This window comes from Thermophagus xiamenensis (genome assembly GCF_900112795.1).
In the GTDB taxonomy this organism is placed as follows: Bacteria; Bacteroidota; Bacteroidia; order Bacteroidales; family Marinilabiliaceae; genus Thermophagus; species Thermophagus xiamenensis.
In genome coordinates this window covers 1-115,343 of sequence record NZ_FONA01000005.1, presented here as the reverse complement: position 1 = coordinate 115,343, position 115,343 = coordinate 1, and the positions used below count along the sequence as shown (strand labels likewise).

General features: G+C 39.3%; 88 protein-coding genes and 4 tRNA genes. 49 read left to right on the top strand and 43 right to left on the bottom strand.

The features are described 5' to 3' along the window. Nucleotides 1-348 precede the first annotated feature (348 nt). The 19 genes from BM130_RS04265 (at nucleotide 349) to BM130_RS04175 (ending at nucleotide 28,201) form a co-directional block, all read left to right on the top strand. Nucleotides 349-993 (top strand): hypothetical protein, encoded by a 645-nt coding sequence (locus BM130_RS04265; RefSeq protein ID WP_010526672.1) that lies wholly within the window; start codon nucleotides 349-351, stop codon nucleotides 991-993. A gap of 843 nt (nucleotides 994-1,836) precedes the next feature. After that, nucleotides 1,837-2,028: a type II toxin-antitoxin system HicA family toxin gene (locus tag BM130_RS04255; protein WP_029626492.1), complete on the top strand. Its 192-nt coding sequence runs from the start codon at nucleotides 1,837-1,839 to the stop codon at nucleotides 2,026-2,028. 2 nt (nucleotides 2,029-2,030) lie between these two features. Then, a complete protein-coding gene (locus BM130_RS04250; protein ID WP_010526675.1) occupies nucleotides 2,031-2,429 on the top strand; it encodes a type II toxin-antitoxin system HicB family antitoxin in 399 nt (132 codons plus the stop codon). A gap of 1,007 nt (nucleotides 2,430-3,436) precedes the next feature. After that, on the top strand, nucleotides 3,437-4,447 hold the full coding sequence (locus BM130_RS04245; protein ID WP_010526676.1) for a T9SS type B sorting domain-containing protein: 1,011 nt from the start codon (nucleotides 3,437-3,439) through the stop codon (nucleotides 4,445-4,447). Between the two features lie 25 nt (nucleotides 4,448-4,472). After that, nucleotides 4,473-5,417, top strand: a complete 945-nt coding sequence (locus tag BM130_RS04240) for a PorP/SprF family type IX secretion system membrane protein (RefSeq protein ID WP_074964276.1) — start codon at nucleotides 4,473-4,475, stop codon at nucleotides 5,415-5,417. Between the two features lie 201 nt (nucleotides 5,418-5,618). Further along, complete coding sequence (locus tag BM130_RS04235) at nucleotides 5,619-7,826, top strand: OmpA family protein (RefSeq protein ID WP_010526678.1); 2,208 nt, start codon at nucleotides 5,619-5,621, stop codon at nucleotides 7,824-7,826. A 242-nt stretch (nucleotides 7,827-8,068) separates the two neighbouring features. Further along, entirely contained in the window at nucleotides 8,069-9,562 is a 1,494-nt protein-coding gene (locus BM130_RS04230; RefSeq protein ID WP_010526679.1) for a potassium/proton antiporter, read from the top strand. Nucleotides 9,563-9,668: 106 nt separating this feature from the next. Beyond that, the gene (locus BM130_RS04225) at nucleotides 9,669-10,592 is read left to right on the top strand and encodes a mechanosensitive ion channel family protein (RefSeq protein ID WP_010526680.1); all 924 of its coding nucleotides are present in this window, start codon (nucleotides 9,669-9,671) and stop codon (nucleotides 10,590-10,592) included. A gap of 766 nt (nucleotides 10,593-11,358) precedes the next feature. Next, nucleotides 11,359-11,568 (top strand): hypothetical protein, encoded by a 210-nt coding sequence (locus tag BM130_RS15165; RefSeq protein WP_010526681.1) that lies wholly within the window; start codon nucleotides 11,359-11,361, stop codon nucleotides 11,566-11,568. 311 nt (nucleotides 11,569-11,879) lie between these two features. Further along, the gene (locus BM130_RS04220) at nucleotides 11,880-16,049 is read left to right on the top strand and encodes a T9SS type B sorting domain-containing protein (protein WP_010526682.1); all 4,170 of its coding nucleotides are present in this window, start codon (nucleotides 11,880-11,882) and stop codon (nucleotides 16,047-16,049) included. An 89-nt stretch (nucleotides 16,050-16,138) separates the two neighbouring features. Beyond that, nucleotides 16,139-17,176 (top strand): PorP/SprF family type IX secretion system membrane protein, encoded by a 1,038-nt coding sequence (locus BM130_RS04215; RefSeq protein WP_010526683.1) that lies wholly within the window; start codon nucleotides 16,139-16,141, stop codon nucleotides 17,174-17,176. Between the two features lie 68 nt (nucleotides 17,177-17,244). After that, nucleotides 17,245-18,186 carry a T9SS type B sorting domain-containing protein gene (locus tag BM130_RS04210; RefSeq protein ID WP_010526684.1) on the top strand — a complete coding sequence of 314 codons (942 nt, stop codon included), beginning with the start codon at nucleotides 17,245-17,247 and terminating at the stop codon, nucleotides 18,184-18,186. 280 nt (nucleotides 18,187-18,466) lie between these two features. After that, nucleotides 18,467-19,447: a PorP/SprF family type IX secretion system membrane protein gene (locus BM130_RS04205; protein ID WP_010526685.1), complete on the top strand. Its 981-nt coding sequence runs from the start codon at nucleotides 18,467-18,469 to the stop codon at nucleotides 19,445-19,447. A gap of 84 nt (nucleotides 19,448-19,531) precedes the next feature. Then, nucleotides 19,532-21,673 (top strand): glycogen debranching protein GlgX, encoded by a 2,142-nt coding sequence (gene glgX / locus BM130_RS04200; RefSeq protein WP_010526686.1) that lies wholly within the window; start codon nucleotides 19,532-19,534, stop codon nucleotides 21,671-21,673. Nucleotides 21,674-21,696: 23 nt separating this feature from the next. Then, nucleotides 21,697-23,289 (top strand): 4-alpha-glucanotransferase, encoded by a 1,593-nt coding sequence (malQ, locus tag BM130_RS04195; RefSeq protein ID WP_010526687.1) that lies wholly within the window; start codon nucleotides 21,697-21,699, stop codon nucleotides 23,287-23,289. Nucleotides 23,290-23,417: 128 nt separating this feature from the next. After that, entirely contained in the window at nucleotides 23,418-25,316 is a 1,899-nt protein-coding gene (locus BM130_RS04190) for a PAS domain-containing sensor histidine kinase (RefSeq protein WP_010526688.1), read from the top strand. Between the two features lie 319 nt (nucleotides 25,317-25,635). Continuing rightward, nucleotides 25,636-27,030: an aminopeptidase P family protein gene (locus tag BM130_RS04185; RefSeq protein ID WP_010526689.1), complete on the top strand. Its 1,395-nt coding sequence runs from the start codon at nucleotides 25,636-25,638 to the stop codon at nucleotides 27,028-27,030. A 22-nt stretch (nucleotides 27,031-27,052) separates the two neighbouring features. Beyond that, nucleotides 27,053-27,343, top strand: coding sequence for a GNAT family N-acetyltransferase (locus BM130_RS04180; protein WP_010526690.1), 291 nt, complete (start codon nucleotides 27,053-27,055; stop codon nucleotides 27,341-27,343). Between the two features lie 228 nt (nucleotides 27,344-27,571). Then, complete coding sequence (locus BM130_RS04175; RefSeq protein WP_010526691.1) at nucleotides 27,572-28,201, top strand: NAD(P)H-dependent oxidoreductase; 630 nt, start codon at nucleotides 27,572-27,574, stop codon at nucleotides 28,199-28,201. A gap of 172 nt (nucleotides 28,202-28,373) precedes the next feature. On the opposite strand, the gene BM130_RS04170 is transcribed toward BM130_RS04175, so the two are convergent. The 15 genes from BM130_RS04170 to BM130_RS04100 all read right to left on the bottom strand — a co-directional run bounded on the left by BM130_RS04170 (nucleotide 28,374) and on the right by BM130_RS04100 (nucleotide 46,922). Next, entirely contained in the window at nucleotides 28,374-29,735 is a 1,362-nt protein-coding gene (locus BM130_RS04170; protein ID WP_010526692.1) for an MATE family efflux transporter, read from the bottom strand. Nucleotides 29,736-29,811: 76 nt separating this feature from the next. Further along, a complete protein-coding gene (locus BM130_RS04165; protein ID WP_010526693.1) occupies nucleotides 29,812-31,029 on the bottom strand; it encodes a glycosyltransferase family 4 protein in 1,218 nt (405 codons plus the stop codon). A gap of 42 nt (nucleotides 31,030-31,071) precedes the next feature. Beyond that, nucleotides 31,072-32,283 carry a glycosyltransferase family protein gene (locus tag BM130_RS04160; protein ID WP_010526694.1) on the bottom strand — a complete coding sequence of 404 codons (1,212 nt, stop codon included), beginning with the start codon at nucleotides 32,281-32,283 and terminating at the stop codon, nucleotides 31,072-31,074. 12 nt (nucleotides 32,284-32,295) lie between these two features. Continuing rightward, a complete protein-coding gene (locus BM130_RS04155; protein WP_010526695.1) occupies nucleotides 32,296-33,585 on the bottom strand; it encodes a nucleotide sugar dehydrogenase in 1,290 nt (429 codons plus the stop codon). A gap of 30 nt (nucleotides 33,586-33,615) precedes the next feature. Then, nucleotides 33,616-34,632: a Gfo/Idh/MocA family protein gene (locus tag BM130_RS04150; RefSeq protein WP_010526696.1), complete on the bottom strand. Its 1,017-nt coding sequence runs from the start codon at nucleotides 34,630-34,632 to the stop codon at nucleotides 33,616-33,618. A 180-nt stretch (nucleotides 34,633-34,812) separates the two neighbouring features. Beyond that, entirely contained in the window at nucleotides 34,813-35,397 is a 585-nt protein-coding gene (locus tag BM130_RS04145; RefSeq protein ID WP_010526697.1) for an acyltransferase, read from the bottom strand. Then, entirely contained in the window at nucleotides 35,394-36,500 is a 1,107-nt protein-coding gene (locus tag BM130_RS04140) for a DegT/DnrJ/EryC1/StrS family aminotransferase (RefSeq protein WP_010526698.1), read from the bottom strand. The genes BM130_RS04145 and BM130_RS04140 overlap by 4 nt, the downstream gene beginning before the upstream one ends. A gap of 130 nt (nucleotides 36,501-36,630) precedes the next feature. Next, nucleotides 36,631-38,295, bottom strand: a complete 1,665-nt coding sequence (locus BM130_RS04135) for a hypothetical protein (protein ID WP_010526699.1) — start codon at nucleotides 38,293-38,295, stop codon at nucleotides 36,631-36,633. Nucleotides 38,296-38,398: 103 nt separating this feature from the next. Next, nucleotides 38,399-39,439 (bottom strand): DUF354 domain-containing protein, encoded by a 1,041-nt coding sequence (locus BM130_RS04130; RefSeq protein ID WP_044138445.1) that lies wholly within the window; start codon nucleotides 39,437-39,439, stop codon nucleotides 38,399-38,401. 137 nt (nucleotides 39,440-39,576) lie between these two features. Next, nucleotides 39,577-40,617 (bottom strand): GNAT family N-acetyltransferase, encoded by a 1,041-nt coding sequence (locus tag BM130_RS04125; RefSeq protein ID WP_010526701.1) that lies wholly within the window; start codon nucleotides 40,615-40,617, stop codon nucleotides 39,577-39,579. 8 nt (nucleotides 40,618-40,625) lie between these two features. After that, nucleotides 40,626-41,582 carry a glycosyltransferase family 4 protein gene (locus tag BM130_RS04120; RefSeq protein WP_010526702.1) on the bottom strand — a complete coding sequence of 319 codons (957 nt, stop codon included), beginning with the start codon at nucleotides 41,580-41,582 and terminating at the stop codon, nucleotides 40,626-40,628. A gap of 196 nt (nucleotides 41,583-41,778) precedes the next feature. Beyond that, a complete protein-coding gene (locus BM130_RS04115; RefSeq protein WP_010526703.1) occupies nucleotides 41,779-42,699 on the bottom strand; it encodes a glycosyltransferase in 921 nt (306 codons plus the stop codon). Between the two features lie 7 nt (nucleotides 42,700-42,706). After that, a complete protein-coding gene (locus BM130_RS04110) occupies nucleotides 42,707-44,068 on the bottom strand; it encodes an O-antigen ligase family protein (protein ID WP_010526704.1) in 1,362 nt (453 codons plus the stop codon). A 279-nt stretch (nucleotides 44,069-44,347) separates the two neighbouring features. Further along, nucleotides 44,348-45,802 (bottom strand): lipopolysaccharide biosynthesis protein, encoded by a 1,455-nt coding sequence (locus BM130_RS04105; RefSeq protein WP_010526705.1) that lies wholly within the window; start codon nucleotides 45,800-45,802, stop codon nucleotides 44,348-44,350. 7 nt (nucleotides 45,803-45,809) lie between these two features. Then, entirely contained in the window at nucleotides 45,810-46,922 is a 1,113-nt protein-coding gene (locus BM130_RS04100) for a sugar transferase (protein ID WP_010526706.1), read from the bottom strand. A gap of 462 nt (nucleotides 46,923-47,384) precedes the next feature. Here BM130_RS04100 and BM130_RS15390 point away from each other — a divergent pair, with 462 nt between their 5' ends. Beyond that, nucleotides 47,385-47,558 carry a hypothetical protein gene (locus BM130_RS15390; protein WP_175560419.1) on the top strand — a complete coding sequence of 58 codons (174 nt, stop codon included), beginning with the start codon at nucleotides 47,385-47,387 and terminating at the stop codon, nucleotides 47,556-47,558. Nucleotides 47,559-48,254: 696 nt separating this feature from the next. On the opposite strand, the gene metK is transcribed toward BM130_RS15390, so the two are convergent. Further along, the gene (gene metK / locus BM130_RS04095; protein ID WP_010526707.1) at nucleotides 48,255-49,505 is read right to left on the bottom strand and encodes a methionine adenosyltransferase; all 1,251 of its coding nucleotides are present in this window, start codon (nucleotides 49,503-49,505) and stop codon (nucleotides 48,255-48,257) included. A 609-nt stretch (nucleotides 49,506-50,114) separates the two neighbouring features. Here metK and BM130_RS15625 point away from each other — a divergent pair. The 4 genes from BM130_RS15625 (at nucleotide 50,115) to BM130_RS04080 (ending at nucleotide 57,008) form a co-directional block, all read left to right on the top strand. Further along, nucleotides 50,115-50,279, top strand: a complete 165-nt coding sequence (locus BM130_RS15625) for a hypothetical protein (RefSeq protein WP_010526708.1) — start codon at nucleotides 50,115-50,117, stop codon at nucleotides 50,277-50,279. Next, complete coding sequence (locus BM130_RS04090; RefSeq protein ID WP_010526709.1) at nucleotides 50,252-51,073, top strand: discoidin domain-containing protein; 822 nt, start codon at nucleotides 50,252-50,254, stop codon at nucleotides 51,071-51,073. The genes BM130_RS15625 and BM130_RS04090 overlap by 28 nt, the downstream gene beginning before the upstream one ends. A 256-nt stretch (nucleotides 51,074-51,329) precedes the next feature. Further along, the gene (locus tag BM130_RS04085) at nucleotides 51,330-54,587 is read left to right on the top strand and encodes a glycoside hydrolase family 2 TIM barrel-domain containing protein (protein ID WP_010526710.1); all 3,258 of its coding nucleotides are present in this window, start codon (nucleotides 51,330-51,332) and stop codon (nucleotides 54,585-54,587) included. Nucleotides 54,588-54,662: 75 nt separating this feature from the next. Further along, nucleotides 54,663-57,008, top strand: coding sequence for a family 20 glycosylhydrolase (locus BM130_RS04080; protein ID WP_010526711.1), 2,346 nt, complete (start codon nucleotides 54,663-54,665; stop codon nucleotides 57,006-57,008). Nucleotides 57,009-57,109: 101 nt separating this feature from the next. Here the strand turns inward: BM130_RS04080 and BM130_RS04075 are convergent, their stop codons facing one another. From BM130_RS04075 to nagB, 3 genes are all read right to left on the bottom strand, one after another. Next, nucleotides 57,110-58,183: a substrate-binding domain-containing protein gene (locus BM130_RS04075; RefSeq protein ID WP_010526712.1), complete on the bottom strand. Its 1,074-nt coding sequence runs from the start codon at nucleotides 58,181-58,183 to the stop codon at nucleotides 57,110-57,112. A 364-nt stretch (nucleotides 58,184-58,547) separates the two neighbouring features. Beyond that, a complete protein-coding gene (gene gluP, locus BM130_RS04070; protein ID WP_010526713.1) occupies nucleotides 58,548-59,768 on the bottom strand; it encodes a glucose/galactose MFS transporter in 1,221 nt (406 codons plus the stop codon). Nucleotides 59,769-59,917: 149 nt separating this feature from the next. Next, complete coding sequence (nagB, locus tag BM130_RS04065; RefSeq protein WP_010526714.1) at nucleotides 59,918-61,858, bottom strand: glucosamine-6-phosphate deaminase; 1,941 nt, start codon at nucleotides 61,856-61,858, stop codon at nucleotides 59,918-59,920. A gap of 525 nt (nucleotides 61,859-62,383) precedes the next feature. Here nagB and BM130_RS04060 point away from each other — a divergent pair. The 6 genes from BM130_RS04060 (at nucleotide 62,384) to upp (ending at nucleotide 65,912) form a co-directional block, all read left to right on the top strand. Continuing rightward, nucleotides 62,384-62,455, top strand: a tRNA-Glu gene (locus tag BM130_RS04060). 40 nt (nucleotides 62,456-62,495) lie between these two features. Then, a complete protein-coding gene (gene rpsT, locus BM130_RS04055) occupies nucleotides 62,496-62,750 on the top strand; it encodes a 30S ribosomal protein S20 (protein WP_010526715.1) in 255 nt (84 codons plus the stop codon). A 16-nt stretch (nucleotides 62,751-62,766) separates the two neighbouring features. Then, nucleotides 62,767-62,838, top strand: a tRNA-Glu gene (locus tag BM130_RS04050). Nucleotides 62,839-63,052: 214 nt separating this feature from the next. Then, nucleotides 63,053-63,760: a RadC family protein gene (radC, locus tag BM130_RS04045; RefSeq protein ID WP_010526716.1), complete on the top strand. Its 708-nt coding sequence runs from the start codon at nucleotides 63,053-63,055 to the stop codon at nucleotides 63,758-63,760. A 38-nt stretch (nucleotides 63,761-63,798) separates the two neighbouring features. Then, nucleotides 63,799-64,650, top strand: coding sequence for a hypothetical protein (locus tag BM130_RS04040; protein WP_010526717.1), 852 nt, complete (start codon nucleotides 63,799-63,801; stop codon nucleotides 64,648-64,650). A gap of 608 nt (nucleotides 64,651-65,258) precedes the next feature. Continuing rightward, nucleotides 65,259-65,912, top strand: a complete 654-nt coding sequence (gene upp / locus BM130_RS04030; RefSeq protein WP_010526718.1) for a uracil phosphoribosyltransferase — start codon at nucleotides 65,259-65,261, stop codon at nucleotides 65,910-65,912. On the opposite strand, the gene folK is transcribed toward upp, so the two are convergent. After that, nucleotides 65,909-66,397, bottom strand: a complete 489-nt coding sequence (gene folK / locus BM130_RS04025) for a 2-amino-4-hydroxy-6-hydroxymethyldihydropteridine diphosphokinase (protein ID WP_010526719.1) — start codon at nucleotides 66,395-66,397, stop codon at nucleotides 65,909-65,911. The genes upp and folK overlap by 4 nt on opposite strands. A gap of 111 nt (nucleotides 66,398-66,508) precedes the next feature. Between folK and sppA the strand changes: the two genes are divergently transcribed. From sppA to BM130_RS04010, 3 genes are all read left to right on the top strand, one after another. Then, nucleotides 66,509-68,284: a signal peptide peptidase SppA gene (gene sppA, locus BM130_RS04020; RefSeq protein WP_010526720.1), complete on the top strand. Its 1,776-nt coding sequence runs from the start codon at nucleotides 66,509-66,511 to the stop codon at nucleotides 68,282-68,284. Nucleotides 68,285-68,392: 108 nt separating this feature from the next. Then, a complete protein-coding gene (gene lpxK, locus BM130_RS04015) occupies nucleotides 68,393-69,457 on the top strand; it encodes a tetraacyldisaccharide 4'-kinase (protein ID WP_010526721.1) in 1,065 nt (354 codons plus the stop codon). Then, the gene (locus tag BM130_RS04010; protein ID WP_010526722.1) at nucleotides 69,441-70,253 is read left to right on the top strand and encodes a purine-nucleoside phosphorylase; all 813 of its coding nucleotides are present in this window, start codon (nucleotides 69,441-69,443) and stop codon (nucleotides 70,251-70,253) included. The genes lpxK and BM130_RS04010 overlap by 17 nt, the downstream gene beginning before the upstream one ends. A 78-nt stretch (nucleotides 70,254-70,331) precedes the next feature. On the opposite strand, the gene hflX is transcribed toward BM130_RS04010, so the two are convergent. Both hflX and BM130_RS04000 read right to left on the bottom strand, forming a co-directional pair. Further along, complete coding sequence (hflX, locus tag BM130_RS04005) at nucleotides 70,332-71,543, bottom strand: GTPase HflX (RefSeq protein ID WP_010526723.1); 1,212 nt, start codon at nucleotides 71,541-71,543, stop codon at nucleotides 70,332-70,334. 451 nt (nucleotides 71,544-71,994) lie between these two features. Next, entirely contained in the window at nucleotides 71,995-72,675 is a 681-nt protein-coding gene (locus BM130_RS04000; RefSeq protein WP_010526724.1) for an energy transducer TonB, read from the bottom strand. A 292-nt stretch (nucleotides 72,676-72,967) separates the two neighbouring features. On the opposite strand from BM130_RS04000, the gene BM130_RS03995 reads away from it, so the two are divergent. The 4 genes from BM130_RS03995 to BM130_RS03980 all read left to right on the top strand — a co-directional run bounded on the left by BM130_RS03995 (nucleotide 72,968) and on the right by BM130_RS03980 (nucleotide 79,099). After that, nucleotides 72,968-73,041: transfer RNA gene (locus tag BM130_RS03995), tRNA-Ala, on the top strand. A gap of 258 nt (nucleotides 73,042-73,299) precedes the next feature. After that, a complete protein-coding gene (locus BM130_RS03990) occupies nucleotides 73,300-74,388 on the top strand; it encodes a lysylphosphatidylglycerol synthase transmembrane domain-containing protein (protein WP_010526725.1) in 1,089 nt (362 codons plus the stop codon). Nucleotides 74,389-75,021: 633 nt separating this feature from the next. Further along, nucleotides 75,022-75,831, top strand: coding sequence for a substrate-binding domain-containing protein (locus BM130_RS03985; protein WP_010526726.1), 810 nt, complete (start codon nucleotides 75,022-75,024; stop codon nucleotides 75,829-75,831). A 163-nt stretch (nucleotides 75,832-75,994) separates the two neighbouring features. Beyond that, nucleotides 75,995-79,099 (top strand): hybrid sensor histidine kinase/response regulator, encoded by a 3,105-nt coding sequence (locus tag BM130_RS03980; RefSeq protein ID WP_010526727.1) that lies wholly within the window; start codon nucleotides 75,995-75,997, stop codon nucleotides 79,097-79,099. A gap of 7 nt (nucleotides 79,100-79,106) precedes the next feature. On the opposite strand, the gene BM130_RS03975 is transcribed toward BM130_RS03980, so the two are convergent. The 5 genes from BM130_RS03975 to BM130_RS03955 form a co-directional block, all read right to left on the bottom strand. Further along, a complete protein-coding gene (locus tag BM130_RS03975; protein WP_254771975.1) occupies nucleotides 79,107-79,967 on the bottom strand; it encodes an LTA synthase family protein in 861 nt (286 codons plus the stop codon). A gap of 136 nt (nucleotides 79,968-80,103) precedes the next feature. Beyond that, complete coding sequence (purD, locus tag BM130_RS03970) at nucleotides 80,104-81,372, bottom strand: phosphoribosylamine--glycine ligase (RefSeq protein WP_010526729.1); 1,269 nt, start codon at nucleotides 81,370-81,372, stop codon at nucleotides 80,104-80,106. Between the two features lie 8 nt (nucleotides 81,373-81,380). Further along, nucleotides 81,381-82,031 (bottom strand): polysaccharide deacetylase family protein, encoded by a 651-nt coding sequence (locus BM130_RS03965; RefSeq protein ID WP_010526730.1) that lies wholly within the window; start codon nucleotides 82,029-82,031, stop codon nucleotides 81,381-81,383. After that, nucleotides 82,024-85,101, bottom strand: coding sequence for a glycosyltransferase family 117 protein (locus BM130_RS03960; protein ID WP_029626498.1), 3,078 nt, complete (start codon nucleotides 85,099-85,101; stop codon nucleotides 82,024-82,026). The genes BM130_RS03965 and BM130_RS03960 overlap by 8 nt, the downstream gene beginning before the upstream one ends. A gap of 219 nt (nucleotides 85,102-85,320) precedes the next feature. After that, nucleotides 85,321-88,224 (bottom strand): glycosyltransferase family 117 protein, encoded by a 2,904-nt coding sequence (locus BM130_RS03955; protein WP_010526732.1) that lies wholly within the window; start codon nucleotides 88,222-88,224, stop codon nucleotides 85,321-85,323. A 158-nt stretch (nucleotides 88,225-88,382) separates the two neighbouring features. Here BM130_RS03955 and BM130_RS03950 point away from each other — a divergent pair. Beyond that, a tRNA-Gln gene (locus BM130_RS03950) sits at nucleotides 88,383-88,453 on the top strand. A gap of 867 nt (nucleotides 88,454-89,320) precedes the next feature. Here the strand turns inward: BM130_RS03950 and BM130_RS03945 are convergent. After that, nucleotides 89,321-90,604 (bottom strand): site-specific integrase, encoded by a 1,284-nt coding sequence (locus BM130_RS03945; protein WP_010526733.1) that lies wholly within the window; start codon nucleotides 90,602-90,604, stop codon nucleotides 89,321-89,323. Between the two features lie 577 nt (nucleotides 90,605-91,181). Between BM130_RS03945 and BM130_RS03940 the strand changes: the two genes are divergently transcribed. Further along, complete coding sequence (locus BM130_RS03940) at nucleotides 91,182-91,658, top strand: hypothetical protein (protein WP_010526734.1); 477 nt, start codon at nucleotides 91,182-91,184, stop codon at nucleotides 91,656-91,658. A gap of 143 nt (nucleotides 91,659-91,801) precedes the next feature. Here BM130_RS03940 and BM130_RS03935 read toward each other — a convergent pair whose 3' ends face one another. The 3 genes from BM130_RS03935 to BM130_RS03925 all read right to left on the bottom strand — a co-directional run bounded on the left by BM130_RS03935 (nucleotide 91,802) and on the right by BM130_RS03925 (nucleotide 93,782). Beyond that, entirely contained in the window at nucleotides 91,802-92,401 is a 600-nt protein-coding gene (locus tag BM130_RS03935; protein ID WP_010526735.1) for a TlpA family protein disulfide reductase, read from the bottom strand. A gap of 191 nt (nucleotides 92,402-92,592) precedes the next feature. Then, a complete protein-coding gene (locus BM130_RS03930; RefSeq protein WP_237706092.1) occupies nucleotides 92,593-93,177 on the bottom strand; it encodes a hypothetical protein in 585 nt (194 codons plus the stop codon). A 224-nt stretch (nucleotides 93,178-93,401) separates the two neighbouring features. Continuing rightward, nucleotides 93,402-93,782, bottom strand: a complete 381-nt coding sequence (locus BM130_RS03925; protein WP_074964271.1) for a DUF8840 domain-containing protein — start codon at nucleotides 93,780-93,782, stop codon at nucleotides 93,402-93,404. Between the two features lie 537 nt (nucleotides 93,783-94,319). Here BM130_RS03925 and BM130_RS03920 point away from each other — a divergent pair. Continuing rightward, nucleotides 94,320-94,718 (top strand): hypothetical protein, encoded by a 399-nt coding sequence (locus tag BM130_RS03920; RefSeq protein ID WP_010526739.1) that lies wholly within the window; start codon nucleotides 94,320-94,322, stop codon nucleotides 94,716-94,718. A 23-nt stretch (nucleotides 94,719-94,741) separates the two neighbouring features. On the opposite strand, the gene pyrH is transcribed toward BM130_RS03920, so the two are convergent. From pyrH to rplM, 5 genes are all read right to left on the bottom strand, one after another. Then, entirely contained in the window at nucleotides 94,742-95,446 is a 705-nt protein-coding gene (gene pyrH / locus BM130_RS03915; RefSeq protein ID WP_010526740.1) for a UMP kinase, read from the bottom strand. A gap of 259 nt (nucleotides 95,447-95,705) precedes the next feature. After that, nucleotides 95,706-96,533: a translation elongation factor Ts gene (gene tsf, locus BM130_RS03910; protein ID WP_010526741.1), complete on the bottom strand. Its 828-nt coding sequence runs from the start codon at nucleotides 96,531-96,533 to the stop codon at nucleotides 95,706-95,708. Between the two features lie 70 nt (nucleotides 96,534-96,603). Continuing rightward, nucleotides 96,604-97,512, bottom strand: a complete 909-nt coding sequence (rpsB, locus tag BM130_RS03905; protein WP_010526742.1) for a 30S ribosomal protein S2 — start codon at nucleotides 97,510-97,512, stop codon at nucleotides 96,604-96,606. A 100-nt stretch (nucleotides 97,513-97,612) separates the two neighbouring features. Beyond that, nucleotides 97,613-97,999 carry a 30S ribosomal protein S9 gene (gene rpsI / locus BM130_RS03900; protein WP_010526743.1) on the bottom strand — a complete coding sequence of 129 codons (387 nt, stop codon included), beginning with the start codon at nucleotides 97,997-97,999 and terminating at the stop codon, nucleotides 97,613-97,615. A gap of 5 nt (nucleotides 98,000-98,004) precedes the next feature. Further along, nucleotides 98,005-98,460: a 50S ribosomal protein L13 gene (gene rplM, locus BM130_RS03895; RefSeq protein WP_010526744.1), complete on the bottom strand. Its 456-nt coding sequence runs from the start codon at nucleotides 98,458-98,460 to the stop codon at nucleotides 98,005-98,007. A 386-nt stretch (nucleotides 98,461-98,846) separates the two neighbouring features. Between rplM and BM130_RS03890 the strand changes: the two genes are divergently transcribed. Beyond that, on the top strand, nucleotides 98,847-99,386 hold the full coding sequence (locus BM130_RS03890; protein ID WP_010526745.1) for a DNA-3-methyladenine glycosylase: 540 nt from the start codon (nucleotides 98,847-98,849) through the stop codon (nucleotides 99,384-99,386). A gap of 1 nt (nucleotide 99,387) precedes the next feature. Here the strand turns inward: BM130_RS03890 and BM130_RS03885 are convergent, their stop codons facing one another. From BM130_RS03885 to BM130_RS03875, 3 genes are all read right to left on the bottom strand, one after another. Continuing rightward, nucleotides 99,388-100,536, bottom strand: coding sequence for a lipid A deacylase (locus BM130_RS03885; protein ID WP_010526746.1), 1,149 nt, complete (start codon nucleotides 100,534-100,536; stop codon nucleotides 99,388-99,390). Nucleotides 100,537-100,686: 150 nt separating this feature from the next. Next, nucleotides 100,687-101,568, bottom strand: coding sequence for a cation diffusion facilitator family transporter (locus tag BM130_RS03880; protein WP_010526747.1), 882 nt, complete (start codon nucleotides 101,566-101,568; stop codon nucleotides 100,687-100,689). A gap of 184 nt (nucleotides 101,569-101,752) precedes the next feature. Beyond that, a complete protein-coding gene (locus BM130_RS03875; RefSeq protein WP_010526748.1) occupies nucleotides 101,753-102,550 on the bottom strand; it encodes a cation efflux transmembrane domain-containing protein in 798 nt (265 codons plus the stop codon). A 263-nt stretch (nucleotides 102,551-102,813) separates the two neighbouring features. On the opposite strand from BM130_RS03875, the gene BM130_RS03870 reads away from it, so the two are divergent. Continuing rightward, nucleotides 102,814-103,272, top strand: coding sequence for a YqaA family protein (locus tag BM130_RS03870; RefSeq protein ID WP_010526749.1), 459 nt, complete (start codon nucleotides 102,814-102,816; stop codon nucleotides 103,270-103,272). 68 nt (nucleotides 103,273-103,340) lie between these two features. Here BM130_RS03870 and BM130_RS03865 read toward each other — a convergent pair whose 3' ends face one another. From BM130_RS03865 to typA, 4 genes are all read right to left on the bottom strand, one after another. Beyond that, nucleotides 103,341-103,823 carry a CAP domain-containing protein gene (locus tag BM130_RS03865; protein ID WP_010526750.1) on the bottom strand — a complete coding sequence of 161 codons (483 nt, stop codon included), beginning with the start codon at nucleotides 103,821-103,823 and terminating at the stop codon, nucleotides 103,341-103,343. A 69-nt stretch (nucleotides 103,824-103,892) separates the two neighbouring features. Next, nucleotides 103,893-105,197, bottom strand: coding sequence for an MFS transporter (locus tag BM130_RS03860; RefSeq protein WP_010526751.1), 1,305 nt, complete (start codon nucleotides 105,195-105,197; stop codon nucleotides 103,893-103,895). 247 nt (nucleotides 105,198-105,444) lie between these two features. Then, nucleotides 105,445-105,657, bottom strand: coding sequence for a YgaP family membrane protein (locus BM130_RS03855; protein WP_010526752.1), 213 nt, complete (start codon nucleotides 105,655-105,657; stop codon nucleotides 105,445-105,447). Nucleotides 105,658-105,712: 55 nt separating this feature from the next. After that, nucleotides 105,713-107,515, bottom strand: a complete 1,803-nt coding sequence (gene typA / locus BM130_RS03850) for a translational GTPase TypA (protein WP_010526753.1) — start codon at nucleotides 107,513-107,515, stop codon at nucleotides 105,713-105,715. 639 nt (nucleotides 107,516-108,154) lie between these two features. Between typA and BM130_RS03845 the strand changes: the two genes are divergently transcribed. The 7 genes from BM130_RS03845 to BM130_RS03815 all read left to right on the top strand — a co-directional run bounded on the left by BM130_RS03845 (nucleotide 108,155) and on the right by BM130_RS03815 (nucleotide 115,124). After that, complete coding sequence (locus tag BM130_RS03845) at nucleotides 108,155-109,321, top strand: XRE family transcriptional regulator (protein ID WP_010526754.1); 1,167 nt, start codon at nucleotides 108,155-108,157, stop codon at nucleotides 109,319-109,321. Further along, on the top strand, nucleotides 109,321-109,827 hold the full coding sequence (locus BM130_RS03840) for a DUF4411 family protein (protein ID WP_010526755.1): 507 nt from the start codon (nucleotides 109,321-109,323) through the stop codon (nucleotides 109,825-109,827). Before BM130_RS03845 ends, BM130_RS03840 begins: the two co-directional genes overlap by 1 nt. A 117-nt stretch (nucleotides 109,828-109,944) precedes the next feature. After that, entirely contained in the window at nucleotides 109,945-110,406 is a 462-nt protein-coding gene (locus tag BM130_RS03835; RefSeq protein ID WP_010526756.1) for a GyrI-like domain-containing protein, read from the top strand. A 439-nt stretch (nucleotides 110,407-110,845) separates the two neighbouring features. Then, nucleotides 110,846-112,078, top strand: coding sequence for a hypothetical protein (locus BM130_RS03830; RefSeq protein ID WP_010526757.1), 1,233 nt, complete (start codon nucleotides 110,846-110,848; stop codon nucleotides 112,076-112,078). 43 nt (nucleotides 112,079-112,121) lie between these two features. Continuing rightward, nucleotides 112,122-113,363 (top strand): quaternary amine ABC transporter ATP-binding protein, encoded by a 1,242-nt coding sequence (locus BM130_RS03825; protein WP_010526758.1) that lies wholly within the window; start codon nucleotides 112,122-112,124, stop codon nucleotides 113,361-113,363. A gap of 2 nt (nucleotides 113,364-113,365) precedes the next feature. Next, nucleotides 113,366-114,244 carry an ABC transporter permease gene (locus tag BM130_RS03820; RefSeq protein ID WP_010526759.1) on the top strand — a complete coding sequence of 293 codons (879 nt, stop codon included), beginning with the start codon at nucleotides 113,366-113,368 and terminating at the stop codon, nucleotides 114,242-114,244. 13 nt (nucleotides 114,245-114,257) lie between these two features. After that, nucleotides 114,258-115,124 carry a glycine betaine ABC transporter substrate-binding protein gene (locus BM130_RS03815; RefSeq protein WP_010526760.1) on the top strand — a complete coding sequence of 289 codons (867 nt, stop codon included), beginning with the start codon at nucleotides 114,258-114,260 and terminating at the stop codon, nucleotides 115,122-115,124. The last annotated feature ends 219 nt before the right edge of the window (nucleotides 115,125-115,343 follow it).

The following is a 115,343-nucleotide window of genomic DNA, read 5'->3' as shown; positions in this document are numbered from 1 at the left end:
GTCTCGGTGTCGCGCATAAACCTCTCGGTGCTGCGCATAAACCTCTCCGAGGTCCGCATAAAGGTCTCCGAGGTGCGCACAAACCTCTCGGAGGTCCGCACAAAGGTCTCCGAGGTGCGCACAAACCTCTCCGAGGTGCGCACAAAGGTCTCCGAGTTGCGCACAAGCCTCTCGGAGGTCCGCATAAAGGTCTCCGGGCTGCGCACAAGCCTCTAAAAGGCGCGCAAAAATCGCCCGAAGGTCCCGAAAAAAATGTTTAGTAAAATTTGGCATCCCTGAAGGTCCTTCTACGCCATACAAAATTTTAAAATGGTCAATTTTTACTAAACCCTTAAAACCTAATCTAACATGAACACTGAACAAACCAATCGCCTCAACATGCTCGAGGCAGTTAACAACTACCTCGACGAGAATGCGGCGAAGTGGCAGAACATAGCCAGACTTGCTGCGGCTAAAACGGAATTGAGCCAGTTAATCGCGGCCATCAAAAGTGCTGCCGAGGCTCAGGCCGAAGCACAGGTCACCTATGGCAAAACAAAACTGGCTCTTAAAAAAGCCATCGCAGCAAAGGCCGACATTCTTAACGATGTGATCGAAGCTTACGCTCTAACCGAAGGAGATGACGAACTGGCACGCCAAATGAGCGACAGCCGGTCGGATCTCTATCGGTTACCATACAATGATTTTTACATCAAAGTAGAAGCTATCATCGACAAAGCGTCTGAACTGCAGGAAGTATTGGTGAGCGACTTCGGACTCACGGCCGAGCAAATCACCGACGTCCAGAACGACCTCAACCAGCTGCTCGAAATCAACGGCCTACCGCGTGCCTACCAAATTAAATCAAGCGTGGCTACCAAAGAGATCGAACAGCTCTTGTCGGACGCCAACGACCTGCTGAAAAACCGGATAGACAAGCTGATGTCGATTTTTAAGCGCAGCGATCCTAACTTCTATCATGGCTTCCAGAAAGCCAGAATGATTGTAGATTAAGTGCATCAAGGGCCTTCAGGGGTGTTTTTTTCAGAGGCCGGAAGCCAGAGGCCAGAGGTCAGAAGCCAGAAGTCAGAGGATGGATATAAATGGATATAAGTGGAAATAAATAGAAATAAGTGGTTTGGGGACCGAAGGCGGTGGCAGAAGGTTGATAAGAAATTAGTGGTTATTTTTTGAATTGAAAGGGGAATTATTGGAATCTTTATTATGTCACACCTACGGTGTTTCATTCACATTTTGATCCTATTCTACCATAATGGGGCTCCTAACGGAGCCCGAATATTTTCATTTAATTTCTACGAAGCAGAACAATAAAATACCGTAAGGCTTGGTCAATATGAAAGATATTTTTGGCAATGACCATTTTGTTTGTGTTCAACCGTCTTCATTAGGAGGAAAAATTTAGACACTGCATTATGTGACGATACCATTTTGGGGCTCCTGGCGGATCTTGGATTATTTTCTTTAATATCCAACTTGGCAGAACATTTAAATGCCGTAAGGCATGGCATTATGGTAAAAAATAGAATCACTAAATCAATTAATGCCGTAGGCATGACATTTTGAAAGATATTTTCGGCAATGGCACACATAGATTACAATAGTTTAACATCATCCCGGGTTCATCTTTTGCGTCTTGGCGCCTCTGTGTTTGAAAATGGTAAAAGAAAAAAAACGTCTATTTTAGGGTTAGTCATATAATGGGTAAGTCTACACTACGACACCCAACAATTTACCGTTGTAAGTAATCCAAGAAGCACTCTGCTTAAAAAATGATTCTCTTGGATAAAAGTAAACTATTATTTACCTTTGATTGGGTTTTACAAAGGGATAATTTAAGTGAAATGCTCCGAACTTTATCGACTCTTGATTAAAGATGGTTGGTATCCGATTTCTCAAAAAGGTTCACATGTAAAGATGAAACATGATACAAAACCTGGTGTGATAATTTTCCCAAACCATGGGAGTCAAGAGGTAGGTAAAGGACTGGAGAAAAAAATCCTTAAAGATGCAGGAATAAAAAAAGGATAATTATGAAAACGACAACAAAAAAAATTAAAATAATAGTTGAGAAAACCGATACCGGATTTTCCGGTTTTTGCGAAAACTATCCAATATTTACAACAGGCCGGACAATTCCCGAGTTGATTGAAAATGCATTAGAAGCAGCAAATCTCTATTTTGAGGATGATAATCTTAAATTGACACATGATAATCTTAAATTTGAGCTTGACTTTAAACAGTTTTTTCAATATTATAAAGTTCTAAATTCTAAGTTTCTGGCTGAAAAAATTGGTATGAATCCGACTCTTTTGTCTCAATATGTTCAAGGACATAAAAAACCATCTAAGAAACAAACTGAGAAAATATTATACGGGATACATCAGATCGGACAAGAATTGTCTGAGATTAATTTGATTTATAGACATTGAAATTAAATGCACTACACGCAATCAAGTAGACTGCCTATGCGCCATTAACCCACCGAAGCACCTCTCGTACCATTGTACGTACGCGAGCTACGCTCCCACCTTTTGTTCAAAATTTTCACCGGATATTTCTCACTCAGGTGCATATACGGCGGTTCTTTAAACCATGGGAAACAGTTGGTTCATTTCCGTAGTTTTGGAAATCGTTTTAAAGATGATAGCCAATGGGATGTAATCGCGCTGAACTTCATTGAGCTTCTTTATGTGCTCATGGAAACCCATTGTGCAGACTTACCCTTTACAGGAAAGCTCTAAAACAGGAAGCCAGGGGCCAGAAGTCAGAAGCCAGAAGCCAGAGGCCGGAAGTCAGAGAAGGGATATAAATAGATATAAGTGGAAAAAAATTGAAATATGTTGTGGGTGGGACTCGTCATTTCCTCTGCGTTTAATGGCAAAGGGCATGGAGCACAGGGCATAGCGGATGGGATGTCTTAAATCTTACATCTAAAAATCTTAAATCTAACTATCTTTTGTTCAGTGCACAGGCCGATGGCGGAAAAAATGGTGCTTAGAAGTTTGTGGTATAAATGGATATATGTGGAAATAAATTGAAATATGTTGTGGGTGGGACTCGCCGTTTCCTCTGCGTCTTCGCGTCTCTGCGTTTGATGGCACAGGGCCTGGTGCATGAAGTATCTTACATCTGTGAATCTAATGATCTAATTCGGCCTAACAGCTCACCTCTTTGTTGGGCATGCTAGTTTCATCCACAAAAACAAATCATTCATCAGAATAATACCCGCCACTAATCATAAAGAAGGAGCAAACAATTTCGCAGGAATCACTGAGGCCTTTCCTTTGGTGTTGTTTTGCCGTAAATTTACTTCATTGAAAGAGGGGTTAGGGAGTCATATTTTGCAAAATACATTTGTCAATACGTTATTGCAACCTTTATACCTCTCCGGTAATCAGATTAACCCATAAAATCCACATACTAAAATCGTATCGATATGCCTATTAAATCAAGTACAGGAAAATATCTTTTTCCTCTGCTATTGTTTTTCATAACCATTGGTTCGAAAGGAAATAATGTCACACTGTCGTTAACGGGTGGTTTGTTAAGCGAAGGAGATGAAATGGTAATATCCCGTTTGGCCGGAGGTTCCGTATTGATAAACCGGACACATGAAATAATTCCGGCACATTCAGTCAAAGCATATCCGGTCCGAAGCAACACCACAGAAATGACAGGTGTCGAAATAGCGCAGGCCAACGAAGGCCCCATTCTATCGGATGATGAATATAACACAGACCAGGACCGGGTACTTAACGGAAGTTCCCTCCTCGACAATGATGAAGACCCCAATGGCGACGAACTAATGATCAACACTACCCCTGTTTCGCCCCCCGAACACGGAACGCTTGTTATCAATCCAGACGGCACCTTTACCTATACACCTCATCAGGGCTTCGCAGGTACCGACAGCTTTGTTTACGAAGCGTGTGACAATGGAGACCCACCGCTATGTGCCACAGCATCGGTATCTATTTTAGTTGTTGAAGTGGCCGATCACGACAACGATGGTATCCCCACCGAAGAGGAAGGTTACATAGACACTGACAACGACGGTATTCCAAACTATCTGGACCCTGATAGCGACAATGACGGCATGGGCGATGCCGAAGAAGGGACGGGCGATTGCGACAGCGACCAGATACCGGATTACCTCGACACCGACCCTTGCTTTACGGTCCCTGAGGGTTTCTCGCCAAACGATGATGGTATAAATGAAGTTCTTAACATCAGATGGGTACAATTGTATAATCAGGTCAGCATTATGATTTTTAATCGATGGGGAAGCACGGTTTTCCGGGAAGAAAATTTTTCCGGTCAATGGGACGGTTTATCCAACACCGGAATAACCATCGGGAAAAAGTTGCCTGCCGGTACTTATTATTATATCATTACCATCGGCGACATCAATAAAAAAATCAGCGGGAATATCTATATGGCCTGGTAATAACATTCGCCAAACAAACAAAAAAATGAAGCACTCAATACATATCTGTTCAATATTGCTGTTAATATCTCTGCTGTCGGGGCTTTTGATTTCCCCAAAAGCTTTTTCTCAGCAAGAGCCCCAATACACGCAGTACATGCACAACATCTTAACCGTGAATCCTGCCTATGCCGGAACCGGCGATGCTTTGAACATGGTACTTCTTTCCCGGATGCAATGGACCGGATTGGACGGAGCTCCCCAAACCCATAATTTTTCGCTACACACACCGATACGCAAATACAAGATGGGATTGGGATTTTCTATCGTATCGGACGACTATGGCCCTGTCAACAATTTGTTTCTGAACGTCGATTACGCCTACCATGTCAATATTATGCCCAAAACCATACTTTTGATGGGTCTCAACGGAGGATTATACAATTACCATATAGGTTTAAGCTCGTTAAACACTGAAAATCCGGACCCGGCCTTCGCTCAGGATATTGACCAGAAATTTATTCCCAACGCAGGAGTGGGACTTTACCTCTATTCACCAAAATTTTTTGCGGGAGCTTCGTTCCCCCGACTTTTTCAAACCGCATTGGATGAAGAACAAGACCGGGAATCGGCATTTACCCTTCAAAGACACTTTTTTTTCATGGCCGGTTACAACATTGATATAGCACCCCAACTTATTATTAAACCCTCGCTCATCACTCGTATCACCGAAGGGGCACCCTTCTCGGCCGATTTCACGGCACGGTTTGTTTTTCAGAATACCTATACTGTCGGCCTTTCCTATCGTACCGATGACAGTTTTGCCGCAATGGCAGGGCTACAACTTAACAAACAATTAATGGTTGGATATGCGTACGATATTTCGCAAAAAGAACTGAATTCCTTTTCCAATGGAAGCCATGAATTAGTGATTCATTTCAATTTGGTCAAAACACCCAAAGAGAAGGTGGTCTCGCCCCGCAATTTTTGACCCTTAATTGGTGAACTTTAAAAAAATGACTACTTTGTACCTGAAAGGTTAAATAATCAAAGGATTAACACCTTTTTCCAAAAACAACGGGACTATACTTATGTATTAAAGGTGCGCTGAATATTTACCGCCATAAAACCGGTTTGCCCAAAAGCCTTAAAAGCTCCACCAGACTAATGAATTTGATAAAATCAAACCTTAATGAATATGGTACTCAAAATATTTCTTTTTTTCATCCTTTTCCGGGCACTGATAATTACCCCAACTATTGGTCAGGATAAAGGCAGAGAAAAGGAAGTGCCCTCCTTCTACGTCAAACGCCTAAAAGAAGCAAAACAAACGTTTGAGCTTAAGCGTTATTCCGAAGCCATATTGTTATATGAAAAACTTGACCAGCGATTTGACCTTCCCGATTCATCCAAAATAAGGCTGGCAAAAGCTTATCTTAAAACCAAACAATCACTTAAGGCCGAAGCTGTTTTAAAAGAAATTGGATTGCATCAACTTACCGGAAACGATTTATACCTTTTTGCCCTCACATTGTTGTATAACAATAAGTACCCGGAAGCGGAACAGGCCCTCGAAAAATTTCAGGCCGACAATCCGGAAGACCCGAGAACACTACGCTGGAAAAAAATGGAAATACCCCTTCGGCAGCTGCTTAATGAAAATCGATACATTGTCACTGAAGTCAACTTTAACAGCCGTTTTTCCGACTTCTCACCTCTGATTCAAAACGGCATAATGTATTTCTCTTCTGCACGCCCTACTGTTCCCTTTCTGAAAAACAAAAGCGAAGAAAATTTTCTAAAGGTATTCAGAGCCGAAAATTTTGAGAATCCGCGAGCCAATGTAAAAGTTTATGTTACAGAATTTAAAACCAGGTATAACGATGGTCCTGTCGCTTTCAATCGCTATGGAACAGAAGTTTTTATTACCCGAAATATGCCGAAATCGCTTTTCCCAAAAAGCAAAAGGCAAGAATTATTCCCGTTAGGAATATTCCACTCGATAAGAAAACCTGATGGGAGCTGGCATACACCCCAACTGCTGCCCTTTAACGCGCCATCCTATTCTTGTGCACATGCTTTTCTGACCAAAGATGGAAATCGTCTTTACTTTGTGTCGGACATGCCCGGAGGCTTTGGAAAATCAGATATCTATTATGCAGACCGTCAGTCACATGAATGGGGGCAACCGGTAAATCTGGGTCCCGAAATCAATACCGAAGGAAACGAAATGTTTCCCTTTGTGGATGACGAAACAAACTTATTCTATTTTACATCCGACGGGCATCCGGGTTTAGGTGGACTTGATTTATTTGTAGCCAAAAATATTGAAGGGAAATATGTCGTTAAAAATATGGGCCCGCCTGTCAATTCATCGAAAGATGACTTTTCCATTTTTCTGAATCCTGGAGGCAACGACGGTTACTTTGCATCCAACCGTCCCGGCGGTACCGGAAGCGATGATATTTATCAATTCAAAACCATTAAACGCATCATTTTTGAACCTTCAAAGAAATCTTACCACGGCATTGTGTTGGATCAACTAACTCAGGAAACTGTTCCCAATGCCATACTTGGTATTTTGGACAAAGATGGTAATTTCATCCACGAAGCAACAGTCGACAAAAATGGAACTTTCTTTCTGCCGGATACTGTTCCTTCAGAAATAACAATTTTTGCTGCAGAAGAGTATTTCTTTCCCTATGAACAAACTTTCTCTCTCAGCAACCCGGGCGATACAATTTTTGTAAGATTAAAACCCAAACCGGCTTATGGTGTTACCGGCAGGGTTATCAGTCATTCGAGTCAATTTCCGGTACCCAATACAAGCCTTTTCATCTATTCCAACAATATTATTACCGACACCCTCAAAACCACCAATGATGGTTTGTTTAAATTAAAACTACATCCATTTACCGATTACACATTTATGTTTTACAAAAAGGGATATTTCCCCCTTGTCATATCCTATTCTACATTGGGCATCGATACGGGATATGTCGACCTGGGCAATATAAACCTGCCTGCTATCAGTAGGGCTACCCTCAATAAAACATTTGAAATAAATATTTCCTTTATGGGCAATACCTTAAATACTGCCGATGCTACTCTGCCACTACTGGATGGTTTTGCCCAATTGTTGACCGATAATCCTTCATATAAGATGGAAGTGAGAGTTCATACCAGCTCAAGAGGTGCTGCCGATTTAAATCTAAAAATCTCAAAACAAAGGGCAATGGCAGTTTCATCATACTTGATTAATATGAATATTGACTCTTCACGCATCATCCCTGTTAGGTATGGAGAAACATTATTGAAAAACCGTTGTAAAGACAATATCCCTTGTACAGAAGAGGAACACCTGCAAAATGAACGAACCGAAATATTATTGCGGCAATAGTTGATAAATATTTAATTTATATTCATCAGTTTGACTGCAGATATCAGCGATAGCGGCCCTTCCTATTTTAAAGAACCCAAATTCAACAGAAAATTAGGTTCTTTAGACAAATGCATTCGTCAGAAAAATTAATTTTAGTATCTTAGAAGCGAATCGGACATAACATAAAAAAAATATAAAGAGAACTTTAAATACGCCGGTTTAGTTTCATAAATGGTAAATAATAACAGTCAATACCGACGATGATTCTTTCAATTGAAAACATATTATTAGTTGGCTCAATATTATTGCTGATAAGCATAATTGTAGGTAAAACATCGTTTCGTTTCGGGATTCCCACTTTGATACTCTTTTTGGTCATAGGGATGCTGGCCGGCTCTGATGGTATTGGAGGAATTCAATTCGATGACCCGGCCCTGGCTCGTTTTATAGGTGTTGTATCACTAAACTTTATCCTATTTTCGGGAGGATTGGACACCAACTGGCAGTCGGTCAAACCCATTCTTTGGCAAGGGATATCGTTATCTACGCTGGGAGTCTTTCTGACCGCTATTAGTCTTGGATTATTCGTTTGGGCAATAACGGATTTCAATATCTACGAAGGCTTGCTTTTGGGTGCCATTGTTTCTTCGACCGATGCCGCCGCCGTATTCTCAATATTACGTTCCAAAAAACTGGCACTTAAGGATAATCTGCGCCCGACGCTTGAGTTGGAAAGCGGTAGCAACGACCCTATGGCTTATGTTTTAACTATCTCTTTTCTTAACCTTGTTATAAATCCCCAAGATAGCGTATGGTCGGTAATCCAAATTTTTCTATTGCAAATGACCATAGGCGGACTATTTGGATACCTTTCCGGCAGAGTTAGCAAATATATCATTAACAAAATAGACCTTGATTTTGAGGGACTTTATCCGGTATTGGTCATTGCCCTTATGTTTATTACTTATTCTTTTACGGATGCGGTAGGCGGTAACGGTTTCCTGGCAGTATATATTTGTGCCGTTTATTTGGGCAATAAACAATTTATCCATAAAAACAGTATACTTCAGGTTTATGACGGTCTGGCCTGGCTGGTGCAAATAGTCTTATTTTTAACGTTAGGGCTGCTGGTTTTCCCGTCTGAGATTATCCCGGTTTTAGTGCCCGGAATCCTTATATCTTTATTTTTAATATTGGTAGCCCGACCTGTTAGCGTTTTGCTTAGTTTAATACCATTTCGGATGACTTTCAGGCGTCGTCTTTATGTAAGCTGGGTAGGACTTCGCGGTGCAGTACCTATCGTTTTCGCCACCTATCCGCTATTAGCCGGAATCGACAAAGCGGGGATGATTTTTAATATTGTTTTTTTCGTATCGCTCACTTCTGTGTTGATTCAGGGAACCACATTAACAGTTCTAGCCCGATGGTTAAAGGTAGTTCTACCTGAAAAAATAAAACCGCAAAAAAGCAACCTGGAAATACTCACTTCCGAAGAAGCAAAAAATATGATTAGAGAAATTAAGGTTCCGGAAGGGGGCATCGCTGTCGGGAAAAAAATTGTTGAGTTGAATTTTCCAAAATCAGCCATTATCGCCATCATAAAAAGAGGCAACAAATATATCACACCTAACGGGAATACTGTACTGGAAGCAGGTGATAACCTGGTGATTTTATCAGACAGTCCCCAAAGCATTAAAGAAGTAACAAATTGTTTGGGAACCAACCATAAAACACATACAGAAAAGAATATCTGATTGCATTATCTGATTTTTTTGGCTGTGCGGTATTATCAATCCGAAATGAAAATCTTTTACACTATCATATCTAACCCACTTATTAGTTAAACAAAACAAAAGACCAATGCAAAATATACTAACTACTGAATTCTGGGATAAACTCCTTTCCGCAATTTTCGACTGGGTCATAACCGAACTTCCGGGAATCCTTATCTTGCTTTTAATTCTGTTTATTATTCTTCGAGTTGTCAGATTCTCTGTTTCTCGGCTTAAAAATTTATTAATCAAACGGGCAGAACATGATACTTCGATAGATACCCGGGAAGCTGAAAAAAGAATTAATACCCTTACGGGGATTGTTCAGGGACTGGTGCGCGTGGTCTTATATTCTGTATTTATCATGATGATCCTCAGTAAATTCGGGATTGATGTAGGGCCTATACTTGCCAGTGCAGGCATTGTGGGACTGGCTGTAGGGTTTGGTGCCCAGGAACTTGTAAGAGACTACATCTCTGGTTTTTTTATGCTACTCGAAAACCAGGTAAGGACTGGAGACGTAGTCATTATTAACGGTACTGGAGGATTGGTAGAAAAAATTGAATTGCGTACCATTACTTTACGAGACCTTGACGGAGTAGTACATATTTTCCAGAACGGGAAAATTAATACCCTATCCAACATGACCAAGGAGTGGTCAGCAATGGTTTTCAACATTGGAGTAGCCTATAAAGAAGATGTAGACCAGGTAATGGAAATCATGAAACAGGTTGGAGAAGAATTGCAAAAGGATCCCAAACATGGGCCTGAAATTATTGAACCCATTGAAATTTTAGGCCTCGATGAATTTGCCGACAGTGCTCTTATTATCAAAGCAAGATTAAAGACAAAGCCAATAAAACAGTGGAATGTCGGCAGAGAATATCGCAGAAGATTAAAAATTGCTTTCGACAAACACAATATTGAGATACCTTTCCCCCATACTACTATCTATTGGGGCGAGGAAATTAATCCTCTTCACCTAAAAATCAATGCGGAAAAACAGAATTAAATCCTCCCTCCAGCCTGCATGCCATTTGATACTATTTATTTAGCTCATTGGTCGGATGAAACTTGCATGACCTATATTTTATACTTTTTCTAGTTGTTACCAACCTTCTTGGTTATGCTCGTTACATCTGACCACAATCCCCGCAAACTTTGACCAACACCTTAATAACTCTGACTAAAGACCTAATTCCTATAATCGAAAAGCACTTTTTTTACTACCAAGCAATTTTACACATGGAGTTTTTTCAATCTAACACCTAAAACCTTTTTAAACAAGCGTCGTATATAATAATCAGGATATGTCTTGCGTTAAATAGAATTATATGGAAATTGTTCTCTTAAATATAGTTTTGGTAACAGTTTGTTTTTGGGGATAGTTTTACAAACACCCCCAAAAACACACAAATACAAGGTTTTATTAATCTTAAAGAGCGTCTTAAAAACACAATACACAAAAAGAAGAAACGAAAAATCACAAAAAACAATCAATCGATTTAATTAACAAAATTCACATATAAAAAATCATTTTGTTATTAATATTTTTCATGAACCGAAAAATGAAACAAACATAATGAATTAATTTAACACATATATGACATGCGTGTTTCAGACAAATTATAAAACACAAAACCCACAGCCTTCATATAATAATTTATGAAATAATTAAGACCAGCCCTTTTATGGAATATTGAAATGCTTGAAACAGTATAGCCAACGAAGCGAGAATTGACAAAGTCAATCAAAAGTCTAATTTTAACCGACCCACTATGATGAAATTTTATACTTTTTTACTCATAAGCTTTGGGCTTTCGTTTTTATTACCACAAAAAGCTACATCTCAGATAGATACAATTTTCTGGTTTGTAGCACCCGAAGTAACCCATAATCATGGCGACAATCCTGTTTCGTTTCGCATCACAGCCCTTGACCAACCGGCCAATGTAACCATATCGATGCCTGCCGCCGGCTTTTCTTAAACTATCTCGATCCCTGCCAATACCCAATATAATTATGAAGGTCTTAGCGACCTTGACCTAATAGAAAACCGTCCGGCCGACCAGGTCTTAAACAAGGGAATACTTATTACCTCTGATGTTGACATAACCGTTTATTACGATGTAGCACCCTCTAACAATCCTGATAAATTTACACTCAAAGGCAATAATGCTCTGGGAACCGAATTTCTGGTCCCATCCCAGAATGCCTTTGACAACCATAACTTCTCAACACCTGCCAGAGAACGTGTATCGACATAGTTGCCACTCGTGACGGAACAAAAGTTCAGGTTGTGCTTGCCGATGACGTCATAGGCCATAGCGCCGGCGATACCGTTATTATCACGCTAAATAGAGGACAAACCTACTCTTTTGTGGGAACGGATGCCGGCGAACAGGCCGCCCGACATTTAGGCGGAACCGAAATTACATCCAATTACCCCATCGCAGTCACCATATCCGATGACTCTATTGAACGACCTACCGACCCCGGCCACTGGGATTTAATAGGTGATCAGCTTATTCCGGTCGACTTGCTTGGCACCGAATATATTGCCATGCACACCCTTTATGGCCAAGACATTACTACCGACCAGAAAGTTTTCGTAATGGCAGTAGAAGATGATACATACCTGGCGGTGAACGGTTCATATAAAGCTACATTACAACGAGGCGAACTCCATGAACTTAACATCGGCGGAAATGCTTTATACATAACATCGGATAAACCTATCTATGCATACCAGGTAACGGGAATTCCGCCCATTAACAACGGCAAAGCAACTCGTGGAACCGAACTGGGTAGTGCCATTTTGCCGCATGTTAAATGTACCGGTTCAACGAGTGTTTCTTTTACCCGAGTATTAGGCGACAGGTTTTATGTTCAATTAATGGTTAAGGAAAGTCACCGAAATAACTTTACCATTAGAGGACCAAATGACTCCAACGATCTTAATCCTTCAAAATACTTGGATAATATACAATGGATACAAGTTCCAGGGACCGGGCAAAATGGTGAAGAGCCCTGGTATTCGGCAGTTGTACAAATGGGCTGGAAAAATGGGGAAGGAATCGCCACCGGAAATCCTTACACGATAGAAAACACCGGTCTCTTTCACATGAGCATACTTGATGAAAACAGTATTAGCATGAGCTTTGGTTATTTTTCTGATTACAGTTCGTTACGAATAAACGGATTAACCATGGCTTGTGAAGGAGAAACCATTACTCTTAGTACTCAAGACCCTATGCGCTCTTACTACTGGTTTTATGAAGACGACCCTTACAATTATATCTCTACCGATCCGTCAATAGATATCACCCAATCCGGGTTATATTGGGTAAGAGCTGAAGTAATGGCCGGTGAATGTTATTTAACCGATTCTATTAATGTAGAATTTCGCATCCCCACCTTTTCCTTAGGTAACGACACCGTAGTTTGTCCCGGAGAAACCGTAACTTATACTGTTTCCTCAACAAATCCCGATGATCTTTATTATTGGGAACCGGGCGGCATTACCAGTGACACCTACTCCGTAACACCCGATCCCGCAGAAGTTATTGATATAACACTTACCATAACAGATGACCTGGGATGTTCTTCTTCCGATACAGTTACCGTAACGGGATTTACACCACCTGAAATAAATTGGAATATTTCAGATAATGAAGTTTGCGAAGGAGATACACTTCGTACAACCGTTACCGACATGCTTCATTATCAATGGACAATAAATGGTGTTGCTAATCCGGAAGATACATTAAGTTATGTTATCGCACAAAATTCCGGCACATATGAACTAACGGTATGGGACGAACATATGTGTAGTCAAACTCAATCCATTGACCTCACGGTACACCCTGTCCCAACCATAAACCTGTCAGATCTTTGGGAATGCCCGGGTAATACCGGAACGTTCTTCTTAAGCGGGTATACATCCTATCTCTGGCACAATGGGTCTACCAGTTCATCCATCACCTTGGCACAATCAGATACTGTATGGGTAAAAGTAACCGACAGCCATGGTTGTAGTGCCTCTGACACGGCCTATTTTGGAATTTACAATGAACAAGTTTTTACCTTTGGGAACGACACCAGCGTTTGTGAAAATGACGATATAACCATTGTGGCCAATGCCACCAATGTGATGCCCAATTCATACCATTGGTCTTTTGACAACGGTTCCGGGCCTATAAATTTAAGCACCACAACCAATCAACATGTAATTACCAATGCCATACCGGCCGATGAAGGCACTTATACCGTTACAGCCATCGACAATAACGGTTGCAATATTTCAGGTTCATTCTATCTGGATGTTCAGGAGGTACCGGTTATTGGCATCTCCAGTGAAGTAGATATATGCGATGGCAATTTAATGAAGATAGAAGCCAATGGTCATAGTTTCGTTGCATTTGAATGGATTGAAACAAGCGACCCGACCAATATTCTTAGTACCGAAAATTATATTTTAATTGGTTCGGCAGGTGAATATCAATTAACAGCCACACAGGCCAACGGCTGTAGAGCAATAGAAACAACTGATGTCAATGTTTGGAATAATCCTTATTTCGACCTGCCCGACACAATGGTATTTTGTCCCAACATTGATGTTTCCGTTGACATGACCACTCCACCGGGATGGTCATCGCCCCAACCCATATCGGCCGATAAAACACCAAGAGATCACAAATGGTACACTATGAATGACAATGGGGATTTGATCCTTTATCATACAGGACCTGACCTGGGCGACAAAGACCCCAACAGTAATCCCGAACCGGGAATATATTTCCTCGAAGTCAGAGACCGACTCTGCCAATTTTTAGATAAAGTTGAAATTAGTTATCATAACCTTACCCCAATAGCTATTGACAACGTTGAAGTTTGTGACAATGAGCCTTATACTCTTGAAATTCCAACGTCTCTGACACCAAGTGTATCTTCTTACCAGTGGGAACAAATCTCGACCACCTCTACCGGCTCACCAAACAATAACTGGACAGTCACAGAAGCCGGAGATTATGCGTTGCATATCACCGACCTAAACGGTTGCACTAACTCCGATACTATGACAGTTAGTCATTTGCCCTCGCCTATATTTAATTTGGGGATCGATAGGGAAAAATGTTTTGGCGATACGATTATGATAGCGACCAATTCTTCATTTACCCGATATGAATGGAATGGAAACACTGCCGATGGTCAACCCAACTTCATTGAAACCCTAAACAGCGGGAATTACAGCCTTCGCGTATGGAATGATTATGGCTGTTCTTCTTTACAACAGGTGAATATCACAGTTAATCCCTTGCCTTCTATTGATCTGGGACCCGACATTCAAGGATGTGCCGGAGAAGTTGCAACACTCACGGTTCCTAATTATCCCCAAATATACTGGTCTAACGGTGAAACAAATGTGACCAGCATTATAGTAGAACGGGGACAACATCATGTTAAAGTAATTGATGAACATGGATGTGTTGCTACAGATACCATGAACCTTGTATGGTTTCCTGTTCCAAAAATTGAACTTGGTCCTGATATTTTTATCTGTCCGGTAGAATATCCAATATCAATCGAAGCACCAGAAGGTTTTCAGAGCTACCAATGGCACAATGGCAGTACAGACAGGATTATAACCGCCAATTTAATGGATACTCTTAATAAAGTAACTGTTACTGATATTAATGGCTGCCGGGGATGGGACACGAAGGTGGTTGCCCTTTTGGCAGAACCCCCATATTCGCTAGGAAACGACACCTCTGTTTGTGAACCCAACGTACTGGTATTAGATGCCGGCTCTGAAATTATTACAGAGTATGCAGGAGAACAACAGATCACGCCGATTCAAAGTTACCTATGGAGTAATGGTACTACTACCCAAACCGATACTATAAATCAAACCGGATACTATTGGGTAGAAGTATTTGATGGCTGTCACTACGTAAGGGATACCATACATGTAGATGTTTTCCCTTCTCCGGAAATCGTTCGACTGGACACCACCTACTATGGACAAGTTACTGTATATGTTGAAAATGGTACTCAACCTTATGGCTATGCACTGGACAACACCTATGATTTTCAAGACGACAATACGTTTACAAATATTCCTAATGGCGACCATGAGATACTGGTAGAAGACGCCAATGGCTGTCGTACATCTACAATTTTCAACGTTAATTTGGATTTTGACATCGAAATTCCGGACTTTTTTACCCCAAACAATGATGGATATAACGACACATGGAAAATTGAAGGGATAGAGCGCCTGCCTGAATCAACGATCTCTATTTTTGACAGATATGGAAAATTATTGAGACAATATAAAGTTTCCGAGTCGATTGAATGGGATGGCGAATACCTTAACAAACCTGTACCTTCAGACGATTATTGGTATGTTATTATTCTTAAGCCCATAAATAAAATCATAAAAGGACATGTAACCGTTAAGCGATAATAATAGAAATTCCCCGGATAATTGCTTTTGAGGTTGCCAATAATTCCACAAAAGCAAAATCCATAAACCCCAAAACCCCTCTAATGATAATGAAAAAATTGGTTCTCGTTATTGGAATTCTATTAATAGCTGCTGTTTCATCAGCTCAAAAATACTTCATAACCAATCAATATGTATACGATTTGTTTTTAATTAATCCGGCAGATGCCGGAAATAACAATGACTGTATTACTTTTAACGGATTCTATCAAAAACAGTGGTTTGGGATTGATCTGGCCCCAACCACGCAATTGTTTGCTTTTCAAACCCCTTTAGGATTAAACGTTGGATCGGGAACCTACATATTTAATGATCGTAACGGCAATTTTAAAAGAATGGGCGCCCAACAATCTCTGTCGGTTGAAGTTAAGCTATGGAAGAACAGACGCGGATTTGGCACATTACATTTTGGTCTTTCCGCATTTTTAGAACAAAGTTCAGTTGATTACAGCGGTTTTTCTGACGACGCTGCTTTAGATCCCATAATTTCAGGTTCACGTGAAAGTGGTACCGGATTTAACACCAACACGGGCTTGATGCTAGAAGTTAACAATTATCATATAGGAGTGGCTTTATCCAATATTTTAGATCAAAATAATCCTATGTATCAATCGGATTGGGAGCCCAAAACAGGTCCGGACCTTCACCTTCATGCAGGAACTTCCTGGAAAGTCCCGGATAGAGATATTTATATTGACCCACTTATTTATTATCGACAAAACAGCATGAAGGACACCAGGTTCGATGCCAACCTAAAACTTTATATGCCCACACTGGATCCAAACCTTGCTTTTTGGGGAATCTTAGCCTACCGAAGAACCATGGATGAACAACTGGGAAAAGATTTAGGATTGGCAACTACCTTTGGCCTTGACTACAAACACTTTTCCTTGGGAATAGAGCATCAGTTAGGACTCACGGAAGCCCAGAAAAGATTTGGAAGCGCATTAATACTGGTAGCCGGTTATCGTATATGTACCGATAAGAAAAAGAAAGCATTGCCATGTACTCAAAAAGATGTTATTATAAAAGCAGCCAAAAGAGATCCTAACCGAGGCCTCAGAGGAATTAAAGATCCCACCAAATAATTACCTTTTTAAGTGGTTTTTCAAAATCCTTAATTTAATTTTAACAGGTTCAATCATAAAATGATAAAATGGACGTTTGCAAATGGCTATCAATAATTGGTTCTTTTTTTTTCCTGGCTTTTCCTTTAAAAGCAGGAAATCATTTTCCACGAAATTTCAATTCGCACCAACAATCTGTTACGGCCAATCACGATTATATCAACATGATAGAAAATACCACCTGGACCATCTCTGTAATTAACAACGATTATGGTTTAAGTGAAGGAATTTCATCGCTGGAAATTATCACACCCCCTCAACATGGGACTGCTGTAGTTTTAGAAGATAATGACATTCAATACACCCCTAACGAAGGATTTATTGGTAAAGATCAACTAAAATATCGCATATGCAATACCTATAACGAATGTGATGAAGCTATTGTCTACATTAACGTAGAAGATTACGATTTTATACCTGAAGCGATTAATGATGAGGTGACATTCTACAGCGATTCCAATTTGGTTTTTGACGTTTTAACAAATGACAAATACCTTTTTGACAAACCACTTCAATTAAAAATAATCCAGGACCTCAATTATGGTTTTGCCACCGTCACCGAGGATTTAAAAATTAAAGTAGAAATCACCAGTTATTTCCTGGAAACAGATTCCTTAATTTATCAGGTGTGCGATAAAGAAGGCGATTGTGACCAGGCTCTTATGTATCTTAAACTTAGCAGTGAATCCTCAGGGTTAATTATTCCGGAGGCTTTTTCGCCTAACGGGGATGGCTTTAATGACTATTTTCGTATACCTGCTTTCGATTATTACGAGAACAGGTCTATTTCGGTTTTTAATCGTAACGGAATTTTGGTGTTTGAAAGTAAGAACTATAACAACAAATGGGATGGATTTGGAAATCAGGGACCTGTAAAAGGGAAAAAAGTTCCTCCCGGAATTTATTACTATATCATAAAAATTGGGAATAATCATCAACAATTTAAAGGAAGTATTTATATTAGCTACTGAATAAAATTAAAATTATCAAGGGCATTATGTTTTATATTGGTAAAATTTTTCTCACGTAAGCCGGATAAAGCCCGAATGAATTTTTATCCGCCTGAATGTTGCATAAGTTACTGATTAGATGAGACACGCATGACAGAAATTTAGACATTTTCTTTTAAAGCTATCACTCATTGTCATGCTTGTTTCTTCTGAAAATAAATCATTGAGATTTGCCAGAAACATGCCCATTTTTTATAATCGCACAGATTTCTGTCAGAAATAAAAACCAAGAGGATCAAACATGAAAGGATGCGGGTGCATTGCGTTGTTGATATTAACACTCTGTCAGGGAATTTTCCTAAATTCTTTAGGACAGCAGAGCACCCTTATGAACTATGCCGTAATTCATCCTTTGATTCTCAACCCCGCATTGGCCGGTACCCGCAATTCTGTGGCCATCGACCTTTATACCCGTCAGCAATGGTTAGGCATAGAAGATGCACCTTCTTTTTACTCGGCCGCCATGGATTTCCCAATCAATGAATCGATGGCCTCTTTAGGTTTTGGTGGCTGGTCTGAACAAACCGGACCTCTAATGTACAACCGGCTGTTTATTGATTATGCATATTTGGTAAGAGTTTCCCGAAGAGCATTTCTCTCTCTTGGCATCCGGGCAGGGGCCGATCACTTTAACTTAAACCTTAACCAACTTCAAATTATTGATTACAATGATCCGGAATTTTCCGGTGCTATTCAAAATGAATTCAGACCTTCGTGGGGAACAGGTATCTGGTTTTACACACCCACTGTATTCTTAGGTGTTTCATTGCCTCACCGTCCTTTAAGCAATATATCCTGGGCGTCAGAAGCCGCCCGGGGATTTGAATCGGCTCACGAAACCGACCTACTTGGCGGGCTACATTTTAACGTGGCAAAAAAAACAAAAATTACAATTTCAGCCCTGCATCGTTTCGTCCAAAATGACATCGCTACCACAGATTTGGGATTTTTAGTGCAACATTCCCAAGGGTTAAAATATGGTCTTATCTATCGTCCGAATATTGCTGTTGCAGCTCTCTTTGGCTTAAATATCACAGATGAAATCGGCTTTTTCTATTCTTACGAAACCTCTCTCGACCGAAGCCAACCCATCGTAAAAAATGGCTCTCACGAATTATCCATCTTATTCAATTTTACCGGTTGGATTAAATACAACCGCGACCGACTTTTCAAAAGGAAAAAAGTAGAAAAAGAAGAACTTAACTCCATCCGATACTTTTAAGCCAACCTAACAATAATCTATCCATTTGTTGCTAATCACCTTTTTTTACTGTAATATAGAGAATTATAACTTTTACATTTTTCTATGCTCGATAAAAAACAAGAAGTATGGCCCGGAAGACCGTACCCGCTGGGAGCCGTTTACGATGGTAAGGGAGTTAACTTCGCCCTGTTTTCCGACAATGCCTACGGGATAGACCTCTGCCTATTTGATGACCAGAATAAGGAAACCCGAATTAAAGTTAATGAACGCACCCATAACCAATGGCATGTTTACCTGCCTGGTATAAAACCCGGCCAAAAATATGGCTATCGCGTCCATGGCCCTTATGAACCTCAAAAAGGCATTCGTTTTAACCCTAATAAACTACTCATCGATCCTTACGCCAAAGCACTTGATGGAATGGTTCAGTGGGATGATGCGCTTTTCGGATATTTACCGGGAATGGATGACGATGAAGCAGCCTATAACGAAAGTAACAGCGCCCCGTTTGTTCCCAAATGTTTGGTGGTGGATGATTATTTTGACTGGGAAAACGACCAACGACTAAACATTCCGCTTCATGAGACAATAATTTATGAAACCCATGTCAAAGGGTTCACAAAGTTAGCATCTCACATCCCTGAAAACATTAGAGGGACCTTTGCCGGTATGGCTCATTCGGAAAGTATAGAATATCTCAAAAAAATAGGTGTCAACGCCGTTGAATTGATGCCAATACATCAATCGGTTACGGAATATCATCTGTTTAAGTTAGGGTTAACCAATTACTGGGGCTACAATACCATAGGCTTTTTCGCACCCGATGTCAGGTTTTCATCTTCGGGTGCTGAAGGAGGTCAGGTCAATGAATTTAAACAAATGGTTAAAGACCTCCACAATGCCGGGATAGAAGTAATTTTAGATGTTGTTTATAACCATACTGCTGAAGGCAACAATCAGGGACCAACTTTAAGTTTCAGAGGTATTGATAACAAATCATATTACCGACTATCCGGCGACGACCCGAGATTTTATGTGGATTATACAGGAACCGGAAATACCCTTAACACAGTACATCCCACAGTGTTGAGACTAATTATGGACAGCCTTCGATACTGGGTAACTGAGATGCATGTAGACGGCTTTCGCTTTGACCTTGCGCCTGTTCTGGCCCGTGAATTTAATGATGTTGATAAATGGGGTTCCTTTTTCGATGTATTGCATCAAGACCCGGTACTGTCACAAGTGAAACTAATTGCTGAGCCATGGGATTTGGGCGAAAACGGATATCAGGTTGGCAATTTCCCTGCGGGATGGATGGAATGGAATGCCAAATATCGCGATTGCATCCGTCGTTTCTGGCGAGGCGATAACGAGGTATTACCCGAATTGGCCAACCGACTTACCGGAAGCTCTGACCTGTATTTCGATAACTGGCGAACCCCTACAGCCAGTATTAACTTCATTACGGCTCATGATGGCTTTACCTTAGCCGACCTGGTAGCTTACAATGAAAAACATAACGAGAAAAACGGTGAAGAAAATAAAGATGGTGAAAGCCATAACCTTTCATGGAATCATGGTGCCGAAGGACCCACTGATGATCCCGCTATTCAAAAGTTACGCAGGCAACAAATTATGAATTTTATTTCCACACTATTTTTGTCTCAGGGCGTTCCCATGCTTGTAGCCGGTGATGAATTGGGGAAAACCCAGCAAGGCAACAATAATGCCTATTGCCAGGATAATGAAATTTCATGGATTAACTGGGATAACGCAGACCTACCATTAATTGATTTCACTTCAAAACTTATTCATTTCCGGAAGAACCATCCCGTCTTTTGCCGCCGAAAATGGTTTAAATACCAACCAATAAGAGGGAAAGATGTTACCGATATTGAATGGTTTACACCTGACGGCATTGAAATGAGTGAGCAACATTGGAACGAAGCCTTCGCCAAAACTCTGGGCGTTTTCCTTTCAGGACTAGGCGTAAGAGCTGTTTCTGATAAAGGTGTACCACTGGTTGATGACAGTTTTTTCATAATCATTCATTCCCGTGCCGAACCTGTTTCATTTATTCTCCCCAATGAAAAATGGGGAAAACAATGGATAAAAATTCTTGATACCTCTCAACAATCTTTTAATGAAGAAGGCCTGGAGGCACCCATGAAATCCGGACAGAAAATTGAAATACAAGAACGTTCTTTTATCCTATTCCGTGAAATTTCTTCATCAATTTAATTCTATCAGTTTGAGTTTATATCGTGAAAAAAAATGTTAATACCAAAAGTTCGTTCAACGCTGTCCCGGACGAAACAAAGGAAACCTTAGTTTACTCAAAATTGTCTTTACCAAGAAAAGCCGGAATTTTATTGCATATCACATCCCTCCCCGGTAAATATTTTTCCGGTGATTTTGGACAGGAAGCTATTGAATTTATCGACTTTCTCTATAACTCCGGACATTCAGTTTGGCAGGTGTTACCTTTTACACCCACTTCGGCCTTAACCAAATGGTCGCCTTACAGCTCTGAATCGGTTTTTGCCGGCAATATTCTATTTATCAGTCCTGAAAAACTTGCAGAAAAATACCGGATTGATGCTCAGGAACTGAAATCGTTTAAATCGAAACCATCCAACCGTGCTCATTTTTCAAAAGCCCTCAATTGTCGTATTAAACTCACTTTCAAAGCGTACCAAACTTTTCTAAACACACAAAATTCAATAGAACATACCGAATTTGAAAAATTTTGTCTCAAAGAAAATTATTGGCTCAACGATTATGCTCTTTTTGTACTGCTAAAACAACGCTTTAACAATAGCCCCTGGTTTCATTGGCCCGAAGAGTTTAAAAACCGACATTCCGCAACCTTGGCAACTTTCGCTTCTGAAAACCATGACGCCCTCATGTTGGAAAAGTTTAGACAGTATCTTTTTGCGACCCAGTGGCAAGAATTAAAAAACTACGCTCATCAATTAAATATTGAAATTATTGGTGATATCCCCATTTATTGCTCATACAATAGTGCCGATGTTTGGGCTCATCCTCATTTGTTCAAGCTAGACTCCGATAAAAGCATGCAGGTTATTGCCGGAGTTCCACCCGATTACTTCAGCAAATCCGGGCAATTATGGAATATGCCCACATATCAATGGCTAAATCATGAAAAAGAAAATTTTAACTGGTGGGTTAATCGCATCCAAAAAAACCTGGAATGGTTTGATAAGGTGCGGCTCGACCATTTTCGGGGCTTTGCTTCGGCATGGGAAGTACCGGCCAAAGCCTCAACAGCAGAAAAAGGACAATGGGTAAAAGGTCCCGGGGAAACATTCCTTTCTCTCCTGCAAAAAAAATTTCCTGACATGCCATTTATTGCCGAAGACTTAGGAGATATTGACGATAATGTGTATCAACTTAGAGATAAATTCAACCTCCCCGGAATGGAAGTATTACAATTTGCCTTCGGGAAAGATATGCCTGATTCGCCACATATCCCTCACAATCACAAACCTAAAAATGTTGTATATACAGGTACGCACGACAACAATACCATAAAAGGATGGTATAAATATGAAATCAATAAATCCACGAAAAAACGTATTCAACGTTATATTGGATGTCCGGTAAATAACAAAAATATCCATCAGTTATTCGTCCGAATGGCATGGGCATCCCCATCGCAATTGTCCATCGTTCCGGTTCAAGATATTTTGGGAAAAGGAATTAAATCAAGAATAAATAATCCTGGTACAAAAAAAAACAACTGGACTTGGAGATTAAAATCTTTAAAAAATTTAAATATATTAGCAGTTGAAATTAAAAAGGCATTTAACGCTTATGGGCGATCGAGAAACTGACCCTCCCTAATCTTTGCTTTTTATACTTCCATTAAAATCTTATTTACATTTTTTAGAAAGACTTAAACACCCTTAAGCACACATAAACAATTGATTACCAAAAGACTCATCAAACCTAAACACCTGCGATGGAAAATAATCCCACAAAAAATAATTTTTTTGACCAGGCCACCCTCGACCGTTTTTGTATCGACCATGCCGGAATAGGCATTTTCCAAATATCGGAAGAAACCGGGCAGATTCTTAACGTAAACCGTAAAGTTTGTACCGATTTGGGATACACTAGGGAGGAACTGCTCAATATGACTATTTTTGAACTGGACACCGCTTTCTCCGATGGCGATATTGAAAAATGGCGACAACATCGGCAAAATATTAAGGAAAGAGGGGGAGGAACCATTGAAAGCTTCCACAAGTGTAAAGATGGGTCTGTCATTCCGGTCGAAGTAACCATTACTTACATTACATTTCAAGGTAAATCCTTAGCTTTTTCATTTTCAAAAAATATTTCAAAACGAAAAAAAATAGAAAATGCCCTAAAGAATAGTGAAAAACTCTTCAGAACAACATTATATAGCATTGGCGATGGAGTTATCACTTGCGATTTAAACGGAAATATCCAAAACATCAATAAAGTGGCTGAAAACCTTACCGGGTGGATTGAGAAAGAAGCCAAAGGCCTTCCCCTGGAAAAGGTCTTCAGAATAATTAATGAACATACCCGAAAAAAGGTAATAAATCCGGTTGATAAAGTCTTTGCCGAAGGTAAAATCGTTGGCCTGGCCAACCACACACTTTTAATATCGAAAGATGGCCGCAAAATACCCATCGCCGACAGTGGGGCACCCATTTTTTCTGATGAAGGAAATATCACAGGAGCAGTCCTGGTTTTCCGTGACCAAACAGAAGAACGGCAACAACAACGAGAGCTGGAAAAAAGCAGAAATTATCTTTCTACCTTAATGAACAACTTACCGGGAATGGCTTTTCGGTGTAAAAATTTCCCTACCTGGAACATGGAATATGTCAGCAAAGGATGTGAAGAGCTCACCGGCTTCAAACCCGAAGAATTTATACAAGAGGACCAAATATCTTTTTCCAGCCTTATCCACCCTGAGGATTTATCCCAAATATGGGAAACAGTACAAAACGCAATCCAAAAGAAGAAACCCTATCAAATCGAATACCGAATCCGTACTAAGGATGGAACGGAAAAGTGGGTATGGGAAAAAGGTGAAGCTGTATTTTTTGAAGGTAACAAGGTTGATGTTATTGAAGGATTTATTACTGACATCACCGAACGAAAAAATTTTGAAAAGAAACTGAAAGATAACGACCAATTAAAGACCGCGTTCCTGCAAAATGTGTCCCATGAAATACGCACCCCTCTCAATGCTATATTAGGGTTCTCGGAACTGGTAAAACTGAATGATATCCCTCAAAAAGAAAAGAATGATTATCTTGACATCATACAATCGAACGGTCAAAAGCTGCTCAATATTCTAAATAACGTCCTTGAACTTTCTAAAATTGAAACCGGCGATATTGTTATAACCCCAACCCGGTTCCAATTAAACAGCCTATTTAATGAATTACTTTCCATATTTTCTATTCAAGCTCAGGAAAAAGGTCTGAAATTGATTTTTTCTAAGGCCGACACGAATAATCTCACTATTTTCACCGATTATACTAAACTTGACCAAATATTAACCAATCTCATCAGTAATGCTATAAAATACACTGAAAAAGGCGAAATTGAAATCGGCTATTTCAAAAAAGACCGAAATATTCTCTTTTTCGTGAAAGACACCGGCATCGGCATTTCTAAATCACAACAAAAGAAAGTATTCGAAAGGTTTTACCGGTCCGATGACCCCAAAACCAGGAATCATGATGGTGTAGGTCTCGGCCTCTCAATTTGCCTTGGCCTTTTAAATAAACTAAACGGCGAAATATGGTTAGAATCCCAACCCGGGAAAGGTACTAATTTCTTCTTCTCTCTGCCTGCCGAATTCACTTTGGCTTAATTTCATCAGCATAAATTTTACTTAATCCATTGACATATTGCTTCTTAAAAGTAGTTGTTAGTGGTTAGTGGTTAGTCATTAGTTATTTAGCACAAACCACTAATGACTGTTGACTAATGACTAATCACTACTTCTGCCTTCTGCCTGTGCACTTCTTCCTTTGTCGTTTATACATGTCCTTTTGTGGCAAAAGCCGCCATGGTCGTTTCATCAGACCAACGAATTAGATAAATTTTATACTGATGAATAAAGGATATTTACTATCTTTAAAGGTTACTTACTGAGAGTATCAAAAACACCTGTTTAAATTATTTGTATTATGTTCTCAAAAGATATTTACATCAACCGTCGTAACAAACTTAAGAAATTGGTTAAATCGGGGCTTATTCTTGTACTTGGCAATGAAGATGCCCCAATGAACTATACGGATAACACTTATCATTTCAGACAAGACAGTACCTTTCTATACTTTTTTGGCATAGACTTGCAAGGCTTAGCAGGAGTCATTGACCTCGATAATAACCGTGAAATCCTTTTCGGTGACGATTTTTCTATCGATGACATTATCTGGATGGGGCCTCAACCTTCATTGCGGGAGCAAGCGTCCAAAGTAGGTATATCTGATACAAGACCTGCAAAAGAATTGTTTTCTTTCATCAAGGATGCTCTAAAACAAAAACGAAAAATACATTTCACTCCTCCCTACCGTTTCCGGAACATCATGAAACTGGCCGACTTGCTCAACATTCACCACAATGAGGTTAAAAATCATGCCTCACTGGAATTAACCAAAGCATGCATTGAACTTCGCAGCATCAAAGAACCCTGCGAAATTGAAGAAATGGAACGCCACATGTCAGTGGCCCGGGAGATGCATACCACAGCCATGAAAATGGCAAGCCCGGGTATTCAAGAGCAAAAAATTGCCGGAGTATTGGAAGGCATCTCCATGTCGGGAGGAGGAATCATTTCCTTTCCGGTCATTTGCTCGGTACGTGGCGAAACCCTACACAATCACTACCATGGAAATATACTGAAAGAAGGTGACCTTCTTCTTGTTGATGCCGGAAGTGAATCGCCAAAACATTATGCCACCGACCATACACGTACCACACCGGTTTCGGGCAAATTTACCGATTTACAAAGACAAGTATATCAAATTGTTCTGGATGCCAACGACAAAGTTCGCGAAGCCACCCGGCCCGAGGTTCCCTACCGGGATATACATCTTCTGGCCTGTAAAGTTATAGCCGCGGGGTTAAAAGATATGGGACTGATGAAAGGCGATATTGAAGAAGCGGTAGCTGCAGGTGCCCACGCCTTATTTATGCCTCATGGGATAGGTCATATGATTGGTCTCGACGTGCATGATATGGAAGATTACAACGACACCCTGGTAGGGTATGACGAAGAAATCAAACGTTCAACACAGTTTGGGCTTTCGGCATTACGGATGGGTCGCCGTCTGAAACCCGGCTTTACCATTACCAATGAGCCCGGTATCTATTTTATTCCCGCACTTATCGACAAATGGAAGGCCGATAAAAAATTCACCCAATTCATCAACTACGATAAAGTAGAAGCCATGAAAGGGTTTGGTGGCATTCGTCTCGAAGACGACATATTGGTAACCGAGAGTGGTGCACGAATTTTAGGGCAACGCATTCCCATAACTGTAGAAGAGGTAGAACAAATAGCCGGCAGCGGCGTTTAACAGGTATACATATTTACCTTCTATGGAAGACAAAGACTTAATTCTTAACAAAAATGCAAGGCGATTTGAACTTCCGGTAAAAGGTCATATGGCAACCCTTTACTACGAAGTTTATCAGCCCTCGGTTTGGCAACTCACCCATACGTTGGTTCCGGACCCGTTAAAAGGGCAAGGTATTGGCACATACCTTGTTGAAAAAGTTCTGGAATATTGTCAAAAACATCAAATCCGAATTATTCCTGAGTGTTCCTTCGTAATAGCATTCATCCAAAAAAATCCCGAATGGAAGACTCTTTTATTTGAACAGGAATAAAAGTGCCGGAAAACGCTACATAGCCTGCTAAACAAATTAAACTTTTATCTGTTTACATAGGGCTCCGATACAATTTAATATCGGGAACATGCAGACTCATTCTCCTCGGATAAAACGAGCATGGCAATAACAGATTGCCATTACAGACATTAAACAACCTTTTGTGAATCAAAGAATGATTCAGTTACAAAGGCATGATTAAATTTCAAGAAATTAAACAAATCAAATATGGAATATTTAAACAAACTACAATGGCGATACGCCACCAAGCGTTTTGACAAAAGCCGGAAACTTAATTCCACACAGGTGGATAACCTTTTGCAGGCTGCAAATTTGGCACCCACATCTTATGGTCTTCAACCTTTTGCCATAGCAATGGTTACTGATGACAAAGTCAAAGAAAAACTTAGCCCGGCGGCATTTAATCAGCCACAGGTGACTGAAGCTTCTCATCTTTTTATTTTCTCGGCAAGAACTGACCTTACCGACCGGGATGTTGAGCAATATATTGAAAGAATTGCCAACACCCGTGGAATTCCTAAAGAATCATTGGCAGATTTTGACCAAACAATGAAAGGAACCATTAAAAACCTACAACCGGAACAGCGTTTTCAGTGGGCTGCCCGACAAGCATATATCTCACTGGGGATGTTACTCTCGGCAGCTGCGCTCCAGGACATCGACGCTTGTCCGATGGAAGGTTTTAATAATGACCAATTTGATGAAATACTTGGATTAAAAGAAAAAGGATTTTCTACTTTAGCAATGGTCGCTGCCGGATATCGCTCTGCTAAAGATGAATACCAACACTATAAAAAAGTCAGAAAATCCCTTGACGAATTTGTAATCAATTATTGATTTTCAAAAGAAAAGAGCATGACAATTCTATTGGGTCATGCTCTTTTTTATAATTTTAATATACAGAGGTATATGGGTATAAACCCTTAAAAGTTTCCGGTTTCACCGCAACCAACATCTCTCAAAAGAAGGCCCCCCAGGTTTTAAAAGCATATTCAGAAGTAAAACAACCTTATGCCAGGGCGTTTGATGCCTGTGTCAGCCTTTTCCATTCCTTTATAAGGAACAAAGCCGTAATAATTGATGAAACAGCGTCAGAAATAGGTGCCGATATCCAGACACCCGTAAGACCTAACACTTTAGGCAAAATAATCAACAATGGTATTAGAACTATCACCTGGCGTAATAAGGATAAAAAGATAGATTTACCGGCTTTCCCAATAGCTTGAAAATAATTTCCAGCTACCACCTGAAATCCCACCACCGGTAGTGCCAGCAGATAAATACGCAATCCATCTTTACCGTAGTTCATGATTTCGGCACTATCTGAAACAAAAATATTGATTATTGGCTTAGGGAAAACCTGTATTAATACCCAGGCACACAGAGAAATGGCCGTCGCAATGGAAATACTTTTTATTAACGTTTGTCTGACTCGATTATAATTTCTTGCCCCATAGTTATAACCAATAATGGGTTGTGATGCCATATTAAGAGCAACAATACTCATAATAATGATTACCGCAACACTCATAACTATTCCCATGGCTCCCACAGCCAGGTCACTACCGTACCTTATCAGATTTATATTAAACAATGCCTGAACCACACTGTTGGCAATTTGCATGGCAAAAGGGGCCAATCCAACAGAAGTAATAGCCAATACTATCTTTTTATTTAATCCCAAATACTTCCATTCCAGTTTCACAACGCAACGATTGCTCCTAAAATGGATGAGTACCCATGCCGACAAACAAGCCATCGAAATTATGGTGGCTAATGCAGCCCCTCCGACACCTAACTTAAAATGAATTATAAACAATGCATCCAATGGAATATTGATACCGGCACTTATCAGCATACTAATCATAGCAAGGTGAGCATTTCCTTCTGCCCGTATCAATGCATTGAGTGAAAAACCGAATTCATGCAATACAACGCCCCATAAAATATAATTCAGATACTCATTGGCATATTGCATAGTAACATCTGTAGCACCAAAAAGTCGTAACATCGGACCTTTAATGGCAAATCCCAAAAATGTTACCGAGCCCGAGATTAAGACCACCAATGCCACGGCATTCCCTACTACCTGACGAGCTTTTTCAAAATCTTTACGACCTAAGTTTAATGAGAGTCGCACACTTCCTCCGCTTCCTACCAACATGCCAAAAGCCATCATAATGACCATCACGGGAAACACAGCAGTCACACCGCTCAACGCCTCCGGACCAACAAATTGACCAATAAAAATTCTATCAATAATGTTGTAAAGTGAATTGGCCATTACACCAATAAAGGTAGGCCAGAAATAACGCCACATCAAAGCTCCCACAGGATGATGGGCCAGCTCATGAAGTTTTTTATCCTGCATTTAATGTCGTTTTTCCTAACTTCGAAATCAATATGCAAAGATGCAGCAATATATTCGTTTATTTTCTGATTTCGCGTTAAGAAAAATTAAAGGCTCCTGACATCAGATTGTCGTACCATAATACAAAGCGGTCGAGGGTATGATTGTCGAGCACCTTTTGCCTTGCACATTGACCTTTTTGTTTCCGTAAATCCTCATCCATTAACAACTTGACAATATTGTGAGCCACCTGAGCGGGGTCATCCTGCACCAATACCCCTTCCTTTTCAGTAACCAGTTGTCGGGTATCTCCCACATCAGTAACAATCACAGCGTTTTCGCATGCCATGGCTTCTATTAACGACTGGCTGGGATAATTCTCATCCCGTTGCAACGATACAAATACTGACGAAACTCTAAGTATTTCCCACGGATGAGGATGTAGACCGGTAAATATTACTTTCTTTAAATTATTTTGGGAAGCAAATTGCTGCATAGCACCTAACATGCTACCCGTTCCCATCACATAGAAAGAGACTTCCATCTCGCTTTGGGTTAGCTCTATCTCTTTTACTGCCTCCATAAAGACCATAGGATTTTTAATGGGTTCCAATCGTCCAAGGAATACCACCCACGGTTTTTTAGGAAATACAGGATAATAGTGAGTATAGTCGATAAAACTATTGGGCGTAACCACGCAGGAACCATTAATTTTCTTACCCATTCTGCGAATATAATCGACCTTTAAGGAAGGGGATAAAAAATCAAGCACATTGGCATGCTTCAGAACATGGTACTGGCTGTCAAAAAATCTGGTAATATTGGTTTCGGTATTCAAGAAACCACTGCCGTTCACACTAAATATTAGTCTAACCCCCAAAAGACGACACCACATCCACGTCCATATTCCACCCTGCCACACACCATACAAAGTGTTTATACGATTATTCTTAATCACCCCAACAAAAAAACGGGAAAAACGAACCCACAACAAGGTTGTCTTCAGAAAATATTTCCACCGTCCCAAAAACAAACGTAGTTTGCTTTTTTTTTGGTTCGTTTTTCTCAAGGGCTTTGAACCGACAGCGGAAGAGTTGAAGTCCTTCCCATCCCGGAATAAAATGATACGCTCGTTAGGTTTTAAAACAGAGCTGTCGGTAAGTATGGTATAGAGACAAGAATTAATAATCAGATAATAGTCGCGTTGTTGTTCCATCAACCGGTTAAACAATGTGGCATAACGTTTTTCAGCCCCGCCAAAACGTCCGGAAAAATTTAATAAACATAAAGCCTTATTATTTTTCTTCCTGACCATAAAATTGTTTTTCATGCAGTAAAGCCTGGACAAAATACTTCATCAAAGCAGAGCTTCTAATTGGTCGGCCAGCCACGAAGCATTCTTTTGCCAGGATAGTTGATTCCTGGCAAAAGACGCACATCGCTCTTTCACATCGAAATTGGAACGATATCTGACAATGCGCTTTTGTACTTCAGATAAAGGTTCCCCGGTTTTCCAGATTTCTCCTAAATTGTAATCCTTCACCAAGTTTACAAGGGAATGGACATGCTCTGTTATCAACACCGGCACGCCACTGGCAAGATATTCCGAAAATTTAGTCGGAAAAGCATAATGGTTCAATGGCAGGTCTTCACGAATAAGAAAAGCCATATCGGCAACCATCTGATATTGGTTTAGAGTGTGTTGGTCCAGATGAAACATTCCCCACGCAGATGCAGGAACATGTTTTTTTTCCAATTCTTCTCTGAATTTTTCCGAAGGTTTGGGTACGTTTATCATAAACCAGGCATCGGGACAAATCTTCAAAAAAGCAGAAAAGAACCGAACCATTTCGGGAACCATCTGATAGTACTTATCAGTGCCACTATAAACAAACACAAATCTGTTTTCCAGGTTTAGTTCTTTTCTCTTTTGCTCCGCAATAGTGGCATCATAATAAAAATTTCTTGCATCGTAAAAATTAAATTTTGGTCTATGCCTTTTCCCTTCCGGCAATCCGGGACATTTGGAAGAGACCGTAAAGACCAAGTCACACCGACGAAGGCAAAAGTTACGTATCATTCGGTAAAATACCACTCTCCATCGTGGCGCTCCTTGTACTGCCATTTCATTGGAACGGTCACCCCGCATGTCATAAACCAACCGATACCTGTAAAAAGGTTTCAAAAGGGCCCCATAAAGCGTCCCCACATCATTATACCCATAAACGACACTACTTTTGGCCAGTTTCTTTTGCAGATACCGGATATTAATAAAGAACTGTACCAGTTGAGGGAATAATTTCCCTCTGCCCATTTTACGTCGATAGAAAAATGCTCTGCAGAATTTGTCTAACCCTGAAGAATTCAAATACTCTTTACCATTCTTTATCTGCTGAGCGGTGTTACTTAAAGAAACCAGCTTAACAGACCAATTTCTGCGACAGAGCTCAGGCGCAACAAAGCCCAATGTAGTTCTAAAATTTTGAGTTTGAACCTGAAATCCCGGCTCATCAGGCTTCTGATAAAAAGGGGCAGGCAATAGAAAAAGAATGGTGTTTTTTGGGGCCATGGTTATAGTTTTCTATAAACTCCAGTATGTCATTTCCCGAATCTTACCTCTGAAGACGCCTTTTACGTCAACAAAGAGAGGGTCATCAACAGTGATGGACTTAAAATAAACCTCATCAAGCTTCATATATTCGTCATGATTAACAGCAAGAATTACGGCATGGTATTTTTTATCAATCTTATCCACCAGGCCATAGCCATATTCTTCCATCAGTTCCTTTGATGAAGCATGAGGGTCTGTGACGTCTACGTTAACACTAAAAGACTTCAGCTCATTATAAACATCTGCCACTTTAGAGTTTCGAATATCGCTAACGTTCTCCTTAAAAGTAGCCCCCATTATGAGCACCCGTGAACCGTTAATCTTATGTCCTTTTGAAATTAACTTTTTAACCACTTGTTTGGCGATATAGGGTCCCATGGCATCGTTAATGAACCGCCCGCCGGTAATAATTTTAGAGTGATAACCCAACTCATTGGCTTTATAAGTAAGGTAATAAGGGTCAACACCAATACAATGGCCACCGACCAATCCGGGTGAGAAACGCAGGAAATTCCATTTAGTGCCGGCGGCTTCCAATACTTCGTAAGTATTAATATTTAAACGATTGAAAATGAGCGACAATTCATTCATTAAAGCAATATTGACATCACGCTGGGTATTTTCAATGATTTTAGCCGCTTCAGCCACCTTTATGGAACTGGCTTTATAAATACCGGCCTTAATGATTGAACCATAAACAGCCGAAATTTCTTCCAATGCCTCCGGGTCGCTACCAGAGACAATCTTGAGAATTTTGGTTAGTGTATGCTCTTTATCGCCGGGGTTAATACGTTCGGGTGAATAACCCACTTTAAAATCAACGTTGAATTTTAAACCCGATTCCTGCTCCAGCACCGGGACACAATCTTCTTCGGTACATCCCGGATAAACGGTCGATTCAAAAACCACATAATCGCCTTTTTTCAATGCTTTACCGACGGTACGAGTGGCACTGAGCAACGGGTTTAAATCGGGTAAATTATGCTTATTTATAGGGGTAGGGACGGCAACCACATGAAAGCAGGCTTCCTTTAAATCTTCCGGATTTGAAGTAAACTTAATATCACAACCTTCAAAAGCCGATGCCTCCAGCTCATTACTGGGGTCGATGTGTTGCTTCATTTTTTCTATACGGTCCGGTTTAATATCAAACCCAATGACTTTCATCTTACGGGCAAATTCCAGAGCAATGGGTAAGCCAACATATCCCAGACCAATAACTGATAATTTCGCTTCTTTATTTTTTAACTTTTCAAACATACTGTCATTAATTTAAGGTAGGTAATTCAATTATTTTTTTTGATAAATTCGTTCAATAATGTCAACCACTTTGAGCCCTTCCAGAGCATTGGTATGCACATAGGTTTGTTCTTTCAAGGTCTGAACCACATTTTCAATAACATATTGATGGTTGGCCGCCGACCCTTTATAAGGTCCATAGTCGTTGGGTGGATTAACAGGCTCTAAATCGGGCAATTGATAATCTTTAATATGGCATTCTGTTATTTCATTCATATATTGACCCGAAACTTTTATGGTTCCTTTTTCACCGATGATGGTCATAGTGCTTTCCAGATTTCTGTCCCAAACAGCTGTAGAATAATTGATATTACCCATACCACCGTTCACAAACCGAAAGATGACCGACCCACTGTCTTCAAAAGCCGTAGAATGCTGATGTGCAAAGTCGCCAAATTTGGCTTCGATATCGGTAATATCACCAAAAAGCCAGTACAGAATGTCAATAAAGTGAGAAAATTGAGTAAACAAAGTACCGCCATCCATGTCGGCAGTTCCGTGCCAGCTATTGTTCAGATAATAACGGTCGTCCCTGTTCCAGAAACAATTAAGCTGAACAAAGTATATTTTGCCCAGAACTTTTTTGTCCATTACCTCTTTAAGCCATACAGAAGGGGGCGAATACCGGTTTTGCATGACAACAAACACATGCCGCGATACCTGAAGCGCTTTATAAATAATTTTTTCGGCATCGGCTTTCGAAAGAGCCATAGGCTTTTCCACCACCACATGTTTTTTATGCTTAAGTGCTTCAATGGCCTGCAGGGCATGTAATCCGTTGGGGGTGCAAATGTTTACCACATCGCATTCCTTTAATTTTTTCAGCATTTCAGTGAAATCCCGGTAATAAGGAATATTGGGGTTTTGCCAACCGGTCTCTTCCGGCGACCGAACGTCGCATACCGCAGAGAGTTCCGCTTCGGGGTTATCTTCAATCATTTTTGCATGGCGCTTTCCAATATGCCCCAGTCCTACTATGGCAAATTTTACTGTTTTCTTGGTACTCATTTTATGTTATTAACTTATTGGCTATCGGTTAAATTATTTTTTGATTTGGGATTAGTTTTCAGTCTTTAGTGCTAAGTTTTAGTATTCAAACATTCTTTTTCCTGCTGGCCTCTACCAATGGCCTTATAACCTAACACCTTTATTAACCCCACTTAAGTCTGACTAACTACTTACTCAAAGTCAGGAAACTTTAGTCACCATTCCATTTTCCAAAAGGTATTTTTCACCACTTTCAGGACAAACGGCCCTGCCATGGTCATCGAAAGAGAGACGGTGTCCATATTCACTCATCCACCCGATTTGTTTGGCTGGATTTCCGACCACGAGGGCATAGTCGGGAATATCTTTGGTAACCACGGCACCCGCACCAATAAAAGCATAGCGACCAATGGTATGCCCGCAAACAATGGTAGCATTAGCGCCGATGGTGGCACCTTTCTTTACCAGGGTTTTCTCATATTGTCCACGCCGCGGCACAGCACTTCTGGGGTTTGACACATTAGTAAAAACACAGGACGGCCCCAGAAAAACATCGTCCTCACATATCACACCGGAATACACGGATACATTGTTCTGTATTTTTACGTTGTTGCCAATAACCACATCTGGTGCAATCACAACATTTTGACCAATATTACAATTAGCGCCAATCCGACACCCGCTCATAATATGACAGAAGTGCCAGATACGGGTTCCGGGACCTATTTCGCAACGGTCATCCACTACGGCCGAAGGATGAATCTGCGGTAAAGTTATTTTGCTCATGAAAACGCTTTTATTTTTTGTGAAATATAAATGATTTCATCTTCAGTCAACTCGGTATGCATAGGCAATGACAATACCTGCCTGCTGGCTTCTTCACTAACCGGCAAAGAAAGGTCAGGCGGACAAAAGGGTGCAAACACCGGCTGGTGATGAAGTGGTGAGGGATAATATACCATAGATGGAATACCACATTCTTTTAAATACTGTTTTAGCTCCTCCCTCTTTCCATTATTTACCTTAACGGTAAATTGATTAAAAGAGTGACCGGCCTCCTTGTCAACATAAGGAAGCGTTAAAAATGAGACATCCTTTAATTCCCTGAAATAGATATCAGCAGCCCATTGTCTTCTGGAAATATATTCGTCGAGATACTTTAACTTAACTTCAAGAATAGCAGCCTGAATGGTATCCAATCGTGAATTCATTCCCACCCTTTCGTTGAAATATTTCTTCCTGGCACCATGATTTACTACCATACGTAATTTTTGAGCCAATTGGTCATCATTGGTAAAACAGGCTCCCCCATCTCCGTAACAACCGAGGTTCTTGGTCGGAAAGAATGAAGTACAGCCAATATGTCCTATGGTCCCTAATTTTTGCGGTTTACCATTCATCAAATATTGAGCGCCCAGACTTTGGGCAGCATCCTCTATCACATACAAATTATGCTCTTTTGCAATCTGCATTATCTCATTCATGGCTGCCCCCTGACCAAATAAATGTACGGGAATAACAGCTTTGGTCCGATTTGTTACAGCTTTCCGAAAAGCTTGTGGGTCTATATTAAAAGTGTCAGGGTTAATATCTACCAATACCGGTTTTAGGCCTAACAGCACCACCGCTTCTACCGAAGCAATAAATGAAAAAGCCGAAGAAATAACCTCATCACCCGGCTTAAGGTCCAATGCCATTAAAGCTGCCTGAAGCGCATCGGTACCATTGCCACACGGAATCACATGGTTAACACCCAAATAGTTTTCCATGGCATTGGCGAAACGCCCTACCTCCGGACCATTGATATACCTTCCGCCACCAACCACGCGCTCCATAGCAGGGTCTATCTCTTCCTTAATTCGTTCATATTGACCTGTGAGGTCTACCATTTGAATTTTTATGTCACTATTCATTACATTAAATCGTTAAAATTCACTGCTTGTGTCAAAAACATTCGTTAAAAACCGAGAAAAACGTCTCCGTCATGCACCTCGATTAAGGCATCATTACGAAGCATTATTAAAATCCAAAATTTATCCCGACGCTACCCGAAAAATTATCCTCCAAATAAAACAAGGGAATGTATTTTTCTTTATCCTCACCGCCGAAATCACTGATTGACAAATTCACAAACAAGTAACCATCATGAATGACCTGCCAATATCCCTTCAAAGATACCTTTTCCATTTCAAATTTTACGTCATTCATAAAGGGAAGGCCCCACCTTGGTTCGTCTAGATTAACCTCAGGATGGTTTGCTTCTTCGCCATTTATCAATATCGACTGATAATCTTTTCCCTTCCTGGCATGAGTATAGGCCAACTCCCAGGACATGCCGCGAATGGGTCGATACCTGACACTAAGGAATAACTCATCGCTATTATCCCTTAAATAATGCCCCATATTGTAACCATTACTCTCCCAGGTAGTTGTAGGTATTTTATGTTGATATACCATAGGATTGGTACGGGTATATTCAGCCGTGAAAGAAACACCTGACGGTATTCCGGTCATTCGTGCACCCACTTTCAGACTAACGTAGTTGGAATGTTGGTCTTTATCAAACATCCTTTTTAATGAAATCTCATCCACAAAAAGTGTGGAATAAATATGTAAATTATTTAACTGTCGACTGCTGATGGCGAAAAACATCTGAGCATTTTGGCCTACTTCGTTAGATGCTCCATTATAGGTATGGTCAACCGATTTATAGAACATCAGCGGTATCAGAAAAGCCGGATTTACCCTGGTGTCGGCAAAAACAATGCTGTTGCCTGCCGATACATATAAATGTGGAACCGGACGCACAGTAATTAAATTGGCCGCTACATACTTATCGGCAAACACTTCCCGGCGGCCATCATAATAAGAGAAAGAACGAACACTATCAACCACCTCCGATACCAGCCATCCATGCATGTATCTAAGCTCAAACCACGCTGTCGGCTTCAGCAATAAAGAGACGAAAGCATGAGATGGCGTGTGTCCCGAAAATATATTGGTGCCATTGTAGCCGTAACCCCAGATATAATGGTCTTTCTGTAATCCTAACCGGCCCCATTTCCATGACCAGAAGAAGCCTCCGCGAGCCTCACTAAAATCCCGGGCCTCACCGTCGTCTTTATATATCGCCCCTCGTTTCTGTATCAGATAATTTTCGCCACCTGTTATTTTCGATTCATGATTATCGCGTAAACTACCAAAATAACCAAAGTGTGAACCTATAGAACCATATATCTCGGCACCGTTATATCGATAAAATCCGGTTTTATCTCCCGAAAAAAAAGTCCCCACGCCCAGGATAGGATTAAGAGTCAGCCGGAACAACGAATCGCGGTAATAAAACAGGTCGAATCGTTTTTTAGAGATTTCACCCCGGTTCAGTTCCTTCCCATAATCTCTGAGGTAAAACTCTGTTTCAAGCCGTTGCCGGGGGGTAAGCCCCTGATGTGAAAGCGCCTGTTTCAGCCACAGAGCAATATCCCTGCGCCCGTAAGGTTTGGCTATGGTATTAATATCAATAGTCCCCTGGTCGGCCAACTCATCCAATAAATCGTAAATCCCACTATTATCCACATGAACCGGAATATGTTGGCCAAACGACAGCTGGCCTGACAAGAAAAATATTATCATCAATAATAAAAAACAACCAAAAGTATGAATTTTACAAAATATATACTTCATTCTCAAACCAAATTATTAATAAAGACTTTCAACATCCACTTTCCCACCACTACGAGCGTAGCATTTTTTTAGATTATTTTGTTGGGTTAATAGTTAATTCCTATTATTTCTCCATTAAAGCTTCAATTTCCTCAACCATAAATTGAGTGACATCGATGTTGTCGTTAAACAGTTTTTCGCTTTGAACCCAGGCATTGGCTTTGGTTCCCGGTCGCCCGAAAAGCGTCACTGCACTCTTCAATGCAATTCTTTGTTCTTTTGGTGATGTTCCGAAATTCAATACCAAGCCGTAATAATCTTCCAAATAGTTAAGGTAGGAAAGGTTAATGTCAGACAAAAAAATGGCCGGGGTACCCAGCATTGCAGCTTCACTGCACATGGTAGCTCCCTCGCTAACCAACAAGGTAGCATAAAACAAAAGATGGTGAAACCGGTAAGGTTCTATCGTTAACCGATTGGCTTCCAACTCATGAGGCAAAGGGCCTTCAGAGCTGACAAAGACTTTTCCATACTGTTCCAGAGTCTTCACCATTTCCACTTTTCCGGCAAGGGTAAATCCATGCTTTCCCCTGTCATGCAAGGCCTTCCAGTCTACAAAACGAACAATGGCAAAACGTTCTCCCTGTTTAATATTAAGGTCTTGCAACACCGAAGGGTCAGGTTTAAAATAATTGGGATGCAGGTATGCCAATTCCATAACGCCATTGAAACGACGATGATGCTTACCTAAATTTAAAGGGAAACATTTAGGGGTATAAACCACTTTACAAAAAGGGTCGATAAACCGTCGGTAGAAACGCGTATTTTCCGTGTCGGTAAATGTGATGTAAGGTTTTCCTGTCAACCATGCTGCCGGACCCGAATAGATGGTACTAAAGTCCAAAAACAAATCGGGTTTGAATTTACGAGCCCTGCGATATTGTTTCCATACAGCCGATATAAGATATAACCCTTTAGTGAACAAAGAAGAGCCGCCCTTCCCACGGTCAATAAATGGGATACCATAATAGTTTAGCAGTTCGGCCACATGTTCACGACGTCGGGCCGTCACCAAAAATTGATGTCCTCGTGATTCCATAATCCGGATAAAATTCCTGAAATAGTGTACATGAGCCGGATGGCCTATGTCTATCATTATCTTCATGCGCAAAAATTTACTTAACTCACTGACCGGATGAAATTTAAAATAAGCTTTATAGTTATAGGTGTTGCTAACACTGATGACTATTGACTAATCACAAAAAACAACTTCTGCCAGTTCACTTTTTACAGATGTCAGATTCATCGCTTAACAATATTTGTGAAAACAAAGATTCTCAGATTTTTATACCAATAGTACAACAGTCGCCCCAGATTCCACAGGAACCAGTTATGGACATAAAAGAACCGACCCGATTCGTGAATCATACCGCCATAAGATTTTTTGTATTGCCGAAGCGCAATATCTTGTCCCGGTTTTCCCCCACTACCCAGCTCCAGATGGCGAATACCATCATTTTTCAGTTTCAGCATACATTTCCACAAAAAACCGTCAAACATCCATTGCTCTTTCTCGTCCAAAACATGAGCATCTAACCACAGTTGTGCTCTATCACCCAAAATGAGGAACCAAACTGCCGCTTTTATGGAATTATTGACATATAAAACACTGGCCCGAATATGAAGGGTAAGAATTTTTGAACTTTGCAATACTTTCATCAGCGAATAGGGTGGCATAAACCGTCCCTTGGCCAGAAAAGATTTTCGAAGCATTTTCCAGGCCATCTGGTATTCTTCCCCATCGGTTAACTCTTTAATGACATGATTAACAAGTCGCAGTTTCTCAATACTTTCTTTTCTGATTGGCGACAATGAAGCCCAAAGTTCTCCGGCCTTGCGATTCATGTCTACCGAAACGCTCAGATACGATTTATAATAAAATCCTGCCTCTTCGTAAACCGGTTTTAAAGAGAGTCCTAACCGATAATTCCTGACTTCGGTAAACACTACCGAACGGGCGGTTTTCCTGAACAACGCTTCTAATAAAGCCAGTAAAATTGCACTATCGTTATTTTTAATGAGGGGTCCGCCAAAAATAATTTGTCGCCGGGTGAAAAAGGTTAATGGTGGGAAGACATTCTTAAGTTGCACGGCAATAAGCAATCCAACCAATTCTTCGCCGTCAAAGACAAAAAATGGGGAAGGCTTCCTCCGTTTGGTCAATTGATACAAATCAAACATACATGGCATCTGGAATATGTTTCCATCAGGATGGTTACACACGAACTCTTCCCATTGAGACCTGTCAACATAATTAACATCTGTAATTATTTCTAATGCCATACTTTTACTTATCCGGTTTTCTGTAAACCTTTATTCAAGGCTGCGGTATAAACATCCATCAGCCTATTATTTATTATTTTAATATCCAGTTCTTTTATCTTATCTCTTCCATTTACTCTTCCCTTGTAAGCCAGGGCCTTTTCAACCAACAAAGCCAGCTTTTCGGCATCGGGCGGGCCTGCAAAACAGCCCTCAACCTTACTTACCCAATGTTTTATATCCCCCACATCGGTAGCGACTACCGGAACGTTACAGGCCAGTGCTTCTTTGACCACATTGGGTGACCCCTCCCATTTAGATGTAATCAAAACAACATCGGCGGCATTATAGTACCACACCATTTGTTCGGTAGGAATGTCCCATACCATTTTCAAATCACACATTAACCGTTCCGCCACTTTCATGGCCAAATCAACATTCTTGACAGCGCGTTGAGGATTGGCCGGCCAAAGAATCAGAGGTGAGTCGTTAAACTTAAGCCGGCTTTTGGCAAGCTCCCGGGGTAACTCACGAAACAGTTCCATATCTACTCCGTTGGGAATAACCAACACCTTATTCTCTCCGACCTTTTTAGCCATTTCCCGACTTTTTACAATGGTTACCGGCCATAAATAACGGGTAAAAAAACGGGCGGCCCGGAACAACCATCCGGGACCAAAAACATCGCTTCCCATAAGCGATACCACTAAGGGTCGGGCACCGGCCAACCGGGCAACCATGCCGCTCAATCCATAATGCGCATGCACCAGGTCGGTTTTGTTTCGGCCCAGGTACCGCCTGAGCTTAAAAATGCTCAAGAGATAGGCCCGCATTCCACGCCCTTTAATCCTAAAAAAGACTACCTCAACACCATGTTTCATTAAAGCCTTCGCCTGTTGTTCAATGGCCGGGGTACATCTGCCCTGTGGGGTACCACTGCATACAAACAATATTTTCCCCGGCCCGGATACTGATGTATCATCCATCTTTACCGATTAAAATGTTCACTAAATTTAAGGAAACTACTACCCAATTGCATAGAAGACTGGTCAGCTGCCGCAAGTATTTGACTAAATGAGTTTTTTTATATATAAATGCAATCAGAAAAAAGTTGATTGACAAAAGGAAGGACACCAATGATAAAGCCCTTTTAAAAACATGAATCTGATGACATCCGTTTTTTTACAGCGGTCCTTGCCCGCTTCGGCCTTTTAAGCCATGCCAAAGAGCCAGAACATAGAACTTCAACATTTTAAGTCCTCCCTTCCGAAACATCCAAAAAGCTGTAAAAGGCAGAGAAACCAACTCTTTAATCAAAAAGGATATTAACCCTCCTGAAAGTCTGTATTTTTTAAAATAGAGCACTTTATTTCTTTTCAGGTAATAATATTCTCTCTGATACCCTTCTTTGCTTTGAGAGCTCCAGTCGTGGAAATGCCAGCAAACAGCATTTCTGAGCACTCCGGCCTTGCACCCTAACTTTGAAAAACGATAAAAAAAGTCTCTTTCCTCACCATACATAAAAAGAGTGGGGTCGAAAAAGGAAATATCGCGAAGTACTCTGGTACGAATCATAAAAGCAACACCGGACAGATAATCGGTCCGGGCAAAAAATGGCAATTCTTCATCTCCATTAAAACACTTTCCGGCATCGGGGCTAAACTTTCGTGCTCGTGTAAAATCCATGAATAACCGATAATTTTGAACAATATTACTTTTTGAAGCCCCTTTGCCTTCGAGTATGAGCGGGCCACAGGCATCTAACTCGTGATTATTTTTCATCCGGGCATAAAGCTCACTTAAAAAGTCAGGATGCAATTGTACATCGGTATTCAGTACCACAACAAAAGGGGCACCCGAATGCAGGGTACGCTCAATCAGGAAGCTATGGCCACCGGCGTATCCCAGATTCTTCCCTGTACGAAACAGTTCACCATCGGGCCAGAGAGCTTTAAACTTTTTGGCTGCAGTGTCGTCGCTGCTATTGTCGAGAGCCACAACATGAAAATTCTTAAAACTCTGAGCCTTGAGAGATTCAATCAAGCCTGACAAATAATGACCATCATGATAGAGCACCAATTGTACAATTATTTCATGAACCATGAGAATTTCAGATTTTTGATTGACGATAAAGAAGGGCTGCCAGAATGCCGGCATAAAGATTTATGTGCAGTGTGCCTGTAGTTAATTCATTAAAAAGATAGTTGGGCTTAAAAAAGAAGGTTTTTACCATCCACGCAAAAACGACAAAGTAAAAAGCCAAATCTACTTCATTAATGGTTCTTATTTTGCTTCTAAATTCTTTATATCCGGCCACCAGCCAACGCCACAATTGAAAATAAAAGAGGCTGTAAATGGTTAGCCCTACAAACCCATACATAGCCAGATGTCCGGTAATAGGCAAATCGGTGACTTCATAATCGGAAGGGTCGAAGCGCAAACTGAAATAATCACTAAAATTAGCACCGGTTCCAAGCCAGGGATGTTGACTTATTAAAGCCAAATGTGCAGGCCACTGATTTTGTAATCGACCTTCTACTACACCACTGGTATAGGCATCACCACTCAGAAACAACCACAAATCCTTGACCTGACGAACGACCAGTCCCGGATATTCAGGGAAAAATTGCAGCATTAACAACAAAAGAATAATACTAAATCCTGTCAATTTAAAAACAATGCCGGTAATATGAATTTTATAAAACCGATAATAAAGAAAGAGTGCCCCAACCAGCAACCCAAACAAATTAAGGTAATTACTTTTTGTAAGAGAAAGCATTACCGACATGATGACTAACACGGTAGCAGCGATAATTATTTTCCGGAAGCGATAATCCACTTTCCGGGCTATCAGGAAAAATGTTAAAGGAACAAGCATATCGGTTAGGCCGGCACTATATAAAGAATAGCGCATAATACCGGTTCCTTTGTAGCGTTCGGCCTGCCATACGGGGACCAATTCAACACCGGTCAACAGTGTTACGAAATATAAAATATAAACAATCAAAGAAGTCCAGACTAAAATATCTACCAACAGCGATAATCTACGCCGCGCCATCACAAATACCGGTATAATTAACAAAAAGCCAAACACACTCATCCGTTCACGTACTAACACATACCGCATCACATACCCCCATCCCTTTGCGGGCTGCCAGTAACCAAAAACCAACACGTGATAAAGTAAAAACAATATCTGAACACCCAGCAACAACAGAAAAGGACGGTAATGTAGCAGTGGTTTTACCGACACTTTGGGACTAAACAATGGGACAAAAGCTAAAAAGAAGAAAAAATCCTGATAGTAAAAACCGCCCAGAGCCTCTTTACTCAGAAATACAGACAAATGGCCCGACGGGTCAAACAGTAACACTATCGTCAGCCAAAAAGCTTGGTCGGGCCAGCGTAAAATAACAAATACACCTATTGCCGCCAGTGTAAGTATCAATAAAAGTAGTAATAGTGGATTCATCCGAATAAAATTTTTCTAAGTTATTGGCTGGATGGAACTCGCATGGCTTAATGAAATTTATACATGTTCTTTTGTGGCAAAAGCCGCCATGCTCGTTTCATCCGAATAAAATTTACTTATTTCATTGAACTATTGATTCTTAAAATTAGTAATTAGTGATTAGTCGTTAGTCTTTAGTGGTTAGTAGTTAGTGGTTAGTGGTTAGTAATTAGTTAATCAACACTAACCACTTGACAACTAACGACTAATAACTAATCACTAATTACTAACTACTAATGACTAAAACCTTCTACTTTTTATGCCTTCCCAAATATGCTTAATATCGGAAGGATATATCAATTTAAACAAAAATGCCAGAACAGTTACCAATATCACCACGGCGGCCCGAAGCCATCCCGGGAACCATTGCGGCCAAACCACTACCATCACCGATAGTAATAAAGCAAGAATAAAGAAACTATTAATCCGTCCGACGGGATAGCCCACCCTGAAATATTTTGAAGCTACCCATACCTTAACCTGCCAATAAACCACAAACGAAATAAGAGTTGCCAATCCGGCCCCCATAAATCCCCAACGCGGAACCATTAAAAAGTTAAGCCCCAGATTGAGCAATGCCGTTGCTCCTGTAATCCAGGCATAATGCCAGGTTTTCTCTGCCAACGAAATGCCGGGCCCCATGGTCTGAAACGACTGGGCTGCCACATGCGCAAACACCAAAAACGGAATTACTTTTGCCCCTGCCCCATAATCGGGTGTAGTAACAAAAGGTACCAAAAAATCGGCATACACCGACAACAGGGTCGATAGCAGAACGGCTACCGTAAGATAAACCAGGTAAAGGTCGATGGCCATTTTTCGAGACTGTGGCTTTTCCGGTGACTTCTCAGCATAATACAATTGAAAAAACAAGACCGCGAAACTCATCTGAACAGCCATATTGATTAGCAACACCGGCTGAGAAAATATGGCACCGATAGAATAAAGCCCTACCTCATGAAGGTCGCTGTAATGGACTAAAAAGTAGCGGTCACTGCTGTTGAACACCCATGTAGCAATGCCGCTCCAAATAAGGGGAAATCCATATTTTAACAGTTTTCGGGCCCAATAAAAGGAAAACTTAAAATTATATTTCCGATAATTAAAGCCAACAAAGGCAATCACAACCACCAAAAGACTACTGCCTATGCGGGCCCAGACAGCGCCTTCAACACCCTTTTTCAGGACTATTACCAAAGTAATTCCCAATCCGATATTCGACAGTGACTTAAGAATGGTAATCAGGTTATAGCTCCAGGGCTGCCTGAAATAGCGGAACAAGTGTGACTGTTCACTCATCAACAGATTAACCGGTACCAATAATAAAATCATTAGTACCAGAAATGCATAATCAATACTACCAAAAAGAAGTTGCGAAAAAGTATCGCGAAAAAAGAATAACGGGACAATAAGCAAAAAGGAAAAGATTCGAAGAAAGAGTGCGGTCGATAATACATCTTTCTTCCGGTTATCAGCAGCCTTAAAATAATAAAAACCACAGGCTGAGTCGAGTCCCATCGAAAAAAAACCGCTTAACAAAGCGGCGGTTGTACCCAAAGTTTCGAGCACCCCAAATTCTCCTACACTAAGCGCCCGTGTATAAAACGGAAGAAGAAATAACCCTATAAACTTCTTTAGGCCATTACCTAAACCATAAACCAGCGTATCTTTAATAAAGGCTTTTCTTTCTCCCATTCAAATATCATTTGCTACGAGCACCACAGCCTATTATATTCCAAAAGGCTTTAAAGAAATAAATCAAATCGGTTTTCAAAGGTGCTTTTTTATAACGCTCAATATAACGCATTTCAGAAATCTGAATCTCCTCCAGCGTAGAAGGTAAGTCAACATAATAAGGTGGCACGAGCCCCGGTTTTACCGACAGGCGCTTTTGTATCACCTCCGGGTCATATAACTTAAGGTATTGTTCACTAAGGGGTCTTACCCCTACCAGCTTCATATCACCTTTAAGCAGATTAATAAGCATAGGCCATTCATCCAGCCAGAAGCGACGGAAAAAGCCTCCCAGTATGGTTACCCTTTTATCATCTCTGAACTTTCCTTTTCGGTCCAAACTGTTATGTCGGTAAATATGTTCCTGCACATACTCACTAAAAGCGACCATGGTTCTGAATTTGTATACTTTAATTTTTTTGCCGTGCTGACCAATCCTTTCCTGACTAAACAGCAACCCGTAACGTTCTTTCAGTGGCGGACGGGGCGGTGCCGACACTTTCCGCGCAACAAGATAATGAAGGCCATCTATTATTTCATCATGTTCTACCTCAAACCCACAATAAACTAAACGTCCTACCATTTCAAAGAAGGAAACGACCTTATGTCTGTCGCCCGTAAGCCATTTATATAACCAACGGGTAGCTTTCATGGTGGGTGCCACCCGACGAAGCAAATAATCGAAAAAATAGGTAACACGACGTATACCCACGGGATATTTTTTGTAAAAACGCAATCGCCGTAATTTAGACGTTTCTAAACAACAAATAAAAAGGCCTTCGTCCCGTAACCGACTATTAATTTCTGCTATGTAGCCTGAAAGCTTTTGAGCTTCGTTCATGACCCGAAGGTTGACGATACTCCTAAATAAGTATTCAGGTTTGTTTACACTCAAATCGAGCTGTTGAGTCGAGGATAACACAAGTGTATCAGAGGCATCGACCCGGCAAAACCGACTTACAAATTGATAAACGCGTTCTTCTGCTTCATTTTGGAAAACTCTTTTTTTCTCTTTTATAACCTGCGGCGAAGCAACCACCGGTTCTTCTTTTAAATCCGTTGGATGTTGGAAGTGAATCATAGCCCTTGATTTGATTTTGACATTAGCCCTATTAAATGCGAATGGTTCGGCATTAATTTGTCTATCCAAATTCCGGAAGGAAAAGGATAGTTATAATCAATCCGTACCAGGTCCATTTAACTTTTGCAAATTAAACCGGGCACTAACCAAGTTCAATAACAATTTGGCAGAGTGATGAAAAGAAGAAATGAAAAGAGAGGTTTTGTAGATAAAGAATTTTACCCCTCCTATAAAAAGCAGGGATTGTGAATAATCAACATGTCGAAAATATTAAAAGGCATCGGAAAATCTTTTGTCTAAATTTAAGGACCTAAATCCGGGGATGTCACCCTTGTACCTTCCCGCCGGAAGATAATTTTTAATCGGGACTGATGTGATGCAACACCCGAATGGGTGTCTGCCAAACACCCGAACGGGTGTCTGGCAAGCACCCGGACGGGTGTCTGATAAACACCCGAACGGGTGTCTGATAAACACCCGAACGGGTGTCTGATAAACACCCGAACGGGTGTCGGACAAGCACCCGAACGGGTGTCAGACAAGCACCCGGACGGGTGTCAGGTAAGCACCCGAACGGGTGTCAGGCAAGCACCCGAACGGGTGTCAGGTAACAACCTTACAATAAATAGATTATAAACTCCCCCATGAGAATATCCCCTTATGAAACGAGCATGGCAATGAGATTGAGGGGATTGAGGGGATTGAGGGGATTGATTGATGTGCTGAACAGCCTAATCACATATGACCAACCACTAATGAGTAACTTTAAGATTCAATAATCCAATGAAACGAGCATGACCAAAATGGTTTGTCACAATAAGAATATGTATAAACTTTAGGTCATGCGAGTTCCATTCGACCAATAACTTAGATAAATTTTATACGAATGAAACGAGCATGGCGACTTTTTGTCACAAAAGTACATGTATAAAAACATAGAGGCAGAAGTGCACAGGCAGAAGTGCTGTTAGGCCATTAGGTCAATAGGCCGATAGGCTATTAGGTCATTTGTCAATTAGTCATTAGTGTTGATTTACTAATTACTAATGACTAACCACTAATGACTACCTTTAAGAAACAATATATCAATGAAGTAAGTGAATTTTATACGAATGAAATAAACAAATTCTATACAAAACAGAATAAAGTCCTAACAAAACATACCCCGGGCCAGGTCTGATTACCAAACCCGGTTCGGGGTATCTATTTGATGATGCATTAAAGTTCACTTACCGGCAGTTAACCATCATTAATCCCGGAAAGGAACTTTGCCGTGAAAAGTTACAAGGGTGTTAAAACTACATATACCCGAATATGTTTCGCCCCTAAAGATTATAAACCAAAGGTTTTTCGAATGGTATCCACATAGTCGAGTTTTTCCCATGTGAAGAATTCCACTTCACGCTCTACTTCCTGTCCGTTTTCTTTAAACCTGACCTTCGCGGTATAGGGTTCCCGTCCCATATGCCCATAAGCGGCGGTAGGGGTAAAAATCGGATTTTTCAGTCCCAGACGTTTGATAATTTTCCCGGGTCTGAGGTCAAATATTTCCTGAATTTTTTGAGCTATTTCACCATCGCTCATTTTGACCTTAGAAGTACCATAAGTGTTAACATATAACCCAACGGGTTCGGCCACACCAATGGCATAGGCCACCTGCACCAGCACCTCATCAGCCACGCCGGCTGCCACCATATTTTTGGCAATATGTCGGGTAGCATAAGCGGCCGAACGGTCAACCTTAGAACAATCTTTCCCCGAAAAAGCACCGCCTCCGTGAGCGCCTTTACCACCATAGGTGTCAACGATGATTTTCCGGCCGGTTAATCCGGTATCACCATGCGGTCCGCCAATAACAAATCGTCCGGTGGGATTGACATGCAGCTTGTACCCGTTAAAGAGTTTTTGCAGCTCTGGTTTCAGTTTATCCTTCACCCTGGGGATTAATATGTTTTGCACATCGCGCTCAATCACATCATGCATCACCTGGTCGTCGGGGTCGAAGGGGTCGTGTTGCGTGGAAATAACAATTGTATCGACATGAATTGGATTGTTATTATCATCATACTCGATGGTCACCTGCGATTTGGAATCGGGCCGCAGGTAGGTCATCTCCTTTCCTTCGCGACGGATAGCCGCCAGCTCCTGCAGCAAGAAATGAGAAAGATAGAGAGGCAGTGGCATAAAATTATCGGTATCACGACAAGCATAGCCAAACATCATGCCCTGGTCGCCGGCACCTTGCTTATCTTCTCCATCCCTTTCTACACCCCGATAGATATCATCACTTTGTTCATGCAAGGCGGAGATGACACCACATGAACCCGAATCAAACATATAGTCGGCTTTGGTATAGCCAATACGTTCAATGGTTTCGCGTGCCACCTGTTGCACCGCCACATACCCTTTAGTGTTAATTTCACCGCTGACGACTACCAGGCCTGTAGTAACCAGTGTTTCACAGGCCACCTTCGAATCGGGGTCCTGCCTGAGCAATTCATCCAACACAGCATCCGAAATCTGGTCGGCAACCTTGTCGGGATGCCCTTCTGAAACTGATTCTGACGTAAATAAATATCCCATAACAATAGATTATTACGTTTATCGCGAGCAACACATATTAGTGTGCCGGATAAACCGGATTAAACAATACAATAAAAAATTAAGGGATGGAAAAAAACAACTGGCAGGCTAAAATTGCATTTTAGCATTGTTTTATAGTGGTTGCAAGCAGCCAAATCCATCCACTTTTCCGGTACAAAAGTAAGAAGTTATTTAGAATAAGTCAAAAAAGAATTTTGTTTTTGGGGGTATTTACACGGCCGTACATTAAATAAGGATGTTTAAAAATTACGGAATACTTCACTAATAGCTCTTAGCCTACTTATTAATGCAAATAAAGACTTCAGAGAGTTAGGCTGAGTAAAAAAAGCTTTCCCAAAATCCGGGATGGTAAAAATTTAAATTTCAAAATATACCATCTTAATGTAATCAAATCCCCAAAGCAGGCTACAGGAATACCGGACATTACGAAATGTTCCACCTGATAAAAGAGGGCTAATTCATGAAAATGATGTAATACGTCTGAAAGAATTCAAGACCTATCTGGATCAAACTTTTTCTGAGAACCTCCTGGAAGGCGCTACCATTTCGGGTACCGATGCCGTCAAAACTTATAAATCTGACAATATATTGGGAAAAGCCTTCCATGCTACCGGAAATCCATCCATGGTTGAAATAAGCCTAAACAAATCAAAATCATTCAACGTGGTTTTGCTGCAGGAAGATATTACCAAAGGCCAACGCATAGAAAAATTTCGTATCGATATATGGGACCAGGATCATTGGAAACCCTAGGTTCTTCTACAACCATCGGCTACAAAAAGCTGTTACGTTTACCTAAAACTTCTACCTCAAAAATCCGAATCGTCATAGAAAAAAGTCGTGACAAGGCCTTTATATCCAACCTGGGACTATTTAATGCTCCGGAAATATTGTCGGATCCGGAAATTCTCAGAAATAAGTCCGGGTGGGTAACTATTAAAACCGAAACGCCTGATCCGGAAATCCGGTATACCCTGGATGGATCGGATCCCACACCTTCTTCCCCCAAATATACAGGCCCATTCTTACTCAAAGAAGGAGGAGTCGTTAAAGCCCGGACTTTCATCAACGACTTTAAAGAACAGAGTGAAGTGGTTACAAAAAAGTTCTACCTTAACCAATCAAAATGGAAAGTGACAGATTTTAGTGATCAGCATAAAAGCTATCCGGCAGACAATGCCATCGATGGCAATGAAGCTACCATGTGGCATACCCATTGGGGTGAAAAAGTAATTAAGCACCCTCACCATATTACCGTTGACATGGGCGAAATAGTTGAAATAGAAGGTTTCTACTATATCCCCAGAAAAGATGATAACAAAAGTGGAACTATCGCCAAATATTCATTTGGAATAAGCACCAATGGGACAAAATGGAAAACCATTATTCCAAATGGCGAATTTGCAAATATAGCCAACAACCCAATACCTCAGGAAGTTAGATTTAATCAAACATACAGTGCCAGGTTTTTCAAATTTACCTCGCATGAAGGGGCATTCGATGAAGACTGGGTCTCTGTAGCGGAAATTGGAATTATTAATAAATAGCTCTATAGAGGTTATAGTGCACAGGCAGAAGGCAGAAGAAGTGATTAGTCATTAGTCAACAAGTGGTTAGTGTTAAATAACTAGTGACTAACAACTAACCACTAACGACCACTTTTAAAAACCTATATATCAACAAATTAAGTAAATCTTATGCGGATGAAACGAGCATGGCGGCTGTTGCCACAAAGTACATGTATAAATTTGGCTAAGCCATGCGAGTTCCATCCAACCAATAACTTAAATAATATTTATACGGATGAAAACTTTATTATTTATATTTCCGTTGGTTTTTATATTTTTTTCTTCATGGTATAGTTATGCACAGCAAACCACATTAAAGGAGTGGGAAAATCCTCTTGTTACCGAAATCAATAAAGAACCCGGAAGAGCTTCCTTTATGTCCTTCCCTTCCCCTCAAGAAGCGTTATCGGGTGCACCATCACCATTTTACATATCTCTCAATGGCAAGTGGAAATTTCACTATTCCAAATCACCGGCTGAAAGACCTGTCCATTTTTATAACGAGTCATTTGACGATAATAACTGGCCGGAAATAAAAGTGCCCGGCAATTGGGAAATAGAAGGATTTGGAATACCAATCTATGTAAATATTCCATACGAATTTGCAGATCCCAGAACTCCCATCACCGAACTTAAAAATGGCCCCGAACCACCCAAAGTGCCTCATGGTTTCAACCCGGTAGGGTCGTACCGGCGAAAGTTTCATTTGCCCCAAAGTTGGGAAAACCGCCAGGTCTTTATAAAGTTGGGAGCTGTTAAATCAGCATTTTATATTTGGATAAACGGACAAAAAGTGGGCTATAGCCAAGGCAGCAAACTGCCGGCTGAATTCGATATTACCCCATTTATAAAACCCGGAAAGGAAAATACAGTGGCTCTTGAAGTTTATCGCTGGAGCGATGGCAGTTATTTAGAATGTCAGGACTTTTGGCGCATTTCAGGTATTGAACGCGATGTGGAAATATACAGCCAGCCCAAAGTACGAATCCGTGACTTTGAAGTGGTTGCCAAACTGGACCAGGCTTACAAAAACGGCCAACTTGATCTTTTTGTCGATATCAAAAACCATCTGCCCCATAACAAAAAAATTCAAATCAAGATGTCATTGCTCGACAGCGACCAGATTATTGCAGAAAAAATACAAACCACACTCGTTCCCAAAATGAGCGAAATCACCGTGGAGTTTCATAGTGAAATCAGCCCGGTCATACCCTGGAATGCAGAAAAACCACATCTCTATCAGTTGCTCGTAACACTATTCAATGAAGAGGGAAAACCAATGGAGTGTATATCACACAAAACAGGATTCCGGACTGTGGAAATCAAAAGAGGTCAGTTATTGGTAAATGGCGTGCCAGTTACTTTAAAAGGAGTCAATTTGCACGAACATCACCCCGAGACAGGTCACGTTATGGACATGGAGATGTGGATGCGAGATATTGAGCTGATGAAACTAAATAACATCAATGCTGTTAGACTGGCCCACTATCCTCAGGCCGAAAAATGGTATGACTTGTGCGATCAATACGGACTCTACATTGTTGACGAAGCCAACATAGAATCCCACGGCATGGGCTACGGTGACCGTTCATTAGCCAAAGATCCCCTTTGGAAGAAAGCTCACCTGGAACGCATGACCCGCATGGTAGAACGAGATAAAAACCACCCGTCGGTTATTATTTGGTCAATGGGCAATGAAGGCGGTAACGGCGTAAATTTCTATGCCGGCTACCAGGCTATAAAAGAATTGGATCGCAGTAATCGCCCTGTTCAATACGAGCGAACAGAAATCGGCAGTCGGTTGGCACTCGATTTTGATTGGAATACCGATATTATTGTTCCTCAATATCCGGACCCTAAAACTTTTGAGTGGTTTGGAGAAAGGTTGCTCGACCGTCCTTTTATCCCTTCGGAATATGCACACGCCATGGGCAACAGCATGGGAAATTTCCAGGACTATTGGGATATCATCAATAAATATCCTCAATTGCAGGGTGGTTTTATTTGGGACTGGGTCGACCAGGGGATCCGCTCAAAGGATGATAAGGGCAATATTATTTTTGCCTATGGAGGAGATTTTGGGGTCGACATGCCCAGCGATGGCAATTTTTTGCTGAACGGAATTGTTAGTGCCGACCGCCAACCCAAACCGGGGCTTTTTGAAGTAAAAAAAGTTCACGAATGGATCAAATTCAAACCCTTGCGGTTGAATGAATCCCAGGCCAAAATCCTGGTAGAAAACCACTATGATTTCACTAACCTAAGAAACTTTAAAATTACCGCCTATCTAAAAGCAGACGGGAAAATACTCAAAACCATACATCTTCCTGTTATTGAAACACCTCCTCATCAAGGAGAAACAATCACTTTGGATATTTCTGGCGTCACCCTATCCCCAAACACCGAATACTTCCTTGAAATGGAAGCATCTACACGAAAAGCGGAAGGGATTATTCCTGCAGGACATACTGTAGCCCGGGAACAAATTAAATTACCATGGGAAACGGTTTCGAAAGAGATGAATGACCTTAATGGGCATTTACAAATGACCGAAACAGATAGTGCTTATCTCTTTTACACCGGCAATATAGAACTTTCTATCCATAAAAAAACCGGAAGAATTATTGCCTATCGATTCAACAAAACAAACCTGATAATTGGGGGGGAAGGGCCGGTGCCAGATTTTTGGAGAGCCCCTACTGATAATGATTTTGGTGCCGGGATGCCTCAAAAGAATATTAATTGGAAAAAAGCAACCTACAATCAACAAGTAACCACAGTAAAGGCCAGCAAAAACAAAAATGGAAGTTACCAGGTGAATGTTGTATGGGAATTACCAGATGTAAAAAGTCGCTTTTCTACTACTTACATTATAAACGGCGATGGGAGTGTTACCCTGAAAAACATACTGGAAGCTTCCACCCTGGAAAAAAGCGATATTCCCAGATTGGGGATGGTATTATTACTTCCCCGTGAATTTGACCGTCTTACCTGGTTTGGGCGTGGCCCATGGGAGAATTATATTGATCGAAAATCCTCGTCATTCGTAGATCTTTACACTTCTTCAGTAAGCGATCAACTGGTGCCCTATGAACGCCCTCAGGAAAATGGCAACAAGACCGATGTGCGATGGGCGGCTCTCACAAACCCCAAAGGAATTGGGCTAATGGTAGTATCCCAAAACCACCCGTTGGAAGGATTCGAGATGACTGCCATGCCATACCTTTCTTCTGACTTCGATGCTAGTACGAGTTACGAATACGGACCTGTTCATAAAGAACAAAAACATATTGCCTGGATTAAAGCGCGCAATTTGATTCGCTGGAATATCGATTACGGACAGAGAGGTGTTGGCGGCATCAACAGCTGGGGTGCCCAACCCCTTGAAAAATATCGGTTGAATCCGGGAAAAGCTTACAGCTATTCTTTTACACTGGTGCCTGTATCTGTTTCGAAAACAGAGGAATTGACCAAAATCAGCAAACAATATTAAGCCTTTTGAAACAACAGTAAACACTAATTTTTCTATAAGATTCCAAATTCATTAACAATAATCAAACAGATTATCATGAAAAACAGATTATTAGCTTTATTTTTAGCAATAGGCTTCACCTTATTTCCTGGATGTAAGTCGGGTGATACGACCAATAAAAAGGTTTCAATAATTCCATTGCCCAGGGAAATAAAGTCTAAACAAGGAGAGTTCAGGTTAACAAATGAGACGCAAATTATTTATTCTCCCGACAATGAAGAAGTGAAAAGTGTTGCAGTTTATCTGGCAGAGCTTATTTCCCCTGCCACGGGATATAACCTGTCAATATCTTCGGCATCGGCCCCGAAAAAACATTCTGTTTTTTTGAAAATAAATGATAGTATTGCGGGTGCAAAAGGGGTTTACCAATTGAATGTATCCCCAACAAAAGTTATCATCGAAGCTCCGGAAGCCATCGGACTGTTTTACGGCGTGCAATCACTTCGCCAGTTGCTGCCACCGGAAATCGAAGCCCAATCCGTGCAACCGGATATCCAATGGACCATTCCGAGTGTAATGATTAAAGATGAACCCCGGTTTCAATACAGGGGGTTGCATTTAGATGTTTCCCGTCATTTCTTTCCAGTTAGTTTCATTAAGAAATATATCGACCTTTTAGCCCTCCATAAAATGAACACATTTCACTGGCACCTTACTGATGATCAAGGATGGCGACTGGAAATAAAAAAATATCCTAAATTAAAGGAAATAGCCAGTTGGCGCAAAGAAACACTTATCGGTCACGGGGGCCAAAAACCATTTAAATATGACGGAAAGCCTTACGGAGGTTTTTATACCCAGGAAGAAGCACGTGAAATAGTTGAATATGCTGCGAAACGCTACATAACAGTCATTCCGGAAATAGAAATGCCAGGTCATGCTACGGCAGCATTGGCAGCCTATCCGGAATTGGGATGTACTGGCGGACCATACGAAGTAATTACACGATGGGGGGTCTTCCCTGACATCTTTTGCGCCGGAAAAGAAAAAACCTTTGAGTTTCTGGAAAACGTTTTACTCGAAGTAATGGATATTTTCCCGAGCAAATATATTCATATCGGTGGCGATGAAGCCCCCAAAAATCGATGGGAAAAATGTCCTTATTGTCAGTTGCGCATCCAAAAAGAAAATCTTAAGGATGAACATGAACTTCAAAGTTATTTCGTTACTCGAATAGAAAAATTTCTAAACCAACATGGACGTCAAATCATTGGATGGGATGAAATTCTGGAAGGAGGCTTAGCGCCTGGAGCTACCGTAATGTCGTGGCGAGGCGAAAGCGGAGGTATCAAGGCTGCAAAAATGAAACATGAGGTAATTATGACTCCCAACTCGCATCTATATTTTGACTATTATCAAGCCAATCCTGAAAATGAGCCTTTAGCCATTGGAGGGTTTATTCCTCTTGAAAAAGTTTATTCCTATAATCCAATACCTGATGAACTTTCACCTGAAGAAGCCGGGTATATTTTGGGTGCACAAGGAAACCTTTGGACAGAGTATATAAAAACCCAGGAACAAGTGGAATACATGACCTACCCGAGAGCTATTGCTTTGTCGGAAGTAGTATGGACCCCTGAAGAGAAAAAAAATTATTACAATTTTCGTAATCGATTGGAAAGCCATTTCAAGCGTCTGAATATCTTAAACGTTAATTATTTTTATGAAGTACCAAAACCAATATCCAACACTAACAAAGTCGGTTTTCTTGAAGATACAGAAATTGTGCTTGAGCCCCCGTTTGCTGGGACAGAGATCCGATATACCCTGGATGGATCGGACCCTACAACCGCATCTATTCTTTACACCCAACCAATTAAAGTAAACAAAACGGGAATTATCAAAGCCATAACTGTAAAAAAGAAAACGGGAGAGATCAGTGCTGTTAAAGAAATTCCTGTACAAAAAGTTACCTTTGTTCAACCTTTAACTTTTGAAAACATTCAGCCAAATAAAAAAGGAATTAGTTATCAATACTATAAAGGCTCATACCAAAGTGTAAAACAACTAAATAAATTTACTCCCTATAAAACAGGCGTTATTAATGGTCCAAAGTTTATCCCCGAAAATGTTATTGAGGAAGAACCATTTGGTGTTATTTTTAAGGCCTATCTGCCAATCGAAAAGGAAGGAGTTTATTATTTCTGTCTCACCTCTGACGACGGTAGTATTCTGTATTTAAATGACCAAGAATTTATCAATAACGACGGGTTACATTCTTCGAAAACAGTATGTGAACCAATCGCACTTAAACCTGGATACTATTCAATTTCTCTTGAGTTCATTGAAGCCGGGGGAGGTTATAAACTTGAATTACAAGCAAAATTTCCAGATGGATCAATAAAGGATCTAAATCCTTCTTATTTTGTAACTAACCCGTAAACTAGCAATATATTACAATACAATTATTTGGAAAGCCGGAATTGGGCAAACGCTCATTTTCGGCTTTTCCCTTTCTGGTATTATTTAATAATACCTCAGGATTAAATTTTATCAACATAATATTGCACGTTTTCGCTTGTAACAATATCCAATGGCAAATATTTTATGGGCTCAATAGATTTTTTGAAAACCAAATGATCGACTAGCAAAGTCACTCCCATAAATCCCTGTCCACGCGGGTTCTGATTAATCAGAAAGTCTATGGTTCCCGACTCCAGTAAAGCCAAATTCTTTGAAAGCAAATCATACCCGACCAGCTTAATATTTTGCAAATTCTTATTAATCAAATAATCACCCACGATATAGGAACGAGAGTTGGTAACAAAAAAGCCATGAATATTCTCGTATTGTTGAAAAAGGTCATCAAATTTGCGGTAAACATCTTTTTTGTTAGTCCATTCACTTATCTCTATCCGAACAATATTGATTTGCTTTTGGAGATCGTTCTCTCCAAAATAATCAATAAATCCTTGCTCTTTTCGGATGAGATGAGTTGAATTTGGTATTTCTTTGTCAATATGTGCAATCACAAAAGTTCCTTGACGACATGCGTAATGTAATAATTTACCTGCCAGCACACCACTCTGATAAGAATCCTGCCCTACATAAACAACAGGTTTATAATCCGGGATATGGGTATTAAAAAGACTAAAAGGAATTCCCTGTTTACTCCAACGATTTAAAAAAGCAAGTGACTCCCTGTAAAAAATAGGGGCTACTAAAATTCCATGATAGTCAGATTCAGATATTTTGGAAGCCTCTTCTTTAAAGGAAAGGGGGTCGTTCTGGTCAAAAAGAAATTTATCCACTACCACCCCATACTGGCGCATTTTAGTTTCAGCCTGATCCACCCCCTGATATGGTGCTTCCCAATATTCGTCATTGGCAGGATCAGGAATCAAGGCAGCTATTCTAAATTTACCGGTGGAGACAAGTGCACGAGCCATCACATTGGGCTCATAGTTTAATTCTTTCATACTTTTAAGCACTTTCTCTCTGGCCTTTTGTGATACTTTCCCTCGATTATGAATAACGCGATCAACGGTACCGGGTGAAACGTTCGCCAATTCAGCAATATCCTTTATTCTGGGTATTTTCTTCCCTTTTTTCGTCATATATAATTATGTGGTTTGCCTAATCGATGACATAATATGCTTTCCCATTATTAAAGGGAGAATGTCAGAACATTATTCTCTAATGAAACGAGCATGATCAACTAATTTTGTCACACCAAGAACATATATAAACTTAAGCCATGCGAGTTCCATCAGGCCAAATAACTTAATTTAAATTTTATACAGATGGAAACACCTAGCAACCATAAAAACATATATAAAAGCGATCCAAACTGCCAATAACACCATCTTGTTGCTCCGGCACACTCCCTTAAAAATTCAGCAAGGTTAAAAATCCAGGGAAAATAACCTGGAAAATCCTTTTAAGATAAAATATGTTTTTTTATGCTTATGCCTGAGAAAATCAAACTCTAATTTTATGCCCTTTTAAGGCATAATAAAGTATATAACCAAACAATGGCACAGCTAACCAATAGGCATTTTGAGCACCAGCCACATCTTTAATATAGCCATAGAGGATGGGGAACAAAGCACCACCAACAATGGAAATAACCATAAGCGAACCGCCCTGTTTGGTGAATTTTCCTAAATCGGTCATGGCAAGCGGCCAAATTGCCGGCCACATTAATGCACATCCCAGGGCAATTAGTCCTACAAAGAATATGGATATATCAGCCGGAGTTAATACCACTAATATAGAACCGACAATAGCGACAATAGCACTGGTTACTAATGCAGATGACTGGCTCACATATTTAGGAATAAAAATTATTCCGGCCAGATAACCGATAACCATACCCACCGGCGATATCCAGGCATAAATTTCAGGATTCATCAGCTGCAGACTTTCTGCATAATCAACCATTGTCCCTAAGGCAATAGTCTCGACTCCAACATAAAAGAACAATGCCAATATTCCTAACAATAAATGAGGGAACTGCCATATAGAAGTTTTGTTTGCAGCATAAGGACAATCTTCGGCTTCGTCCTCATCTTCACCCACCGCTTTTACTTCAGGCAAAGGAGAAATAAGAGCTACAATTCCCAATAAAAGGAATAATCCAATAATTATTATAAAGGGCAGGGATGTATCAGCAAAACTCACCGCATCTACACTTTTCCCGATAACTATCGAAAGGAATAAAGGAGGCACAGGCCAAGCCAGCTTGTTCATGATACCCATAAAACTCATGCGTCGTGCAGCACTTTCTATCGGTCCCAAAATGGTTACATACGGATTCACCGATGCCTGCAGAAAAGTATTTCCCATCCCGCTAATAAAACTGGCAATAAGAAATAAAGGTAAACTCTCTAATTTGCCCGAAGGTATATACAGATAAAAACCTACGGCAAAAAGCAGAAAAGATAAGGCCATGGTACGTTTATAACCAATTTTAGCGATAACAAAAGAGGCGGGATAGCCGAATATCAGAAAAGCGGAAAACGTAGCTCCCAAAACCAAATAGGACTCTGCGGAACTAATTCCCAATTGACTTTTCAACAAGGGTATTAAATAACTATTAATTCCAAGGGCGAAACCAATTGCAAAAAACATTGCCCCAAGAATTACAAGGGCAACCACCAACTGGCGCCCTTGTACATTTGTTTTAGTTTCAGCATTCATAATTTTTCATTTTTACATTTTTGGCAGGACCGAACTCTTTTTAATGAATAGATAACATTCCCATTCCGGCAATAAATTTTTTTCGTGAACTAAATTATTGATTTTTTGCTCTGAAAAAAATTATTACTTAGAATTAGCACCACTTGAGATTAGAATAAATTATTTTTCGATTTATCTAAAAAATGATACCTTCGAAAAGCTTCAATAGCCTCATATTCGGTCAAGCCTAATTCATCATATAGTTTAGCCGTCATACGGTTTCGATCCTCGGCCCGTTCCCAGAACTCTCTTGAATCCTTACCGGGGAATACCGGAACATCTTTCTGCGATTGATGTTTAAAGATGGCCCTGCGTTTTCTCATCAATTCATCCGGACTTATTGGAACAGCCATTTCTATGTCTTCAATATTCCACTCTTGCCAGGCACCTCTATATAACCATACGTAACAATCTTTTGCCCACTCCTCATCTTTAACCTTGTCTAATGCTCCTATAATGGCATTAAGACAAACGGCATGAGTACCATGAGGGTCTTGTAGATCACCCGCAGCGTATATCTGGTGAGGCTTAACTTCTTGTAAAAGCTTAACAATAATATCTATATCGTTGGAAGAAAGCGGTTTCTTTTCAATGGTTCCGGTCTCATAAAACGGAAGCTCCAAAAAATGAATATTTTGTTCTTTGACACCACAATAACGACATGCAGCAGCCGCTTCACCCTGTCTTATCAAGCCCTTAATGGTTAATACATTAGAATTTTTATTCCCTTCATCAGGATTTTGGGCCAAAAAGTCACGAATTTCTTCATGAATTTTAGCTATTTGGTCTTGGGCCACATTGAATTTTTGGGAAAAACCATAAACAAAATCCATGAAACGACGGGCATCATCATCAAATACGGCAATATTTCCAGAGGTTTGATAGGCCACATGAACATCATGTCCTTGATCTACAAGCCGCAATAAGGTGCCTCCCATTGAAATAACATCATCATCCGGATGAGGACTAAAAACAATAACTCTTTTGGGGAAAGGCTTAGATCTTTCGGGTCGGGTTTTATCATCCGTACCGGGTTTACCTCCAGGCCATCCTGTAATTGTTTGCTGAAGACTGTTATGGATTTCTATATTCAAATCATAGGCAGAACCGGCTGTTTGCAATAATGAGTTCAAGCCCCAGGTTTTATAATCCTTTTCAGTAAGCTTTAAAATAGGTTTACCAACTTGTCGAGACAACCATATTAAAGCTTTTCTTTTCATCCTGTCATCCCAATCACAGGAACCTGTTAGCCATGGACTTTCTATGCGGCTAAGCCGACTGGCCGCCGGACGATCCAACACAAAAAGAACATCAGAATGCCGTTGAAGGAATGATGCCGGTACTTGAGTTGTTTCTTCGCCTTCTACTGCTTGCTTTATAACTTCAGATTTAGCTTCCCCCCAACCCAATAAGAAGATCTTTTTGGCTTGTAAGATTGTTTTTATCCCCATTGACAATGCATACCTTGGGACATTTTCTTCGCCACCAAACCCGTTTGCAGCATCCTCTATTGTTATAGAATTCAATTGCACCAAACGCGTTTCGTCAGTAACCAACGAACCGGGTTCATTAAACCCTATGTGGCCACTCCGGCCAATTCCTAATACCTGAATATCAATTCCCCCAAATGATCTAATCTTATTTTCATAGTCAGCACAATACTCATCAAGATTTTCCTCTGCCACAGTTCCATCGGGAATAAATACGTTCGCCGGATTAATATCCAAATGGGAGAATAGATTGTCGTACATAAAACGATAATAACTATGCTTATTCTCCGGATCCATTGGATAATATTCATCCAGATTAAATGTGATAACATTCTTAAAACTCAACCCCTCCTCTTTGTGAATACGAATTAATTCCTTATAAAGAAGAAGAGGGGAACTACCTGTGGCCAAACCTAGCACGGTAGGTTTTCCTAATTTATTCTTCTCTCTAATCAAAGATGCTATCACCTTTGCAACATATTTTGACCCTTCCTCCCTGGAATTAAAAACCCGAGTTGCAATCTTTTCCTGATGTCCTTTTATCACTGTTGAAGTATTCATAAACCTACAATTTAAACAATACTATAAACTCTATAACTTCTTAAAAAGCTTTTTTAATTATTTCTCATTTAGCACACAAAAATAGGAACAATACCCACAGAAAAAAAGAAATTACACACTTTTTTTGTGTTCGTCCACTTCTTTTTTTCAATCTTTTTTTCAGGCTTTTACATATACCAACACACAGCCCGTATATCAATTTTAAACATGTGTAACACACATTAATCCACAAATATTAGAAATCCGAAAATCATTAAAAGAAGGTCGCTTTCCAAAACCTCTTTATTCCATGAAGTTTAAATCGTAACACACTGAATTCAAACAACTCTATCACAACCCCGGAATAAAGACTTTCTTTTAACCAACAACAAAAACTTTTCTGCCCATATTTTTTTCCTATTGAAATTTGCAAGAAGTAAAATTTGATTTATCTTTGCATCCGCAAATGAAAAGTCACCTTATTAAAGGTGACAGTATTTAAATATTTAATTGGTTTTCAACTGCAAGACAGAAAAATTACGAAACGGTCCCTTCGTCTAGTGGTTAGGACGCAAGATTTTCATTCTTGAAACAGGGGTTCGATTCCCCTAGGGACTGCAAAGCAAAAAAATTATATAACCTTTTTAGCAAAAAAGAGATGGCAAATCATCAATCGGCAAAAAAGAGAATTCGGAAAAGTGAGAAGCAGAGACTTCACAATAAGTATTATGCCAAAACAGCTCGTAATGCAATAAAAAAATTAAGAAATACAACTGACAAGTCAGAAGCAGAGGCATTGTATCCCAAAGTTACCTCAATGCTCGACAAGCTTGCCAAAAAAAATATCATCCACAAAAATAAAGCTGCCAATCTTAAATCAAAATTGGCACGCCATATTAACCAGTTAGGTTAATTCAACGTTTAGAAATGGTCCCTTCGTCTAGTGGTTAGGACGCAAGATTTTCATTCTTGAAACAGGGGTTCGATTCCCCTAGGGACTGCAAGACCTTCCTATTTTTTAGGAAGGTTTTTTTTTATATATTCACTCCGCATAAAATTAATTTTATTCATTGTTCAGATGGAACTCGCATGGCTTAAAGATTATACATTTTCTTATTGTGACAAACCTTCATAGTCATGCTCGTTTCATCCATAGAAAATTTAACCACACCAGGGATTACAAATTACTAGAAAGAATTATTAAAACTACTAACCATGGAAGGATACCAAAAAGTAAGTATTCGTCAATGGGCTGTAGAAGACCGACCACGCGAAAAACTGCTTCACAAAGGGATTTCTTCCTTATCGGACGCCGAACTGCTAGCCATACTCATCGGTTCCGGAAGTCAGAAAGAATCGGCTGTAGACCTTTCCAGGAAGATACTGCGAGATGTAAACAATAATCTTAATGAACTGGGGAAAATGTCAATCGAATCAATGTGTAAAAAATACCACGGCATAGGACAGGCAAAAGCCATCACCATTGTAGCTGCATTGGAACTTGGGCGCCGACGGCAGTTAAGCTCCCCGCTTCAAAAACCACAAATAAGAGCCAGCGAAGATGTTTTTTCGTTAATGCATCCTCTTTTGGCCGATCTCCCTCACGAAGAGTTCTGGGTGTTATTACTCAATCAGGCCAACAAAGTGATGCAGAAATTAAATATCAGTAAAGGTGGCATCTCAGGAACTGTTATTGACGTACGTCTTATAATGGAAAAAGCTCTTTATCAGCATGCCAGTGCCATTATATTATGTCACAACCATCCATCAGGGAACCGAAACCCCAGTAAAGCAGATATAAATATCACCAAAAAGCTTATCGAGGCGGGTAAAATTCTTGACATTTCCGTTCTGGACCATGTTATTATTGCCGAAAACTGTTACTTTAGCTTTGCCGATGAGGGCATGTTGCAGCAGAGTTGAAAGGTTACTGGATATTGCGCTTTTTTGTTTAAATTAAAATGAAGATTACCTACGTTAAAAACAAAGATATAGACAGAGATCGTTACGACCATTGCCTGAAAAAATCCTTTAATGCCAATGTTTTTGCATACTCGTGGTACCTGGATACCGTATGCGAAGATTGGGACCTTTTGATAGAAGGCAAATATGAAACACTTTGCCCCCTCCCCATAAAAAAATGGATGGGATTAACATTGGTTAAACAACCTCCCCTGGTTCCATACCTGGGTGTTTATTCTACCAAGCACCTCACCCCTGAAAAAGTATCTTTGTTTTTAAAAGCTATCCCCTACAATAATATAAAATTGACACTTAATCATTTTAACCAACTCAACACATCATTCCGTAAAACCACAAAAAAAATAGCAGCGCTGGATCTAATTGCCTCGTATGAAAAAATTTTGGATAGATACACCCCAAAGGGCAAAAAACTTTTATCTCAAAACGACGGAACCTTTGTAATGCGTTCTATCCGATCTGATGAATACATATCTTTCCTTCGACAAATTCAGGGTAGAAAAATAACATATTATACACAACTATCGCGCATCATGAATTTTGCTTTGCGCTATAAAAGTGCGGGGATTTACAGTGTTTATTCACCTCGAAACGAGCTTATCGGAGCAATATTTCTCATAAAAACAAATAATCGTTTATACGTCATAGATTGTATTGAAAACGAAGAAGGAAAAAAAAGATTTGCCATTTTTCGTGCGGTCAACCATATTCTACAAACCAATTGTGAATCAAACCTTACATTAGAAATTCCGTTTAATTGTGCATCGTTGACCCCTTTGATCTCTTTTGATTTTCATCAATGTTTAAACTTTAAAAAAAGTGTACTTTGGTAAAAAACTTCACGGGAAATCTCTCAGTTCTACCATCCGTAAAAAATTTATCTAAGCTATTGCCGAATGAAACAAGCATGTCGACTTTTGTCACATAAGAATATGTATAAAACTGAGGCAGAAGTGCACAGGCAGAAGACAGAAGAAGTGATTAGTCATTAGTCAACAAGTGGTTAGTGTTAAATAACTAGTGACTAACGACTAAACACTAATGACTACTTTTAAGAACCAATATATCAATGAAGTAAGCAAAATTTATACGGATGAAACGAGCATGACTAAAAAGATTTGTCACAATAAGAACATGTATAAATTTAAGTCATGCGAGTTCCATCCGGCCAATAACTTAGATAAATTTTATACGGATGAAATTAAAATAATCAGTGAATGGTTTTAATTGATTCGTTTTTAAAACTAAAGGTAAAGTATTCATACTCATATCAGGCCATTTCTTATGGCATAACAGCCTAACCCATAAACCCTCATTCACGTGCGTTTCATTTCATCTTTGTCAAAACCCAATTTTTTACTTTGGTATTAATCTGAAGATTCGAAGAACATAGACTGGGAAATTCACACTTTAACATTATTTTTGCAGGAAAAATCACTAAATGGAAATTAAACAAATCAATCAGCCAGTCAGTATCCTTAGTAGTTTTATAGCAGAGATGCGTGATGTAGAGGTGCAGACTGATCCACTGCGATTTCGCCGTAATTTGGAACGCATTGGTGAAATTTTTGCTTATGAAATTAGTAAAACCCTTACTTACCAACCCAAAGAAATCACAACACCTCTTGGAAAAGCCACAGAATGGTTTCCACAGGAGAAACTGGTGGTAACGTCCATTCTACGTGCCGGTGTCCCTCTACATAACGGGATACTTAACTATTTCGACCGAGCAGAAAATGGTTTTGTTTCAGCCTTCAGAAAATATACGGTTAACGGTGAATTCGACATTCATATTGAATACATATCAGCACCCGATTTAACAGGGAAAACGGTTATCATGGCTGATCCCATGTTGGCTACCGGATCCTCTCTTGAACTGGCCTACAAGGCCATTATGGCGAACGGAAAACCAAAGCATGTTCATTTAGTGAGCATTATTGCAAGCCAGGCAGGTGTTGATTATATATCCAGCATTTTAGAAGAAGAACCGGTGACTTTATGGGTGGCTGCCGTTGACGATGAACTAAATTCCAAATCGTACATTGTACCTGGTATTGGTGATGCTGGCGATTTGGCTTATGGCCCCAAACTTTAAACTACTTTATAAACCTCGCTGTTGTCGGGACATTGAGCCAATAAGGTAGAAATACTTTTTTTCTGTACCGGATGAATAAAATCGGCCTTCCATTCAGTTAGAGGTAATAAAGTAAAGCGTCGAAGATGAAGACGCGGATGAGGTATTTCCAAATCAGGATTATGAATTACCTTATTTTCAATAAATAAAATATCTATATCAATAATACGACCATCATAATGGGTGGTCGTCTTTTTTTTGCGGCCCAATTTTTTTTCAATAAGCTGAGTTTGAGATAATATTTCCATTGGCGACAAAAAACTCACCGATTCCAGGGCCTGATTTAAAAACCAATCAGGATGTTCAAATCCCCATGGCGGGCTGGTATAGAGGGCCGACAAATAAACAACTTTTCCTATAGTTTTATCAATCAATTGAACAGCCTCCTTAAAAGCGCGCCTGGTCCCTTTTTCATTTCCGCCTAATAACAATGTTATTTTTGCCATCTAAATCATTTTTCCGGGATTAATATATATTTTTTTTGCAAATTTGTATACCCTGAAAATATCTTTACCTAATTATTATATCCATTCAGAAACCGTTTAATTGTTTTGGAAATGAAAAAATTTCTTAAGTACACTTTGGCAGTCATCGTTGGATCCTTTGTGACGATTGGAATCCTTATGCTTGCTTTTTTTATTATGATAGGCATTTTTGCGGCCTCTAGTCAGAAAGAAATATCCGTAAAAGATAATTCTGTATTAGTGATAAAACTCGATGGCCCCATAGTTGAACGAAAAATCTCAGATCCAATATCGGACGCCATTGCTGAAATATTAGGCGAGCCATCCCCTATTGGTCTCAACCAAATTCTATCTTCCATTAAAAAGGCTCAACGCGACGACCGCATAAAAGGTATTTATCTCGAGTCGGGAACTGTGTTAGCCGGTTATGCTACTGTTGAAGAAATTAGAAATGCTTTGCTTGACTTTAAAAATTCGGGAAAATTCATTATAAGCTATGCCCCGGTTTACACTCAAAAATCCTATTATCTGGCTTCTGTTGCCGACAAAGTCTACTTATCTCCCGGTGGCATGCTAGAATTCAAGGGAATTAGTTCACATCGAACATTTTTTAAAAACACTCTTGAAAAACTAGGAATAGAAATGCAGGTGTTTCGTCACGGAGAATTTAAATCGGCCGTAGAACCCTACACTCGAACCGACATGAGTAAACCCGCCCGGATGCAAACCCTCACCTATACTCTTTCAATTTGGAATCATTTACTATCCAAAATAAATGATTCACGGGGATTAAGTGCTGAAAAGCTTAATGTAATAGCTGATCAGGTACCTATGTTCAAAGATGAGACATTTCTGATGCAAACAGGACTAATTGATGGATTAAAGTACAAGGACCAGGTCATCAATGAACTTAAAGATTCTACCAATACCGACTATTCAAAAGATATCAACAGCATTGAAATTAAGAAATATGCTGATGTTTATGTCCCTGACGATAAAAAAGGAATTTCAAAAAATAAAATTGCGGTTATATATGCCGAAGGTGTAATAGATGGCACGGATTCATCAGAAGGGATAATTTCGGAAGATTTGTCCAGAACTATCAGACAAGCACGAAGAGATACTACAATTAAAGCAGTTGTACTGAGGATTAACTCGCCGGGTGGCTCTGCTTTGGGTTCTGAAATCATATGGCGTGAAGTAAAACTAACTTCCGAAACTAAACCTCTGATTGTTTCCATGAGCGACCTTGCCGCTTCTGGTGGTTATTACATTGCCTGTGCCGCCGATACTATTGTCGCTCACCCTAATACGCTAACAGGCTCTATCGGTGTCTTTGGATTGATCCCCAACGTCAAAGGCCTGTTTAACAAAATAGGGATTACTACCGACAGAGTTAAAACCAATAAATATGCAGATTTGCCGTCCATTGATCGTCCTTTTACCTCTGATGAAAAAGAACTTTTACAGGCTTTTGTTGAAAACTCTTACAATACTTTCATTGATCGCTGTGCAGAAGGACGAAACACCACAAAGGAAAAAATTGATGAAATAGGACAAGGACGTGTTTGGAGCGGGAAAGATGCAATAGACATCAATCTTGTAGACCTTTTAGGCGGCCTGGACGATGCCATTGAAATTGCCGCAAAAAACGCCAACATTACCGATGATTACAGAATAGTAGAACTACCGGAAGAATTGACTCCATTTGAACAATTTGTGAAAAGTATGGGTGGCAATGTAAAGACCCGTATTATGAGTTTATTTTGGAAGAATAACGACTATGCGAAAATTCTTCAAATCATCAACAACGTTGAAAATAATTATCCTATTCAGGCTCGTATCCCATACGATATATCATTAAATTAAAAAAAGAGGGTGCCTGATTCAGACAGCAACTAACAAGTGCATTGGCCTGTGCTACATAAGGAAAATCAAGTTGCTATAGCGGGGCACCCTTTGAAACTTTTTTCGTTTATGCGATGGACTCTTCGATTATTTCTGTATCCATTTTCAGTTATATTTTGCCTCATTGCCAGAATTAGAAATCTTTTTTACGATAAAGGAATTTTTAAAAGCATTTCGTATCCTATCCCTCTAATTTCAGTCGGTAATATAACGGTTGGGGGAACCGGCAAAACCCCTATGACAGAATATCTTATTAGGTATCTAATACCACACTATCGTTGCGCACTTTTAAGTAGAGGATACGGAAGAAAAACCAAAGGACCGTTGGAAGCCACTACCGACAGCACCTCACTGACGGTAGGCGATGAACCATTGCAATTGAAACTTAAGTTCCCCGAACTAAAAGTAATTGTTGCCGAAAAACGTGTTTCAGGCATGGACATTTTATTGAATAACTCTACCCCTCCTGAAATAGTAATTTTAGATGATGCTTTTCAACATAGAGCTATTAACCCTGGTCTCTCCATTCTTGTAACTGATTATTTTCGGCCACTATATAACGACTTTTGTTTGCCCGCCGGCAATCTTCGAGAACCCTTAACAGGTTTAAAGCGGGCCAATATAGTCATTGTAAACAAATGTCCTTCTAACCTTTCGTCGGACCAAGCCAAGAAAATAAAAGAAAAAATGGGCATAAAACCGCCTGTTAAAATTTTTTTCAGCAGCATAGTTTATCTTAAACCCAAACCACTTACAGAACTTGGGCAACCTTTGCCTGCCAATCAATCCCAATGGCCCGAAAAACCATCCATTATAGCAATATCAGGAATTGGTAATCCCAAACCTTTTCTTTCAGAGACAAATAACTTCGGAAAAATAATTAAAACCATCACTTATCCGGATCACCATGATTTCACCAATCGAGATTTAAAAAATTTATTTCTTGCCTTGAACCAAGCAGATTCTAATACTATTATTTTAACCACAGAGAAAGATGCAGTACGTTTAAAACAGAAACCTTTAAATGCTTTATTGCAAAGTAAAATTTGGTATATTCCAATTAAATTAACCATTTTGTTTAATCAAGAAGACCTTTTTCTGAAAACTATTGACTCATATGTTAAAGGAAATTAGAGAAACAGCCAATTATTTAAAAGAGCATTATGCACCCAATGCTCAAACATGCATCATTTTAGGAACCGGACTTGGCGGATTAGTTAACGAAATAGAGATCCGCGCCACAATCGACTATCAGGATATACCCAACTTCCCCGTTTCAACCGTTGAGGGACATAAAGGGAGACTTATCTTCGGAGAAATCAGTAACACCGAGGTAATAGCTCTTCAGGGTCGGTTTCATTATTATGAAGGATACACTATGAAACAAGTAACTTTCCCTATTAGAGTCATGCAATTACTTGGAATAAAAAACCTGATAGTATCCAATGCCAGTGGGGGGTTAAACCCTGACTTTAAAATTGGTGATTTAATGGTAATTACAGATCATATTAACATGTTCGGGGATAATCCCCTGATAGGAAAAAATATTGAAGAATTAGGTCCTCGATTCCCAGACATGAGTCAACCTTATAGCAGGGAACTCATAGACAAAGCATTTTTTATTGCACAAAAACTTGGAATTACGCTCAAAAAAGGGGTATATGTAGGAACCTCAGGTCCTACTTTTGAAACACCTGCCGAATACAAATTTTTCAGAACGATAGGAGGCGATGCTGTTGGTATGTCTACTGTTCCGGAAGTAATAGCAGCCTGTCATGGAGGCATTACTTGCTTTGGAATTAGCATTATTACCGATTCGGGTGTTCCGGGACAAATAGTAGAAATTACTCACGAAGAGGTACAAAAGGTGGCAGCTACAGCTGAACCTAATATGACTAAAATAATTAAAGAGCTAGTCGATTCATTGTAATTATGAAAGGGGAAATCACACAGGGAGAAAAATGTTCAATCTGTATGGTTTCCCCTGATAATGGAATTAAAAATATTACTATTCAGCATCAATAATGGGATAAAGAAAATCGTTAAACGGAAAGCGGGTAACATGAATTTTTACTACCTCCTGATAAAGAATTTTCCTAAATTCCTCAAAATTATTTTTCTCCTTGGCTGAAATAAAAATGCTTCTCCCATTTTTTGCCATCCAGGTATTTTTTAAATCATCCAGCGAATAATTTTCGCGAGTAACAGGTGTTAAATCATCTTCCTCCTTCTGAACATAGGTAAATGCATCTATCTTATTAAAAACCATAATAACAGGTTTTTCTCTTTCATCAATTTCATGCAAGGTTTGATTAACCACCTCTATCTGTTTTTCAAACCCGGGATGAGAAATATCCACCACATGTAATAAAATATCTGCTTCTCTCACTTCATCTAGGGTTGATTTAAATGATTCCACAAGATGGTGAGGAAGTTTACGAATAAAACCAACTGTATCGGCCAACAAAAAAGGTAAATTACCAATTACCACTTTTCTTACAGTGGTGTCAAGGGTTGCAAATAACTTATTCTCGGCAAAAACATTACTTTTGGTCAATGCATTCATGATGGTACTTTTACCAACATTAGTATAACCAACCAACGCAACCCGCACCAATTTACCTCTGTTTTTACGCTGAGTTGACTTTTGCCGGTCAATTTTCTGCAGGTCAGCTTTCAATTTGGCTATTTTATCTCTAATGATTCTCCGGTCGGTTTCAATTTCTTTTTCTCCTGGGCCACGCATTCCAATACCACCACGTTGACGCTCCAAATGGGTCCACATCCGTGTTAGTCGGGGTAATAAATATTGATATTGTGCCAGTTCAACCTGTGTTTTGGCATGAGCAGTACGGGCTCTTTTAGCAAAAATGTCCAAAATAAGATTGGTTCTATCCAAAATCCGGCGTCGCAATGCCTCTTCCAGATTTTTTAACTGCGATGGTGTCAGTTCATCATCAAAAATAACAGCATTAACATCTTCATGTATTTTGACATAGGCTACTATTTCCTCCAACTTACCCCGTCCCACAAAAAAACGTTTATCAGGCATGGGCAACGATTGCACAAATCTGCAAACCGGCTTAGCACCCGCTGTTTCGGCCAAAAAAGCCAACTCATCCAGATATTCATTTACCTCGTTTTCACTAGCTTGAGGAGTTCGAACTGCCACCAATACTACTTTTTCAATTTCTTTTGCTGTTGAAATCAGATCGTTCATCAGTATAATATATGATTTGTTTTTTTCTAATATATAACTTATTGAGTGGTTCTTTTTAATCCCGAGTCAAACCTTCTATTCAAATTTAATTGAGCTCATATTGAAGCCTAAAGGTTCGACTTGAGCCTAACCGAATGAGAAGACCACATTTCCCGCAAAACATGAAATTAATAAATTCCACTGCGGCAGTTGCACTTCTTTTTCAAATATTTATGGCAAAACTTTTTGCCAAACTTTTTTCATTAATATTAGTGTGTTTTTTACTTTAAAATATTATTAAGCAGTATTCTCTTCCTTTTTTCCAAGATATGAAACACATTGTTTCATTAAAAGAACAAAAGTAATGGATTTTAGCTGATTAACAACAGACTGAATAAGGCGACCTTAATATAAAAAACAAGGCTGTCTTTCCAGACAGCCCTGCTTTCAATACTATTAAAATTTTAAGATTCTACTGCAAAACAAAGTTTATGGGTACCGTATAGGAAACCCTCACGGCTTTACCCCGTTGTTTTCCAGGTTTCCACTTGGGCATACTTCTCACCACTCTCAACGCTTCTTTATCGAGACTTGGGTCTACCCCCCTGGCGATTTCCACATCGGTAATAGATCCGTCGGTATTCACAACAAACTTTACATAAACACGCCCCTGAATACCATTTTCCTGGGCGATAACCGGATACTCAATATTACTTGCTAAGAATTTATGAAGTGCTTGTTCTCCACCCGGAAATTCCGGCATTTCTTCAACAATAAAGAAAACCGGGGCATCTTCTTCCTCCTCCTCCGTCGTCATATCAGTAAAATCAACTTCCGTATCCTCAGTAGCTTCTGTATCCTGAATGATCAGTTCCTCTTCAAGTTCTACATCATCTTCTACAATATTTAAAATGTCTGTCACTTTTGGGGGGGGCGGTGGTGGTGGGGGTTTTACTTCATCCTGGCGAGTGATCGGAATGATCTCCTCTTCAACTTCCTCTTCCTCTATTTTCAAGCCTTCGTTGACTTTTGTTTCTTGAGTTGTCCACTCGAAGGCAATGAAAACCAGAGAAAGCACCACAACAAGACCGATTTGCATAAAAACGGTCTTCTTGTTTTCCAAATCTGCTTTGGGCGACTTCTTTACTTCCATAAAAATCGAATTTTGGTGCCTAAATTAATGACTGTAAACGGTTTTCAATATTTTTAAATAGAATCTATTCGACAAAACATGCCGAATGGGACGTTAAAAATAGGATTTTATTACCAATTCTACGCATTTTTCACGCTTCTTTTAAGACAAAATCTTTTCATCCATTCTAATAAACAATTTATTTATAAACATTTAAACAAGTTTCCCAATTTATATCCAATGCCTATTAATTTTTTATAATAATCTGTTGAGAAATTTCCCAATTTTCCTTTATATTTGCACAGCAAATCCAGGGGGTGTAGCTCAGATGGCTAGAGCGCATGACTGGCAGTCATGAGGTCAGGGGTTCGATTCCCCTCATCTCCACATAGCACTAATATAATAAAAACCGGGCAAAATGTCCGGTTTTTTTGCTTTATTTAAATTCATTTTCAAAAACTTTAACAACCGATCTTTCCGTTATGTGCGGGATACTGTAAATTTGTATTTTATATTAATTGCAAATCTCCTGGTAGCATTAAGCTTTAGAGAGCAAAACTCAATCGCAAAACCCAAAACTTTGATTTAGAGGCGGCTATAGGAGAAATCACGGAATCACAAAGAGCAATTGATCATTTATAAAAAATGACAGACAACTCTGGAAAAATCATTCGCAGTATCCGGCCTGGCAGGATTTTCCTTCCTGTTTTAATTGGTTTGTCGGTAACCGGATATCTCTTGTATCGAGAATTTGATCCACAAAGCTTCAGTCTTATCCGCTTTACCGGATGGTCTGTCTTTTGGCTGATTTTCTCTTTTACTTTAATGGCAATAAGAGATTTTGGCTACATGCTCAGAATCCGCATTTTAACTAATAAACAACTTACCTGGAAAAAAGCTTTTAATATTATAATGTTATGGGAGTTCACATCCGCAATAACTCCTTCTGCTATTGGTGGCACAAGTGTTGCCATTTTTTTCGTTAACAAAGAAGGGATCCGCGTTGGGCGCAGTACAGCAGTGGTAATGGTCACATCGTTTTTGGATGAATTATTTTTCATAGTCACTTTTCCTATTTTATTAATTTTATTGGGGAGTTCCGATATTTTTAGCCTTGATCCGGCCGCACAGGCGGTTCCTTGGCTTCAAAATAAATTCTTTTTATTAGCCATTGGGGGATATTCAATAAAATTTCTCTACACAATAGTTCTAAGCTATGGATTATTCGTAAATCCTAGGGGATTAAAATGGCTTTTGCTTATGATTTTTAAACTCCCAATAATTCGAAAATGGCGCCCACAGGCTAATGAATCGGGAACCGATCTAATACAAGCCTCCCAAGAATTTAAAGGTTGGCCATTCCAAAAATGGCTCAAAGCTTTTGGTGCAACTTTTTTTAGTTGGACAGCCAGATACTGGGTTGTCAATACACTTATTATAACTTTTTTTGGTATTAAATGGCTGGGATGGGAAGAACATTTACATGTTTTTGGCAAGCAATTGGTAATGTGGATAATGATGTTGATTAGTCCGACCCCCGGAGGCAGTGGTTTTGCAGAATATGTCTTCAAAGAATTTCTGGCTGCATTTATACCAATAGGAACAGGGGTTGCTATGGCCTTTTTCTGGCGACTTATTAGTTATTACCCTTACCTTTTTTTAGGCGCATTTATTGTACCTAAATGGATAAAAAAACATTTTATCAGTCATAAACACCCAAAGAATTCCCAATAATCAGCGAATTCCTTTTGACCAAAGTCTTTTTTTTTGTGACCAATTCCGTGAAGATATTTTCTTTACATCGTATCTTGCAACAGCATGCTTTAGCTTTTTAGTTATTGAGTGTTATTTGGTATCATTAAGAATATAACTTTTCCCCGAAGAAAGTTTGTAAGATACAATTTCATCAGTATAAAATTTATCTAATTCATTGGCCTGATGGAACTCGCATGACTTAAATTTATACATGTTCTTATTGTGACAAATCTTTTTAGTCATGCTTGTTTCATTTACTAATACTCATCACTCAACCCACTATCCAGTTAAGGAATAATTTTTTTAGGATCTAATCCGCAAATTATAAATGGATTTTATTTCCTAACTGGATTTGATTAACGCCCTATAAAATTTTTAAGTATTACGATTTACATTAAAATGGACTTGAAATAATAAAACCCGTTATTGAGATTTAACATCTCCATTTTTCGTAATTACAATATATTGAGAAACTTAATACAAACCTTTATGACTTTGCACTCTGACACTAAAATAAAAATACAAACATATGGCCTTACAAATAAACCTCGGTCAATAAGCCGGACAGAATATATACTAAAAATTGTATAATCCATTTAAACAAGTTACATAGTGAAAATTCAAAAAATAATCCTTCTTGTTATTTCAATCATTTTAATAGCTATTTTGACAGAATGCAAAAGGAACAAAAAAAGCGATACACTTTCGAAACAAGAGTTGGTAATCTACTGTGAAAACGGAATTCTGGCACCGGTTCGAGAATTCTCTGCTCAATTTGAAAAAGAAACCGGCATTAAAGTCAACATACAGAACGATTGTGCCAGAAATCTTTCCAACTTAATTTATTATCGAGGCGAGGCCGACATTTATATTCCCGACTGTCGATTGAGCATAGATAATATGTTAATGACAAACCCCGAAATAATAGAAGACTCGGCCGTTATTGGCTATCAAACTTTAATATTTATAATTTCACCAAGTAATCCAATAAATTTCGATGGTCAAATGGCGACACTTACTTCCGGTAAATTTGGCATTGAGTTGGCTAACCCTGAAACCAGTTCGTTAGGGCAAGCAACTGAAAAATTATTAAAACATCATAGCATCTATAATGAAATAATAAAATCGGTATTATCCCTTACAACCGACTCACGAGGTTTGTTTCGTAATATCGCATCCGGAAATTCACAGCTAGCTATCGATTGGGAATCGGACTATTTAAGCAACAGCAATGATTTTCAAATAATCGACACCGTCAAAATTCCCTCAAACGAAATTTATTATCAGGCAATCGCAGTAGTTTTAAAAGACGCTCCAAACAAAGAAAATGCCATGAAATTCATTAACCAACTTAAGACCCCTTCAGGTAAATTTTTTTTCGAAAAATATGGAATTACAGATATTCCCTTATCGCCAAATTAATTGTATATTTAATGACATCAAATTTTAAAAAAATATCCTTAGTTATTGAAATAAAATTGGAATGGAACAGGGTTAAAATTTCCAGATTTAATAAACCCTTTTTTGTTATATATATTTCACGATGAAAATTATTATTAATTATATAATTTAAGACATCATTGAATTGCGAAGGAAAACAGACAAAAATATCTTCAGGAAACTTTCCTTACCCTCTAACAAAGGATTGTTTAATGAACCAGTAATAAATAAACTTTATTTATTACTGGGCGTTTTTGTTTGCACTATAGCAGCTATTTTACTCATTGATAACTATTTTGATCGAACACACACTATTTATTACCAGGAAACCATTCGTAATCAGGAACAAAAACAAAGAATTGAAGGATTATTAAAAGAAAATTTACTACACATTAATCTTGATTTTAAATCTTACTCATCAGTAAATCATCCTCAACAATTAAGCAACATTCAAAGAGATATTCGCAATAGGATTACTCAATCAGTAAATATTCTTGAAAAATTAGACAAAGGAGGGGAAATTACTGTATATAAAGCTGTTAATCTGGAAGATCAGGACAGTATTAAGGAAGTAATTAAATATCGAAATGATCAATATACGGGAACGATACAGGAAATAAGAGACATCAATTCTTTGTTATACGAGTTACAATCATTATCTGCTAAAATAACGGGTTCTCTTGAAGGGGTATTGGCAACTGAAAATTCGCTCACACCGGCCACATTAGAAACCGTCAATTTTTATCAAAAACAAGCAGAAAGCATATTAACCCGAATTTATGAATTCGAAAATCAGATCTCATTTAAAATAAGTAAAACTATTTCAGCTCTTAACAAACGACATCATATAATTTTCGAAAAATATACTCGCCTTAAATATCTTAATCTTGTTGTTTTTACTTTACTTGCGGGCTTTATTACATTTCTAATCATCAATCAAATCCGGGTAGTACTGATAAATCGCCAAAAGGCTGAAGAAACAAATAAAAAACTTCTTAAAGCGGTTGAACAAAGTCCTGTTTCCATATTAATTACCAACACCCATGGCATAATTGAATACATCAACAAAACATTTGAAGAAAGAAATAATGTTTTGAAACAAGAACTTGAAGGGACTAGTCTTCATTACCTTCATTCTAAAAACAATGAGAATTTTTCAACATTGTTGCTTGAAACCATACAAGAAGGAAAATCATGGGAAGGAGAAATTCAGTCTCTGAACCCCAATGGAGATATTATTTGGGAAAAAGTGTCAATATCGCCAGTTTTTGGTGAAGAAAACACTATATCTAATTTTATTGCTATAAAGGAGGATGTAACAGAGAAAAGATTACTTACCCAGTCGCTAAAAGAATCTATCGAGGCCTTAAAAACCATTACAGAAAATCTTCCTGTAGGAATACTCATAACTGACAAAGAAAAAAAGATTCAAGAAATAAACCTAACTGCTGCCACTATAATGGGGTTTGATAACCTTAGTGATGCCATGGAGTTTGTAAAAAAGCGGAAATACCAACAATTGTTTCAAACCCTCAAAAAAGATCAATATACCGATGAAGCTGCAGGAGTTACCATTACTACTCTTGAAGAAAGACTTACTGTTGAAGAAAATAATATTTCGCGGACCATTCTTAAAAATATTATACCAGTAAAAGTTAACCATTCAGACATTATGCTGGAGGCATTCATGGACATCACGGCACAAAAAGAGATACAACGCCGTGAAAAAGAAGCCAATAAAGCAAAATCGGAATTTCTGGCTAACATGAGTCATGAAATCCGAACACCCATGAATGGCATAATTGGGGCGACAGAACTGTTAGGACAAACTCGCCTGAATCGTGATCAACAAAATATTCTCACCATTATTAGTCGTTCATGTGAAAATCTATTGAATATCATAAACGACATCCTTGACTTCTCAAAGATTGAGGCTGGCAAAATGAAAATTGAAAAATATCCTTTCGACTTGCGATCCACTGTGGATTATTTACTTGATCAGATGTCGTTTAGGAGTCACGAAAAAAACCTGGAATTAATGGCCTCAGTTGACGAATCAATCCCGTCTGTCCTAATTGGGGATGAAGGCCGACTCATTCAGGTAATCATCAATTTAATGGGGAATGCCGTTAAGTTTACCCAAGAAGGTGAAGTAATTCTAAAGGTAGACGTTGAACGTCAAGCAAGACAAGAAATCATCCTTCATTTTGCTATCGAAGATTCGGGTATTGGCATTCCGCCAGAAAAAATAGAAAAGATTTTTGAATCTTTCACTCAAGCCGATGGATCTACCACAAGAAAATTTGGTGGGACCGGACTCGGAACTAGCATTTCAAAAATGCTTGTAGAATTAATGGGCGGTAAAATATGGGTTGAAAGCCCAAATCCTAACTATGCGTGGTCAAAGGAAAATCCCGGATCAATTTTTCATTTTATTCTTCCTTTTACCTACGATAAAGGCAAATCAAATATTGCATTCAAGAACCCAAGAATGAAGGATTTGCGTGCCCTTATTGTTGACAATCATCGAACCAATTTATTACTCCTTAAAAAAATGTTTTACAATTGGGGTATTGCCACAGAAATTGTGAATGATGAAAAATCTGCTCTTGATAAAATTAATGATAATAGAAAGTTTAACATTGTCATTATCAATTCTCATATTATAAATTTAGACAATCCATCCATCATAAAAACCATAAAACAATATGCCCCCGACATTAAAGCAATTCTATTTTCATCACGAAAAATAGCATCTTTAGAAGGTTTTGATGTAATATTAGAAAAACCCATCAAACAAACTATCCTGTATAATACCATCAACCAACTATTTTTTGCCGATTCAAAAACGCAGAAAAGTAAACCGATTAATTCCTCTTCATCCTATCAAAACAAAAAGATATTGTTGGTAGAAGATAATCCCATTAATCAAAAAATAACGGAAAAGATGCTGGCCCGACTTGGGTTAACTGCAATCATTTCGTCAAATGGTGAAGAAGCGATTAATTTAATTCTCGAAAAAAAGGAAAACTTCGACTTAATATTGATGGATATTCAAATGCCTGTTCTTAATGGCTTAGATGCCACAAAAGCTTTGCGAAAATCAGGAATTTCCACACCCATCATTGCTATGACTGCAAACGTATTAAAGGGTGATAAAGAAAAATGCTTGGACGCCGGAATGAATGATTACATTGGAAAACCGGTTAAGCTTAATGATTTGCAGCACACAATCCAAAAATGGATATAAATTTTAATCAACCTATATGAATAATTTGTACGGCTATTGTAATGCCAATAAATACCCACAAGATAACTTCTTGCCAAATCTTTTTTGACATTTTATCTAGCCAAAATGCCAATATCATCGATGGTCCTATAGCAATCAACGGGGTTAACTCAACAGAAAAAAAAGGAGTAAGACAGGCACCAAATGTAAGTAAGGTTAGCCAGACCACAGACCGAAATAATTTCCTAGTAATGATTTTTTGTGTTGGTAAGAACCTAAACACATTTACTATACCCACCAATATAATACCCCCTAGGAAAAACAAATAAATCTGTGTACTTATATTATGACTAAGCTGACCAGTGCTCGATAATAAATTAAAAACAATAAACACCCCAAATTCCATAAACCTATCCACAAAAAAGAAATAACCGGCACTAAGTACAAACGGCAACAATACCCCCATTAAACTGGCCAAAAATGTCCTAATTGTCAGGACCCGTAATCCACCCATTACCACTAAAAGTAATGGATACAAATACAAGCCCTTTACATACACTAGAGAACCGATACCCACCAATAAAGCGCCATCAAAACTGCGTCCTTCCTTCCTTCCATGTATTACAATCCCCCAAATTCGTTCAATGGCTAGTAAAAAAAATAAATTGAACATCCAAACCACATTCAAACGCTGCACAACCAAAAAGCCACTTACCAATAATGCATACATTAATGCTGGCAAAACAGATGCACTACCCAACAATCCATGGCGACCAGCTAATCTGTTGATTGTAAAGGCCGTTAACAGCACCAAAACAAAAGAAAAAGCAGCAGCCAAATAGGCATTGTTCCCAAACAATGGACGAACCATCCATTCCCATAAAGGCATGGAAATCCCGTCAAAACTTATGGGGGCACTGCCATCAAAAAGAAAAACCCTAATCCAAAAAAGGAACAATATAAAAGGAACCAATATAAAAGCCAACAGGCTGTTGTTGTGCAGCGTCCTATATAGCATGTTCAAATTACTTTAAATCAAACCCAATGTCCTTACGGTAATATTTATTCTCAAAGTTTATAATCTTAGCATTTTTATAGGATTTTTCTAATGCCTCATCAATGGATTCACCAAGAGAAGTAATAGCTAAAACTCTACCTCCTGAAGTAACCACTCCATCTGAGATGGTTGTCCCGGCATGAAAAACAATACTGCCTTCTACGTGATCAAGTCTAAAAATGTTTTTACCTTTTTCATAGTTCCCGGGATATCCACCCGAAACCAACATAACGGTGGCTGCAGTTCTAGGATCCTGTTCCGAGACAATTTCCTTTAAATTACCTTCCGTAACAGCCTTGAATATCTCAACCAAATCGTTTTTCAATCGGGGAAGAACAACTTCGGCTTCAGGATCCCCCAAACGAACATTATATTCAATAACATAAGGATCTCCGTTGACATTTATTAGTCCAAAGAAAATAAATCCTTTATATAGTATACCTTCTTCTTTTAATCCCTCAATAGTAGGATGTATAATCCGTTCTTCTACTTTTTTCATAAAGGCCTCATCAGCAAAAGGGACAGGAGAAATGGCACCCATTCCACCAGTATTAAGCCCTGTATCTCCTTCTCCTATACGTTTATAATCTTTTGCCTCGGGCAGAAGAAGATAACTGTGCCCATCAGTAATGGCAAAAACCGACAACTCTATTCCCGACAGAAACTCTTCGATTAAAACAGTTTCACTAGCCTTCCCAAATTTGCCGCTCAACATTATCCGTAACTGAGAAAGGGCATCTTCAATATTTTCAACAATTATCACCCCTTTCCCCGCAGCCAAACCGTCGGCTTTAAGAACATAGGGCGGTTTCAATTTTTTTAAAAACCGCTCCCCTTCATCAATTGTGTCTAACGTTACAGCCAAATAACGGGCAGTTGGAATGTGGTGTGCCAGCATAAATTGTTTGGCATACTCCTTACTGCCTTCCAACATAGCTCCGCGTGATGTAGGGCCAATTACCGGAACACCGGACAATTGCGGGTCATTAAGAAAAAAATCACTTATTCCCTTCACTAACGGCACTTCAGGACCAACAACCACCATATCAATATGAAATTCTATTACAGCTTTTCGAATTTCCTCGAAATCATCTACCGCAATATCAAGATTTTGTCCTAACAAAGATGTCCCCGCATTACCGGGTGCTATAAACAATTGGTCAAGTAACGGACTGACACGCATTTTCCAGGCTAATGCATGTTCACGACCTCCTGAACCTAAAAGAAGAATATTCATGTTTTCAATTATTTGGATTTTAAAGAACTTAATATATCTGCTTGGTATCCACTTTTTTTAATCCAAGATAAAACCTTAGGAAGTGCTTCCTTTAAATTTGGCCACGCCTTTAGGGAATCATGAAAAACAATTAATGACCCCTGCCGCATCTTTGACAAAACATTATGGGTAACAATCTCAGGGTTAAGAGAACGGTCATAATCGCGGGACAAAACGTCCCACATAGCAATATTTAAATGGTATTTTTTGATAATTGGCACCCGCCAGGGAAAAATAATTCCATGCGGAGGACGATACCAACGAGCCGAAGAATTCAGCTCTAAAGACCTATTTAAATCTTCTTCAAACTCATATTTATTCATTTTGTGTGCCGGTTTGTGAAAAAAACCATGAATAGCCGTTTCATGACCTTCACCTTGTAATTGTGTATATATCCTGGGGTATTTTCTCACATTATCACCCACACAAAAAAAAGTGGCTTTAATATCATATTTTCCCAACAGTTTCAGTACCCATGGGGTAATACCAGGGACAGGTCCATCATCAAATGTGAGAAAAACTTTGCGTTCATTCACTTCTGCCCGCCACACAATATCTTTTTGAAACAACCTCCTCACCATTAGAGGAGGTTGAACAATATTATCGGATAAACTATTCAAAAAAACCGGCTTTTTGCAAGATAGAATCGTATTCATTGTTTAACTGTTCCAAGAGCTCTTCCCGGTCAAAAGTCTCTGCCACACGAATAATCTCCGCATAAATAGCCAGGTTGCGACGAATCTCTGACATTACCGAACTGCGCTTTGAAGGTGAAAGAGACATAAAGTAATCCAATTCCTGAAAATTCAGATTAGCCAGTCCCCATAATATTTCATCACCCTTTTCTTTCTTTTCAGCTTTATAATAACCTTCGCCCAGGAAAATAGAAAAATAATTATGTGGAACCCGTTCCGGAGGAATAACATCCAATGCCTTATCCAAAACTTTTAAACCCTTCTCTGTTTTTCCCTCATCTAACAATGCATTGGCTAGCCGAGCCATATTGTTTCTTATATTTATAGCCATTCTTTGATGATTCTCATCCAAATAAACTCGAGAATCTTTAAAATTCTCTAGATCGTAAACATTCATAAAATTGTGGAAGGCTTTCTCCGTATCCACCCGGCCGGTCATTCCATCTGAATTATTAACTTTAATTGGCACAATCCGATATCCAAACCCTTCAAGCTGGAAATAATCTTCCAGACCAACATAATTTTCTCCACCCACGGTTACAGCATAGAAAATTGACCGGTCCCAATTATTAGTAGCAAGCATATCAAGAACAACCATTTCATTTTTCATTATATAATCTTTGTTCTTTAAATCGATATGCATCACAGAATCTATTTGATGAGCATACTGCTCACTTACAAAGCCTTTTTGCACCAATTTAAGACTATCTGCTGCCAAAGTGAAAGTATTGGAAGGCAAATATTCAACTCTTCCACTGTATCCTGGAACCCGCTTAGTACGTTCGTTTTCACTCCTAAGAAACATCATTGCTTCCTTTAAATCAACATCCCCCTCTACCCGATTAATTAAAAATACCATATCACGTGTTCCGGTAACATATTGGTCATGTTCCAACGAAATGGGTAACGGATCCGATTCATATGATTTACGTTTCATTTGATCAATATACCAATCGGTTTGTAAATAACTTAAATTACAAACCCGAACATCCGTTCTTACCCCTTCTACTTCCTGAACATACCATAAGGGGAAGGTATCATTATCACCATTGGTAAAAATTATTCCATTTTCATCTATGGTATTCAGATAATTCTTAGCCAAATCACGTGCAACGGTTCTATGGGAACGGTCATGGTCATCCCAATTTTCAGCCGCCAATATTCCTGGAACCAAAATCAATGCAACTAATGAACTTAGTATTGTCGAGACTTTCCCGCCTAACAAACGTTTAAAGCCATCCACCATTGCCAGCACACCCAGACCAATCCAAATTGAAAAAGCATAGAAAGAACCGGCATAAGCATAATCCCTTTCCCGTGGCTGTAACGGTGTTTGATTCAGATATATTACAATTGCCAGGCCTGTAAAGAAAAACAAAAGCATAACAATCCAAAAACCCTGTTTCCCTTTTTTCCCGGAATTGTATTGAAATAGTAAACCCAAAATACCAAGTATAAAGGGAAGAAAATAATAGGTATTTCGTGCACGATTATTTTTTAAATGATCTGGTAATTTCGACTGATCGCCATACATGGCATTATCAATGAATGGTATTCCAGAAATCCAATTACCATAATGAATTTCTCCATTCCCCTGGATGTCGTTTTGGCGTCCAACAAAATTCCACATAAAATATCTCCAGTACATGTGTCTGACCTGGTAATTAAAAAAGAACCTCAAATTTTCCCAAAAAGTAGGCAATTGAATAGTTTGCGTATTTCCCTGACCATCAACTACAGTAACAGGCTGTCCTTTAATTCTTGCCCATCGTTTATACTCTTCTATATGAGAAGCCTGCCGGCTATACATTCTGGGGAAAAATGTGGTTGTTCGGTGATCAAACACATATTCGGGACGATATTGAACAATCTCGTAGCGACCATTTTTTTGAATTCTTATAGGAGAACCTTTTTTTGATTGGGAAGCTTCCCTATCCACAGGTGAATTATAATATTCTCCAAAAAATAATGGCCGATCACCATATTGCTCCCTATTCAAATAAGATATTAAAGAAAAAACATTGTCAGGAGAATTTTGATCCATTGTAGGCTCAGCAGCAGAACGAATCATGATCAGGGCAAACGAGGAATAGCCAAAGATAATAACCGTAATAGCAGTAAGAACCATATTCAAAATGACCTTTCCTCGCTTAAAGGAAACGTAGATACCATAAATCAATCCTGCCACCAATAAGATCAAATAAACAAACAAACCGGTATTAAAAGGAAGCCCCATACCATTAACAAAAGCCAACTCAAAAGCTCCTGCAATTTTTGGCACTCCGGGAATAATTCCATAAAGAATAAATAATAAAACAAAAGCAGATAAAGCCAATGCTTTAAAGGTATTTTTCCGATTTATTTCGAAATTTCGGAAATAGATGACCATGGCAATAGCTGGAATTGCCAGCAAATTAAGAAGATGAACTCCAATAGAAAGGCCCATTAAATAAGCTATGAGAATCAACCATCGGTTGGCATAAGGCTGGTCTGCAATATTTTCCCATTTTAAGATGGCCCAAAAAACTAAAGCTGTAAACAAACTTGACATTGCATAAACTTCCCCCTCCACAGCTGAAAACCAAAAAGTATCCGTAAATGTATAAGCCATAGCACCTACAAAACCACTCCCTAATACGGCCCAATATCTCCAACTTTCTGCATTTTCCTGATTATCTACAAAAATCTTTCGAGCCAGATGGGTAATGGTCCAAAACAAAAAGGCAATTGTTAATGCACTCGCCAGAGCTGACATGGAGTTGACCATCGCAGCAACATAGGTTTCATCTGGAGCAAATAGGGTAAAAAATCGGCCTAGAAGCATAAAAAATGGTGCTCCCGGAGGATGTCCCACCAATAATTTATACGAAGAAGCTATAAACTCTCCACAATCCCAAAAACTTGCAGTGGGTTCAATGGTTGACAAATAAACAAAGGCCGATATAAAAAAAGAGAACCAGCCTAATGCCAAATTGAATTTTTTGTAATTTTTCATCTGCATAATATATCTATACATTTGTGGCTTAATGGAAACCGCAAAATCTTTCAAACAAGCACCATACTAATTGGCTATTGGAAATTTTATACAAAAATCTCCTTCATAATTTTCCGGCATCTCTATTTTTCACATTAACAGGTAGGTTGCCAAAAATACATAAAAGTTAGAAATATCCCATAATTTAACTTTTCTCAATTCTTACCATTTTACTCTATTTTAAAGGTTACATAGAGAATTCATCTCAAGTTCAATTCGCGAAACCAGTTCGGTCATTCTAAGTTCTTTTGCAAGACCCCGAAGATCTATAAATAATTTGCAATACCTAGCCTTAATATCCCTTATTTCAAATCCGGAATAAACGAAATAATAAATGTCCTGAAGATTAACGTAAGTGATATTTCGAACCAGTTTTTGGGCTTCATCATTTTCACCACAATGGGTTAATAATTTAGCAACATCAACCATTAAACTCTGATCAATATATGGCGAATAAGGAAAATCTTTCAAACTTTTATTAAGTATACAGGAGGCTTGTTTTAAATGCCCCATTTTTAACAATTGATTTACATTTTCAAGAATGGCATTCCGATACCCGGCAGCGGCAAGTGCCTGACGACAGCTATTATCAAGCCAAGTCTCGGCAGACCTTGCCAATGATACACTATCCATTAATATTGAATACTGAACTAGTGCATGTTTTGAGTTTTCACTTACAACAGGATTATCAACAAGCCATACCAATCCATGACCTATAAAAAATTTATCAATTCCATGAAGCGATTTTCGGTCAACATTTCTTGTAAAGCAAATAGGTCTATTTTCTATATTAGATGCAATAATATCCGCTAAAGCCAAATTTCCTGCCGAAATATAACTTGATAAAATTTTCCAGTTCAATATATTCTTGTCCTTTAGCGACAAAACCCAATTGGAAGGAATTTCTCTAACAACTAATTTTGTTTTAGATGACGAATTCAATGATTTTAACTGCTCCAATGCTTGAACCCCTGTAACTGGCATAAGTTCTGATTGAGATATTTTGAAATAGTCAATCTGATGCCTCCAATAAAATTCTGATGGCAAATTCATATGAATTCCTGCCGAACCAATTTCAGCCCTTTTTAATTGCTCTAAATACCATGGCAAGCTTAACAACCCTATATTCACAATTCTTACATCAGTCCTAATCTCCTCAACATGTTGAGCATACCATAAAGGATAGGTATCATTATCGCCATATGTAAACAATATAGCATTGGGGGGGCAACTACGAAGCTGTGAAACAGCCAAATCGCGAGCCAAATAACGAGACGACCGATCATGATCATTTAAATTTACCGAAAATAAAAGGCCCGGTCCTGATAAGAATAATAATATCCCTAATAGTGAACAAGTAAATATAGATTCAAAAAGCTTATAGATTCCTTTTAACATTGCAAAAGCACCTATGCCTCCCAAAGATGCAATAACCATGATCGATGCCACATAAACATAATCTCTTTCCCTTGGTTCGAATGGTGGCTGATTGAGATACCATACTACAGCTGGTCCCGTTATCAAAAAAATGACTCCTAATACCACAACAATACGTTTCCTCCCTCTTCCTTCTCCAAACAAATACAATAGTCCTATCAACGCCATCAACATGGGAATCCCGTAATAATGATTGGCGGCTGCACTATACAACTCTTCAGCCAATGGATACTTCCTGTTCCCAAGGTGATATTTATCTACCCAATCCAATCCCGAAGCCCAATTCCCCGATAGCATATCGCCATGGCCCTGACTGTCGTTCTGTCGTCCCACAAAATTCCACAAAAGATATCTAAGAAAACTATGCCCCAATTGATAACGTAGAAAAAACGATATTTGGGAAGTAAAAGTTGGCTTTTGTTTTTGTGGATTTACCCCCGTCCACCATTGATATCCTTCCTCGTGCTGCGGCTGACGACTATAAATTCTGGGAAACCATACCATATCTTCAGAGCGAAAACGAAATCGAAGAACTGAAGCTACTTTTTCATATCTTCCCTTATCTACCTGATATACAAACTGACTGTCAGGTTCCCATGCAACAATTTCTGACCCGGCATGAGGTCCATACAACAAAGGACGATTCCCATACTGCGTCCGATTAATATATTCATTTAATGAAAAAATATTGTTTGGCGCATTCATATTAATTGGCGGATTGGCTTCTGCTCTTATTGGCACAAGGGCATATGAGAACCAACCCATTATTATCAACCCAGAAACCAAAAATGTAAAATGAATAACAGGATGTGTTCTGAAAGTTAACCAAATTCCACCGAAAAGAATTGCCACAATTCCAAACACATAAGCAATTAATCCGGAATGCTTTGGAAGTCCTAATCCATTAACCAACAATCGCTCTATATATTGCGCAGGCAACAATCCGTTTACGATTAATCCCCAGTAAAGAAATACCAGCAAAATAGATCCAATAACCAATCCTTGAATTGTATTAATTACCGAATGCCCTTTAAATTTCCAAATGAACAATATTACTAACACGGGAATCATTAAAAGATTTAGAAGATGGACACCTATCGACAGGCCCATTAGATAAACCCCCAGAAAAAAAAGTCTATGATTGTTTCTCTTACTGTTATACCATCTTAAAAACAACCATAGGGTTGCCATCGAAAAACAAAAAGAAGTGGCATATACCTCACTTTCGACCGCTGAATTCCAAAAGGTATCGGTAAAGGCAAACAATAACGAACCAATTATTGAGGCTACTTCAATAAAAAAAATATTACGTGGATTTGCCTCATCAACAAGCCATCCCAATAAAATCACAAGTATTTTATATAAAAGTAAGACAGCAATTGCCGACGATACCAACGATAATAAATTGATGCTTAAGGCTACCTGGGAAGTATCAGATGCAAACAAAGAAAATAAACGTGCCAATAATAAATAGAACGGAGCGCCAGGTGGATGTGGTACTTGCAAACGATAGGCCGATGCAATATATTCACCGCAATCCCAAAAACTCACTGTTGGTGCAACAGTGTAAGAATAAACAAACAAACTGATTCCCAGAACTATTGTTTCGGAAATATACCACTTCAAAAATGAGTTACGCAACTTCATTTATATAATCTTTTGACTGCTAATCTATTGCTATTTGAATTCAAAAACAAACCTACCAAAAACAAACTCATTAATTTTTTTTTGAAAAATATTTTTTGCGGATTCACCAAAAACATTCTATATTTGCATCGCTTTTAAGGAAAGGCAGTGATAATGTTTGTCCCGTGGTGTAATGGTAGCACAGGAGATTTTGGTTCTCTTAGTCTGGGTTCGAATCCTAGCGGGACAACTATGCGCTGATTTTCAGCACTTTAAGCCAGTTACTTAGCAAAAGTAGCTGGTTTTTTTCTACGAATTTTTCTACGAAAAGTTTAGAAAACTTTTAGGAATTTGGTCTTATTTCAGGAAAGGAAAAGAGTAGTTTTTTTCTGGTGAATGAAATAACCTGCCTTGATGTAAATCTGCTGGAACAAAAAAAGCTTATAAAGTTATTTTCTATACAGTTTGGCGCAAAAAATGTTCCACTTTACTACTTGTTAAACAATCTATTAGTAACTATTTAGGTGTTTAGGGGGGTTGATAGTGTAGATTTGCTTATCTGAATGAAACCGCAGCCGTTAGTCTAATTTTTAACACGGTGAGTTTTTAAGGGTAGCCTGTTAAATGTATCTTTCCCTAAAGATGTGGTTTAAAGAATCAATTTAAGCCTATTTTAAAGCATTTCTTTCCAAAGTAATATATTTATACTACTTCATACTTTAAACTCAAAATAAGGCTTTATTTCAATAAATATTAGTAGTTACTCATAAATATCTTTTCCTCTCCTGAAAATCTAAAAATATTCATACTGTTTTATAGAAACTTATCTTTCCCTTTCCTGAAACTAATCACAACCTATTCTATTTTCAGAAGGAATAAAGTAATATGTTTCTATGGTGATGCTTGGGGTAGTTGTTACATTTTTACCTAATATCTTTCTTTTAGGCACTTAAATTAAATTTTGTAACACCTATCATTTTTAAACAAATCATTATCAAGCCCTTAGCTGTTTTTAGCAATCTATTAGCAATTTTTATTGTTAAATAGGATGTTAGTAACTATTTAGGTGTTTTTGGGCAACCTGTTAGTAGTTTATAGTTATTCAGGAAATGAAAGGTTATATATTCATTCTTTTAGCCCAAAACTCTGCTAATAATTGTGCGTGTTCCTGTGGTGATACTTTTATGTACTTCAAAAAACTACTCTCTGATTTGTGGCCTGTAATTCTCATTATTGAATGCGATGGAAATCCAGCTTTGTATAAATTAGTAGCAAATGAACGTCTTGCCGTGTGTGTCTTAATTAGCTGCCATTTTTGATAAGTTTCAGCCTGTTTTTTACCTCCTTTAATAGTAGTTAGTGTAATAGTATCATTCAAACCTGCAAGCTTGCCAATTTCCTTTAAATACTGATTAGTCTTTTGGTTGCTTATGGCTGGTGGTAAATTGCCATTATATTTGGCTAATATCTTTTCTACTACTGAATGAAGTGGAATAATAACTCTATCACCTGTTTTTGACTGAACAATATTTATAAACCCGTCCTGTATCTTATCGGGTGTTATATTGGTTAAATCGCCAAATCTTAAACCTGTCCAGCATCCTACTAAAAACAAATCTCTAACCCTTTCTAAATATGGTTTATTTGATAAATCCAAGTCATCTAATTGCTTTAACTCGTTTTCGGTTAGTGCGATATTATCGGTATCTACTTGTATTTTAACAAACCTGTGACTTTTATAAGCTAAATTAGTGTTGATACCTTCCTCTGTGGCTTTGTTTAGAAATACCTTAAGATTCTTGATAAACTTACCGACTGTATTTGCTGAATAGTTCTTTTTCTGCAAGTATGCCACAAACTTTGAATAGAATTCTAAATTTATATCCTCAAAATCTAATTTAGTCCTTTTACTTCTGGAATACTCTTTCAGTAGATTAAAGGTTCTTATGTAGTCACCTATAACAATTTTATTTAGTGGCTTACCTGTACGTGGATTAATTGCGTTTTGTGATTGCTGAATAAAGTCCTCTATATACTCAAATAAAGATGTATTTGTTCTTTTTCTGGAAATAGTGGCTTTACCTACTGAATATTCAAACGGTTTGCCTTCAAAATAGCTATTTACAGCCTGTTTTAGCCATCCTTTACCTACTTCTGAATAACTAATAATCTTACTTAAATTATCCTCTAAATATCGTTTTAAGCCAATAAAAACAGCATTTTGTCCCTTCTGGTCGTATTGGGGTTTAATTAGTTGCTGCCTGTTTGACCAATGCGCAGGATTAACCTTTATTTTCGTTGAAACCCATTGGTCTAATTCTTTTGAGTGAAATAACCTAACATAAACGATTTTTTCAGTAGCTTTTTTACTCTTACTTAGCTGAAATTGAATAGTAGCCATTCTTAAAATTTTCTACGAAATTTTCTACGAAAAATTAACTTTTATAGCTACTATTGAGTTTCTGGCCTACTGAATTAACCACGCTTATTTGCCTGTTTATTAGATTGTTCCATAACATAGAGCTTTGGTTCTCTTAGTCTGGGTTCGAATCCTAGCGGGACAACCTAGAAAACCGCAACCTCATAATTTTTAAGAGGTTACGGTTTTTTTATTTATGAATTTGGACAAAAATTTATTATAAACTTCAAACAAAAGTTTTTAGAGTATTTTTCAATAAAAAACTTGCACAAATCAAAAACCTATTTTATATTTGAAGCGGGTTAGGGTTAAGGTTAATAATTTGAAAGGTCTGTCGGAATGCCGGCAGGCCTTTCTTTTTATATAAATCTATCGGTTTCTTCCACATTTAACTTGTAGTCACCATTAAATTTAAGGTCAAAACTCGAGAGAAAAACCAGACAACTTTTATAATAATAAGGCAACTTTTTTAGTTATAATTTTACTAATACAATAGTTATCAAACTGCCGGCAAACATTATTAAATTTGCCGACGAACAAAAATTAAACTTTTTGGGAAATGAAAAAGATTGTAATTCTAATTGTATCAATTGTTCTAGCTTTTCCGGTGTTAGGCAGTGCCCAACGTGGGGATAATTCTTTAGGACTCCGTTTTGGTGGCGGCATCGGTCATGATGCCGAAATATCGTTTCAAACCCCATTTAATGCTAATCGTGCCGAACTCGACCTAGGTTTTGGTGGACGTGGAGATTTAAACTACTGGAAACTTACAGGTATTTACCAATGGGTAATGCCTATCGAAAGCGGATTTTACTGGTATTTGGGAGTTGGTCCCGGGTTGGGTAGCTGGTCCGAGGATCATAATGATGACAGTGGCATTTATCTTACAGCCGCATTAAATGCCGGGGTTGAGTATTACTTTTCTGAAATACCTCTGCAAATTTCTATTGATACCCGTCCTGAACTATCTTTGACCGACACCCCAGAAGATGCTTTCGGCTTTGGGTTAGCAATTGCTTTTCGGTATAGATTTTAACAGGCAAGAACTACTCTAAAATTCCCGGGAATTATTCTCACCAATAAAATCTTAGAGACCATATTATCTGCTTCCAGCAATAAATGATATGGTCTCTAATGGCCTCCGAATAAAATTGTTATTCACCCAAAAAATTCACATAATTAATTCTTTTCCGACAATAAACGATTTAAAATCGCTTTAATTTTAGGAGAATCCCATCTGGCAGCACCTGTTTTATTGATAATAACTCTTCCCCCCGGTGAAACAATATATGTGGATGGGATAGTTGTAGATTCAAATTTTTTCGGAACCCGGGTAAGTAATGAATAAACCGGAAAGGAATAGTGATTTTTTTCTAAGAATGAACTTATTACCTGACTATCTTCGTCACTAATAAGAATAAAAGCTACCTTATCTTTATACTCAGAAAACAGTTTTTGAATAGAGGGCATCTCAGCCACACAAGGGGGGCACCAAGTGGCCCAGAAATTAATAAACAGAGGTTTTCCTTTAAATTGTTCTAAAGAAACAGGTTGTTGAGTTTTATTATTTAAAACGGTAAACTTCCAGTCTTCTTTTGTTAAAAAAACAACCTTGTTGGTTTCGGAGGGAGAAAATAATGTTTGCCGTATCAAGAAAGCAGATAATGGTTTTCTTGTACCGGGGTATAACATTGCAGCAACAAAGACCATAAATAAAAAATCTAGCACTATCGACCACCAACGCTTTTTCCTGCTATATCTTTCCCAAAATTTCTTCATAACTTTAATTATTAGCTTTCCGAATTCATGATATGTCTAAATCTGCAAAAAGCAAAATGAAACAAGCATGACCAACAATCGTAACCACAACATGTATTACCTTAAGCCTTGCGCGTTCCATGGGATTTGTCTCGCCGCCGGATGTCAAACAATTTTTTATTGTTTACTATAATTACACTATCCAAATTACATTAATTTAGAAAAAAGCTCAACCACAAAGGCCATGCAAATTTTTTAAAAACCTTACCACCTGTTGTTTCTATAGCGGCGCCCACACGTGTTGCATTTTTTAAATCCGGAAGTTTCTCATAGAACTGTTCCAGATCTATTACCAACCGATGGCTGGTTTCCGGAGTCAGAGTTAAAGGAAACATATCACCTTGGAAACTGCCTTTCAATCGAAACCGTCTCTCTTTTCCCCATTTTCGAAATACAACAATTGGCGGCAAAAAAGTTATCCCCTCGGTAGTCTTATTCCTAATAGAAATCTTCAATAATTTACGTCCGGTAATCTTGTCTTTTGCTATTACAACCTTTAAGTTGACATATCCTGGCAATAAACGGATCCAATAACGCTTCCAACGAGGGTCTCGATAAAGCCACACTATGCCTGCACCAATAATCAATAGAAATAATAAAATAAAAATTCCATTGGGATTTTTTTGAGGACGCGCGTACCGCTGACGCATTATTTCTTCATAACTGTTAAGATAAGGGGTCGTCTCTTTCGGCTCTGCCTGATCATAAGAATATCCGTAAACTGATTCAGGGACCATATAATTTCTTGTATGCCGATTACAATAGTTCAGCAGCATAAGAAAAAAAAGACCAGCAAAAATCACATTCCGGTATTTTGACCAGAACTTCTTAAAATCGTATGGTTGCATCTTTCATCCGTATAAAAATTATCTAAGTTATTGGTTGGATGGAACGCGCATGGCTTAACTAAATTTATACATGTCCTTTTGTGGCTAAAGTCGCCATGCTCGTTTCATTAGTATTAATGAGGAAAAGGAAGGAGGCCTTTGTAATTTATATAATATTCTCCGTTAACAACCGGTTTTCCCATCTCCTCGTCAGTTTCGCCATCGGCATTGGCAATTCCAACACTCGCAAAATAGCAAATTGCCTTATGCTTTGCTGCATGATGCTTTACCCGAGCTGCCACTCTGGGTGTTAATACCCCCATATTGGGATAGGTAGCGGTTCTAACAACAATGAATAAAAGTTCTCCATTGTATCGAGCAAGAATTTGAGGATCTATATCCATTTCCTTCCTCACATTCAAAACTTCGTACCCCCGATCAATCAAATCCTTATACACCACTTTGATTCCTAAATAATGAAGATCTTCTTCCCCCATTAATTGATTTTTCCCCATACAAACAAACATTTGTTTTTCATATCCGATTAAAAAATCTCACCCCTCTTGTCCGAATCTAATATCTCAACTGACAATTTCATAACCACTCGCTAAAAACTTTTGCAAAATTAGTCAAACCATATAAGTTTTCACCGTTTTTACCTATGATCATTCGTATAAAATTTACTTATTTCATTGAACTATTGGCTCTTAAAATCAGTTATTAGTGGTTAGTCGTTAGTAATTAGTGCTTAGAGGTTAGTCAATTGTCTACTAAATACATTAATCTCACCAATCTCTTCAATCCCCTCAATCCCATCATCTAACGACCTGGTGCCTAATGACCTATTGAGCTATCAGCCTATTACTCCATTAGCTATTGGCCTACTAACCTATCGGCCTTTCCATCCTGAGCACTTCTGCCTCTATGTTTTTATACATGTTCTTGTTGTGCCCCTTTTTTTGGTAAGGTTCGTTTCATCATTTAATTAATTGATTAAAATGGTTTAACTCACTTTCACATTCTCACCAAATCTTTTTTTCTAATTTTGTGCCATGGAAATTTTATTGTTCAGCATACTAGGTGCATTAATTATTGCATTCATAGCAACAAAGTATTCTACCAATAACGATAAATCAACACAAGAACCGCAGAGCGTTGAACCTCCGCCCGCGGATTGTTGCGGGGCTCACGAAGTATGTGAAAAATTTAATTTAACCGTTACTGATCCCAGTGAAATAATCTATTTTGAAGATGAAGAATTGGATAGGTTCAAGGACAAAGATCCTGCCACTTATTCTGCTGAAGAGTCAGAAATATTTCGTGAAGTTTTAGAAACCATGAAGCCTTACGAAGTAAGTGAATGGTTAAAAAGCCTCAGGCTTCGCCGAATAAAATTACCCCTACAAGTTCGGGAAGAAGCGTTATCCATTCTTCGGAAACTAAGAGCCTGAAGCATACCCGGAAGGAAAAGTATTTAATGAACTAAAGTGCCAATCTTTTCGCCATTCAGAACTTTCATTAAGTTGCCAGGTTGATCCATATTGAAAACCAAAATAGGCAAGCCATTTTCTTTGCACATGGTAGTTGCCGTAAGGTCCATTACCTTTAATCCCTTCTGATAAACCTCGTCAAATGAGATAGAATCAAATTTTTGTGCGGTGGGATCCTTTTCCGGATCGGCAGAATAAACTCCATCTACCCTGGTTCCTTTCAGCATTACATCGACATGCAGTTCAATTCCTCTCAAAGCCGAGGCGGTGTCGGTTGTAAAATAAGGATTACCTGTCCCTCCTGAAATAATCACTACCTCACCGGCATCAAGAGCATCCAACGCTTTGGGTTGCGAATAAAATTCACCTACAGGTTCCATTCTTATCGAAGTCATCACCCGAGATCTAACACCTACGGATTGCAATGCAGAAGCCATGGCAAGACTATTAATAACTGTGGCAAGCATGCCCATTTGGTCACCCTTATATCGGTCAAACCCTTTGGAAGCGCCACTCAACCCACGGAAAATATTTCCGCCACCTATCACAATTGCAACTTGAATTCCTTTTTGAACTATTTCACCAATTTGCCAGGCATACTCGTCCAGTCGGACGGCATCTATACCGTAACCCTGACGTCCCATTAATGATTCGCCAGAAAGCTTTAATAAAATTCTTTTGTATTCCATATATTAATTTTTCTTTTTATGGTCTCAATCATTTAATTCTATTCCTAAATTACTTTTTCGCTATTAGGGCAAAGGTACTAATATTTAATCGGCATTTTCATCTATTATCTATTTGTTAGAAAAGCTCTTATCATATCATCGCTTCCGGCCATCCCCCAATAAGGTAAACTACCTTTTGTTTTTTACTCCAATCCAAAAAAAAGGGACGGCCGAAATTAAACGACAGTCCCTCTTTCTTTATAAAAGAAATAAAATCCCATTAATCATTTAAAGAGAATCTTTTAAAACCTGTAACAGTTAATTCTTTATCAGCACTTTGAAGATACTGTTTAATGGACATTTTATTATCCTTAACAAAAGCTTGTTCTAAAAGAGTATTTTCTTTAAAGAATTTACCCAAACGACCTTGAGCTATGCGGTCAAGCATCTCTTCTGGTTTTCCTTCGTTACGGGCCATCTCCTTACCTATTTCCAATTCTTTCTCCACAATATCCTGCGGCACTGAGTCACGATCAACCGCTACGGGTGCCATAGCAGCCACCTGCATAGCAACATCTTTTGCCATTTGATTCTCAATATTGGCTTTATTAAAACCAACAATTGTAGCTAATTTATTTCCGGGATGGATGTAAGATATTACACTTTCAGCTTCGATAACTTCAAAAGCAGCCAATTCAAGCTTTTCACCTATTACACCAATTTGCTCGGTAATAACATCCTTTACGGGTACCCCGTCAAGTTCAAGCGCCTTTACTTCGTCCAAAGTATTAGCACCTTTTTCCAGAGCCAAATCCAGGATGGATTGTGCAAGAGCCACAAAACTATCATTTTTGGCAACAAAATCGGTTTCGCAATTTAACACCAGCAAAGCTCCCTTCCTGGCATCGCTGGAAACCTTGGACAATACAACACCTTCGCTAGCTTCGCGATCAGCACGCTTGCTGGCAACAGCCATACCTTTTTTGCGGATTACCTCAACCGCTTTATCAAAATCGCCACCGGCTTCCTGAAGTGCCTTTTTGCAGTCCATCATGCCGGCACCGGTCATTTTTCTTAATTTGCTTACATCAGCAGCAGTAATAGCCATGATCTATATTTTTGATTGTTGATTAATATGCAGGGGTTAAGCGGTTACCATCCCCTGCTCAAACATGAAATTATTCTGATTCTTTTTGAGTATCTTCTGCCGGCTGCTTTTCAGTAGCTTCCTTTTGGGCACCAGCTTCTACTTTCTCTGATGAAGAAGCAACAGCCTCTTTTTCGGCCGGTTTATCGGCACCGGCACCGTTCTCTTTACGAGCTCTCATGCGACGACCTTCAGATTTTTTTCCGGCCTTTTTATCGCCTGCGGCAGAAGCAGCATCTTTTTCTTTTTCAGCCTTGCGTTCGGCCAATCCTTCTTTTACTGCTTGTGCCATTATATCCACAATAAGCTCTATAGAATTAGAAGCGTCATCGTTGGCAGGGATAACAAAGTCGATACCATTAGGATCTGAATTGGTATCCACCATGGCAAAAATGGGGATGTTAAGTTTTTGAGCTTCCCGCACGGCTATGTGCTCTTTCATAACGTCTACGACAAACATTGCAGCGGGAAGACGATTTAAATCTTTAATACTTCCCAAGGTCTTTTCCAACTTAGCACGCTGACGAGTTATTTGAAGTTTTTCGCGTTTGGATAGACGATTCCAGGCATCATCACCCATGAGCTTGTCGATTGAACTCATCTTTTTTACAGCCTTCCTAATAGTTGGGAAATTGGTAAGCATACCACCCGACCAACGTTCGGTAACATATGGCATATTAATGGCACCGATTTTTTCGGCGATGATTTCTTTTGCCTGTTTTTTTGTAGCAACAAAAAGAATTTTACGTCCCGACTTGGCAATTTGCTTCAAAGCTTCAGCAGCTTCTTCTATTTTAGCGGCAGTTTTATGCAGGTCGATAATATGAATGCCATTGCGCTCCATAAATACGTATGGGGCCATGGCAGGATTCCATTTTCTTTTCAGGTGGCCGAAATGGACGCCGGCCTCTAATAATTGTTCAAAACTTGTTCTGGGCATGTTGTTTTTTTTAAACGTTTACATTCTTTGTAAAGCAACCATTAAGTAGTCCGTAACGCGGAATCTTAACAGTTTAGATACTAAACGTACCAGACGATCATTAACGCTTGCTAAACTGAAATCTTTTGCGGGCTTTCGGACGGCCTGGTTTCTTTCTTTCCACCACCCTGGAATCTCTGGTAAGAAATCCCTCTGCACGCAAAACACTTTTATATTCTTCATTAATTTTTACTAAAGCTCTGGCGATGGCTAAACGAGTAGCTTCTGCTTGCCCTTTTACTCCTCCGCCCTTCAAATTAACTTTAATATCATACTCTCCATCTACATTAACAGCATTAAGAGGCTGCTTAACAACATATTGAAGAATGGGTGCAGGGAAATATTCTTCCAGACTTTTTTTGTTTATGGTAATTTGTCCTTTACCTTCTGTTACATATATTCGGGCAATGGCTTCTTTTCTACGTCCTATTGCATTAATTACTTCCATACCGTTTATTTAATAGTATTAATATCAATATTTTTGGGCTTTTGCGCCTCGTGTTTATGTTCGGGCCCTACATACACAAAAAGATTCCTCAACAATTTACGACCAAGTTTATTTTTTGGCAACATACCTTTTACCGCATGATAGACCAATTTAGTTGGGTCTTTGGCATACATGGCGGCGGGAGTAATCTCTCTTTGTCCTCCCGGGTATCCACTATGTGTGAAAATAACACGGTCATCCCATTTTTTCCCGGTAAGTTTAATTTTTTCGGCATTGATGACAATCACATTGTCTCCACAATCCAAATTTGGTGTAAAGTTGGGCTTGAGTTTTCCACGCAGCAATTTTGCCACTCGTGAACTCAATCGTCCTAAAACCATGTCCGTAGCATCAACTACGACCCATTCTTTATTAATGGTTTCCCTGGTGGCCGATTTGGTTTTGTAGCTTAAAGTATCCACTATCTTCCTCTTTAGAAAATTAGACCTACATTAAATAATAATACATTTCCACACCTTATTTAAGCCTGCCAGTTAGTGATTTCGGGCAAAAACCACCAACAGCTTTTTATGGCAATTTGATTTTGGTGTGCATTTCAGCATGGATAATAATCGGCCGCAAAAGTACAGCTATTTTTATTAAATACCAACCTTTTAGAAACAATTTTTGAAAACCTATGTATTCTACTAAACCTAATGAGCTTGTGATAATTAAAATCAGTTTTGGTAAAATCATTAACCCTTGAGGCGACCCGGATAATGTAACGTCACATCATTTCTTGTTACGAAATTTTGTTGAGCTATATTTGCATAAAGAGGATGAAGAATTTTAGAGGTTATTTTAAGCTATGATAAAACAGAAATACACACGTTTATCCCGGGATTTTTTTTGTCGTGATGTATTGGAAGTAGCACCCGAACTAATCGGAAAAGTTTTGGTCCGAAAATTTGAGAATGGGGAAACTTTACGGCTTGTAATCAACGAAACGGAAGCATACCGGGGAGAAGAAGACTTAGGATGTCACGCCAGTAAAGGCCGAACCTCACGTACTGAGGTGATGTACCATAAAGGGGGTCTCGTTTATGTATACTTAATATATGGGATGTATTGGTTACTAAATTTCACTACCGGTCGCCCTAATCATCCACAGGCGGTTTTAATCCGTGGGTCCAAAGAAGTTAGTGGGCCGGGACGTATTGGTCGTAAACTAAAACTTGATAAATCTTTTTATGGGGAAGACGTGATAATTTCTGATCGGCTGTGGGTGGAAGAGCCGGAAGACAACAATACCCTCACCACACAAATATCAGCCTTGCCCCGTATAGGCATTGACTATGCCGGCAACTACTGGTCGCAAAAACCCTGGCGATTTTTGGAATCCTCATGATTTAAAAAAACGCCTTTTCCATTATAAAAAAGGACGGGGTAAATACGATTTGCATCCCGGCAGCAAAATCTAAACGGCTATCAGGGATGTCATAATAACCTTCAAAAAGGAAAGAGAATTTAATTTTTTCCATTATTTCTCGATTATACCCTACCTTTAGAGTTATCAACTGACGTTCGGGAAAATAAACATTTTCCCGAATAAATGAGACCGACTGAAAATTACCGGCACCACGTAAGGCTACATAGTTTTTACCATAAAAGTAACCTGTCATGAGGTTAACTTTGGGGCTATTAGCCGTAAGTCCCCAATAACAGGCATGACCATTGTTTACACCTTGAGGACCAACATCATTCAGATTCCGGTAGGAAATCCCATAACCAAAAACGCCCCAATTTCTTAAACGATCTTCGCTAAAATATATGGTTTTTAGGCCGGCAGCTAAATTTAACGATGTCTGAACCGGCTCGGGATAATCACTTATTTCACCCCCCCGATGGGTAGCAATGGCCTGAACGGGCACCACAATCTTCCATTTAGAAGTTTGAGTTAAGTCTCTTAATGAATATTCACTATTCATGCCCACTGTAAACCATTCCGGAAAGTCATCGCCCTCACGAATAAACTGTTCCCAATCCACCCATATATCTGAATGAATACGAGGACGATTTATTAAAAACTGAAGACCATTTTCTACCGGTCGCGTATATTGCCTCTCAAAACTAAACAAGGGTTCAATCAGGTTATGATGAATATGTCCGCGAAGTGCTCCCATTATGACATCCACCGAAGATGACAATCTAAGATGCGCAGAAAGAACGGGTTTCACCTCACTATAGTGATTTAAACCGCTATACTGTTGAACAAAGACTCCGGCCCTTAACCGAAACTTATCACCGGCATAATACATCAAAGAAGGTTGAAGCCCATAACCAATTAAGGTATGGCCCCATTCCATCATATTCTTATATTCGTTATTTTTTAAAAAATTAATGTTGGCAATATGAAGAATTAGCTGATGGGAACGGGCTGTTTCAAATTCGGGATAATAATATCTAAAACTATTATCAATCTGGGAATTTACAGGTTTAGTTATAAAGAATAAAACAACTACAAAACACCATACCTTTTTTATATCATACTGAAACATAACCTGTAAATTCAGAAAAACAATTGAATACTACAAAAACTTAGTTTTTATACTCTGATTTATAAAAAAGGTTTATGCCTTTTCCTGGGTTCCATAACTTATCTCATACTAAAAACATTCGATTTTCACACAACATGTAAACACTAACACTTATGAATGTGAGCATTCAATAGAATTATTTATATTCTTTTCTATTTGAATCGTTGTATGTGAAATGTTAAAATCTTTTTTCAACATTTTCTGGACATCTGCCAAAAAAGTATCACCACCCTCGCCTGGCACGACCAGATGAACCGACAAAGCCGTTTGATTAGTGCTAAGAGCCCACACGTGTAAGTCATGGGTATCCTCTACCCCTGGAAAACTTTGCAATGCCTCACGTACTTCCTGAACATTTATATTTTTGGGAACAGCATCTAAAGCGAGATTGAGGGAATCTATAAAAAGCCTCCAGGTCCCCCACAAAACTACCGCAATAATAACAAAACTTACTGCAGGATCAATCCACTGATAGCCCGTTAACGTTATGAGCAAACCGGCTATAACAACACCCAACGAAACCGCTGCATCGGCAATCATATGCAAAAAAGCACCTTTAATATTTAAATCATGCTTCTGATCTTTCAAAAACATTAATGCCGTTATAGTATTAATAACTATCCCGATAGTAGCAACAAGCATAACACTGGTTCCGCCTACAGGCGATGGATGCTGCAACTTAAAAATGGCATCTTTGGCGATAAAATAAACTGCTATAAATAACAATATCGCGTTAATAATAGAAGATAAAATCGTACTTCTTTGCCACCCATAAGTATATTTCCCTTTAGGCTTTAAATTGGCCAACCGAAAGGCAAGCCAGGCAAAAAATAATCCCAATACATCACTGGCATTATGTCCTGCATCGGCCAACAGAGCCGATGAATTGGCCACTAAACCATAAAAAACTTCTACTACAACAAATGCCAGGTTAAGTGTTATCCCTATAGCAAACGCTCTTCCATTAGTATAATTATGATGAATATCGGACATTTTAAATAATATTTTATATCAAAATTCCACTATTTACTTATTTTTTCCGATTTAACTATTGTTCTTTTTTTACACTTATAAAATTTTCCTGTTATCTCAATTTAAGCACGGTAAATTCAGAGACTCTATAGCAAAGAACCAGCCATAAATATTTCAATTATTAAAGCAAGCACAATCAACTTAATTATTGCGAAAGTTTAAGGATCTTCAATGCGCCCCAAACAACTAAACAGAAAACCAGCGAACCGGTAACCAAATCAGGGATTGGCGATTGGGTCCAATATACCAGTCCTCCCGAAACAATAATGCCCGCATTAATAATTACATCATTTGATGTACAAATCATACTGGCTTTTACATGTTCGCCTTTGCTTTTAGACTTTTGCAACAAATACAAACTGGTGGCATTAGCAATTAAGGCCAGGAACGAAACAATAATCATAGCTCTGAAATCAGGGAATATATCAGCACCGGTAAAACGGCGAATGACTTCTACCAGTCCCATAACTGAAAGAATCAATTGCAAGTAACCACTTAAAGCAGCTACTCGTTTTTTTCTCCGCGCCATCGACCCTACAGCCCATAAACTTAAACCATAGACTAATGCATCAGCCAGCATATCGAGAGAGTCAGCTACAAGACCCATAGACCCCGACAACCAGCCGGCGATTATCTCACCAACAAAAAAAGCCGCATTAATGTACAATACAGCCCATAACATTTTACGTTCTAAAGCCACATTTGAACCCAAAGCACTTGCCTTTTCTATATCCTCTACCGAAACCAATCTGCCCCCCATATTCAGGGTTTTTATCAAAGACGTTATTTCGTTGGCTTCCCCTCTATGAAATACTTCCAATTTTCTATCCTTCAGGTCAAAAACCAACCCTTCCAATCCTTCCACTTCACTTAGTTTCATACGAATCATCTGTTCCTCTGCCGGACAATCCATCCCTGGAATATGATAACAAAGTTTTTTCATCCGTATAAATTTTACTTACTTCTTTGATATATTGTTTCTTAAAAGTAGTCATTAGTGTTTAGTCATTAGTCACTAGTCCATTAACACTAATCACTTATAGACTAATGACTAATCACTAATTACTACTAAATACCCATTAATTCAATCCAAAAATACCAACAACCCATTAAAAAAAAACCAAAACGCAGCCAAAGAGTTTAAAAATACCAACAATTGGGGATGCGATTATTGGGTTTAGGAAATAAAGTAGCTATCTTTCGCACATGTGGACCGACTTAGGATATACAGGTCTTTTCCTGGCCAGTTTTTTTGCGGCAACCATTCTACCTTTTAGTTCAGAAATGGTGTTGAGTACTATATTGGCTGCAGGCGGTGATCCTATAATCAGTTTATCACTTGCTACCCTGGGCAACTGGATGGGCGGCCTTACCTCCTACTGGCTGGGATGGTTAGGCCATTTCGACAGGATTGAAAAGTTCTTGCGTTTAAAGGAACAGACTCTCATCAAATGGCAGAAAAAAGTGAAAAATAAAGAGGGATGGATTGCACTATTTTGCTGGCTGCCGGGAATCGGAGACATTATAGCAGTTGTTCTAGGCCTATTAAAAAGCAACTTATGGCGGACAGCTATAGGAATGTTAGTTGGTAAATCTTTACGTTACATCATTTGGGGATTAATTACTTTAGAAGTAATTTCTAAAACAAATCTACCATTTTTTTAAATTTCTAATAACATATCCCTGAAATCAGAAGAACCATCAAGGGTTACCCCAATTTCTTCAATCGCCAATCATTCACGAGGGGCTCCAAACACCTGCACCCAATATTTCCCGTCGTGAGAACGGGCCGCCCCCATTTCGGTAAAACCTTGGTTCATGATATTACTGCAATGTCCGGGACTTTCGAGCCAGCCTTTAACCACCTCAGCTACAGTACGTGGTCCCATGGCAATATTTTCACCTACAGCACGCCACAAATAACCTTCCCTCTCAACTCTAAATACGACAGTTGTTTTCCCGGTTCCCTCATGATCAAAAAAATCATTGTCTGCCATATCATTGGCATGTTTTTGAGCGGCTTGCGCCAATTTCTCATTCCATTGAAGGGGTGGAACGGCATCGTGTTTTTTCCCTCCGCAACGACGTTTGGTCATACGCGCATCATTGACGAGCTTTAGCATTTCATCTTTGTCGAAATCCTCCCTCACAGACTGCTGCCCGGATACCCCCGTCCCTATTGATATAAGAATAAAAAATAGAAATAGCTTCTGCATCTCTCTTTACCGTTAATTATGTCTTTAAGAACCCACAAATATAAACGTATCATCTCTCCAAAAATTTTACTATTCCTTTTCTTCCGGCTGGGGGTTCCCGGCTTTTAATGAGCTAAAAAACATAAATGTTATAAATCCCATAGCTAACCAACCCATAGAAGTATAGGTGTTAAAGAAAGTTTTGGAAAGACTAAAAAAGAAGGGAGCCAATGCACTGGCAAACACAATCATCGACATGGCACGCCCCGATATTGCTCCAAGATGCTGACGTCCGAACATTTTTGGCCAGGCAACGGAATTAAGCACCGCAAATAATCCTCCGCATATTCCTGCTCCTGCAACGACTGCCCATAGTCCCCATCCGCCTGATAAACCGATCAATCCAATGCTCCAAACAAATCCTCCAATCAACATCACATACAAGAGTTTCTTCAAAGCCATAATATCACTCAAAAAATTAAATAACAACGAAACACACAGGTTTACAACAGATATGGGCAGGAAAACAGCCACTGCATCCTGGCGATCAAATCCTGCTGAAGTAAAAATATCAACCATATGAAAAGATAAACCTGTTATAAAAAACGAATTAAACGCCAACATTAAAGCATAGGACCAAAAAGCACGGGTAGCAAAGGCTTCTTTGGGTAAAAACTGCTTCAGAGCACGTTTCTTTTGCCCGCCTCCTCTTTTACCTCCTCTTTTCCCATCGGGAACCAACCCCAACTCTTCGGGATTATCCCTGTAAAAAATCCACATAAAGACTGCAATGACCAGGATTACCATAGCCAGAGCTCTCCAGGCACCTGACCATTCCCACTTTCTAATAAGCCAATCAAAGAGAATGGGAGAGCTTGAAAATCCCAACGATATACTAATACTCACAAAGGCATTGACCCTTCCCCGGTAACGATCGAACCATTTCATGATCATGTTCCGCGAAGACATGGTCAATACTCCCTGACCGCTAAAACGAAGCATGAAAAAAAGAACCATCATCACAGAAAATGGTACAATCCAATGGCAAAATCCCGTTAACGTCATCAATCCGGCACTTAGCACATCCGAAAAAGAAGAGAGAATCAATGTCGACACCAGCATCAGAGCAGAAGCTACCGCCACAATCCGAGCGCCCCAACGGTCAAACCAACGTCCTGCTTTTCCCAGTAGCAAAGAACTCACAAACGTCCCCACCATGTAAGCCGCACTAAACTGATCCCTTGTTAAACCCAACGCATCTTTTACCGGGTCGGTAAAGGTCGATACCCCAATAGTTTGGCCCGGGACACTTGCCCATATTCCTATAGTCCCTATAAAGGCAACAACATAACCATAAAAAAATGGCAAATTGGCATAGTCAATCTTTCTCTTCATAATGCGGCAAAGTTACGAATAAGAGATAACGGGAAATGTCACAGGACGTCAAAAGCCTATAAAAAAACAAAACAGCTCACCATGCAAAAGACAAGCTCACAACTCTTTGGGAAATATCATAATAAGTAAAAGGGGGACCGGGGAAGAGGGTTTAAAAAACTCGGAAAAAATTACCAACAAAAAACCGACCAACCGGAAACGATTGATCGGCAGATGCTTTAATTATTTAACCCTAATTACATCAACACTATGAGTGCTCTTTGGTACGACAAGTATTAACTCCAAATAAAGCATACAATCCGCAAACCCTAAAAATACCGGTAATCAGACTAATGGCAGCAACAATCAAAACAATGGTTCCAAGTGTACCTGTTACAGCCCCTGAAAAGTAAAGAACTGCAAGAACAGCCGCAATCACGATCCGGATCACGCGGTCTGTTGTTCCGACATTTCTATTCATAATTTCTAAATTTAATGGGTTCGCTTATAATAACAAACAAAACCGGCATTTGGTTTTATTTATTTTTTGCAACCCGTTTTCGTTCATGCTCTTGCAGCAGTATTTTACGCAAACGAATAGCCTTCGGCGTTACTTCCACATATTCATCTTCCTGAATATATTCTAAGGCTTCTTCCAGACTGAAAATGATGGGTGGTGCCAGTTTAACCTTATCGTCGGAGCCGGATGCCCTCATGTTGGTGAGTTTTTTGGACTTGGTAACATTAACGGTAAGGTCGCCCTCACGGTTGTTTTCGCCAATGACCTGTCCCATATAAACCTCTTCCTGAGGGGAAATAAAAAACTTTCCACGGTCTTGGAGTTTATCTAAGGCATAAGCGAAAGCGGTACCCGACTCCATCGCAATCAGGGAGCCATTCTGACGTTTGACGATCTCCCCTTTCCAGGGCTGGAACTCAATGAATCGATGTGACATGATGGCCTCACCGGCGGTGGCCGTCATCAGGTTGTTTCGCAGTCCGATGATACCTCTCGAAGGAATGTTAAAATCAAGGACAACTCTTTCGCCTTTTCGTTCCATGGATAAAAGTTCCCCTTTTCGCTGGGTAACCATTTCGATGGCACGTCCACTATATTCATCGGGCAGGTCGATGGTCAGTTCTTCTACCGGTTCATGCTTTTCTCCAGCAATTTCTTTGATGATCACCCGAGGCTGTCCTACCTGTAATTCATACCCTTCACGTCGCATGGTTTCGATGAGTACCGACAGATGCAAAACGCCACGACCGTATACATTCCAGGCATCGGCCGAGTCGGTTTCTTCAACTCTTAATGCCAGGTTTTTCTCCAGTTCTTTGGTAAGGCGCTCTTTTATATGTCGTGAGGTCAAATACTTACCCTCTTTCCCGAAGAAGGGAGAGTTATTGATGGTAAATAGCATGCTCATAGTCGGCTCATCGACAGCAATGGGGTCGAGTGGTTCAGGATTTTCGGCATCGCAAACGCTGTCGCCAATCTCGAAACGGTCAAGACCGATGATGGCACCCAATTCTCCGTTAGGTAACATGTCAGTCTTCTTACGCCCCAAACCCTCAAATACGTTTAATTCTTTAATCCGGGTTTTATAAACCGAACCATCGCGCCCAACAATGGACACTTCCTGACCGGTTTTCAGTGTGCCCCGGTGCATCCTGCCGATGGCAATTCTTCCTACGTAGGGCGAATATTCAAGTGAGGTTATAAGCATTTGCGGTGTTCCTTTTCTCTCTTCCGGTACCGGAATGTATTCAATGATGGCATCCATCAGGGCACTGATGTCCGATGTTTTCTTTTTCCAGTCATCAGACATCCATCCGTCACGCGCTGACCCATAGATGGTAGGAAAGTCGAGCTGGTCCTCACTGGCATTGAGGTTAAACATAAGGTCGAACACCTGTTCCTGCACCTCTTCGGGACGACAGTTGGGCTTATCAACCTTATTGATCACCACAATGGGCTTAAGGCCCAGGTTCAACGCTTTTTGAAGCACAAACCGGGTTTGAGGCATGGGTCCTTCAAAGGCATCGACCAAAAGCAAAACCCCATCGGCCATATTGAGCACCCGCTCCACCTCACCCCCAAAGTCGGAGTGACCGGGCGTATCTATAATATTTATTTTGTGATTTTTCCAAACCACCGAAGCATTTTTGGAAAGAATGGTAATTCCTCGCTCCCGTTCCAGATCATTACTGTCCATGATGAGTTCGCCGGGGCGTTGATGAGCACCAAAGAGTTTTCCGGCTTTCAACATCTCATCAACCAACGTGGTTTTTCCGTGGTCTACGTGAGCTATAATTGCGACATTTCTTATTGACTGCATATATGACATTTAAAACAGGCTGCAAAATTAGGCTTTTTAAACACACCACGAACAAAAGATAAGCAATTATGCTGTTAAATTTGTTTAACTTCTGTCTGTCTTTCAATGAATCAGGCACCGTAAGTTTTGTCATATTAGAAAAATGCATAACAATTGTCAATCCATCGGCGGTATATTACATTCATTTAACGATTGATTGCAATAAGAGGTATTGTGCAATTAATTTTCCGAGACGCTGCAACGTGCAGCATGTTTTCAGAGAATTTTCCGACGCGCTGCAGCGTGCAGGAACAAATCTTAAATGTTAGCTGACTCGCTGCAGCGTGCAGGAACAAATCTTAAACGTTAGCTGACTCGCTGCAGCGTGCAGGAACAAATCTTAAACGTTAGCTGACTCGCTGCAACGTGCAGGAACAAATCTTAAACGTTAGCCGACTCGCTGCAACGTGCAGGACGTTTTCAGAATTTTTTCTGAGCCGCTGCAGCGTGCAGTAACAAATCTTAAACGCTTGCTAACCTGCTGCAGCACCAACACTAATGACTAAAAAATCTTCTGCCTCTATTTTTTATACATATTATTATTGTGCCAAATCTTTTTGTTCTTGCTCGTTACATTTTACTTTTTTATAACTTTGTACTATGTCACAAAAGGCATATATAACACCTTCTGTCTTAAAATGGGCCCGAGAAACGGCACGGATGACAGAAGAAACCGCTGCCGCTAAAATTCCTGTGCCGGTAGAAAAACTTAGAGAATGGGAAGCTGGCTCCAGCCAACCCACAATTAAACAAGCACAAATTTTGGCAAAAGCCTACAGGCGACCTTTTGCCATATTCTTCCTGCCTGATATACCTCTTGATTTTCAACCGATCCAAGATTTTAGAAGGCCAGGTTCAAAACCACTTACAACCTCTTCTATTTTCATCATTAGAGAAATTCAACAAAAGCAGAGTTGGATAAGCGACTTTTTCAAAGAAAACAAAGAAAAAAAGTTATCTTTTGTAGGAAAATATTCAATAAAAGATGACCCACAATTAGTAGCATCTGATATTTTAAATACGCTTAAGGTTACCCCCGCAAAATATGATACAGACCCCATTAAAGAATGGATAAAGACAGCAGAATTAAATGGAATATTCATTTCTCGTACCAGCTTTATTCATTCGAGGTTAAAAATAGACCCCGACGAATTGAAAGGATTTGCTATTGCGGACCCTTATGCTCCTTTTGTTTTTATTAATTCAGACGATTGGAACGCAGCGCAACTATTTACACTTGTCCATGAACTGGCTCACATCTGGATTGCAAAAACGGGCATCTCGAATGAGATTATTCCCGAAAAAACCGCTCAATTCAGGATCCATCCAGTAGAAAAATTCTGCAACGAAGTAGCAGCTAATGCATTAATGCCAAAAGAGTTGTTTCTCGATTTTGATTCAAAATTATTCACTGATTTAAAAAAAACATATCAAATTGCTAAGCAATTTGGCGTAAGTTTACTAGCTCTATTAATTAGAGCTCATACCTTAGGTATTCTGTCGGACATGGAATACCAAAAATTTAGAATTCAAGCCGAAACAGAATTCCGAGATTATTTAAAAAAGGAAGAAGAAAAAAAAACTAAACAAAGAAAAAAGAAAAATGGGCCTAGCTATTATTTACTTCAACTAAACCGAAACGGACGGTTATTTACTCAAACTGTTCTTGATTCATTTCGTGGTGGATTGATTGAACCAACCCTAGCCAGCCACCTATTAAATGTTCAGGTTAACAAATTCTCAAAATTAGAGTCTTATTTATATTAATGTCCGAAACCCACACCAAATATTGTTTGGATGCAAATGTTTTGATTCAGCCTTGGCAAAAATATTATAATCCTAGGTTGTGCCCCGATTATTGGGAAATTTTAAATGAATTGGGAAGGCAACAAAGAATTTTTTTGCCCGAAGAAGTTGAAAAAGAAATAACCAAAACCGAAGATGACCTATCAAAGTGGCTCAAATCAAGCAATATTCCTATTGCACCAATAACTGAATCGGTCACGAGATGCTTGAAATATATTTTTTCGGCAAATCCTAAACATAGATTTCTGGTTGACAGCACAAGGGCTCGTTCATTAGCAGACCCTTGGGTCATCGCACATGCTATTGATGAAAACGCAATTGTTGTTACAAAAGAAGAAAAAGTAACTGCCCCAAATTCAAAAAGAATAAAAATACCCAATGTTTGCGATAATATGGGAATAAAATGCATCAATGATTTTCAATTCATTGAAGAAACAGGCATTCGTTTTAACTGCTTTTTGGTTTAGAATTCACTATTATTAAATTCTCACCTGGAAAAACCTTTTCCCTCTTTAAATGTTTTATTCTTTAAACAATTCCAATACTATTCCGGGCTTTATGACACATTAAAATTTTCTTCATTCATGGTCGTTAATAAAGATAAATTCAAACTTGTAGGGTTAAAACTAAAAGGAAAGACCACCTATCAAAACAACCAATCGGGCAAAGATTGCGGCTATTTATGGCAAAAATTTCAAACTGAGAAAATTTTCGAAAGAATTCCTGAAAAATTATCCGATGAGATTTATGCGGTTTATTACGATTACGAGAAAGACGAAACATCGCCATTTGCTTATTTCATAGGGTGTAAGGTTACTGAGAATACCGTTACGCCACCCGGATTGGACCAATTAATTGTCCCGGCCCAGAAATACCAAAAGTTCACGGCCAGAGGCGTTATGCCACATTGTATCTCCGAAACATGGAAACAAATTTGGAATTCGGATATTAACCGTAAATTCGGCTTCGATTTTGAGATTTATGATGCACGAAGCAAAGATTGGAATAACGCCGAAGTAGACATATTTTTATCAATAACAGGGTAACCTCCCTCAATTCTCCCCAACAAAAAAAACGTCTATTACCATACTAACATTTGATTTTTGTTTTACCCAAAACAAAAAAGGACACACATAGTGTTTTACTTGTCACCAGCCGAAAAAAATATACATCCGCAACAATCAACATATACACCTAATATTCGGCCCGTTAAAATCATTTAAACAGAATAATTTTCGAAAAAAATACCGGATAAAAAAAAACAAAAACGACAATTAAATTATCGGAAATAAATTATAATAAACCCTTAAACTTTTTCATCCTCATCTTAATCTATTACCTTTGCAGAAAATCTGCTTGCATCAAAACAAATATTATCAGCGTCAATATTCATTCATTTCGGTTGTATAAATAGTACCGTCTCCGATTGTTGATAGTATTTCAGATGCTCACGTCCAAGTGATTCTTAATTTAAAAATCATATAAATGCAGTTAAAAAGAATCTTAGTAGCCATTGGGGCCATGTTGTTTTTTGTTTTAAACATCATGGCACAAGACGAAAAAACAGAAAAAGAAGACTTTGTAAAATTTGGCGGAGCCGTCAGGTTCAATTTCTATACGAAAAGCTGGGTAACAGACAAAACACAACCGGAAGCCACTATTGACACGTGGCGATTAAATGTCACGGCCCGTACCAAAGGTGTGGACCTAAATTTTGAATATCGCTTCTATCCTACTTTCGGAACACACTTTATGAAGCAGGGTTGGTTGGGTTATGCCCTGTCCGACGACATCTATATGAAACTGGGTGTCAGTCAGGTTCCCTTTGGCATAACGCCTTATGCCTCGCATTCATGGTGGTTTCAGGCGCCTTATTACGTAGGTCTGGAAGATGATTACGACATGGGCATAAAATTTGACATTTCGGGTATCGAAAATTTAGACCTGTCCATTGCCTATTTCCGGCAAGCAGAACCCGAAGGACCCTCCTACGACGGTATCGTTTCGTTTGGCAACGCAGGTCCGGGCCGTTACTCTTACGACTTTGTACCTGCCGAAGGCGCTTCCAATCGGGAATTGAATCAATTCAATCTGCGGGCTGCCTATCATTTAAACGAAAACCTGGAATTTGGATTTAGCAGTCAATTCGGGGGCATTTATAATAGTGTGCTAAACGAGTCGACCACTTCCAAAGCGTTTGCAGGACATGTGGTGGCCGATGCTTCCGGATTTAATTTTAAAGGTGAGGTTATATATTACGACTATACCGCGAAGAATGACGAAGGAGAAGAGATAAAAACCATTCAGATGGGGGCCTACGGTACGCCCTACCAGGTAGCCACCGAAGCCATGATGTATGTGGCCGGATTGGGATATACCATACCGGTAGACCTTGGTCCTATAAGCAGCGTTCAGGCCTATATCGACTATACCTACACCGACAAACTGGAAGATAGCTTTGTGGACATGCAACATCTCATCCCCGGCTTCATGATTACGGCCGGCAATATTTATACGTATGTCGATTTTGCCATGGGGAAAAATCAACCCTGGTTGACCCCATCGTTTGGCACCGGACTGGGTGAAGGACAATTGTATAGCGATGATGCTGACTCCAAATATTATACTGATGATGAAAATTTACAAGGCACTCCTGTTCCCATGAAAGAGCTGGAATGGGAGACCAGATTTAACATTAATATCGGATATTACTTTTAAACGGCAGGTTTGAACCATCATTTAAGAACAAAAAAACATCAAAATGTCAACAGACACCATTAAAATAGAAGTCAAAAACCTAACCGTAATATTTGGAAAGAATAAACATCAGGCACTGAAAATGCTTGAGCAGGGATACAGCAAAGCTGAAATACTGGAAAAAACAAAATGTACCGTAGGGGTAAACAATGCCAGCTTTCAGATAAAAACCGGCGAAGTATTCGTCATCATGGGACTTTCCGGAAGTGGAAAGTCCACCTTGCTGCGTTGTCTAAACCGACTCATCGAACCAACACGGGGCGATGTAATTGTAAATAATGTCAATATCACCAAACAATCGAACGAAGCGCTGTTGGATACGCGTCGCACCGAGATGAGCATGGTATTTCAGAAGTTTGGACTGTTACCTCATCGTACAGTGTTGGAAAATGTGGCTTTTGGCCTGGAAATCAGAGGAGAAAGTAAAGAATTGCGATTAAAAAAGGCACAGGAAGCCTTAGAAACCGTTGGACTGGAAGGTTTTGAATCCCAAAAGCCGTCACAACTGTCGGGTGGTATGCAACAGCGCGTAGGCCTGGCACGAGCCCTGGCCAACAATCCCGAAGTATTATTGATGGACGAGGCCTTTTCGGCCCTCGACCCTTTAATAAAATCGGATATGCAGGATGAATTGCTTGACATCCAGGACAAGCTGCATAAAACCATTGTCTTCATCACTCACGACCTGGACGAAGCCATAAAAATCGGCGACAGAATAGCCATCATGAAGGATGGATTTATAGAACAAATTGGAACCGCCGAAGAGATTCTTAAAAATCCTGCCAGCGATTATGTCGAAGCCTTTGTGGAAAAGGTGGACCGTAAAACAATCATCACCGCCGGCACATTAATGAATCAAAAGCCTACAGTAGTTCAGCTTGAGAGAGAGGGACCTGAAATGGTTATCCGGAAGATGAATAAACTATCGATTGAGGTACTGCCCGTGGTTAACAGACACCGCGTTTTCATGGGTTTCATCTGGTTGCAAAAGGTGTTGGAAGCCAAAAAACTCAACAAACCCACCATCGAAGAATTCATCACCACAGAATGTCCGCGCGTTTACACAGAATACACGGTAGAAGAGATGCTGCCCTTAATTACCAATACCAAATCCCCCATAGCGGTTATCGACAAAGACCCGGGCAAACTGTTGGGTGTGGTAAGCCAGATTTCATTGGTGACAGAAGCCACTCGCTTCGATAAGCAGGAAATTGTTGAACTTAAGGAACAGGCAAAAGAACAATAGTTATGGAAAAAATTTTAGATATAGGAAAATATATTGAATATGCAGTAAACTGGTTAACCGAAAACTTCGATGGATTATTTGATTTCATCAAAAATGTAGGGAATGGTTTTATAGAGGGTCTTGAATGGTTAATGCTGGGTATCCCGTTTTATATTTTCATAGTTTTGCTGACTATTCTGGCCTATTTTAAAGTTGGTAGGGGCGGAGCCATATTTACCGCATTGGGCTTAACATTGATTTATCTGCTTGGTTTCTGGGTGGAAACCGTAGAGACGCTTGCCCTTATTTTTGTATCAACCTTTATTGCCCTGGTTCAGGCTATTCCCATAGGTATTTGGGCGGCAAAAAATGCCAACGTGAACAAGGTGGTACGTCCCATCCTCGACTTCATGCAAACCATGCCGGCGTTTGTATATCTGATTCCGGCGGTTTTGTTTTTCAGTATCGGGAAGCTTCCCGGTGCATTTGCCACCGTTATTTTTGCCATGCCACCGGCCGTCAGACTTACAACGCTGGGCATACAGCAAGTACCCCGGGATGTAGTGGAAGCGGCCAGAGCATTTGGCGCTACCGGAAGACAGATTTTATTTAAGATAGAGTTGCCCCTGGCTACCAAAACCATTTTTACAGGTGTCAACCAAACCATTATGATGGCTTTATCGATGGTGGTAATTGCCGGCATGATTGCTGCCGGTGGTCTGGGCGAAAAAGTATTGGAAGGGATTAACAACCTGGACATTGGCCTGGGCTTTGAGAGTGGCTTGGCAGTGGTTATCCTGGCCATCATTCTTGACCGTATTACACAAGCATTTAGCCAAAAAAACGACAACAAAGCCCTGAAAAAACTAAAATCAATATTTAACAAAAAACAAAAAGCCTAAAACTGAATTTATCATGAAACTTAAAAATTTATTTTTTGCAGCACTTATCGTGGCGCTAATAAGCAGTTGCACATCATCACAGAAGAAAAAAGGAGATGATACCAAAGAGATAACCATAGCCTATGTTGACGGATGGGCCGAAGGTGTTGCCATGACCTATGTAACCAAAAGCATTCTGGAAAGTGAAGGATATTCCGTATCATTAAAAAATGCAGCTGTCGACCTGGTTTTTGCCTCTTTGGCCAACGGCGACATTGACGTTTTCATGGATGCCTGGTTACCGGTGACTCATAAGGAAAAAATTGCCAAATTTACCGATAAGATTGAAAGCCTGGGAACCAACATCGACGAGGCAAGAATAGGTTTGGTAGTTCCATCGTACGTCACCATCAATTCCATAGAAGAATTAAACAGTGTGGCCGACCGCTTTGACGGGAAAATTATTGGCATCGAAAAGGGCGCCGGCATCACTGCCAAAACCGAGCTGGCCATTGAACAATACGGATTGAACTTTGAGCAGTTAAATTCATCGGGTGTCGCCATGTTAACGGAACTGACCAAAGCCATTAAAGAAAACAGATGGATTGTGGTAACCGGATGGGCACCTCACTGGAAATTTGGCCGGTATGATTTAAAATTTCTCGACGACCCACAAAAGGTATATGGCGAAACAGAACACGTTGAGACCTATGCCAGAAAAGGATTTAAGGACGATGACCCCTTTGCTGCCAATTATTTTACCAACTTCCATTTAACGGATGCTCAAATAGCAGATTTATTGGCAAAAATGGAAGATTCCGACAACAAAGAAACCACTGCCAAAGCCTGGATAGAACAAAATAAAGCTTTGGTGCAAGGGTGGTTGAAGAAAGCAGAATAAGACTCAATTCTACAACTGACATAAGGCTGTCCGCAAAGACAGCCTTTTTTTTATCCTTTGCACAACTACAAAATTGTAGGATTCATCCTTTCTTTCCCACAAAAATGTAATATTCTCCTATAAGCCCGGATTATGTAATAGGAATTAATAATTGTGTTGAAAGTATTAATTTTAAAGGCGATATTTAATTTTAAATTTTCACCCAAATGGTTAACCTTC

What these genes read in the sequence shown, in the direction of transcription:
- metK (WP_010526707.1), bottom strand. Translation starts at nt 49,505, where the DNA reads ATGGGATATTTATTTACGTCAGAATCAGTTTCAGAAGGGCATCCCGAC.
- BM130_RS04080 (WP_010526711.1), top strand. Translation starts at nt 54,663, where the DNA reads ATGAAAAACAGATTATTAGCTTTATTTTTAGCAATAGGCTTCACCTTA.
- radC (WP_010526716.1), top strand. Translation starts at nt 63,053, where the DNA reads ATGGAAGGATACCAAAAAGTAAGTATTCGTCAATGGGCTGTAGAAGAC.
- BM130_RS03815 (WP_010526760.1), top strand. Translation starts at nt 114,258, where the DNA reads ATGAAACTTAAAAATTTATTTTTTGCAGCACTTATCGTGGCGCTAATA.
- upp (WP_010526718.1), top strand. Translation starts at nt 65,259, where the DNA reads ATGGAAATTAAACAAATCAATCAGCCAGTCAGTATCCTTAGTAGTTTT.
- BM130_RS04150 (WP_010526696.1), bottom strand. Translation starts at nt 34,632, where the DNA reads ATGAGTACCAAGAAAACAGTAAAATTTGCCATAGTAGGACTGGGGCAT.
- pyrH (WP_010526740.1), bottom strand. Translation starts at nt 95,446, where the DNA reads ATGGAATACAAAAGAATTTTATTAAAGCTTTCTGGCGAATCATTAATG.
- BM130_RS03870 (WP_010526749.1), top strand. Translation starts at nt 102,814, where the DNA reads ATGTGGACCGACTTAGGATATACAGGTCTTTTCCTGGCCAGTTTTTTT.
- BM130_RS04115 (WP_010526703.1), bottom strand. Translation starts at nt 42,699, where the DNA reads ATGGTTCATGAAATAATTGTACAATTGGTGCTCTATCATGATGGTCAT.
- BM130_RS03825 (WP_010526758.1), top strand. Translation starts at nt 112,122, where the DNA reads ATGTCAACAGACACCATTAAAATAGAAGTCAAAAACCTAACCGTAATA.
- tsf (WP_010526741.1), bottom strand. Translation starts at nt 96,533, where the DNA reads ATGGCTATTACTGCTGCTGATGTAAGCAAATTAAGAAAAATGACCGGT.
- BM130_RS04105 (WP_010526705.1), bottom strand. Translation starts at nt 45,802, where the DNA reads ATGGGAGAAAGAAAAGCCTTTATTAAAGATACGCTGGTTTATGGTTTA.
- BM130_RS04215 (WP_010526683.1), top strand. Translation starts at nt 16,139, where the DNA reads ATGAAAAAATTGGTTCTCGTTATTGGAATTCTATTAATAGCTGCTGTT.
- BM130_RS04180 (WP_010526690.1), top strand. Translation starts at nt 27,053, where the DNA reads ATGGAAGACAAAGACTTAATTCTTAACAAAAATGCAAGGCGATTTGAA.
- BM130_RS04225 (WP_010526680.1), top strand. Translation starts at nt 9,669, where the DNA reads ATGCAAAATATACTAACTACTGAATTCTGGGATAAACTCCTTTCCGCA.
- BM130_RS04130 (WP_044138445.1), bottom strand. Translation starts at nt 39,439, where the DNA reads ATGAAGATAATGATAGACATAGGCCATCCGGCTCATGTACACTATTTC.
- glgX (WP_010526686.1), top strand. Translation starts at nt 19,532, where the DNA reads ATGCTCGATAAAAAACAAGAAGTATGGCCCGGAAGACCGTACCCGCTG.
- BM130_RS03865 (WP_010526750.1), bottom strand. Translation starts at nt 103,823, where the DNA reads ATGCAGAAGCTATTTCTATTTTTTATTCTTATATCAATAGGGACGGGG.
- BM130_RS04040 (WP_010526717.1), top strand. Translation starts at nt 63,799, where the DNA reads ATGAAGATTACCTACGTTAAAAACAAAGATATAGACAGAGATCGTTAC.
- BM130_RS03920 (WP_010526739.1), top strand. Translation starts at nt 94,320, where the DNA reads ATGGAAATTTTATTGTTCAGCATACTAGGTGCATTAATTATTGCATTC.
- BM130_RS04250 (WP_010526675.1), top strand. Translation starts at nt 2,031, where the DNA reads ATGAAAACGACAACAAAAAAAATTAAAATAATAGTTGAGAAAACCGAT.
- BM130_RS04145 (WP_010526697.1), bottom strand. Translation starts at nt 35,397, where the DNA reads ATGAGCAAAATAACTTTACCGCAGATTCATCCTTCGGCCGTAGTGGAT.
- BM130_RS03845 (WP_010526754.1), top strand. Translation starts at nt 108,155, where the DNA reads ATGTCACAAAAGGCATATATAACACCTTCTGTCTTAAAATGGGCCCGA.
- BM130_RS04075 (WP_010526712.1), bottom strand. Translation starts at nt 58,183, where the DNA reads ATGACGAAAAAAGGGAAGAAAATACCCAGAATAAAGGATATTGCTGAA.
- BM130_RS04140 (WP_010526698.1), bottom strand. Translation starts at nt 36,500, where the DNA reads ATGGTAGACCTCACAGGTCAATATGAACGAATTAAGGAAGAGATAGAC.
- BM130_RS03960 (WP_029626498.1), bottom strand. Translation starts at nt 85,101, where the DNA reads ATGAAAAATTACAAAAAATTCAATTTGGCATTAGGCTGGTTCTCTTTT.
- lpxK (WP_010526721.1), top strand. Translation starts at nt 68,393, where the DNA reads ATGCGATGGACTCTTCGATTATTTCTGTATCCATTTTCAGTTATATTT.
- BM130_RS03880 (WP_010526747.1), bottom strand. Translation starts at nt 101,568, where the DNA reads ATGTCCGATATTCATCATAATTATACTAATGGAAGAGCGTTTGCTATA.
- BM130_RS04090 (WP_010526709.1), top strand. Translation starts at nt 50,252, where the DNA reads ATGGGACCAGGATCATTGGAAACCCTAGGTTCTTCTACAACCATCGGC.
- BM130_RS15165 (WP_010526681.1), top strand. Translation starts at nt 11,359, where the DNA reads ATGATGAAATTTTATACTTTTTTACTCATAAGCTTTGGGCTTTCGTTT.
- folK (WP_010526719.1), bottom strand. Translation starts at nt 66,397, where the DNA reads ATGGCAAAAATAACATTGTTATTAGGCGGAAATGAAAAAGGGACCAGG.
- BM130_RS04155 (WP_010526695.1), bottom strand. Translation starts at nt 33,585, where the DNA reads ATGTTTGAAAAGTTAAAAAATAAAGAAGCGAAATTATCAGTTATTGGT.
- rpsI (WP_010526743.1), bottom strand. Translation starts at nt 97,999, where the DNA reads ATGGAAGTAATTAATGCAATAGGACGTAGAAAAGAAGCCATTGCCCGA.
- BM130_RS04170 (WP_010526692.1), bottom strand. Translation starts at nt 29,735, where the DNA reads ATGCAGGATAAAAAACTTCATGAGCTGGCCCATCATCCTGTGGGAGCT.
- sppA (WP_010526720.1), top strand. Translation starts at nt 66,509, where the DNA reads ATGAAAAAATTTCTTAAGTACACTTTGGCAGTCATCGTTGGATCCTTT.
- BM130_RS03830 (WP_010526757.1), top strand. Translation starts at nt 110,846, where the DNA reads ATGCAGTTAAAAAGAATCTTAGTAGCCATTGGGGCCATGTTGTTTTTT.
- BM130_RS03930 (WP_237706092.1), bottom strand. Translation starts at nt 93,177, where the DNA reads ATGGTCCCTGAATCAGTTTACGGATATTCTTATGATCAGGCAGAGCCG.
- BM130_RS04235 (WP_010526678.1), top strand. Translation starts at nt 5,619, where the DNA reads ATGAATATGGTACTCAAAATATTTCTTTTTTTCATCCTTTTCCGGGCA.
- BM130_RS04135 (WP_010526699.1), bottom strand. Translation starts at nt 38,295, where the DNA reads ATGAAGTATATATTTTGTAAAATTCATACTTTTGGTTGTTTTTTATTA.
- BM130_RS03975 (WP_254771975.1), bottom strand. Translation starts at nt 79,967, where the DNA reads ATGCCTTTATGGGAATGGATGGTTCGTCCATTGTTTGGGAACAATGCC.
- BM130_RS03945 (WP_010526733.1), bottom strand. Translation starts at nt 90,604, where the DNA reads ATGGCTACTATTCAATTTCAGCTAAGTAAGAGTAAAAAAGCTACTGAA.
- purD (WP_010526729.1), bottom strand. Translation starts at nt 81,372, where the DNA reads ATGAATATTCTTCTTTTAGGTTCAGGAGGTCGTGAACATGCATTAGCC.
- hflX (WP_010526723.1), bottom strand. Translation starts at nt 71,543, where the DNA reads ATGAACGATCTGATTTCAACAGCAAAAGAAATTGAAAAAGTAGTATTG.
- BM130_RS03935 (WP_010526735.1), bottom strand. Translation starts at nt 92,401, where the DNA reads ATGAAGAAATTTTGGGAAAGATATAGCAGGAAAAAGCGTTGGTGGTCG.
- nagB (WP_010526714.1), bottom strand. Translation starts at nt 61,858, where the DNA reads ATGAATACTTCAACAGTGATAAAAGGACATCAGGAAAAGATTGCAACT.
- BM130_RS04000 (WP_010526724.1), bottom strand. Translation starts at nt 72,675, where the DNA reads ATGGAAGTAAAGAAGTCGCCCAAAGCAGATTTGGAAAACAAGAAGACC.
- BM130_RS04240 (WP_074964276.1), top strand. Translation starts at nt 4,473, where the DNA reads ATGAAGCACTCAATACATATCTGTTCAATATTGCTGTTAATATCTCTG.
- rpsT (WP_010526715.1), top strand. Translation starts at nt 62,496, where the DNA reads ATGGCAAATCATCAATCGGCAAAAAAGAGAATTCGGAAAAGTGAGAAG.
- BM130_RS04085 (WP_010526710.1), top strand. Translation starts at nt 51,330, where the DNA reads ATGAAAACTTTATTATTTATATTTCCGTTGGTTTTTATATTTTTTTCT.
- BM130_RS03925 (WP_074964271.1), bottom strand. Translation starts at nt 93,782, where the DNA reads ATGGGGAAAAATCAATTAATGGGGGAAGAAGATCTTCATTATTTAGGA.
- rpsB (WP_010526742.1), bottom strand. Translation starts at nt 97,512, where the DNA reads ATGCCCAGAACAAGTTTTGAACAATTATTAGAGGCCGGCGTCCATTTC.
- BM130_RS03820 (WP_010526759.1), top strand. Translation starts at nt 113,366, where the DNA reads ATGGAAAAAATTTTAGATATAGGAAAATATATTGAATATGCAGTAAAC.
- BM130_RS03855 (WP_010526752.1), bottom strand. Translation starts at nt 105,657, where the DNA reads ATGAATAGAAATGTCGGAACAACAGACCGCGTGATCCGGATCGTGATT.
- BM130_RS04210 (WP_010526684.1), top strand. Translation starts at nt 17,245, where the DNA reads ATGGACGTTTGCAAATGGCTATCAATAATTGGTTCTTTTTTTTTCCTG.
- BM130_RS04205 (WP_010526685.1), top strand. Translation starts at nt 18,467, where the DNA reads ATGAAAGGATGCGGGTGCATTGCGTTGTTGATATTAACACTCTGTCAG.
- BM130_RS04125 (WP_010526701.1), bottom strand. Translation starts at nt 40,617, where the DNA reads ATGGCATTAGAAATAATTACAGATGTTAATTATGTTGACAGGTCTCAA.
- BM130_RS03885 (WP_010526746.1), bottom strand. Translation starts at nt 100,536, where the DNA reads ATGTTTCAGTATGATATAAAAAAGGTATGGTGTTTTGTAGTTGTTTTA.
- BM130_RS04245 (WP_010526676.1), top strand. Translation starts at nt 3,437, where the DNA reads ATGCCTATTAAATCAAGTACAGGAAAATATCTTTTTCCTCTGCTATTG.
- BM130_RS03890 (WP_010526745.1), top strand. Translation starts at nt 98,847, where the DNA reads ATGATAAAACAGAAATACACACGTTTATCCCGGGATTTTTTTTGTCGT.
- BM130_RS03835 (WP_010526756.1), top strand. Translation starts at nt 109,945, where the DNA reads ATGGTCGTTAATAAAGATAAATTCAAACTTGTAGGGTTAAAACTAAAA.
- BM130_RS04110 (WP_010526704.1), bottom strand. Translation starts at nt 44,068, where the DNA reads ATGAATCCACTATTACTACTTTTATTGATACTTACACTGGCGGCAATA.
- BM130_RS03990 (WP_010526725.1), top strand. Translation starts at nt 73,300, where the DNA reads ATGACAGACAACTCTGGAAAAATCATTCGCAGTATCCGGCCTGGCAGG.
- BM130_RS04120 (WP_010526702.1), bottom strand. Translation starts at nt 41,582, where the DNA reads ATGGATGATACATCAGTATCCGGGCCGGGGAAAATATTGTTTGTATGC.
- BM130_RS04160 (WP_010526694.1), bottom strand. Translation starts at nt 32,283, where the DNA reads ATGGCCCCAAAAAACACCATTCTTTTTCTATTGCCTGCCCCTTTTTAT.
- BM130_RS04230 (WP_010526679.1), top strand. Translation starts at nt 8,069, where the DNA reads ATGATTCTTTCAATTGAAAACATATTATTAGTTGGCTCAATATTATTG.
- BM130_RS04265 (WP_010526672.1), top strand. Translation starts at nt 349, where the DNA reads ATGAACACTGAACAAACCAATCGCCTCAACATGCTCGAGGCAGTTAAC.
- BM130_RS04010 (WP_010526722.1), top strand. Translation starts at nt 69,441, where the DNA reads ATGTTAAAGGAAATTAGAGAAACAGCCAATTATTTAAAAGAGCATTAT.
- BM130_RS04185 (WP_010526689.1), top strand. Translation starts at nt 25,636, where the DNA reads ATGTTCTCAAAAGATATTTACATCAACCGTCGTAACAAACTTAAGAAA.
- BM130_RS03940 (WP_010526734.1), top strand. Translation starts at nt 91,182, where the DNA reads ATGAAAAAGATTGTAATTCTAATTGTATCAATTGTTCTAGCTTTTCCG.
- BM130_RS03875 (WP_010526748.1), bottom strand. Translation starts at nt 102,550, where the DNA reads ATGAAAAAACTTTGTTATCATATTCCAGGGATGGATTGTCCGGCAGAG.
- gluP (WP_010526713.1), bottom strand. Translation starts at nt 59,768, where the DNA reads ATGAATGCTGAAACTAAAACAAATGTACAAGGGCGCCAGTTGGTGGTT.
- BM130_RS03955 (WP_010526732.1), bottom strand. Translation starts at nt 88,224, where the DNA reads ATGAAGTTGCGTAACTCATTTTTGAAGTGGTATATTTCCGAAACAATA.
- typA (WP_010526753.1), bottom strand. Translation starts at nt 107,515, where the DNA reads ATGCAGTCAATAAGAAATGTCGCAATTATAGCTCACGTAGACCACGGA.
- BM130_RS04190 (WP_010526688.1), top strand. Translation starts at nt 23,418, where the DNA reads ATGGAAAATAATCCCACAAAAAATAATTTTTTTGACCAGGCCACCCTC.
- BM130_RS04100 (WP_010526706.1), bottom strand. Translation starts at nt 46,922, where the DNA reads ATGATTCACTTCCAACATCCAACGGATTTAAAAGAAGAACCGGTGGTT.
- BM130_RS03860 (WP_010526751.1), bottom strand. Translation starts at nt 105,197, where the DNA reads ATGAAGAGAAAGATTGACTATGCCAATTTGCCATTTTTTTATGGTTAT.
- BM130_RS03840 (WP_010526755.1), top strand. Translation starts at nt 109,321, where the DNA reads ATGTCCGAAACCCACACCAAATATTGTTTGGATGCAAATGTTTTGATT.
- BM130_RS04175 (WP_010526691.1), top strand. Translation starts at nt 27,572, where the DNA reads ATGGAATATTTAAACAAACTACAATGGCGATACGCCACCAAGCGTTTT.
- BM130_RS04165 (WP_010526693.1), bottom strand. Translation starts at nt 31,029, where the DNA reads ATGGTCAGGAAGAAAAATAATAAGGCTTTATGTTTATTAAATTTTTCC.